The sequence below is a fragment of the Candidatus Pelagibacter sp. PS_31 genome (assembly GCF_059417865.1).
The window spans coordinates 1-115343 of record NZ_CM182069.1 but is presented as its reverse complement, the minus strand read 5'-3'; the positions used below and the strand labels follow the sequence as shown (position 1 = coordinate 115343).

At 29.2% G+C, this 115343-nt stretch carries 114 protein-coding genes, 6 tRNA genes and 1 riboswitch (1 of these 121 running past the window's edge); of the genes, 51 read left to right on the top strand and 69 right to left on the bottom strand.

All coding sequences use genetic code 11. The features are described 5' to 3' along the window. The 4 genes in view from prmC to AC5SLN_RS00585 are tightly spaced (at most 5 nt apart) and all read right to left on the bottom strand, a layout consistent with a single transcriptional unit that may run on beyond the window. Positions 1 to 161 carry the 5' end (the start) of a peptide chain release factor N(5)-glutamine methyltransferase gene (gene prmC, locus AC5SLN_RS00600; RefSeq protein WP_494593562.1) on the bottom strand. 682 nt of this gene lie to the left of the window's left edge, so the window shows 161 of its 843 coding nt (coding positions 1-161); it begins with the start codon at positions 159 to 161; its stop codon lies off the left edge, out of view. Between the two features lies 1 nt (position 162). After that, complete coding sequence (gene prfA / locus AC5SLN_RS00595; RefSeq protein WP_494593560.1) at positions 163 to 1236, bottom strand: peptide chain release factor 1; 1074 nt, start codon at positions 1234 to 1236, stop codon at positions 163 to 165. Between the two features lie 5 nt (positions 1237 to 1241). Next, on the bottom strand, positions 1242 to 2342 hold the full coding sequence (ispG, locus tag AC5SLN_RS00590; RefSeq protein WP_494593558.1) for a flavodoxin-dependent (E)-4-hydroxy-3-methylbut-2-enyl-diphosphate synthase: 1101 nt from the start codon (positions 2340 to 2342) through the stop codon (positions 1242 to 1244). A 3-nt stretch (positions 2343 to 2345) separates the two neighbouring features. Continuing rightward, the gene (locus AC5SLN_RS00585; RefSeq protein WP_494593556.1) at positions 2346 to 3557 is read right to left on the bottom strand and encodes an aspartate kinase; all 1212 of its coding nucleotides are present in this window, start codon (positions 3555 to 3557) and stop codon (positions 2346 to 2348) included. Between the two features lie 65 nt (positions 3558 to 3622). Here AC5SLN_RS00585 and ubiG point away from each other — a divergent pair, with 65 nt between their 5' ends. Beyond that, a complete protein-coding gene (gene ubiG / locus AC5SLN_RS00580) occupies positions 3623 to 4345 on the top strand; it encodes a bifunctional 2-polyprenyl-6-hydroxyphenol methylase/3-demethylubiquinol 3-O-methyltransferase UbiG (protein WP_494593554.1) in 723 nt (240 codons plus the stop codon). On the opposite strand, the gene AC5SLN_RS00575 is transcribed toward ubiG, so the two are convergent. Together AC5SLN_RS00575 and argJ are read right to left on the bottom strand one after the other, a co-directional pair. Next, positions 4342 to 4773 (bottom strand): DUF1178 family protein, encoded by a 432-nt coding sequence (locus AC5SLN_RS00575; protein WP_494593552.1) that lies wholly within the window; start codon positions 4771 to 4773, stop codon positions 4342 to 4344. The genes ubiG and AC5SLN_RS00575 overlap by 4 nt on opposite strands. Positions 4774 to 4814: 41 nt before the next feature. Next, on the bottom strand, positions 4815 to 6116 hold the full coding sequence (gene argJ / locus AC5SLN_RS00570) for a bifunctional glutamate N-acetyltransferase/amino-acid acetyltransferase ArgJ (protein WP_494593550.1): 1302 nt from the start codon (positions 6114 to 6116) through the stop codon (positions 4815 to 4817). 65 nt (positions 6117 to 6181) lie between these two features. On the opposite strand from argJ, the gene secA reads away from it, so the two are divergent. After that, a complete protein-coding gene (gene secA / locus AC5SLN_RS00565; protein ID WP_494593548.1) occupies positions 6182 to 8746 on the top strand; it encodes a preprotein translocase subunit SecA in 2565 nt (854 codons plus the stop codon). Here secA and AC5SLN_RS00560 read toward each other — a convergent pair. Beyond that, positions 8741 to 9847 (bottom strand): acetyl-CoA carboxylase carboxyltransferase subunit alpha, encoded by a 1107-nt coding sequence (locus AC5SLN_RS00560; protein WP_494593546.1) that lies wholly within the window; start codon positions 9845 to 9847, stop codon positions 8741 to 8743. The genes secA and AC5SLN_RS00560 overlap by 6 nt on opposite strands. Positions 9848 to 9938: 91 nt before the next feature. After that, positions 9939 to 10026: riboswitch (glycine riboswitch) on the top strand. Between the two features lie 70 nt (positions 10027 to 10096). Between AC5SLN_RS00560 and AC5SLN_RS00555 the strand changes: the two genes are divergently transcribed. Beyond that, positions 10097 to 12292, top strand: a complete 2196-nt coding sequence (locus AC5SLN_RS00555; RefSeq protein ID WP_494593544.1) for a malate synthase G — start codon at positions 10097 to 10099, stop codon at positions 12290 to 12292. On the opposite strand, the gene recR is transcribed toward AC5SLN_RS00555, so the two are convergent. From recR to kdsB, 5 genes are all read right to left on the bottom strand, one after another. Next, entirely contained in the window at positions 12279 to 12890 is a 612-nt protein-coding gene (gene recR / locus AC5SLN_RS00550) for a recombination mediator RecR (protein ID WP_494593542.1), read from the bottom strand. The two genes, AC5SLN_RS00555 and recR, sit on opposite strands and share 14 nt — an antisense overlap. A 4-nt stretch (positions 12891 to 12894) precedes the next feature. After that, entirely contained in the window at positions 12895 to 13212 is a 318-nt protein-coding gene (locus AC5SLN_RS00545; RefSeq protein ID WP_006997395.1) for a YbaB/EbfC family nucleoid-associated protein, read from the bottom strand. Between the two features lie 3 nt (positions 13213 to 13215). Beyond that, positions 13216 to 14889, bottom strand: coding sequence for a DNA polymerase III subunit gamma/tau (gene dnaX / locus AC5SLN_RS00540; RefSeq protein WP_494593539.1), 1674 nt, complete (start codon positions 14887 to 14889; stop codon positions 13216 to 13218). A 144-nt stretch (positions 14890 to 15033) separates the two neighbouring features. Then, positions 15034 to 15864, bottom strand: coding sequence for a prephenate dehydratase (locus AC5SLN_RS00535; protein ID WP_494593537.1), 831 nt, complete (start codon positions 15862 to 15864; stop codon positions 15034 to 15036). 1 nt (position 15865) lies between these two features. After that, the gene (gene kdsB / locus AC5SLN_RS00530) at positions 15866 to 16606 is read right to left on the bottom strand and encodes a 3-deoxy-manno-octulosonate cytidylyltransferase (RefSeq protein ID WP_494593535.1); all 741 of its coding nucleotides are present in this window, start codon (positions 16604 to 16606) and stop codon (positions 15866 to 15868) included. A gap of 104 nt (positions 16607 to 16710) precedes the next feature. Here kdsB and AC5SLN_RS00525 point away from each other — a divergent pair, with 104 nt between their 5' ends. Further along, positions 16711 to 17250 carry a c-type cytochrome gene (locus tag AC5SLN_RS00525; RefSeq protein WP_026362699.1) on the top strand — a complete coding sequence of 180 codons (540 nt, stop codon included), beginning with the start codon at positions 16711 to 16713 and terminating at the stop codon, positions 17248 to 17250. On the opposite strand, the gene argF is transcribed toward AC5SLN_RS00525, so the two are convergent. The 3 genes from argF to AC5SLN_RS00510 are packed head-to-tail and all read right to left on the bottom strand — an operon-like array spanning position 17242 to position 20156. Next, entirely contained in the window at positions 17242 to 18171 is a 930-nt protein-coding gene (gene argF / locus AC5SLN_RS00520; protein ID WP_271616505.1) for an ornithine carbamoyltransferase, read from the bottom strand. The two genes, AC5SLN_RS00525 and argF, sit on opposite strands and share 9 nt — an antisense overlap. A 2-nt stretch (positions 18172 to 18173) precedes the next feature. Beyond that, positions 18174 to 19340, bottom strand: coding sequence for an aspartate aminotransferase family protein (locus tag AC5SLN_RS00515; protein WP_018413799.1), 1167 nt, complete (start codon positions 19338 to 19340; stop codon positions 18174 to 18176). A gap of 3 nt (positions 19341 to 19343) precedes the next feature. After that, positions 19344 to 20156 carry an ABC transporter permease gene (locus AC5SLN_RS00510; RefSeq protein ID WP_006997402.1) on the bottom strand — a complete coding sequence of 271 codons (813 nt, stop codon included), beginning with the start codon at positions 20154 to 20156 and terminating at the stop codon, positions 19344 to 19346. A gap of 123 nt (positions 20157 to 20279) precedes the next feature. Here AC5SLN_RS00510 and AC5SLN_RS00505 point away from each other — a divergent pair, with 123 nt between their 5' ends. Further along, a complete protein-coding gene (locus tag AC5SLN_RS00505) occupies positions 20280 to 20780 on the top strand; it encodes a GcrA family cell cycle regulator (protein WP_494593533.1) in 501 nt (166 codons plus the stop codon). A gap of 176 nt (positions 20781 to 20956) precedes the next feature. On the opposite strand, the gene AC5SLN_RS00500 is transcribed toward AC5SLN_RS00505, so the two are convergent. Continuing rightward, positions 20957 to 21925, bottom strand: coding sequence for a complex I NDUFA9 subunit family protein (locus tag AC5SLN_RS00500; RefSeq protein ID WP_271766186.1), 969 nt, complete (start codon positions 21923 to 21925; stop codon positions 20957 to 20959). 16 nt (positions 21926 to 21941) lie between these two features. Here AC5SLN_RS00500 and AC5SLN_RS00495 point away from each other — a divergent pair, with 16 nt between their 5' ends. The 14 genes from AC5SLN_RS00495 to AC5SLN_RS00430 are packed head-to-tail and all read left to right on the top strand — an operon-like array spanning position 21942 to position 34366. Next, positions 21942 to 22553, top strand: coding sequence for a ribonuclease D (locus AC5SLN_RS00495; protein WP_494593531.1), 612 nt, complete (start codon positions 21942 to 21944; stop codon positions 22551 to 22553). Continuing rightward, on the top strand, positions 22554 to 23525 hold the full coding sequence (locus AC5SLN_RS00490) for a KpsF/GutQ family sugar-phosphate isomerase (RefSeq protein ID WP_494593529.1): 972 nt from the start codon (positions 22554 to 22556) through the stop codon (positions 23523 to 23525). After that, positions 23526 to 24107, top strand: coding sequence for an LPS export ABC transporter periplasmic protein LptC (lptC, locus tag AC5SLN_RS00485; RefSeq protein WP_494593527.1), 582 nt, complete (start codon positions 23526 to 23528; stop codon positions 24105 to 24107). 1 nt (position 24108) lies between these two features. Then, complete coding sequence (locus AC5SLN_RS00480) at positions 24109 to 24885, top strand: ATP-binding cassette domain-containing protein (protein ID WP_494591981.1); 777 nt, start codon at positions 24109 to 24111, stop codon at positions 24883 to 24885. Next, a complete protein-coding gene (gene aroA, locus AC5SLN_RS00475) occupies positions 24851 to 26215 on the top strand; it encodes a 3-phosphoshikimate 1-carboxyvinyltransferase (protein ID WP_494591979.1) in 1365 nt (454 codons plus the stop codon). The genes AC5SLN_RS00480 and aroA overlap by 35 nt, the downstream gene beginning before the upstream one ends. Beyond that, the gene (locus AC5SLN_RS00470; protein WP_494591977.1) at positions 26212 to 26865 is read left to right on the top strand and encodes a (d)CMP kinase; all 654 of its coding nucleotides are present in this window, start codon (positions 26212 to 26214) and stop codon (positions 26863 to 26865) included. The genes aroA and AC5SLN_RS00470 overlap by 4 nt, the downstream gene beginning before the upstream one ends. Next, positions 26865 to 28595: a S1 RNA-binding domain-containing protein gene (locus AC5SLN_RS00465; protein ID WP_006997411.1), complete on the top strand. Its 1731-nt coding sequence runs from the start codon at positions 26865 to 26867 to the stop codon at positions 28593 to 28595. The genes AC5SLN_RS00470 and AC5SLN_RS00465 overlap by 1 nt, the downstream gene beginning before the upstream one ends. Positions 28596 to 28598: 3 nt before the next feature. Continuing rightward, on the top strand, positions 28599 to 28889 hold the full coding sequence (locus AC5SLN_RS00460; protein ID WP_006997412.1) for an HU family DNA-binding protein: 291 nt from the start codon (positions 28599 to 28601) through the stop codon (positions 28887 to 28889). Beyond that, positions 28879 to 29571 carry an orotidine-5'-phosphate decarboxylase gene (gene pyrF, locus AC5SLN_RS00455; protein WP_494593525.1) on the top strand — a complete coding sequence of 231 codons (693 nt, stop codon included), beginning with the start codon at positions 28879 to 28881 and terminating at the stop codon, positions 29569 to 29571. The genes AC5SLN_RS00460 and pyrF overlap by 11 nt, the downstream gene beginning before the upstream one ends. After that, positions 29568 to 30197 (top strand): phosphoribosylanthranilate isomerase, encoded by a 630-nt coding sequence (locus tag AC5SLN_RS00450; protein ID WP_494593524.1) that lies wholly within the window; start codon positions 29568 to 29570, stop codon positions 30195 to 30197. Before pyrF ends, AC5SLN_RS00450 begins: the two co-directional genes overlap by 4 nt. Continuing rightward, positions 30187 to 31419 (top strand): tryptophan synthase subunit beta, encoded by a 1233-nt coding sequence (gene trpB, locus AC5SLN_RS00445; protein ID WP_278386964.1) that lies wholly within the window; start codon positions 30187 to 30189, stop codon positions 31417 to 31419. Before AC5SLN_RS00450 ends, trpB begins: the two co-directional genes overlap by 11 nt. A gap of 1 nt (position 31420) precedes the next feature. Then, complete coding sequence (gene trpA / locus AC5SLN_RS00440) at positions 31421 to 32218, top strand: tryptophan synthase subunit alpha (RefSeq protein WP_494593522.1); 798 nt, start codon at positions 31421 to 31423, stop codon at positions 32216 to 32218. Continuing rightward, complete coding sequence (locus AC5SLN_RS00435) at positions 32215 to 33144, top strand: acetyl-CoA carboxylase carboxyltransferase subunit beta (RefSeq protein WP_271564467.1); 930 nt, start codon at positions 32215 to 32217, stop codon at positions 33142 to 33144. Before trpA ends, AC5SLN_RS00435 begins: the two co-directional genes overlap by 4 nt. Then, positions 33098 to 34366, top strand: coding sequence for a bifunctional folylpolyglutamate synthase/dihydrofolate synthase (locus AC5SLN_RS00430; RefSeq protein ID WP_494593519.1), 1269 nt, complete (start codon positions 33098 to 33100; stop codon positions 34364 to 34366). The genes AC5SLN_RS00435 and AC5SLN_RS00430 overlap by 47 nt, the downstream gene beginning before the upstream one ends. Here the strand turns inward: AC5SLN_RS00430 and AC5SLN_RS00425 are convergent. The 16 genes from AC5SLN_RS00425 to AC5SLN_RS00350 form a co-directional block, all read right to left on the bottom strand. Further along, positions 34363 to 34680, bottom strand: a complete 318-nt coding sequence (locus tag AC5SLN_RS00425) for a thioredoxin family protein (RefSeq protein ID WP_011281744.1) — start codon at positions 34678 to 34680, stop codon at positions 34363 to 34365. The genes AC5SLN_RS00430 and AC5SLN_RS00425 overlap by 4 nt on opposite strands. Positions 34681 to 34755: 75 nt before the next feature. Then, the gene (locus AC5SLN_RS00420) at positions 34756 to 36183 is read right to left on the bottom strand and encodes an exonuclease domain-containing protein (RefSeq protein ID WP_494593517.1); all 1428 of its coding nucleotides are present in this window, start codon (positions 36181 to 36183) and stop codon (positions 34756 to 34758) included. Between the two features lies 1 nt (position 36184). After that, positions 36185 to 36874, bottom strand: coding sequence for a hypothetical protein (locus tag AC5SLN_RS00415; RefSeq protein ID WP_027306781.1), 690 nt, complete (start codon positions 36872 to 36874; stop codon positions 36185 to 36187). Positions 36875 to 36911: 37 nt separating this feature from the next. Then, positions 36912 to 38009 (bottom strand): DNA recombination protein RmuC, encoded by a 1098-nt coding sequence (locus AC5SLN_RS00410; protein WP_494593515.1) that lies wholly within the window; start codon positions 38007 to 38009, stop codon positions 36912 to 36914. Between the two features lie 181 nt (positions 38010 to 38190). Then, positions 38191 to 38880, bottom strand: a complete 690-nt coding sequence (hisG, locus tag AC5SLN_RS00405; RefSeq protein ID WP_494576967.1) for an ATP phosphoribosyltransferase — start codon at positions 38878 to 38880, stop codon at positions 38191 to 38193. Beyond that, a complete protein-coding gene (locus AC5SLN_RS00400) occupies positions 38880 to 39932 on the bottom strand; it encodes an ATP phosphoribosyltransferase regulatory subunit (RefSeq protein WP_494593513.1) in 1053 nt (350 codons plus the stop codon). The genes hisG and AC5SLN_RS00400 overlap by 1 nt, the downstream gene beginning before the upstream one ends. After that, the gene (gene hisS, locus AC5SLN_RS00395) at positions 39910 to 41307 is read right to left on the bottom strand and encodes a histidine--tRNA ligase (protein ID WP_494593511.1); all 1398 of its coding nucleotides are present in this window, start codon (positions 41305 to 41307) and stop codon (positions 39910 to 39912) included. The genes AC5SLN_RS00400 and hisS overlap by 23 nt, the downstream gene beginning before the upstream one ends. A 5-nt stretch (positions 41308 to 41312) precedes the next feature. Beyond that, positions 41313 to 41387 (bottom strand) — tRNA-His (locus AC5SLN_RS00390). Positions 41388 to 41622: 235 nt separating this feature from the next. Beyond that, the gene (locus AC5SLN_RS00385) at positions 41623 to 41835 is read right to left on the bottom strand and encodes a cold-shock protein (protein WP_006997426.1); all 213 of its coding nucleotides are present in this window, start codon (positions 41833 to 41835) and stop codon (positions 41623 to 41625) included. Positions 41836 to 41923: 88 nt separating this feature from the next. Beyond that, positions 41924 to 41999, bottom strand: a tRNA-Phe gene (locus AC5SLN_RS00380). Between the two features lie 5 nt (positions 42000 to 42004). Beyond that, entirely contained in the window at positions 42005 to 42220 is a 216-nt protein-coding gene (gene infA, locus AC5SLN_RS00375) for a translation initiation factor IF-1 (protein ID WP_006997427.1), read from the bottom strand. Between the two features lie 2 nt (positions 42221 to 42222). Continuing rightward, positions 42223 to 43509: a histidinol dehydrogenase gene (gene hisD / locus AC5SLN_RS00370; RefSeq protein WP_494593509.1), complete on the bottom strand. Its 1287-nt coding sequence runs from the start codon at positions 43507 to 43509 to the stop codon at positions 42223 to 42225. After that, positions 43509 to 43904, bottom strand: a complete 396-nt coding sequence (locus tag AC5SLN_RS00365) for a DUF2948 family protein (RefSeq protein ID WP_006997429.1) — start codon at positions 43902 to 43904, stop codon at positions 43509 to 43511. The genes hisD and AC5SLN_RS00365 overlap by 1 nt, the downstream gene beginning before the upstream one ends. Next, on the bottom strand, positions 43904 to 45157 hold the full coding sequence (murA, locus tag AC5SLN_RS00360) for a UDP-N-acetylglucosamine 1-carboxyvinyltransferase (RefSeq protein WP_494593507.1): 1254 nt from the start codon (positions 45155 to 45157) through the stop codon (positions 43904 to 43906). The genes AC5SLN_RS00365 and murA overlap by 1 nt, the downstream gene beginning before the upstream one ends. Positions 45158 to 45159: 2 nt before the next feature. Continuing rightward, positions 45160 to 45717: a dCTP deaminase gene (dcd, locus tag AC5SLN_RS00355; RefSeq protein ID WP_494593505.1), complete on the bottom strand. Its 558-nt coding sequence runs from the start codon at positions 45715 to 45717 to the stop codon at positions 45160 to 45162. 100 nt (positions 45718 to 45817) lie between these two features. Next, positions 45818 to 46015: a hypothetical protein gene (locus AC5SLN_RS00350; protein WP_006997433.1), complete on the bottom strand. Its 198-nt coding sequence runs from the start codon at positions 46013 to 46015 to the stop codon at positions 45818 to 45820. A gap of 101 nt (positions 46016 to 46116) precedes the next feature. Between AC5SLN_RS00350 and AC5SLN_RS00345 the strand changes: the two genes are divergently transcribed. Continuing rightward, positions 46117 to 46190: transfer RNA gene (locus tag AC5SLN_RS00345), tRNA-Thr, on the top strand. A gap of 2 nt (positions 46191 to 46192) precedes the next feature. Here the strand turns inward: AC5SLN_RS00345 and AC5SLN_RS00340 are convergent. After that, positions 46193 to 46912: a TVP38/TMEM64 family protein gene (locus AC5SLN_RS00340; protein ID WP_494593504.1), complete on the bottom strand. Its 720-nt coding sequence runs from the start codon at positions 46910 to 46912 to the stop codon at positions 46193 to 46195. 92 nt (positions 46913 to 47004) lie between these two features. On the opposite strand from AC5SLN_RS00340, the gene rpmH reads away from it, so the two are divergent. The 10 genes from rpmH (at position 47005) to AC5SLN_RS00290 (ending at position 54631) form a co-directional block, all read left to right on the top strand. After that, positions 47005 to 47169, top strand: a complete 165-nt coding sequence (rpmH, locus tag AC5SLN_RS00335) for a 50S ribosomal protein L34 (protein WP_006997435.1) — start codon at positions 47005 to 47007, stop codon at positions 47167 to 47169. A 10-nt stretch (positions 47170 to 47179) separates the two neighbouring features. Beyond that, positions 47180 to 47524, top strand: coding sequence for a ribonuclease P protein component (rnpA, locus tag AC5SLN_RS00330; RefSeq protein WP_494593503.1), 345 nt, complete (start codon positions 47180 to 47182; stop codon positions 47522 to 47524). Beyond that, on the top strand, positions 47524 to 47775 hold the full coding sequence (gene yidD, locus AC5SLN_RS00325; RefSeq protein ID WP_494593502.1) for a membrane protein insertion efficiency factor YidD: 252 nt from the start codon (positions 47524 to 47526) through the stop codon (positions 47773 to 47775). Before rnpA ends, yidD begins: the two co-directional genes overlap by 1 nt. Beyond that, complete coding sequence (yidC, locus tag AC5SLN_RS00320) at positions 47775 to 49451, top strand: membrane protein insertase YidC (RefSeq protein WP_494593501.1); 1677 nt, start codon at positions 47775 to 47777, stop codon at positions 49449 to 49451. The genes yidD and yidC overlap by 1 nt, the downstream gene beginning before the upstream one ends. Continuing rightward, positions 49452 to 50318: an acetylglutamate kinase gene (gene argB, locus AC5SLN_RS00315; protein WP_011281731.1), complete on the top strand. Its 867-nt coding sequence runs from the start codon at positions 49452 to 49454 to the stop codon at positions 50316 to 50318. It abuts the gene before it with no gap. Beyond that, entirely contained in the window at positions 50315 to 50986 is a 672-nt protein-coding gene (locus AC5SLN_RS00310; protein WP_271480464.1) for a pyrimidine 5'-nucleotidase, read from the top strand. The genes argB and AC5SLN_RS00310 overlap by 4 nt, the downstream gene beginning before the upstream one ends. Before the next feature lie 29 nt (positions 50987 to 51015). Continuing rightward, positions 51016 to 51843, top strand: coding sequence for a 2,3,4,5-tetrahydropyridine-2,6-dicarboxylate N-succinyltransferase (dapD, locus tag AC5SLN_RS00305; protein ID WP_006997441.1), 828 nt, complete (start codon positions 51016 to 51018; stop codon positions 51841 to 51843). Beyond that, complete coding sequence (dapE, locus tag AC5SLN_RS00300; RefSeq protein WP_271564456.1) at positions 51844 to 52998, top strand: succinyl-diaminopimelate desuccinylase; 1155 nt, start codon at positions 51844 to 51846, stop codon at positions 52996 to 52998. A 192-nt stretch (positions 52999 to 53190) separates the two neighbouring features. Next, positions 53191 to 54120: a histone deacetylase family protein gene (locus AC5SLN_RS00295; RefSeq protein WP_494593500.1), complete on the top strand. Its 930-nt coding sequence runs from the start codon at positions 53191 to 53193 to the stop codon at positions 54118 to 54120. Positions 54121 to 54151: 31 nt separating this feature from the next. Beyond that, the gene (locus AC5SLN_RS00290) at positions 54152 to 54631 is read left to right on the top strand and encodes an SET domain-containing protein (RefSeq protein ID WP_006997444.1); all 480 of its coding nucleotides are present in this window, start codon (positions 54152 to 54154) and stop codon (positions 54629 to 54631) included. On the opposite strand, the gene truA is transcribed toward AC5SLN_RS00290, so the two are convergent. From truA to AC5SLN_RS00265, 5 genes are read right to left on the bottom strand one after another with little or no spacing between them, the layout of a single operon-like run. Further along, positions 54621 to 55361, bottom strand: a complete 741-nt coding sequence (gene truA, locus AC5SLN_RS00285; RefSeq protein WP_494593499.1) for a tRNA pseudouridine(38-40) synthase TruA — start codon at positions 55359 to 55361, stop codon at positions 54621 to 54623. The genes AC5SLN_RS00290 and truA overlap by 11 nt on opposite strands. Next, positions 55354 to 56286 carry a methionyl-tRNA formyltransferase gene (gene fmt / locus AC5SLN_RS00280; RefSeq protein WP_494593497.1) on the bottom strand — a complete coding sequence of 311 codons (933 nt, stop codon included), beginning with the start codon at positions 56284 to 56286 and terminating at the stop codon, positions 55354 to 55356. Before fmt ends, truA begins: the two co-directional genes overlap by 8 nt. After that, positions 56287 to 56805 carry a peptide deformylase gene (def, locus tag AC5SLN_RS00275; protein ID WP_020169025.1) on the bottom strand — a complete coding sequence of 173 codons (519 nt, stop codon included), beginning with the start codon at positions 56803 to 56805 and terminating at the stop codon, positions 56287 to 56289. A 26-nt stretch (positions 56806 to 56831) separates the two neighbouring features. After that, positions 56832 to 58592, bottom strand: coding sequence for a hypothetical protein (locus AC5SLN_RS00270; protein ID WP_494593495.1), 1761 nt, complete (start codon positions 58590 to 58592; stop codon positions 56832 to 56834). Beyond that, a complete protein-coding gene (locus tag AC5SLN_RS00265) occupies positions 58567 to 58743 on the bottom strand; it encodes a hypothetical protein (RefSeq protein WP_006997449.1) in 177 nt (58 codons plus the stop codon). Before AC5SLN_RS00265 ends, AC5SLN_RS00270 begins: the two co-directional genes overlap by 26 nt. Before the next feature lie 58 nt (positions 58744 to 58801). Here AC5SLN_RS00265 and AC5SLN_RS00260 point away from each other — a divergent pair, with 58 nt between their 5' ends. Both AC5SLN_RS00260 and aroB read left to right on the top strand, forming a co-directional pair. Beyond that, on the top strand, positions 58802 to 59314 hold the full coding sequence (locus AC5SLN_RS00260; protein WP_494593493.1) for a shikimate kinase: 513 nt from the start codon (positions 58802 to 58804) through the stop codon (positions 59312 to 59314). Continuing rightward, on the top strand, positions 59301 to 60407 hold the full coding sequence (aroB, locus tag AC5SLN_RS00255; protein WP_494593491.1) for a 3-dehydroquinate synthase: 1107 nt from the start codon (positions 59301 to 59303) through the stop codon (positions 60405 to 60407). Before AC5SLN_RS00260 ends, aroB begins: the two co-directional genes overlap by 14 nt. On the opposite strand, the gene AC5SLN_RS00250 is transcribed toward aroB, so the two are convergent. Further along, complete coding sequence (locus AC5SLN_RS00250; RefSeq protein ID WP_271564448.1) at positions 60396 to 60656, bottom strand: BolA/IbaG family iron-sulfur metabolism protein; 261 nt, start codon at positions 60654 to 60656, stop codon at positions 60396 to 60398. The genes aroB and AC5SLN_RS00250 overlap by 12 nt on opposite strands. Positions 60657 to 60681: 25 nt before the next feature. Here AC5SLN_RS00250 and AC5SLN_RS00245 point away from each other — a divergent pair, with 25 nt between their 5' ends. The 3 genes from AC5SLN_RS00245 to AC5SLN_RS00235 are packed head-to-tail and all read left to right on the top strand — an operon-like array spanning position 60682 to position 63982. Then, positions 60682 to 61209: a J domain-containing protein gene (locus AC5SLN_RS00245; protein ID WP_006997453.1), complete on the top strand. Its 528-nt coding sequence runs from the start codon at positions 60682 to 60684 to the stop codon at positions 61207 to 61209. Further along, positions 61199 to 62173, top strand: a complete 975-nt coding sequence (gene cobS / locus AC5SLN_RS00240; protein ID WP_018413771.1) for a cobaltochelatase subunit CobS — start codon at positions 61199 to 61201, stop codon at positions 62171 to 62173. Before AC5SLN_RS00245 ends, cobS begins: the two co-directional genes overlap by 11 nt. After that, on the top strand, positions 62174 to 63982 hold the full coding sequence (locus tag AC5SLN_RS00235; protein ID WP_494593490.1) for a cobaltochelatase CobT-related protein: 1809 nt from the start codon (positions 62174 to 62176) through the stop codon (positions 63980 to 63982). Here AC5SLN_RS00235 and AC5SLN_RS00230 read toward each other — a convergent pair. From AC5SLN_RS00230 to AC5SLN_RS00210, 5 genes are all read right to left on the bottom strand, one after another. Beyond that, a complete protein-coding gene (locus AC5SLN_RS00230; protein ID WP_494593488.1) occupies positions 63979 to 65259 on the bottom strand; it encodes an ActS/PrrB/RegB family redox-sensitive histidine kinase in 1281 nt (426 codons plus the stop codon). The genes AC5SLN_RS00235 and AC5SLN_RS00230 overlap by 4 nt on opposite strands. A 2-nt stretch (positions 65260 to 65261) precedes the next feature. Beyond that, positions 65262 to 67319 carry a DNA gyrase subunit B gene (locus AC5SLN_RS00225; RefSeq protein WP_494591949.1) on the bottom strand — a complete coding sequence of 686 codons (2058 nt, stop codon included), beginning with the start codon at positions 67317 to 67319 and terminating at the stop codon, positions 65262 to 65264. A 119-nt stretch (positions 67320 to 67438) separates the two neighbouring features. Beyond that, a tRNA-Ser gene (locus AC5SLN_RS00220) sits at positions 67439 to 67528 on the bottom strand. Continuing rightward, the gene (locus tag AC5SLN_RS00215) at positions 67528 to 68331 is read right to left on the bottom strand and encodes a DUF4422 domain-containing protein (protein ID WP_494593486.1); all 804 of its coding nucleotides are present in this window, start codon (positions 68329 to 68331) and stop codon (positions 67528 to 67530) included. Before AC5SLN_RS00215 ends, AC5SLN_RS00220 begins: the two co-directional genes overlap by 1 nt. Further along, positions 68328 to 69176, bottom strand: coding sequence for a hypothetical protein (locus AC5SLN_RS00210; protein ID WP_494593485.1), 849 nt, complete (start codon positions 69174 to 69176; stop codon positions 68328 to 68330). Before AC5SLN_RS00210 ends, AC5SLN_RS00215 begins: the two co-directional genes overlap by 4 nt. A 67-nt stretch (positions 69177 to 69243) precedes the next feature. Between AC5SLN_RS00210 and AC5SLN_RS00205 the strand changes: the two genes are divergently transcribed. Beyond that, positions 69244 to 69999 carry an FkbM family methyltransferase gene (locus AC5SLN_RS00205; protein WP_494593483.1) on the top strand — a complete coding sequence of 252 codons (756 nt, stop codon included), beginning with the start codon at positions 69244 to 69246 and terminating at the stop codon, positions 69997 to 69999. Here the strand turns inward: AC5SLN_RS00205 and AC5SLN_RS00200 are convergent. From AC5SLN_RS00200 to AC5SLN_RS00160, 9 genes are read right to left on the bottom strand one after another with little or no spacing between them, the layout of a single operon-like run. Next, positions 69996 to 70811, bottom strand: coding sequence for a glycosyltransferase family 17 protein (locus AC5SLN_RS00200; protein ID WP_494593482.1), 816 nt, complete (start codon positions 70809 to 70811; stop codon positions 69996 to 69998). The two genes, AC5SLN_RS00205 and AC5SLN_RS00200, sit on opposite strands and share 4 nt — an antisense overlap. Then, complete coding sequence (gene lepA, locus AC5SLN_RS00195; RefSeq protein WP_494593480.1) at positions 70812 to 72620, bottom strand: translation elongation factor 4; 1809 nt, start codon at positions 72618 to 72620, stop codon at positions 70812 to 70814. A gap of 2 nt (positions 72621 to 72622) precedes the next feature. Next, the gene (gene pheT / locus AC5SLN_RS00190) at positions 72623 to 75031 is read right to left on the bottom strand and encodes a phenylalanine--tRNA ligase subunit beta (protein WP_494593478.1); all 2409 of its coding nucleotides are present in this window, start codon (positions 75029 to 75031) and stop codon (positions 72623 to 72625) included. Further along, positions 75028 to 76095 carry a phenylalanine--tRNA ligase subunit alpha gene (gene pheS / locus AC5SLN_RS00185; RefSeq protein ID WP_494593476.1) on the bottom strand — a complete coding sequence of 356 codons (1068 nt, stop codon included), beginning with the start codon at positions 76093 to 76095 and terminating at the stop codon, positions 75028 to 75030. The genes pheT and pheS overlap by 4 nt, the downstream gene beginning before the upstream one ends. Positions 76096 to 76138: 43 nt before the next feature. Next, the gene (gene rplT, locus AC5SLN_RS00180; protein WP_006997461.1) at positions 76139 to 76495 is read right to left on the bottom strand and encodes a 50S ribosomal protein L20; all 357 of its coding nucleotides are present in this window, start codon (positions 76493 to 76495) and stop codon (positions 76139 to 76141) included. 1 nt (position 76496) lies between these two features. Next, positions 76497 to 76703 carry a 50S ribosomal protein L35 gene (rpmI, locus tag AC5SLN_RS00175; protein ID WP_006997462.1) on the bottom strand — a complete coding sequence of 69 codons (207 nt, stop codon included), beginning with the start codon at positions 76701 to 76703 and terminating at the stop codon, positions 76497 to 76499. Positions 76704 to 76756: 53 nt separating this feature from the next. Beyond that, positions 76757 to 77302 (bottom strand): translation initiation factor IF-3, encoded by a 546-nt coding sequence (gene infC, locus AC5SLN_RS00170; protein ID WP_006997463.1) that lies wholly within the window; start codon positions 77300 to 77302, stop codon positions 76757 to 76759. Next, positions 77303 to 79219 (bottom strand): threonine--tRNA ligase, encoded by a 1917-nt coding sequence (thrS, locus tag AC5SLN_RS00165; protein WP_494593474.1) that lies wholly within the window; start codon positions 79217 to 79219, stop codon positions 77303 to 77305. Continuing rightward, positions 79220 to 80374: a glycosyltransferase family 4 protein gene (locus AC5SLN_RS00160; protein ID WP_494593472.1), complete on the bottom strand. Its 1155-nt coding sequence runs from the start codon at positions 80372 to 80374 to the stop codon at positions 79220 to 79222. Between the two features lie 42 nt (positions 80375 to 80416). Here AC5SLN_RS00160 and AC5SLN_RS00155 point away from each other — a divergent pair, with 42 nt between their 5' ends. Then, positions 80417 to 81172, top strand: coding sequence for an alpha/beta hydrolase (locus tag AC5SLN_RS00155; RefSeq protein WP_494593471.1), 756 nt, complete (start codon positions 80417 to 80419; stop codon positions 81170 to 81172). Here the strand turns inward: AC5SLN_RS00155 and AC5SLN_RS00150 are convergent. Genes AC5SLN_RS00150 through AC5SLN_RS00140 form a run of 3 tightly spaced genes read right to left on the bottom strand, consistent with a single transcriptional unit; the run spans position 81143 to position 87964 of the window. After that, on the bottom strand, positions 81143 to 82018 hold the full coding sequence (locus tag AC5SLN_RS00150) for a Rossmann-fold NAD(P)-binding domain-containing protein (RefSeq protein ID WP_494593469.1): 876 nt from the start codon (positions 82016 to 82018) through the stop codon (positions 81143 to 81145). The genes AC5SLN_RS00155 and AC5SLN_RS00150 overlap by 30 nt on opposite strands. Before the next feature lies 1 nt (position 82019). Continuing rightward, entirely contained in the window at positions 82020 to 86525 is a 4506-nt protein-coding gene (gene gltB / locus AC5SLN_RS00145) for a glutamate synthase large subunit (RefSeq protein ID WP_494593467.1), read from the bottom strand. After that, positions 86525 to 87964 carry an NAD(P)-dependent oxidoreductase gene (locus AC5SLN_RS00140; protein WP_494593465.1) on the bottom strand — a complete coding sequence of 480 codons (1440 nt, stop codon included), beginning with the start codon at positions 87962 to 87964 and terminating at the stop codon, positions 86525 to 86527. The genes gltB and AC5SLN_RS00140 overlap by 1 nt, the downstream gene beginning before the upstream one ends. Before the next feature lie 183 nt (positions 87965 to 88147). Here AC5SLN_RS00140 and AC5SLN_RS00135 point away from each other — a divergent pair, with 183 nt between their 5' ends. Beyond that, entirely contained in the window at positions 88148 to 88918 is a 771-nt protein-coding gene (locus tag AC5SLN_RS00135) for an undecaprenyl-diphosphate phosphatase (RefSeq protein ID WP_271480432.1), read from the top strand. Here AC5SLN_RS00135 and AC5SLN_RS00130 read toward each other — a convergent pair. The 4 genes from AC5SLN_RS00130 to AC5SLN_RS00115 all read right to left on the bottom strand — a co-directional run bounded on the left by AC5SLN_RS00130 (position 88915) and on the right by AC5SLN_RS00115 (position 95438). Beyond that, on the bottom strand, positions 88915 to 89802 hold the full coding sequence (locus AC5SLN_RS00130) for a DMT family transporter (protein ID WP_271480430.1): 888 nt from the start codon (positions 89800 to 89802) through the stop codon (positions 88915 to 88917). The genes AC5SLN_RS00135 and AC5SLN_RS00130 overlap by 4 nt on opposite strands. A gap of 6 nt (positions 89803 to 89808) precedes the next feature. Further along, on the bottom strand, positions 89809 to 91080 hold the full coding sequence (locus AC5SLN_RS00125; RefSeq protein ID WP_271480529.1) for a 2-oxo acid dehydrogenase subunit E2: 1272 nt from the start codon (positions 91078 to 91080) through the stop codon (positions 89809 to 89811). Position 91081: 1 nt separating this feature from the next. Then, positions 91082 to 94120 (bottom strand): pyruvate dehydrogenase (acetyl-transferring), homodimeric type, encoded by a 3039-nt coding sequence (gene aceE, locus AC5SLN_RS00120; protein WP_494593463.1) that lies wholly within the window; start codon positions 94118 to 94120, stop codon positions 91082 to 91084. A gap of 130 nt (positions 94121 to 94250) precedes the next feature. Beyond that, entirely contained in the window at positions 94251 to 95438 is a 1188-nt protein-coding gene (locus AC5SLN_RS00115; protein WP_494593461.1) for an acetyl-CoA C-acetyltransferase, read from the bottom strand. Positions 95439 to 95513: 75 nt separating this feature from the next. Here AC5SLN_RS00115 and AC5SLN_RS00110 point away from each other — a divergent pair. Further along, a tRNA-Arg gene (locus AC5SLN_RS00110) sits at positions 95514 to 95590 on the top strand. Between the two features lie 121 nt (positions 95591 to 95711). Further along, complete coding sequence (locus AC5SLN_RS00105) at positions 95712 to 96137, top strand: PaaI family thioesterase (RefSeq protein WP_271480424.1); 426 nt, start codon at positions 95712 to 95714, stop codon at positions 96135 to 96137. Positions 96138 to 96149: 12 nt separating this feature from the next. Here AC5SLN_RS00105 and AC5SLN_RS00100 read toward each other — a convergent pair whose 3' ends face one another. Continuing rightward, positions 96150 to 98171, bottom strand: a complete 2022-nt coding sequence (locus tag AC5SLN_RS00100; protein WP_494593458.1) for a TRAP transporter permease — start codon at positions 98169 to 98171, stop codon at positions 96150 to 96152. Between the two features lie 42 nt (positions 98172 to 98213). Further along, positions 98214 to 99221, bottom strand: a complete 1008-nt coding sequence (locus AC5SLN_RS00095) for a TAXI family TRAP transporter solute-binding subunit (protein ID WP_494593456.1) — start codon at positions 99219 to 99221, stop codon at positions 98214 to 98216. A gap of 202 nt (positions 99222 to 99423) precedes the next feature. Between AC5SLN_RS00095 and AC5SLN_RS00090 the strand changes: the two genes are divergently transcribed. From AC5SLN_RS00090 to AC5SLN_RS00075, 4 genes are read left to right on the top strand one after another with little or no spacing between them, the layout of a single operon-like run. After that, entirely contained in the window at positions 99424 to 101904 is a 2481-nt protein-coding gene (locus AC5SLN_RS00090) for a helicase-related protein (RefSeq protein ID WP_494593455.1), read from the top strand. Continuing rightward, entirely contained in the window at positions 101904 to 102329 is a 426-nt protein-coding gene (locus AC5SLN_RS00085) for a tellurite resistance TerB family protein (RefSeq protein WP_006997481.1), read from the top strand. Before AC5SLN_RS00090 ends, AC5SLN_RS00085 begins: the two co-directional genes overlap by 1 nt. After that, positions 102326 to 102652, top strand: coding sequence for a ferredoxin FdxA (fdxA, locus tag AC5SLN_RS00080; protein ID WP_494593453.1), 327 nt, complete (start codon positions 102326 to 102328; stop codon positions 102650 to 102652). Before AC5SLN_RS00085 ends, fdxA begins: the two co-directional genes overlap by 4 nt. Further along, a complete protein-coding gene (locus AC5SLN_RS00075) occupies positions 102594 to 103508 on the top strand; it encodes a CarD family transcriptional regulator (protein ID WP_494593451.1) in 915 nt (304 codons plus the stop codon). The genes fdxA and AC5SLN_RS00075 overlap by 59 nt, the downstream gene beginning before the upstream one ends. A 356-nt stretch (positions 103509 to 103864) precedes the next feature. On the opposite strand, the gene AC5SLN_RS00070 is transcribed toward AC5SLN_RS00075, so the two are convergent. After that, a complete protein-coding gene (locus AC5SLN_RS00070; RefSeq protein ID WP_494593449.1) occupies positions 103865 to 105571 on the bottom strand; it encodes an AMP-dependent synthetase/ligase in 1707 nt (568 codons plus the stop codon). A 7-nt stretch (positions 105572 to 105578) separates the two neighbouring features. Then, a tRNA-Leu gene (locus AC5SLN_RS00065) sits at positions 105579 to 105663 on the bottom strand. A gap of 68 nt (positions 105664 to 105731) precedes the next feature. On the opposite strand from AC5SLN_RS00065, the gene AC5SLN_RS00060 reads away from it, so the two are divergent. The 3 genes from AC5SLN_RS00060 to AC5SLN_RS00050 are packed head-to-tail and all read left to right on the top strand — an operon-like array spanning position 105732 to position 107332. Next, on the top strand, positions 105732 to 106328 hold the full coding sequence (locus AC5SLN_RS00060) for a YqaA family protein (protein WP_006997486.1): 597 nt from the start codon (positions 105732 to 105734) through the stop codon (positions 106326 to 106328). Between the two features lie 7 nt (positions 106329 to 106335). Beyond that, entirely contained in the window at positions 106336 to 106815 is a 480-nt protein-coding gene (locus AC5SLN_RS00055) for a disulfide bond formation protein B (RefSeq protein WP_494576920.1), read from the top strand. Next, the gene (locus tag AC5SLN_RS00050) at positions 106799 to 107332 is read left to right on the top strand and encodes a demethoxyubiquinone hydroxylase family protein (protein WP_494593447.1); all 534 of its coding nucleotides are present in this window, start codon (positions 106799 to 106801) and stop codon (positions 107330 to 107332) included. The genes AC5SLN_RS00055 and AC5SLN_RS00050 overlap by 17 nt, the downstream gene beginning before the upstream one ends. On the opposite strand, the gene AC5SLN_RS00045 is transcribed toward AC5SLN_RS00050, so the two are convergent. Together AC5SLN_RS00045 and AC5SLN_RS00040 are read right to left on the bottom strand one after the other, a co-directional pair. Beyond that, positions 107333 to 107899: an HNH endonuclease gene (locus AC5SLN_RS00045; RefSeq protein ID WP_006997489.1), complete on the bottom strand. Its 567-nt coding sequence runs from the start codon at positions 107897 to 107899 to the stop codon at positions 107333 to 107335. 51 nt (positions 107900 to 107950) lie between these two features. Further along, on the bottom strand, positions 107951 to 108607 hold the full coding sequence (locus tag AC5SLN_RS00040) for an alpha/beta hydrolase (RefSeq protein WP_006997490.1): 657 nt from the start codon (positions 108605 to 108607) through the stop codon (positions 107951 to 107953). 50 nt (positions 108608 to 108657) lie between these two features. Between AC5SLN_RS00040 and AC5SLN_RS00035 the strand changes: the two genes are divergently transcribed. After that, complete coding sequence (locus AC5SLN_RS00035) at positions 108658 to 108861, top strand: twin transmembrane helix small protein (protein ID WP_018413748.1); 204 nt, start codon at positions 108658 to 108660, stop codon at positions 108859 to 108861. Here AC5SLN_RS00035 and AC5SLN_RS00030 read toward each other — a convergent pair. After that, complete coding sequence (locus tag AC5SLN_RS00030; protein WP_006997492.1) at positions 108858 to 109373, bottom strand: TlpA family protein disulfide reductase; 516 nt, start codon at positions 109371 to 109373, stop codon at positions 108858 to 108860. The two genes, AC5SLN_RS00035 and AC5SLN_RS00030, sit on opposite strands and share 4 nt — an antisense overlap. Positions 109374 to 109397: 24 nt before the next feature. Between AC5SLN_RS00030 and argH the strand changes: the two genes are divergently transcribed. The 3 genes from argH to AC5SLN_RS00015 all read left to right on the top strand — a co-directional run bounded on the left by argH (position 109398) and on the right by AC5SLN_RS00015 (position 112832). Beyond that, on the top strand, positions 109398 to 110786 hold the full coding sequence (gene argH, locus AC5SLN_RS00025) for an argininosuccinate lyase (protein WP_494593444.1): 1389 nt from the start codon (positions 109398 to 109400) through the stop codon (positions 110784 to 110786). A 117-nt stretch (positions 110787 to 110903) separates the two neighbouring features. Further along, entirely contained in the window at positions 110904 to 112118 is a 1215-nt protein-coding gene (gene lysA / locus AC5SLN_RS00020; RefSeq protein ID WP_271626690.1) for a diaminopimelate decarboxylase, read from the top strand. Between the two features lie 12 nt (positions 112119 to 112130). After that, on the top strand, positions 112131 to 112832 hold the full coding sequence (locus AC5SLN_RS00015; protein ID WP_494593443.1) for a lysophospholipid acyltransferase family protein: 702 nt from the start codon (positions 112131 to 112133) through the stop codon (positions 112830 to 112832). On the opposite strand, the gene dnaN is transcribed toward AC5SLN_RS00015, so the two are convergent. Beyond that, a complete protein-coding gene (gene dnaN, locus AC5SLN_RS00010; RefSeq protein ID WP_494593441.1) occupies positions 112829 to 113941 on the bottom strand; it encodes a DNA polymerase III subunit beta in 1113 nt (370 codons plus the stop codon). The genes AC5SLN_RS00015 and dnaN overlap by 4 nt on opposite strands. Next, the gene (dnaA, locus tag AC5SLN_RS00005) at positions 113931 to 115343 is read right to left on the bottom strand and encodes a chromosomal replication initiator protein DnaA (protein ID WP_271498742.1); all 1413 of its coding nucleotides are present in this window, start codon (positions 115341 to 115343) and stop codon (positions 113931 to 113933) included. Before dnaA ends, dnaN begins: the two co-directional genes overlap by 11 nt.

Below are 115343 nucleotides of genomic sequence, written 5' to 3'. Positions count from 1 at the left end.
AATTGTTCTGAGTTCAAAACTTCTTTAGGATTTAAAATAATATGCTTTTTATCTCTTTTAATCGAGTTGGATAATAATATCTCGCTATCAAGTTGAGGATTAGCTATCTTATTTTTTTGCAGGATATCTATTCCTTCTTTCAGAATATTTTCTATATTCATTTTAATTAAGATTACTCAATTTTTCTTCTTGTGCTTGCAGCGTTAAATTTTCTACCATTTCATCAAAGGCTTCACCTTCCAAAAAAGCTTCAAGTTTGTGTAGGGTTAGATTAATACGGTGGTCTGTTACTCTTCCTTGTGGAAAATTATATGTTCTAATTCTTTCAGAGCGGTCTCCAGTTCCTATTTTGCTTTTTCTATCCTCTGATCTTTCACCCTCTATTCTTGATCTTTCTAATTCATAAAGTCTTGATCTTAAAATTAACATCCCTTTTGCTTTATTTTTGTGTTGTGATTTTTGATCTTGTTGAGATACAGATAATCCAGTTGGAATATGAGTAATTCTCACGGCACTATCAGTTGTATTAACGGATTGTCCACCTGGGCCACCAGCTCTAAACACATCAATTCTTAAGTCTGAGTCATTTATTTTGATATCAACCTCTTCTGCTTCTGGTAGAACGGCCACTGTTGCTGCAGAAGTGTGGACTCTCCCTTGAGTTTCTGTATCTGGAACTCTTTGAACACGATGAACTCCACTTTCATATTTTAATGTTGAATAAATATTTTTCCCCCTAATTGATGCAATAACTTCTTTCAGTCCCCCTGCCTCACTCTGAGACATGCTTATTAATTCTAATTCCCATTTTTTTTGATGACTAACTTTTTCATACATCTTAAAGAGATCTGCTGCAAATAAACTGGCCTCTAACCCTCCAGTACCTGCTCTAATTTCTATAATTGCATTTTTTTTATCTGCCTCGTCTTTTGGTAATAAAAATAATTTTAATTTTTTTTCTATAGTTTCGTTTTCTAATTTTAAATCTTTTAATTCTACCTCAGCCATTTCTTTAAACTCATTATCACTACTAGAATCACTTAATATTTTCTCTAGATCCTTTTTTTCCCCCTCATAAGAAAAATATTTTCTAACATCATCAATTACCTCGTTTAAATCCGAGTATTCTTTTGATTTTTCAGCAAAAAGTTTTTTATCCACTTCACCTGATGATAATTCTTTCTCCAAAATAGAATGCTTTGATATTAAATCTTCAATAGTTTTTAGAGGTATCATTGTATTTATAATTTTTTATCAAGTTCAGCAGCTTTTTTTTCAACTTCACTTACAACTCTTGATATTATGTCTTCTGATAAAACTTTTTCACTTTGAATGCCAGATAAATAAAGCATATTATTACCCTTACCGCCTCCAGTAATTCCTATATCTGTCATCGCCGCTTCTCCAGGTCCATTAACCACACAGCCAATAATCGATAATGTTAAAGGGGTTTTGATGTGAGCTAGTTTATCTTCTAATGTTTTTACCGTGTCAATTACTTGGAATGCTTGTCTTGCACATGATGGACAAGATATGATTTTTACACCTCTATTTCTTAAGTTAAGTGACTTTAATATTTCATTACCAATTTTAATTTCTTTAATAGGATCGTCAGACAAAGAAATTCTTATGGTATCCCCTATTCCATCCATTAAAAGTGAGCCAAGACCTATCGATGACTTGACACTGCCTGATACAAAGCTTCCGGCTTCTGTGATCCCTAGGTGTAACGGATAATCTGTAACTTTTGATAGTTGACGATACGCTGCAATAGATAAAAAAATATCTGAAGATTTTACACTTATCTTAAAATTAAAAAAATCTTGATCCTCTAAAATCTTAATATTCCTTTGTGCACTTTCAACTAAAGCTTCTGGACATGGTTCCTTATATTTTTCTAAAATATCTTTTTCAAGAGAGCCAGCGTTAACACCTATTCTAATGGAACAATCATTATTTTTAGCAGCACTAAGTACATCGTGTATTTTTAATTTATCCCCTATGTTGCCTGGATTAATTCTTAAACATTTTGCTCCATTTTCGGCAGCTTCTACTGCTCTTTTATAATGAAAATGAATATCAGCAATTATTGGAACAGATACATGTTTTGTAATTTCCCTAAGAGCTAATGAGGACTCTTCATCTGGGCAAGAAACTCTAACCAGATCAGCACCCTCTTCATGAATATCATTAATTTGTTTTATTGTAGCCTGAATATCGGTTGTTAAGGTGTTGGTCATTGATTGAACAGAAATAGGATTGTCACCACCTATCTTTACATCACCAACATTTATAACTTTTGTTTTTTTTCTATGAATGTCTCTAAATGGTCTTAAGCTCATAAATTAATCTAACTTAAATTCTTTGTGAAGCACTGCTACTGCTTTTTTTATCTGTTTATTTGAAATTAAAACTGAAATTTTAATTTCAGAAGTTGAAATAACCATTATATTAATCTTTTTTAAAGCCAAAGCCTGAAACATTCTATAAGTAATTCCTGGGGTTGTAATCATACCCACACCAATAATAGATACTTTTGAAACATTATTGTCATATGTAAGTTTTCTAAATGAAATTTTTTTATTTTGATTAATTATTTTTTCTGTTTTTTTTACATCTTCAGATTTAATTGTAAAAGTTAAGTCTGTTTCTTTTCCATTTAAAGAAATGTTTTGAACTACCATATCAACATTAATTTGATTAAGTGATAATGGTTTAAAAACAGCAGCTGCTACACCTGGCCTATCTTTAACACCCACAATAGTAACTTTAGAATCATTTTTTGTAGAAGTAATTCCGGTTATTATTTGATTACTGAAGGTTTTTTTTGCACCAGTTATTAATGTGCCTTTCTTTTTTTGAAATGAAGATTTAACTGAAAAATTAATATTATTTAGTTTTGCATCTTGCACAGATGTAGGTTGCATAACCTTTGCGCCTAATGATGCCATCTCTAACATTTCATCGTAGGAAATTTTACGAATTTTTTTGGCTTTAGGATGATTTCTTGGATCTGTAGTATAAACACCATCTACATCAGTGTAGATATCACACGCATCAGTATTAAAAAATTTTGCAAGCATTATTGCTGATGCATCAGTTCCACCTCTGCCCAGTGTTGTAATTCTATTTTCTAAGTTAATGCCTTGAAAACCAGTTATGATAGGTATTCCACCTGATTTCATGAAACTAAGTATTTTTCCTTTATCGATTTTGTTAATTCTTGAAGAGCTGTAAGGTCCTTCTGTAATAATTGGTAGCTGCCAAGACATCCATGATCTAGCTTTAAAACCAAGGTGTTTTAATCTACCAGCAATTAATGCACAAGTTGCTTGCTCTCCCGTTGCTAACAAAACATCATATTCTGCTGCATCAAAGTTATTACTTAATTCTTTTGTTTTTTTTATTAATTCATTAGTTGTGCCACTCATTGCAGAAGAAACCACAATGACACCCATTTTCTTCTTTTTATAAGAGGAAATAATTTTTGATACACTCTTTATTCTATCTATACTTCCAACGGAGGTTCCACCGAACTTTAATACAACAGTTTTCATTGATAATTTTGTAATTTATATTTGATAAAATACATCTTAATTGTTATGTCCACAAGTTATCTATTATGAATTCAATAAATAAAAAAGAAATTGAGAAATTTTCTAAAATTGCTGAAGAATGGTGGGATCCTAATGGTAAATTCAAACCATTGCATAATTTTAATCCAATAAGAATTAGATATATAAAAGAAAATATTATCAAAGATTTTAAAATTAGATCATCTGACAAGCCCTTAAAAAATATTAAATTACTTGATATTGGTTGTGGTGGAGGGTTATTATCTGAACCAATGTGCAGACTAGGAGCAAGTGTTGTTGGCATTGATGCATCAAAGAAAAATATTGAAGTTGCAAAATTTCATGCAAAAAAAAATAAACTTAAGATTGACTATAAAGTTGCATCTCCAGAGATGTTAAAAGATAAAAAAAAATTTGATGTAATTTTGAACATGGAAATAGTTGAACATGTTAATGATATAGACTTTTTTATTAAAGAAAGTTCAAAATTATTGAAAAAAAACGGAATAATGTTTATTGCAACTCTTAACAAAACATTAAAATCTTATGTATTTGCAATAGTGGGTGCTGAATATATTTTAAAATGGCTTCCAATTGGAACACATGATTGGGAAAAATTTGTTAAACCTAGTGGGCTAATAGATATATGTAAAAAAAACAATCTATCTCTAAAAAAATTAGATGGAATGAATTTTAATATATTAGATAATAGCTGGAAAGTAACAAATGATACTTCTGTTAATTATATTACAAAATTTATAAAAAATTAGTTCGTAGTATTTTTTATCCAAGGCAGTATTTCTGCTTTTATACCCTCTTCCTTTAACTCGTTAAGATCTTTTTTTGTTGCAGTACCATAAATACCTTTGGCCTTTTTTTTGTCTTTATAATGTAGAGACCTTGCCTCATAAGCAAAATTTTCTCCCACATATTCAAAATTTTTTTTAATAAATTCTTGATATTTATAAATTATTTTTTTTATTTCTTTATATTTTTCACTGGATGAATCAATGTCTGTTAAATTATTTTTTGAAGTGCTCACATTAGGAGACATCAAGTCCTTTCCAACATTTAAGGAATTGCAAAAATGACAATTTAAAAAATTTTTCTTTTTAAGTTTTTCATATTCCTTAGACGATGAAAACCAACTATCAAAAGTAGTTTCACAATCTTTACATATGAGCTTGTATTTGATCATGGTTTATAGTTAATAATTAATAAAGTTAATTCAATATCAAATTAGCTTCTATAATCAGCATTAATCTTAATATATTTTTTTGTTAAATCCATTGTGTAGGCAGTAAAACTTTTTGATCCCATATTTAAATTTACTGAAATATCTATTGATTGACTTTTCATATAGTTGGCAACTTCATTTTCTTTATAATATTTAAAAATTTGTCCTTTTTCTATTATCTTAATACCACCAAAGCTTATTGCTAATTTTTTTAAATCTATTTTCACTCCAGATTTTCCTATAGCCATTATTATTCTACCCCAATTTGGATCTTCTCCTGCGATGGCTGTTTTAACAAGATTTGAATTCGCAATAGAAAAAGCTATTACTCTTGCTTCGTTTTCACTTTTTGATTTAACTATATTGATTGTAATAAATTTAGTAGCTCCCTCACCGTCCTTAACAACTCTTTTTGACAAATTTAATAACACTGAATGTAGGGCTTTATCAAAACTAAATATTTTTTTATCATTAATATTATTTATGATTTGGTTTTTTACTTTTCCTGTAGAAAAAATAGAAACCATATCATTTGTGCTAGTATCGCCATCACAACTGATTGCATTAAAGGTTGTATTAATATTTTTCTTTAATAGTTTTTTTAAAATATTGTTTGAAAGATCTGCATCAGTAAAAACGTAACCTAATGTGGTCGCCATGTTTGGAAAAATCATTCCTGATCCTTTGGCAATTCCATAAATCTTAACTTTTTTATTTCCTATTTGACATTCCTCCATAGTAATTTTTGGCTGTAGGTCTGTTGTCATTATGCCTAATGCAGCTTTCATCCAGGTAAATTTATTTTGCGTATATTTAATTTTTTTGATTAATTCTGGAATATTATTTTTAATTTTTTCAGTTGGATATTTTTCTCCAATTGTCCCTGTACACCCAAAAAGAACTTGATTTGATGATATCTTCTTTGGAAAATCTTCGTCTTCAGTTTGTTTTTTTGTTAATTGTAATGCTGCTTCTTCAGCTATTTCTTTTAAACCTTTGTAACCATCTGATCCTGTAAATGCATTAGCATTTCTAGTATTAATAATTAGAGAGCTTATTTTTTTACTTTTAATATCTAAATTCCACTTAATGTTCTCTGAAACTATTTTTGATTGTGTATAAACAGATGCATAGTTTGCCCCGTCTCTAAAATAAAACATAACCAAATCATCCCTAGGTTTGCTGTATAAATTTGCACAAACTGTGGATATTGAAACTCCATCTAGATGTTCTAAATCTTGAAAGTCACTATTTTTTGACTTTAAATTTAGTGAGTTTATAAAGTTTTTAACGTTTATTGGCATGTGTTTAAAATATTTATTTAATACTTATATTAAAAGTTATAATTAATTATATACCAGAAAATTAAATGCTTAATCCCTTAAATTTTATCACAAAGTTTATTAAATCTAGCAATCAAAAAGAGCTCGATAGAATTAACAAAATAGTTGTAAAAGTTAACTCCTTGGAAGCATCTGTTAAAAACCTTAGTGACGAAGACTTTCCTAAAAAAACTTCAGAATTGAAAGATAGACTTAAAAATGGTGAAAATTTAAACACTCTATTACCTGAAGCTTTTGCACTTGTGAGAGAGGCTTCTAAGAGAACAAGAAATGAGAGGCATCACGATGTTCAAATACTTGGGGGTGTTGTGCTTCACGAAGGCAAAATTGCAGAAATGAGAACTGGTGAAGGTAAAACTTTAACAATAAGTCTTGCAGCCTATTTAAACGCCCTGACAGAAAAAGGGGTACATATAGTTACTGTAAATGACTATCTTGCAAAAAGAGACTCTCAAGAAATGGGGGAAATATATAAATTTTTAGGATTAACTTTTGGTTTTATAAATAATGACCAAGATGATCTTGAAAGAAAAAAAAATTATAATTTTGATATTACATATGCAACTAATAGTGAATTAGGGTTTGATTATCTTAGAGATAATATGAAATTTTCAAAAGAACAAATGGTTCAAAGAGGGCATGTTTATACTATTGTAGATGAAATAGATTCTTGTTTAATTGATGAGGCTAGAACGCCACTTGTAATATCGGGAGCTGCTGAAGATAAAACAGAACAATATCTTGCGATTGACAAACTTATAAAAAGATTATTACCAGAGCATTATGAGATTGATGAAAAAGATAAAAATATATTGCTTACGAATGAGGGAATAAATAAAGTAGAAAAAATATTCTCTGATGCAGGAATTCTAAAAAATAATAACTTTTATGACCCTGAAAACTTAAGTTTAGTTCATCATGTAAATCAATCCTTAAGGGCTCATCATCTATTTGAAAAAGGAAGAGACTATATTGTTAAAGATGAAACATTAAAAATTATTGACGAACTTACTGGTAGAATATTAGAGGGAAGAAGATTTGGAGATGGCCTACACCAAGCACTTGAAGCCAAAGAAAGAATAGATGTTCAAGCTGAAAATCAAACTCTAGCATCAATAACTTATCAAAATTACTTCAAGCTCTATAATAAAATTTCAGGATGTACTGGAACTGCAGCAACTGAATCTCAGGAGTTTTATGAAATATATAATTTAGTTGTGGTTATCATCCCTACAAATAAAGAAATGATTAGAAAAGATTGGAATGATCAAATTTTTAGAACAGAAGAAGAAAAAAATAAAGCCATCATTGAAAAAGTTCTAGAGTGTCACCAGCAAGGTCAACCTATATTAGTTTTCACTTCTAGTATTAATAAATCAGAAATTTATTCAAAATTACTAAATGATGAAAAAATTAAACATGTAGTTTTAAATGCAAAAAATCATGAAAATGAAGCTGAAATCATTGCAAATGCTGGAAAAATGAATTCAGTTATAATCACAACAAGTATCTCGGGTAGAGGTGTTGATATCCAGTTAGGTGGGAAAAAAGGAAGTCAACCTGATGATGAACTTTTAGAAAATAAAAATAAAATAAAATCGCTTGGTGGACTATTTGTTATTGGCACAGAAAGAATGGAGTCTAGAAGAGTTGATAACCAAGCCAGAGGAAGAGCTGGTAGACAGGGCGATGAAGGAAGTTCAATTTTTTATGTTAGTTTAGAAGATGACTTAATGAGAATTTTTGGTTCAGAATCTATGAATAATATCCTTCAAAAATTAGGCTTAAAAGATGGAGAAAGTATTGATCACCCCTGGATTAATAAAGCACTTGAGAGGGCACAACAAAAAGTTGAAGCTAGAAATTTTGATATAAGAAAAAATTTATTAAAATTTGATGACGTGTTAAATGATCAAAGACATGTAATATTCTCTCAAAGAAATGGTGTGATGAATAGTGAAAAAGTTTTTGATTATTCAGATGAATTCTTATCTGAAATTATTAGTCATCTAATCACCTTAAAAACACAGAAACTATCAACAACTAAAAATAATGAATTTAACAATCAGTTAAAAACTTTACTGGGAAAAAGTGTTGATGATAATGAATTTAAAAATGTTACTGAATTAAAAGATGAAGAGTTCAAAAATAAAATTAATTCTAAATTTTTAGAAGCAAGAAATGAAAGAATTAAAATGTTGGATGAAGAAAAAGCAAAAGAAGTTGAAAAAAGAATTTTTCTTCAGTGTATAGATTTAAACTGGAAGTCACATATTCAGTATCTTGAACAACTAAGACAAGTTATTGGCCTAAGATCTTATGGTCAAAGAGATCCATTAGTTGAGTATAAAAAAGAAGCTTTTTTTCTTTTCGAAAACTTATTGAATAAATTGAAAATGGATTTTGTTACAATTTTAATTAATTTAAAAATAGTTCAAGAACCTGGTGAAAGTATTTCAAGACCATTAAAAAAAGAAACATCTAACGATCCAAAGTGTTTACTAATACAAAGAAAAAATGAAAAGATTTCAAGAAATGAGAAATGTGAAGCTACAGGTAAAAAGTTTAAAAACTGTTGTGGGGCCTTATAAAGAAAATATAAAATAGCCCAATAAAACTATTACTCCAAATAAAACTACTAAATTTAACTTCGATTTAAAGAAGTTTTTAATAAATAAATTAACCTTACTTTCTTTCATGCTGAGTTTACTTAGATCATCTAATTGATTTACGAATCCTTTAGATCTTCCAATAGTTAAAAATTTATTTTTTCTATGATTAAAAATTTCTTCTCCACTCATGTTAAAAAATTCATTCAAATTTTTTTCAATTGATTTTCTTACGTTATCTAATATTAGGTCTCTATCTCTGTGGGCACCACCAATTGGCTCTGGGACAATTTCATCAATTACTTTTAGTTCTAAGAGGTCTTTTGAAGACAATTTCATAGCTTTTGCTGCTTCTAAAGTTCTTTTAGGATCTCTCCATAAAATGGTGGCACAGCCTTCTGGAGATATTACTGAGTAAATTGCATTTTCTAACATGATTACCTTATTAGATGAAGCAAGTGCTATAGCCCCTCCTGATCCACCTTCTCCAATAACAATTGCAAGAGTTGGGACGTTTAAGGACATGCAGCACTCAATTGATTTTGCAATTGCCTCTGCTTGACCTCTTTCTTCTGCTCCTACACCAGGGTAAGCACCAGGCGTATCTATAAAAGAAATTATCGGTATGTTAAATTTATTTGCTAATTTCATTAATCTAATTGTTTTTCTGTAACCCTCAGGTCTCATCATTCCAAAATTTCTTTCAATTCTGCTTTCAAGGCTGTCCCCTTTTTCTTGACCAATAACTAACACAGATTTTTCATCAAATTTTGCAAATCCTGCTAATACGGATTTGTCTTCTCCATAATATCTATCACCTGATAATGGGATAAAATCTTCAAATAAATTATCAATAAAAAATTTTGCTTTAGGTCTATCTTCATGTCTTGCAACTAGAGTGGTTTGCCAGGGGTCTAAGTTAGAGTAAATCTCTTGTAGCTTATTATCTATCTCTTTTTGAGACTCAGAAATTTTTTTTGTATCTACTTCTGAAAGACCATCTTGATTATAAGGGTCTTTAAGTTTGTCTATTTCTATCTCTAAATTTTTAATGTCTGCTTCAAAGTTTAAATAATTTTTCATATGATTGTTTAATTATTAATTAAATAAGAAAAAAGGCAATAAAATGTTTGAAATAATTTATATTTGACATAATTCTATTAAGAGATAGTCTTAATCAATATCGGGAGAGACTATTATATAATAGCGCCGAAGGAGCAACCACCCCGGAAACTCTCAGGCAAATGGACCGATATCAAACATAACACTCTGGAAAGAGATTTATCTCGCCGATGGAGCAAAACTCTCAGGCAAAAATACAGATGGGGTAAAATGGGTGCTATGAAAGAACAATATACAAAAATACACAATCTATCAGTTTCTAATAAGTTGCTAAACTTCGTTAATGAAGAATTGCTTAAAGATACAAATATTTCTTCTGAAAAATTCTGGGAAGGCTTCGACCAAGTAGTTCATGAGCTAGCCCCAAAAAATAAAGAGCTATTAAAAATAAGAGAAGATTTACAAAAAAAAATAGACGATTGGCATATTGCAAATAAAGGAAATGAAATCAATCTAGAAGAGTATAAAAAATTTTTAAAAGAAATTGATTATTTAAAAGAAGTAGGCCCTGATTTTAAGATCAAAACAAATAATGTTGATGAAGAAATAACTAGTATTGCTGGACCTCAATTAGTAGTTCCAATCATGAATGAAAGGTATGCACTGAATGCAGCTAATGCTAGATGGATGAGTTTATATGACAGTTTGTATGGTACAGATGTAATCGAGCAATCTGAGGATAGTGCCACTCAAAGATACGATCCTTTAAGAGGAGAAATGGTTATAAAATATGGAAGAGACTTTTTAGAAAAATATTTTCCTCTAGAAAATTTTGAATGGCATAATATTACAGGCTTTAAAATTGATAATGGCTCTTTAGTAGTATTAAAAGATAGTAATAAAACATCTTTAAAAAATAAAGATAAATATATTGGTCATAGAGGAGAGGCCAATGATCCATCAGCAATAATTTTAAAAAATAATAATCTTCATATAGAAATAATTATAGACCCAAATGCTTTTAGCGCTCAACAAGATCCTGCTAAAATTAGTGATATTATTGTTGAAGCTGCAGTTTCAACTATTTGTGATAATGAAGATAGTGTTGCTGCAGTAGATGCTGATGACAAAGTTATTTGTTATCGTAATTGGCTTGGACTTATGAAAGGTGATTTGAAATCAACTTTTGAAAAAAATGGAAAGACTTATGAGCGTAAATTAAATCCCGACAGAAGTTATATTTCTAAAGATGGAAAAGGATTAAAGCTACATGGAAGAAGTTTATTATTGGTAAGGAATGTTGGACACCTTATGACTAACTCAGCAATCACTTTAAAAGATGGTTCTGAAATACCAGAAGGTATTATGGATGCCTTTATAACTTCAGCAGCTTGCCTTCATGATATTAAAAAAAAAGGTAATTCTAGAACTGGTTCCATTTATATTGTTAAACCAAAAATGCATGGTCCTGATGAAACCTCATTTACTGATTTAATTTTTACTAAAGTTGAAGAAGTTTTAGGATTGGAAAAATACACTTGTAAAATTGGAATTATGGATGAAGAGAGAAGAACCTCATCTAATTTAAAAGAGTGCATTAGGACACTTCAAAATAGAGTATTTTTTATTAATACTGGTTTTTTAGATCGTACTGGTGATGAAATGCATACTTCAATGGAAGCTGGTCCTATGATTAAAAAAGGTGATATGAAATCTTCTAAATGGATTGGGGCATATGAAAATAATAATGTAGACATAGGTCTTCAATGTGGTCTTTCTGGTAAGGCTCAAATTGGCAAAGGAATGTGGGCTATGCCGGACAAAATGAGAGAGATGATGGAACAAAAAACTAGCCATCTAAATGCTGGTGCAAATTGTGCTTGGGTTCCCTCACCTACAGCGGCAGCTCTTCATGCTCTTCATTATCATGAAATAAACATTTTTGAGAAACAAAAAGAAATTCAAAAAAGAGAATCTGCAAAACTGGATGATTTGTTAACAATTCCTGTAGCAGATAGACCAAACTGGTCAATGGAAGAAATTAACTCCGAAATTTCCAATTCTGCACAAACTCTTTTAGGGTATGTCGTCAGATGGATAGATCATGGAGTTGGCTGCTCAAAGGTACCCGATATTAATAATGTTGGTTTGATGGAGGATAGAGCCACTTTAAGAATTTCTTCTCAACATATAGCTAATTGGATACATCACGATATTTGTACAAAATCACAAGTTATGGAAGTAATGAAAAAAATGGCAAAAATTGTTGATGATCAAAATAAAAATGATGGTGCCTATACTCGCTCTGGAAGAGGAAGCTACGAAATGATGTCTGAAAATTTTGAGCAATCAATTGCTTTTAAGACAGCTTGTGATTTAATCTTTAAAGGTAAAGAGCAACCTTCGGGTTACACAGAACCGTTATTACATCTAAATCGATTATTAAAGAAATCTAGTCAGAATTAGTTTTAATTCCAGTTCTGTTTTTAAAAGCTGAATATAAAGTTCCATCATCGAGACTTTCTATTTCGCCACCAACAGGAAGTCCTTGAGCAAGTTTTGTAACCTTAGTAGAAGTTTTTTTTAAACTATCCTCTATGTAATAAGCGGTAGTTTGACCTTCAACTGTTGCACTTGTTGCTAGTATAACTTCTTCAATATTTTCTCTTGAAACTCTTTCTACTAATGAATTAATCAAAAGGTCTTCTTTTCTCTGGCCAGCAGAAGAAATGGTGCCACCAAGAATATGAAAGTAGCCTTTATAGATATTTGAATTTTCAATTGACCATTGATCTGCAATGTCTTCAACTACACATATTTTATTATATTTTTCTTTTGAATTTTCACAATTGTTACAGCCTAATGAATTAGATTTTAAAGTACCACAAGATTGACACCTAATTACATTTTTATAAACTTGCGCCAAAGTGTTTGCTATTGGCTTTACAAGTTCATCCCTATTATTAATAAGTTTTAAAACAATTCTTTTTGCAGATTTAGGACCTAAGCCAGGAAGTTTTGAAATTAATTTAATTAACTCTTCTATCTCATTAATATTTTGCATATTCTTAAAGCGGCCATTTAAAACCAGGAATACCTAATCCACTTGTAGACTTAGAAATTTCTTCAGATGTCTTAGATTTTAATTCTGATTTTGCATTATTATGGGCAGCCACTATCAAATCTTCGATTATAATTTTATTTTCCTTTAATATTTCGTCTGAAAGGTCAATTTTGATCATTTCATTTTCACCATTTAAAGTAACCTTTACAGAATTTGAACCAGACGTTCCTTCTACCTGAATGTTCTTTATTTTTTCTTGGCTCTCTTTCATTTTAGCCTCTAATTCTTTTGCTTTATCTAAAATTTTTGTAAAATCAGTCATTCTTTAATCTTCTTTTCTAGGTTTAACATCAATAAGTTCTGCGTCAGGGAAACTTTTTAAAATATCTTTATAAATTGAGGAGTTCTTTACACTTTCTATCAGTTCTTTTTTTTCATTAATTTCTTCTTCTTTTTTAGATGGCTGTCCTTTAGTTTTGCTTAGACTTATAATCCATCTTTCATTGGTCCATTCAAAAAGTTTTGTTGAAAGATCTTTAATAAAATCTTTATCTAAATCTTCATTAAATGAAATTTCAATTCTTTTGTTCTCAAAACTTACAAGGTTAACATTTTTTTCTAATTCATATTTTAATTTAATCTCTTTTTTAGAAGAGCATGCTTTTAATAGATCATCAAATGAATTTATAAGACTGGTATTTGTTTCAATGTTATTATTTTCTTTTTCTTTGATATCTTTTTCCTGAACAATATTTTTCATTTGCCCTATTGTTTCAGATTTATCTTTTATTCCAAAGATATCTTCGTTTGTTTTTTTTGGGTAAAAAGATGTTTGGTTTTCACTTTCAGATAATAGTTTGCTATCGTCTTTATATTTGTCACTTTCCTGTTTAATGCTTTTTAAATGAATTAATCTAATTAAGAACATTTCCATTGATAAATGTTGATTAGAAACAATATCAAGCTCCTCAAGTGTTTTAATAGTAAATTGCCAAAATAATATTAGGGTCTCATTGTTAACTTTTTCTGAAAGATCTTTAATTTTATTAAACTCTTCATCATTCAATAAAAAATTATTACCATCCAAATTTAGTGAATCAATATTTTTAAAATAATATAAGAGCTCTAAAAAATCATTAATAAAAATTTTTGGTTCAACACCCTGGTTATATATTTCTCTGTAAGTGTTGAGAACTTCAGTTTCTTTACCTTCAAATATCAATTCAAATAAATCAATTAATTGAGACTTATCAAAATAACCAAATATTTTTTGTGCTGCTGCAAGATCTAATTCTTTGTCTTTATCCAAGGTAAGTAAAGCCCTATCAAGTAACGATAGCGCATCCCTAACTGAACCCTCAGAAATTTTAACAATTAATTTAAGAGCATCATCTGATGCGTTACCATTTTCTTTTTCTTTAATTTTCTTAATAAAATCAAACAACTCTAAAGATTTAATTCTAGATAAATCAAACCTTTGACAACGTGAGACTACTGTAATTGGAATTTTTTTTATTTCTGTTGTTGCAAAGATAAATTTTAAATATTCTGGTGGCTCCTCTAAGGTTTTTAACAATGCATTAAATGCTTGTTTGCTAAGCATGTGAACTTCATCAATTATAAATATTTTATATTTAGCAGTAGTTGGGCCATATCTAGAAAATTCAATAAGGTCTCTTACATCGTCCACCCCTGTTTTACTTGCTGCATCCATTTCCAATACATCAATATGATTTGAGTTAGAAATGGCATTACAATTTTCACAAAGTTCCTCTTTACACAAATTATCTATTCCATTTGAACAATTTAGAGATTTTGCAACAATCCTTGCTGTTGTCGTTTTTCCTATTCCTCTAATTCCAGTAAAAAGATAGGCATTAGGCACTTTATTAGCCTTAATAGAGTTAGAAATTGTTTCCGCAACAACATCTTGCCCTATAAGATCATTAAATGTCTGAGGTCTGTACTTTAAAGCTAAAACTTTTGTATTTTTATTCATTTTATATAAAGGAGACTAGAACCTGAATAACTGTCTCTACGACTGCTTCCGTTAAGATCTGGTCGGGTTCAAGCAGTATCCACCTCTAGCCTCCAAAACTATTATAACAGTAATGTTTTCTATTCTACAAGAAAAGTTTCTAAGTTATTTTTCTCTAAACTTATCAGCCTCAAAAACACCTAGTACGTGAAAATCTTGGCAATGAAGTCCTAATTCTTCTAAAGACTTTTGTATTTTTGGATTGTCGATGTGTCCCTCTAAATCACATAAGAAAAAATATGACTCAAAGGAATTTTGCTCTGGATAGCTTTGAAGTTTTGTAAGGTTAACTCCATTGATCGCAAAACCACCTAATGATTGATAGAGAGCTGCAGGCTTGCTTTTTAACTTAAATAGAAAAGAAGTTATGTATTTTTTATCACCAAAATCAGGCTGTAAAACTTCATTGCCCATCACCAAAAATCTCGTAGCATTGCCTTTTTCATTTTCAATATTTTTTGAAAGTATTTTTAGATCATAAATTTCAGCACTTAAAGTAGAGGCAATTGCTGCTTCCGTTTTAATTTTAGACTTTGAAATTGTCTCAGCCGAACCAGCAGTGTCAGCACGAATATGTTCAACTAAATTATTTTTTTTAATAAATTTAGAGCACTGTGATAAAGCTTGAGCATGAGAATAAACATCTTTGATATCACTTAAATTGCTATCTGGCTGTCCTAATAAATTATGTTCAATTTTCTGAAAATGTTCTGCATAAATATTAAGTCTATACTTAAAAATAAGATATTCGATTCCAATATTTCCTGTAATTCGATTTGATTCTGGAATTACCATTCTCGAATTTTTATCTTGAGATGTTTTTAAAAAACATTCATCAAATGTCTTACATGGAATTATTTCTGCTTTAGGGTTTATTTCTAGCGCTGCTAAATGTGAATAAGCACCGAATGTTCCTTGAAAATAAATTTTGGTCATTTTAGGATTTATATTCCATAATTTTTTTTATAGCTAGATAATCTTCTTTTGTATCTACACCAATGGGAGAAAAGTTTGCCAAAGCAACGTTGATTTTCAGATTGTTATCCAATGCTCTTAACTGTTCTAATCTATTTTTTTTTTCTTTAAATGTTTGGTCCAGACTAACAAATTTTTTTAATGTACTTGTTTTATATGAATAGATTCCAATATGATGATAAGTATTTTGATCATTTCTTGAAAAACCATCTCTAGTAAAATTTAATGCTATTGGAAAATTATTCTTTTCTAATTTTGTTTCTGTAATAACCTTAACTATATTTTGATCAATTAACATTTTATCATTTTTAATTTCTGCTGCTAGCGTTCCAATTCCAGAATTACTATTAATCATAAAGTTATTTAAATTTATAATATCATTTTTATTGATATTTGGTTCATCCCCTTGCAGGTTTAATATAAAATCAATATCTTTAATATTAAGCTTTTCGTAAGCCTCAAAAATTCTATCTGTGCCGGTTTTGTGAGTGTTACTCGTCAAAACAGCTCTACCACCATTTTTTTCAACATCATCGAGTATTTCTTGATCTTCGGTTGCTACTACTACCTCGCCAATATTTGTTTCTTCTGCCTTTTTAAAAACATGAGAAATTATTGATAAATTATTAATTGTTAAAAGTGGTTTACCTGGCAATCTACTTGCTGACATTCTTGATGGAATTAATATTAATGTTTTAGCCATTATAAATTTACCAATTTGTGCGTCTAACAGACGCAAAATTAAAAAATTAAAAATTAAGTATTTTTTTAATTATCATGTTATATCTGCAAAATAATAAAATTTATATGGATTCGTTTGAGCTTAATAAAATTATTGCTGCTATTTTAATGGTTGCGCTTCTTGTAATTGGTTTAGGAAAAGTTGCTGATGGTGTCTTTCATGTAAATAAACCAGAAAATCCAGGGTATCAAGTTGAAGTTGAAGGACAACCAGCTTCCACAATATCCCAAGTTGCTGAAGTTGAGCAAAAAGTAGACATTGCCGCTATAATGGCCCTAGGCGATGTAACTTCAGGTGAGAAAATTTTTAAAAAATGTGCAGCATGTCACTCTATTGAAAAAGGTGGTCCAAATAAAATTGGTCCTGCTCTTTATAACGTAGTAGGCAGTAAAGTAGGTGCTGTAGAAGACTACAAATATTCTAAAACTTTAGCCTCATATGGTAAAGACTGGACTTTTGAAGAACTTAATGGTTTTTTAACTAAACCTAGCTCATATTTGAAAGGAACAAAAATGTCTTACGCTGGCTTGAGAAAAGAAGCAGATAGAGCCTCGATTATTAAGTACCTAAATCAAAATAGTGATAGCCCTAAACAGCTACCTTAACTTACCAAAACAATATAATAAAATACTTTTTTGAACGTGCACTCTATTTAGAGCCTGCAGCCATACTTCAGAGTTTTTTCCCAAAAAAACATCTGTCGTAACTTCTTCTCCCCTTGGAAGACAGTGTAAAAAAGTTGTATCTTTTTTAGCAAAACTCATCAATTTTGAATTAATTTGAAAGTTTCTAAAATCTTTAATTTTTTTATTTTTATTAACTTTATCGTTCAATGAAATTACTTTATCTGAAAAAATTACATCAGCATTTTTAACTGCTTTTTTAGCATCATTAAAGATATGAATTTTTCTTTTATTTTTTTTTACCCAATCTAATACAAATTTTTTAGGCCCATAATTCTTGGGACAGCCAATATTTAAGTTGAATGAAAATTTAACTGAAGCAGCAATCAAACTATTTAGAACATTATTAGAATCTCCAATCCAGCAAATATTTAATTTGGAAATAGATTTTTTTTTAATCTCTTCAACTGTGAAAATATCTGATAGCACTTGTGTTGGATGAGACGATGGACTTAAACCATTTATTACTGGTATCTTTAAATATCTGCTAAATTCTTCTATTTTTTTATCACTATCAGTTCTCAGCATAAAACCATCCCCATAAGTTGATAAGATTTTAGCAGTATCTGCTAGACTTTCGCCACCTTTTCCTAGGTGTAATTCATTAGCTCTAAGTGTTATAGTTCCTCCACCTAGTTGTTTTATTGCAAGGTAAAAACTTAATCGCGTTCTCAAACTTGCTTTTTCAAACATTTGAATGAGTAACTTGCCTTTTAAAGGTTTATCTTTATCAACTTCTAGAGTGTTATAATTTTTTCTTTTTTGTTTTCTATTCTTTGCATCAATGATGATTTTTTTAAGGTCTGCTGAAGGTATATCTTTAAGGTTGATGAAATGTTTCATATTTATTTATAAGTAGAACACACTTTTTTAATAATATTTATTGCTATATCTATCTCTTCTTTTTTAACATTAAGAGGAGGTAATATTCTAATAACATTTTCAGCCGCTCTAATTGTTAATAATTTATTATCCATTAGTTTCTGTATAAATTTTGTTTGATCATCATGAAGTTGTAATCCGATTAATAAACCAACGCCTCTTACTTCTTTAATTATTTTAGGAAACTTTTTTCTTAATTTATTTAATTCTGAATAAAAGTATTTTGATAATTTTTTAACATTTGAAAGAAATCCTTTTTTTAATATTTGATCTAAAACAGCATTTCCAACAGACATAGCTAGTGGGTTGCCACCAAATGTTGACCCATGAGTTCCAGCTGTCATTCCTGATGCTACCTTTTTATTCATTAAAACTGCACCTAACGGAAATCCACCTCCAATACCTTTTGCTATTGGGACAATATCAGGCTTAATTTTAGAATTTTCAAATGCAAAAAAATTTCCACTCCTTCCAATTCCACACTGAACTTCATCTAAAATTAATAAAATTTTTCTCTTATCACAAATCTTTCTTAATTCTTTTAAACACCAATTGGGTATAACTTTAATTCCTCCTTCTCCCATCACAGTTTCAACCATAATAGCAGCCGTTTTTTTTGTTATTTTTTTTTTAAAATCTTTATGATTTCCAAATTCAAAATGGTCAAATCCATCAACTTTTGGTCCAAAGCCCTCAGTCATCTTCTTTGATCCACTAGCATAAATTGTAGCTAATGTTCTTCCATGAAATGAATTTTTAACACAAAGAATTCTATTTTTTGAAGGTTGTCCTATCGAATAAAAATATCTTCTAGCAACTTTAATTGCAGCCTCTGTGGCTTCTGCTCCACTATTTTGGAAAATAATAAAGTCTGCAAAAGTTTTTTTTGCCAATCTTTTAGCTAATTTTTCACCCTCTGGAATTATAAATGCATTAGAAACATGCCAAAGTTTTTTAGATTGTTTGTTAACTGCTTTTATTAAATATGGGTTTGCATGTCCTAAGGAATTTACTGCTATTCCCTGAACAAAGTCTAAATATTTTTTTCCATTAGTAGAATATAAAAAACTTCCTTTGCCATATTTAAAGGAAATTTTTCTTCTATTATAATTTTTTGCTAAAGCGCTCATTAACTAAGATTTAATTTTATAACCTTTTTTGTAAAGAAGAAAAGCAACATACCACATAACAATACTTAATATGGTTAGATAGATTAGGCCTATTGTTATTGGTCCATCTGATTTTCCTAAGAAGCCATATCTAAACCCATCGATCATATAAAAGAATGGATTTATGTGACTAATATTTTGAAATAATTCTGGCAGTTTATCTATAGAATAAAATACACCTGATAAAAAACTTAATGGAGTTATTATAAAATTTGTTACAGTTGCTGTATGATCAAATTTTTCAGCCCAAAGGCCAGTTATAAAACCAAGACTTCCAAGAATAAATGCACTTAAAAAACCAAATACAAAAATATAAAAAATATTATAAATTGTGATATCAACTATTAATGAAAAGACCGCTATTGAAATTATAGCTATTAAAAAACTTCTTGTTAAGGCAGCCAATATTATTGCCATCGACACTTCAAGGGCTGATAATGGTGCATAGAGCATGTCAACAATATTTCCTTGAATTTTTCCTATCATTAGTGAAGAAACAGAGTGACTAAATGATTGTGTTAAGATGCTCATCGCAATTAAACCAGGAGCTAAAAAATTTATAAAAGAATAGCCAAGCACATCTCCTCTATTATTGCCTAAAGCTAGGGACAAAACTGATAAAAATAGTAAACTTGAAACAAGTGGAGAAAGCAAAGTTTGCTGCCAAACTGCCATGAACCTGTTACACTCTTTAAGCCATAGGCTTTTAAAGCCAATCCAATTTACAAAGCCAAACTTTTTAACTCCGATATGATATTTTTTATCCAATTCAACCATAAGTAATCATATATAAATTTTAAAAAAAGATGTGTATAAAACAGAAAAATCCATTGTCTTTTTTTTAATCTTGTGTGATCTGTATATAGTTATAAAATTTAATTAACATACTAAATATAGAATATGAGCTGGAACGAAGAAAAAGTAGAAAAGTTAAAAGAACTTTGGGGCAAAGGAAGCACTGCAAGCCAAATAGCTGAAATAATCGGTGGTATTAGTAGAAATGCAGTAATTGGTAAAGCTCATAGATTAAATTTATCATCAAAAATTAAAACTAGAAATGCATCTTCAAGCCAAAATTTTGATAATAGTTCAGAAGAAAATTCTTCTAAGCAAAAAAGAGGCCGAAAAAGTAAGTTTCAATCCTTAATTATTGAAAAAGACTTTGAACCAGAAAATCCTAAGAAATTAGAGGAACTAGATGAGAGCTCTTGTAAATGGCCCATAGGTCATCCTGAAGAACAATCATTTTATTTTTGTGGACGATCGTCTTTAAAAGATTTTTCATATTGCAAACTTCATTTACTATATGCCTATCAGCCAAAAGGAAGAAAAGAAGAGGCTGTAGCTGATAAAGATGAAGAGACACCTCAGTATATTGATAAAAAAATTAACACTGCTTAATAATTTTTTAATTTAATTTAATTAATCTTAATTTTTATTTCTCATTCTTTCCATTAAACCCTCTAATCAGAGATTTTATAATTAGATAAATTAGGTAAGAGAAAATTGAGAATATTAAAAAATAAATAATATTAATTATCATAAATAATCATACAATTTTAGTATAGGAAATTCTATTAAGAATTAGCAGGGTTATATTTTTTTGTAGAAAATTGCCCACCTTCTCTCCACATATAGCTATATTTTTCTACTTCATTATCAAATACTCTTGTACTTGGAACCCCAATATCAGCATTAGTTTGATATTTACCTGAAGGAACATTGTCATATTTTAAAAGCGTAAGCTGATCTATTGTTAGAAGTGGTTTTGGAAATAATTGAAAAAATTTAGCAGACATAGTTGCTACAAAAAGAGGTAATGGTACTAATAATCTTTTTTTATCTATTAAATGTAATAATTTTTTTAAAATTTCTTTTAAGGATAAGATGTCAGGCCCAACACACTCTATAATTTTCGAGTAAATATTTTTAGAGACAACATGATAAATGGTATCAGTTAAATCCGAACAATGTATTGGAGCAAATTTAGTTGATCCATTATAATAAAGAGGGAAAAATGGAAGTCTACTGAGTAAAGTCATAAAAGACGTAGTAAAATTATCATCAACTGAATAAACTACAGAAGGCCTTAATATTGTTGCTAAAGGAAAATTTTTTTGAATATTGAGTTCACCATCTAATTTACTTTTTGCATACTCTGAGTCTGGTGCATTATTTATCCCTAATGCTGACAAATGAATAAATTGCTGAACTTTATATTCTTTACAAAGTTTAGATAAAATAGATGGAAAAATAGAGTGAATATTTTTAAAAGTATTGCCCTTGCCACTTTCATATAAAATACCAATTAAATTTATACAAATATCAGTTTGGGAGAAAAGCTTTCTAATTTTTTTTTCATCAAAGATATTAGCTTCAACAATGTCTATGTAACCTGCATTAGCTTGAGTTTTTATTGCATATCCTTTTTGATGAAGGTTTCTAGTAACCACAGTTACTTTATAATTATTTTTAGTAAGCTTTCTTATTAAATGACGACCTATTTGACCACTACCGCCAAAAATTAGACAATTTTTTGCTTTCATATATATATAATTAAAAATGAATATTGATATTAAACTTCACAAGAATGATCTACCAGAAGATTTAGATTTAGGCAATATTATAGCGGTTGATGGAGAGTTTATGGGTCTCAATGTTAAACGTGATCCTTTATGTCTTATTCAAATATCAACTGGTAATTCTGATGCTCATATCATCCAGCTTGATAGGGAAAAATATGATACTCCAAACTTAAATAAAGTTCTTTCTGACGAATCAATCACCAAAATATTTCACTATGGTAGGGCGGACATGGCTCACATTAAGCATTACCTGAAAACAGAAACTAATAATATTTTAGATACAAAAATAGCTTCAAAATTAGCTAGATCCTATTCTGATAGTCACTCCCTAAAAACATTAATTAAAGAATTTATGAACGTAGATGTAAGTAAACAATTTCAAAGTTCAGATTTTGGAGGAGAGCTATCTCCAGCACAATTAAAATATTGTGCTAATGATGTTATTTATTTGCATAAAATTCATGAAGAATTAAATAAAATTCTAGTAAGAGAAAAGCGAATTGATTTATATAAGAGCTGTCTAGCATTTTTAAAAACTAGAGTTGATCTTGATTTGGCTTTATTTAAAGACGATATATGGTCTCATTAAATGAAAAAAAGAAATTATAAAAAAATTGCAAAGAGTGTAATTGATCTTGAAATCAAAGCTCTAAAAAAATTAAAAAATTCAATTAATAATTCATTTAATGACGCTGTTGACGCAATATCAAAATGTCAATCTAAAGTAATACTATGTGGTGTTGGCAAAAGTGGATTAATAGCAGCAAAAATTTCAGCAACACTTTCTTCTGTTGGAACACCTTCGTTTTCACTATCTGCAAACGACTGTTCTCATGGTGATCTTGGTAGCATTTCAAAAAAAGATATTTTAATTTTATTAAGTTATTCAGGATCTACAGAAGAATTAAAGAATATAATAAAATATGCCAACAGAAATAAAATTACTTTAATAGGCATAATGTCTAAAAAAGACTCAATACTATATAAAGCATCAGACATTAAGTTACTTATACCAGAGGTAACTGAGGCAGGACTTGGTATTGTTCCAACTTCAAGCACTATAAATCAATTAAGTATTGGTGATGCATTAGCAATATCAACTCTAAATCAAAAAAAAATTAGCAAAAAAGATTTTAAAAAATTTCATCCATCAGGAAATCTTGGGGCCAAACTAAGAACAGTAGAGGAAATAATGATAACTGGAAATAAAATTCCTTTTGTAAATGGTAATTTAATAATGAAAAAAGCTTTACAAATAATATCTAATAAAAAACTTGGAATATTGGTGGTTAAGAATAACAAAGGGATTACAACAGGAGTTATTACAGATGGTCAAATTAGAAGATTTAATGAGGTAAATGACAATCTACAGAGTTTAACTGTGAAAGAAGTCATGACTTTAAACCCCATCAGTATTGATAAAGATACCCTAGTAGAAAAAGCTTTATCAATCATGAACAGCAAAAAAGTCACCTCTTTATGTGTTCACAGCAAAAAAAACTTAAAAAGAACTGTTGGAATACTACATATTCATAAAATATTAGAGACTAACATCAATTAGATGAGTCAAAAAAGTTTAATTCAGTTAATAATAGTTTTAATAATAATTTTAATCTCATCAGCTGTGTATTTAAATTATTTTACTAAAGACTCTGAAGATTTGGCAACTAAAATGAAAACCTTAAAAACTGAAAACATTAAAGACGAAACCAGTAATTATATAGAAAATATTATTTACATTTCTAAAATTGGTGAAAACAAATATGAAATTATGGCTGATAGAACAGAAATTAAAATAAATGAACCTGATATAATGTTTTTAGAAAATGTAGCTGCTTTTATAACCCTTAAAAACTCTAGCACAATTAAAGTAACTTCAGATTTTGCTAAATATAATTCAAAAAATTATGACACTATTTTTTCAAAAAATGTTACAGCAACTTATCCTGAGCATAAAATAACAGGTGAGTTATTAGATTTTTCTTTTGTAAATAATATTGGTATTTTCTCAACTAATATTGTTTATGTTGGTAGTAAGACAAAAATGATTGCTGATAAAATGGAAGTGAATCTTACAAATAACGATACTAAAATTTTTATGCTTGATCAGTCTAAAAAAGTTATAATTGAGGGAATAAATTAATATGGCTCTTATAAAAAAATTTAGAATTAAATCATTTAAAAATCCCCATCCTATAATATCACTGGATAATATATCTTTATCATTTGGAAATAGAAAAATTTTAGATAACGTGAGCTTCAAAATAAATCATGGACAAATTCTTGGAATGTTGGGACCTAATGGAGTTGGAAAATCAACTATTTTTAATTTAATTACAGGTTTAATTAAGCCAGACTATGGCAAAATTAATTTTAAAGGTACTGTTGTTAATGACTACCCAATATATTTAAGGACTACAAAATTTAAGATTGGCTATGTTCCTCAGTATGGAGGATATTTTGGTGATCTTACATTATTAGAAAATTTAAAAGCAATTGCTGAAATAGTAATATTAAAAAAAGAATTGATTAAAAATAAAATTGATCAATTAATTGCTAAATTTGAGCTTGATGCCATTAGAGACACTAAAGCAAAATATTTGTCTGGTGGTCAAAAAAAAAAACTAGTGATTGCATTAGCTTTATTAAGTGATCCCGAAATTTTATTGCTTGATGAATGTTTTGCAGCATTAGATGTTCTTACAATTAAAATGCTCCAAGAAATTATAGTTAACTTACAAACAGAAAACAATATAACAATCTGTATCTGTGATCATCAAGCAAGAGATTTACTGTCCTGTGTAGATATTGCTTTGATTTTGTCCAATTGTAAAATTGTGGCTCACGGCTCACCCAGCGATTTAGTTAATAATATTGAAGCAAAAAATGCCTATTTTGGCAACGCCTTTAAATTTAATTAAAATGGCAAAAATACTTGTAATTAAAAAAAAAATTAATTCATTCAAAAAAGAAATAGAAGTTAGTGGTGATAAAAGTTTAAGTATAAGGTGGGTCCTTTTAGCCTCCCAAGCAATTGGAAAATCAAAAGGTTACAACCTTTTAATGTCAGAAGATGTATTAGCTGCAATTGATAGCATCAAAAAACTTGGCATAAAAGTGCGGATACAAAAAAATTACTGCGAAATAGTCGGTAATGGAATTAATGGCTTTAAATACAATAAAAACTTAACAATAGATGCTAAAAATTCCGGGACACTTGGTAGATTAATTTTAGGTCTTTTAATTAAATCTCCTAAAAAAATAAAAATAATTGGTGACAAAAGTTTATCTAAAAGAGATTTTTCAAGAGTGACCACACCTCTAAGAAAATTTGGGGTTAAATTTTCTTATAAAATAAAGAATAAACTGCCTTTAACAATTCTTGGCACACAATCAGCAAAAGGTATTAAATATTTAGAGAACAAAGGTTCAGCTCAATGCAAAAGTAGCGTAATGTTTGCAGCACTAAATGCATCAGGAACAACTTCTATTAAAGCAAAAAAGTCAAGGAATCACACAGAGTTACTTTTTAAATATTTAAAAATTCCAATCAAAGTAAGAAAAGCTAAAAAATTTGATTTTATAGATATTAAAAAACCAAAAAAAATTAGTGCCTTCAATTATCAAATTCCAGGAGACATAAGTTCCAGTGCTTTTTTTATGGTACTAACAACGCTTGCTGATAATTCAAAACTTTTAATTAAGAATGTAAATATTAATCCTTCTAGAGTGGGAGTTATTACAATCTTAAAAAAAATGGGAGCCAAAATAATACTTAAAAACCAAAAAAATTATAGAGGAGAGAAAATTTCTGATATTTTAACAAAAAGTTCAAAAAAACTTAAAGCTATTAATTGCCCAATAGAATTAAATAGTAGTGCCATTGATGAATTTTTGGTTATTTTTTTAATTGCAGCAAAAGCAAAAGGTGTTTCTTATTTTAAAGACCTTTCAGAATTAAACCAAAAAGAAAGTCCAAGATTAATTTGGGGTTCTAAAATTTTAAATATGATGGGTATAAAAACAGATTTAACAAATGATTCTATTAAGATTTATGGACAACCTGATTTAGAAATAAAAAAACCAATAACTGTTAAAAACTATCTAAAGGATCATAGAGTTTTTATGATGAGTACAATTGCTGCTTTAACCTTTGGTGGAAAATGGAAAATCTACAATAAAGATTCTATAAACACTTCCTTTCCATCTTTTTTGAAGATAATTAAAAATATAAATCATTCATCATTATGAAGCTTAAAAAAAAAATTAAAATCGCTATAGACTCACCTGCTGCTGCTGGTGCTGGCACTCAAGCAAAATTAATTTCTAAACATTTTAACTTATTTTATTTAGATACTGGAAAAATTTATAGATTAATTGCAAATATTAAACTTACTCAACCAAATAAGTATAGTCATAGTTTAATAAAAAAAAAGATGCTCAAATTAACTATGAAAGATTTGCAAAATAAAAAATTATTATCGGATGAAGTTGGAACAATGGCATCAATTATATCAAAAGATAAAAAAATTAGAAAACTTGTTCATGCATTTCAAATTAAAAGCGCTTATCATCCTCCCAAAAAGTATAATGGATCTTGTTTAGATGGAAGAGACATAACTTATAAGATAATTCCTGATGCTGATTTTAAATTTTTTATAACAGCAAATACTAAGACTAGAGCTTTAAGAAGGTATAAAGAGTTAAAAGGACTAAATAAGAAAATATCTTTTAATGAAGTCCTAAAAAGTATCAAAAACCGTGACAAAAGTGACTATAATAGAAAAGTTTCACCTCTTATCAGAACTCGAGATTCGGTCTTGATTAATACCACGAATTTAACTAAAAGATCATGCTTTTTAAAAATTAAACAAATTATGGATAGGAAACTAAAAGCTTAATGGAAATTTATAAAGACCTTTCAAACCCTGCCTCTAAAGAATTCGAACAATTACTAAATTCACAGTTTACTAAAACAGCAAATCTTGAAGAAGGAAAAATTATTACTGGTGTAGTAAACAAAGTTACTGATAACTTTGTATTTCTTGAAGTACCTGGTTTAAAATCAGAGCCTATCTTGGATATTAATGAATTAAAAAGCATGGGTATGCTTGATAAAGCAAAAGTGGGTGAAAAAATTTCTGTTCTTCTTGAAAGGTTAGAAGATAAAAAAGGTGAAGTACTAGTATCAGCTTCAAAAGCTCAAAAAATTCAAGGTTGGGACAAACTTGTTGAAGCGTATGAAAAAAATGAACCTATCATGGGTAAAATTACTGGACGTGTTAAAGGTGGATGTATAGTTGAACACATCGATACTGGTTCTTTAATGTTTTTACCTGGATCTCAAATTTCAGATAAACCATTAAAAGACATTAGTCATTTAATGAATGAGCCTCAAAAATTTGCTCTAATAAAATTAGATAAAGTTAGAGGGAACGCATGTGTTTCTAGAAGAGAAATAATCTCTTCATTTAAAAAAGAAGATAAAATTAAAATTGTCGAAAAATTCAAAGTTGGAGATATAATTAAAGGTGCTGAAGTAAAAGGCTATAGTTCATTTGGTTGTTTTTTTAGTGTTAATGGTGAGCTTGATGTTTTAGTTCACTTACAAGAAATTTCTTATTCAAGAGTTAATCACCCTGATGAAGTTTTTACAATCGGTGAGAAACATGACCTTAAAGTAATCAGCGTTGATCTTGAAAAACTTCAGGTTGGTTGTTCAGTAAAACAGCTTACACCAGACCCTTTTGAAAACATTTCAAATTACGAACTAAACAAAATCTATAAAGTAAAAGTCGTTAAGCTTATGGACTTTGGAGCTTTTTGTGAGCTTGAAAAAGGACTATCAACTTTATTGCACTCAAGTGAATTAAGTTGGACTAAAAAAAATATTTCTGCAAAAAAAATGTTTAAAGTTGGAGATGAAATTGATTGTGTAATCACTGAAATTGATAAAGAAAAAAGAAGAGTGGCAATATCTCACCGTTTAACAACTGATAACCCTTTTGAAACATTTGAAAAAACCTACCCAATTGGATCTGAGGTTGAAGGTGAAGTTGCAAGTAAAAATGAATATTCTATTTTCTTAAAAGTTGATGGCTTAGATATTGATGCTTTCTTGCATTGTAATGATTTAACTTACCTAAATAATGGTGAAGAAGAATTAGCTAAATATAAAATTGGCGATAAATTAAAAGTTAAAGTGTTAGAAGTAAAAGCAGCAGAGCAAAAAGTTAGAGTTGGTTTACGTCAAACTCAACCAGACCCTTTTGATTGGTTTAATGATAAAAAGGTTAAACAAACTATCACTGTTAAGATTATTTCAACTGACAACAAAGGTCTTGTTGTAAGACCTGAGGGCTGCGAAATGGACTTCATTATTAAAAAATCTGCAATAGCTATTAATGCTGCTGATGCAAGACCTGCTAGATTTACAGGTGGAGAAAGAATTGACTGTGCTATTCAAGAGTTAGATATAGATAAAAGAAAAGCAACATTAAGTATTAAACTTTTAGAAGAAATTGAGCGTAAAGTTGCACTAGATACTTATGGTTCTGAAGCAAGTGGTAAAAACTTACCTTTCTCATCATTATCTGATGATTTAGAGAAAAAGAAAAAAGAAGACGAATAAAAATTGGCTATTGTAAAATCAAAGCTTCTAAAACAACTCGCTAATAACTACCCAAATTTTTTAAAAAAAGACCTAGAAAAGTTTACTGATATTATTCTTACTGAAATAAAGCAGGCCCTTAAACGAGGAGATCGTGTTGAATTAAGAGGTTTTGGAATGTTCTCTACTAATATTCAAAAAGCAAGAATATCAAGAAATCCTAAAACGGGAGAGAAAGTGAATACGCCTGAAAAAAAAACAATTCACTTTAAAATGTCTAAGGAAATGTTTAAAAAATTAAACAATGATGAATAAAAATATCTTTGTTGCTTGTGATACATCAAGCTTAAAAGAAATAAAAAAAATAATTAGCGATACGAAAACTAATAAACTTCAAATAATTCCAAAATTTGGCTTACAGTTCTTTTATTCAAAAAGTGGGAGAGCCTTTCTTCAAAATTTTAAGAGAGATTATTTCTTAGATTTAAAAATAAATGATATTCCACAAACTGCTTTATCTGCAATGGATAGTTTAAAAGATTTGAAGAAATGTAAATATATTACAGTTCATGTAAGCGGTGGCCTTGAAATGCTTAAAGCTATTACAAAAAAAGCTAAATCAATTAACAAAAATTTAAAAGTAATAGGAGTTACAATTTTAACAAGCCTTAACAAAAAATCTCTTGAAGAAATTGGTCATACCAAGACCGTAGAACAGTTAGTATTAAAACAAGCTAGTCTTATAAAAAAATCAGGTGCAGCTGGAATTGTGTGTTCTGCACAAGAAGCAAAAATAGTTAGGAAAAAATACAAAAATTTATTTATTGTTACGCCAGGAATAAGGCTACCTGGAGATGATGCAAATGATCAATCTAGAGTAATGACTCCTAATGATGCTTTTAAAAATAAAGTTTCTGGTATTGTAATGGGAAGATCATTAGTAAAGGGCAATATCAAAAACAACATTAAAAGATTACTTAATCACTTAAATCAATGATCCAACCCTGCAAGATTTGTGGGATCTCTGACTCTAAAACTTTAGAATTTTTAACCTCCCATCCTAACCCACCTAAAATGATAGGGTTTATTTGTAATTGGCCTAAATCAAAAAGATTTGTTGAACACGACAAGCTTAAAAAGCTATTAAAAGTTGATAAAAAAAAATCAGAATATGTTGCTGTATTAGTTAAACCTAATGAAGATATATTAGAAAAAATAAAGGATTTACCATTCGATTATTATCAACTTTATGATTGTACACCTACTGAAGTTAAATCAGTTAAAGAAAAATATAATAAAAAAATTATTGTTGCAATAACTGTAAAAGATCAAAATGATACAGCTAAATATTTAGAATATAATGAACTTGCAGATATAATATTATTCGACAGTAAAGGTTATGAAAAAAGCATGTCTTTTGATCATCAATTAATTAAAAATATTAAAATTAATAAAGAATTGATGCTTGCTGGGAATATTCAAATTAAAGATAACCTTGAAAATTATAAAGAAATAGCAGACATTATAGATATTTCTGGAGGTCTAGAAACATCTGGATTAAAAGATATTTCAAAAATAAATATTTTTTTAAACAAAATTAAATTAATTAACAATGAAACTTAAAAAAAAAATTCCTTTAATCGATCAGCACAACAAAAATGGATTTTGGGGTGGTAAATTTGGTGGTAATTTTATACCTGAAACTTTAAAAAAGCCTATTGAGGATTTAACTGAACTTTTTGAAAAACTTAGATACGATAAGAAATTTCTTAAAGAGAGAGACTATTATTTTAAGAATTATATAGGCTCTCCTACTTCATTTGTTAAACTTCAAAACCTATCAGATCACTTAAGTGGAGCTCAAATATATGCCAAAATGGTGTCAGAGGCGAACGGAGGAGCTCATAAGATTTATAATGCAACAGTTCATTGCCTTATTGCTAAAAAAGCAGGGAAAAAATATGTCGTTGGTGATACGGGTGCAGGTTATGCTGGAAAGATGCTGAGTATGGCTGCTAAAAAATTTGGCCTTAAATGCAAAATATTCATGGGTGCAAAGGATATTAAAAGACAAAAACCTAATGTAGATGCGATGAAAAAGAATGGTGCAGAAGTTGTACCCGTTTATTCAGGAAGCCAAACATTAGTAGATGCTGTTAGTGAATGTATGCGTTATTGGGTTTCAAATTGCGATAACACCCATATGTGTGTTGGATCAACAGTAGGCCCTAATATATTTGTTAAAATTTGTGGCTGGAGTACAGCTCAAATTTCAAGAGAATTAAAAGTTCAAATTCAATCAGAATTTAAAAAGATGCCTAAAAAAATTAAACTCATTAATTGTGTTGGAGGTGGAAGTTCAGCTTATGGGTTTTGGAGTGAGTTTATTGATTATGACAAAAAACAAATTGAATTAATTGGTGTTGAGGCTGGTGGACCAAAAAGCTCAAAACTACATGCAGCACCTCTAACTAATGGAGCTAAACTCGGAATATTGCATGGAGCTGCAGCTTATGTTTGTCAAAATAGTGAAGGACAAATTAACGATACCGCTTCTATTTCTGCTGGATTAGATTATCCTGGGGTATCCCCTATTCACTGCTTCTTAAAAGATACTAAAAGAGCAAGATATACATCTGCAACTGATGAGGCGGCTTTAAATGCATACAAACTAGTTACAAAACTTGAAAAAATAAACCCAAGTCTTGAACCTAGTCATGCTTTTGCTGAAGCTATAAAAATTGCTCCAAAATTAAACAAAGATACTATCATTATTGTTAATTCTTGTGGTGATGCCAAAAAGGATCGTGATATTTTAAAAGAAAGATTGGGAAAAATTAACTAAGATGTCATTAATCAACTTAGCATTTAAAAAAGTAAAAACTGAAAAGAGACCTACATTACTAACTTACACGGTAGCTGGTGATAGTACTATAAAGAAATCTCTTGAGATATTAAAATCAATTGCAAAATATGCTGACATTTGTGAAATAGGATTTCCTCATAACACTCCAATTGCAGATGGTGGACAGATTCAATCAAGCGCTTATAGAGCTTTAAAAAATGGTATCAAAATTAAAGATGTTTTTTCAATAGTTAAAAATTTTAAAAAATCAAAACAATCAAAACCTGTAATATTGATGGGTTATTATAATATGATTTATCAATATGGAGATAATAACTTTATAAATATTTGTAAAAAAGTAGGAGTAGATGGATTAATTGTTGTTGACCTTCCTTATCCAGAAAATAAAGAATTTGCAAAAAAATGTAAGAAAAAAGATATTAGTTTTATTCAATTAGTATCTCCTACTACGTCTCTAGATAGAATGAAAAAAATTATAAGAGACTCACATGATATGGTCTATTATATCAGTATGCTCTCAACAACTGGTGGCAAGCTAAAGGTTTCGCCTAAAAAAATTTTAGAGCGTTATAGTAAAATTAAAAAACTTAACAAGAATAAGAATATTGTAATAGGCTTTGGGATCACTGAAAAAACCATAGCATCTTTAAGAAAGGCTGATGGATTAGTGGTTGGCAGTGCTTTATGTAAAGAAATATCAAATTCTATTAAAAAACGCCAAAATCCTGTCACAAATGTAACTAATATTGTGTTAAAGTTAAGAAAAAAAATAGCATGAATTGGATTAAAAAAACTTTAAGATTTGGTGAAAAGATTAAAACCATCATTAAAGCACGTGCAACCAAAACAGAGATAGCTAATAGTGACTGGACCTCATGTTGTAAAGGGCCAATCTTAAAAAAAGATTTAGAAGAAAATTTATGGGTTTGCCCATCTTGTAACAAACACCACAGAATAAGCCCACGTCAGAGATTTGACATTATATTTGGCAAAAATAATTATGAAGTTTTAAAAACTCCAATTCCTCAAGATGACCCTTTAAATTGGAATGATGCAAAACCTTATAAAGATAGATTAAAAGCTGCTAGAAAAAAAACTGGCATGGATTGTGGAATGATGGTTGTTAATACTAATATTCTAAATTTAAAAATCACAGCAATTGCATCTGATTTTGATTTTGTAGGTGGCTCAATTGGTGCTGCAGAAGGTGAGGCTTTTTTATACGGAATTCAACATGCAATAGAAAATGAGCAACCTTTTATAGTATTTACTTCTGGTGGTGGAATGAGAATGATGGAAAGTCTCATATCTTTAAGCCAAATGACAAGAACGACACTCGCAATTAACGAACTGAAGAAAAATAATTTACCCTATATTGTTGTTCTAACTGATCCAACCGCTGGTGGTATTACAGCATCATATGCAATGTTAGGTGATCTACACCTAGCAGAACCAGGAGCGCTTATAGCTTTTGCAGGAGCCAGAGTAATTCAAGGCACTGTAAGAGAAGAGTTACCAGAGGGCTTTCAAAGAAGTGAGTATGTAGAAAAAACTGGCTTTGTAGATTTAATTGTAGAGAGAAAAGACCTAAGAGAAAAAATTGGTTCATTATTATCAATATTGTTAAAGAAAAATTCTGCTATAAATTCATCAGAAAATGAAACTTCAGAAGATAGTAGAGCGCTTACAAAAGCTGCATCCTAAAGAGATTGATCTAAGTCTAGATCGAACTAAAAATCTTTTAGAAAAATTAGGCAATCCTCAAGATCAAATCAGTTGTATTTCTATTGTTGGCACAAACGGAAAATTTTCAACTATCCAGGCACTTTATGCAATTTTAAAAGAGGCTGATTATAAATGTAATATTTATACCAGTCCCCACATTCAAAAAATTAATGAGAGATTTGTTTTTAACAATAAGCCTCTAACAGATGATGAATTAGCCAATCTTTTTTCTGAAATAGAAGAAGCTAATAATCAAACACAAATCACTTTCTTTGAAATTTTAACGGTTGCTTATTTTCATTATGCAAAGAAATACCCTGAAAACATTAACTTAATTGAGTCAGGTCTATTTCATAGGTTTGATGCAAGCAATATTTTAAAAAAAAACTTAGCTAGTATTGTAACAGCTATTGGTCTGGATCACTTAGACTGGCTTCCAAAAGAAGAGCAAACAGTTGAAAAAATAATATTTGAGAAAACATCCACTTTGTTAAACTCTAAAATCGTAGTTGCAAAACAAAGTTCAAATGAAATAAGCAAAAGTATTGAAAATACAATTAAAGACAATACTTCTAAAAAAATAATCTTTAATAAAAATTATAATTTTACATTAAAAGAAAATGATTTTTTTTATTTTGAGGATGAATTTGGTGCTCTTAAACTTCCAAAACCTAATTTACCTGGAGAATTTCAATTAGAAAATGTCTCTACGGCAATTGCAACTGCTAGACAATTAACAGAATATAAAATAACTGATGAACATATTAAGAGTGGTATTACTAAAATAGAAAGTATTGCACGACTACAAGAGTTAAAATCTGGAAAATTAAAAGATTTAACTAGTAATAATTTATTATTTGTTGATGGATCTCATAATCCACTTGGTGCAAAGGTATTAAATGAATATCTTCAAAGTCTAAATTGTAACAAACATATTATTTTAGGAATGATGGCCAACAAAGACCACAATGAATATATGAGTTACTTTAAAGATATTAAATCATTAACAACAATTGACATTCCAAATCAACCCAATGCTATTAAGGGAAGTGAACTTAAAGGGAAAATTAAAAATTTTGAAAATATTAATTATAAAAATTCTATTGAGGAAGCAATTAGCTCAATTGATCTTCAAAAAAATGATATTATTTTAATTACAGGGTCTTTGTATCTTGCAGGAGAAGTTTTAAACTTAAACTAGATATTCTTATCTAGAAATTCTTTCATTTGACTCTCAGCAACTCCACCAACTTTTCTGTCTACTTCAACACCTTTTTTGTAAACTATAACAGTTGGTACACCTCTTACACCAGCAGCTGAACCTGTGTTAATTCCACCATTTTCTATGTCAGCATAATAAAAGTTTGCTTTATCTTTGTAGCTATCTGAAAACTTATCCATGATGGGTTTAAGGCTCTTGCACGGAGCACACCATTCTGCAGAAAATTGAACTACAGAGATATCTTCATTCTTAATTTTTGTTTCAAATTCTTCATCTTTAAAATCAATAAGCATATTTCATATATAAATTCTTATTAGATTTATTCAATATGTAAAAAAGAATTTTTTTAGTTAATTAACAAAGACTTATTATGCTTGTTCGTATTTTTTTTGAATACCTTCAACGAACTCATTAATTTCGTCTAAAAACTTGAGCTTTTTCTCATCTTTTTCGTTGGTATATCTATCTCTTAAATTATCACACTCAAAATAAAATTCTTTGCATGTCCACCATTTTTCTTTTTCATCACTTAATATTCTTTCGGCTATTCCACGTTTAATGGTCTTAAACATATCAGGAGGAAGTGTCTCAGGTGATTCTTGATATATTATCTTTTTTCCAAAGCTTACCATTCTCTCATCCTCAAATTTATCTAATAATATTAATTTATCTTTCCAAGAAGCTGCATGCCATTTTGGAAATAAAGCTGTGTCTTTTTGAGGAGTAAATTTTTTATAAATTGTCTCTTCTGCCAGTAAATCAACTTGTGAGTCGAATTGTGCTTTTTCTTCAGCTGTTTCTCGTAATGCGGTTAAAACATTTTGAGAAAATCTCTCATTACTGTTTACTAATTTTGCACGCTCTTTAATTAGATCGGGATCAAGATTACTATATGGTTCAACTTGTAGTCCATAACTTGCGTCTAAAATTATAGGAGCTTTATTTGATCGTATAGTTCTTAAAAACTTTAATTTTTTAATAGCACTTTTAAGTTCAGAAATTGACATATCAAATAATGGGATCGGATCAATTTTAAGATCAAAAGCTTGGCCCCATTGATAGATTGGGTGAATACAATGTTTTGGGTGAAGTGGTGCAACTAAAAATCTATAATTTTTACCAAAATGATATTCTGCTAATGTAAACATTTTTTCAGTTTTAAATATCGTCTCAGTATCACTCTTATTTGCTGTTCTTAAAAATGTATCCCAAGTCTGAGGTTGATTTTTTTTAATTAATCCTAAAACTTTAACAGTTAGTTCTGCATCAAATAAAGCTGAGTGAGCTCCACTTGATTCAAAGCCATTCATTCTAGCTAACGATTCTAGTTTCATGACCGCATTACCTTTTGCATTTGTTTCAGTTTTTATAACACTCTCATCAACTGCATGGGCACCTCTTGCAATGTTTAAACCATCATGTCTTTTGTTCGGGGTTGCATTGGTGATATAAGGATATCTAATTCCTCTAAAGAATTCGTTTCTTATCATCTCATCATCAAAGCCAATGTTTGACCAACCCATGAATATTGCTGGGCTCCATTTTTTAAATGTTGCTTCTAACTGAGATAACATTTGGTAATGACTTAAATTTCCTTTAGTTAATAAATCAACACTAGTTTTGTTAACTATCAAAGCCATTGCTTGAGGAACCTCTCCTTCTGGTAATCTACATCTAAAATTAAAACGATCTAATTCTTTAAAATTTGTGTCAACTAAAATACCACCTACTTCAATAATACTTCCCCATGAAGTATTGGCACTACTAGATTCAATGTCCCATATTGCTAAATTCATATTAGTTCATATTCCGTTGATGATAGTATTGTTCTACTTTTTCTAAAAACTTGTTTTGGTATTCTTCTAGTTTTTCACCTTGAATTCTAAAGTCTTGGAATAAATTATCTACAGTGCAAAGTAAAACAATTCCTTGGGTTATTTTTGAATTATGGACAACGTTATGAGCTAATGAATATGCCCCTAATTGAAGATAATAGTCCTCAATCCACTCTTCTTTTTTTGGTTTATTGGATTGTTTAAAATCAATGATAGTTTCTTGCCCTTCATACACACCAACTGCATCACATGTACCTGCGTATTTTCCAGGATAATACAATGTTGCTTCAGTACCATAAATTTCTGACAATTTTCCTTTAATACCTTGTTCGATAATTTCGTCTGCCATTTTTTTAGATTTGCTAGCCTCTTCTTCTAATAGCTCTAAATTTAATTGACCTAATAAATATTTTTCTAAATGAGAATGCATTGATGTGCCTCTGCTTGAAGCATCATTTTTAATTCTATTTGCTTCAGCAGCTCCCACTCTTGCCTTCCAATTTGCAAGGGATGCTTTTTTTTCTTCACTTTGTGTTGCTTGTAATATGGAAGTTACTGAAGGAAGCTTTTCTTGATTTACAGCATACATCCTTGAACCACTCACCATTGATCTCATAGATTTTGGATAAGTAAATTTATTATTCCACTGCATATAGTTTGTTATAAGCGGTATTGAAGAAAAAAAGAAATTAATTTTTTGCTTGTTTTGAATGGTCAACAAATTTTTCTACATTTTCTGTTTGAACAGCTTTATCAACTCGTTCAGGATCTTTAATATTTTCTAGGCTTCTGCTAATCGATCTTGCATCTGTTCCAAACTTATCAACAACAATCATTGCTTCTTCTAATTTTTTTCTAAGAGCAACTATATTTTCAAAATGTTTTCCAAATCTTGAGCTAATTGTTTTTAGATGATCGTAGATTTCTGTTGCACCTTTTTGAACTTTTAAAGATTGAAAGCCCATGTGTAATGATTGCAAATAAGCAGAAAGAGTATTTGGACCACAGATTACAACTTTATGTTTTTTCATTAATTCTTGAGTTAATAATTCTTTAGTAGTTGGATCTTGGTATTCAGTTAATTCTTTATATAAACTTTCAGTTGGCGCATAAACTATTGCAAAGTCTGTAGTTTTTGGTGGAACAATATATTTTTCATTAACACTTTTAGCTTTTGTTTTAAATGCAGTAGCTAATTTTGCTCTTGCATCTGCAACAGCTCTTTTGTCATCCGCATCATAACCATCGGTAATTGCTTTAAATTTTTCTACTGGGAAATGACTATCCACTGGAACTAGAACATCTCCTTGAAGCTTAATTGCAAATTCAACATTTTCACTTGTGTCCTCTTTCATCTTAACGTTAGTCATGAATTGAGAAGCAGGTAACAAGTCTTTAATCAGTGCATCTAATGAAAACTCTGCAAGAGTTCCATATTTTTTAACTCCAGCTAAAATTTTCGTTATACCTTCTTGGCTTTTATTTAATAACTCTACTTGGTTATTAAAATTTCCTACTTTTTCATCAACTTTTGTTAAGGCCTCTGTCATATCTTTTGTTACCCCAGTTGATAGGTTGTTAAATGAAGTCGACATTGAACCAAGTGAAGTATTAATAGTAGTATTTAAGGTATCTTTTAATGAAGTAATTTCTGTCTTTAAATTAGCCATCTCTTCAGCTTCTTTATTTTCACTACCATCTTTTGGCTTAGATCTTAAGTTTAGATAAAGGATTGCTAAAGCAACTCCTAACAACAAGACTAATACGGTTAATAAAATTATGTCCATGATTCTAGGAGATATTTTATAGTAAAAATTTGATTTATATATGTAATTATTTAAAACTGTCTCTATGGAATTAATCTTAATACTAAAAATACTACTTATTATAGGAGCTATTGTTGCAGCTTATGCTGTGCTTAGAAACCTTGATATTATTAAGATTATCTTAATTTACGTAAAGGATACTTTACTTCGAAAGTAACTTAACTAGTTTTTTAACCAAACCATTTTTTAAAGAGGGTTTTGAAGTCATCATGCAGGCTTCTGACTTTAAAATTTCACCATCTTTAAGAATTCGAAGATTATTTGCTCTTAGAGTTTCACCAGACGAAGTAATATCAGTTATAATTTCAGATGATTCTGTAAAAGGATACGCTTCAGTTGCACCTAAACTACTAACTAATTTAAATTGAGTAACTCCTTTTGAAAACAAAAACTCCCTTGTTAAATTCGGATATTTTGTTGCCACTCTTAATCTTTTTTTCTTTTTATCTTTAAATTCAAAAGCAATTTCTTCTAAATCAGCAACTGTTTGGACATCAATCCAAGGATCTGGGATAGCCACAACCAATGTTGCTTTACCAAAGTCATAATTCTTAACAACACTTATTTTTTTTTGAATATTTACTTCACTTTCTTTTAATAAATCAAATCCAGAAAAGCCAAGATCTAAAGAGCCATCTCCAAGTCTTTCAACTATCTCTCTTGCATGAAGATATAATACTTTAACATTTTTCAAGTTTTTAATAGATCCTAATAAATCTCTTTCACCTCTTTCTGAGATTAAATTTAGTTTATTTTTTTTAAATATCTTTAAGATATCAGCTCTCAATCTGCCTTTACTTGGAATTCCGATATTAATAATATTTTTTATCATTAGTAATTTAAATTTAAAGCAGCTCCTACTGCTGGAACTTGTTTTTTTGATCCAAGATCTGAAATTAGCTTGTCATAACGTCCACCATTAATGATGTTAATATTTTTAGATTTAGATTTAATATCAATTTTAAAGACCATACCTGTATAATATTCTAATTGACGCCCAAAAGACGCTGAGAACTCTACATTTAATTTCTGAATTTTATTTAATGAAGTTGGGAAATATTTTTGATCCACAACTAAATTAATTTTATTTTTTTTAAAAAAGATATTAAGTTTTTTAGCAGCTTGTCCTATTGGACAGTTAATTTTTAAAAACTCTCTAATAATTTTTGAAACGTTTTTACCTCTACTAGCTCTTCTTGGATCTTTAATCTTGTTATCAAGTCTCTTTAAAATCTCTTCAATTGATCGTCCAGCAACTACAATTTGCCGATTATCTTTTAGCATTTTTTGATATCTCTTTTTATCAACCTCAACAATTGTTGGGTCTACATCAGAGTTTGTCTCTAACCTTTTTAATAAATCATTGAAGTATACTTCTCTCCAAAAGTGTCTTGAAAGCCTTAACTTCCATCTTTTTGGGATATCTAGTTTTGAAATTAATAAATTGAAAATCTCAACGTTACCAATTTTTAAAGTCCCTGATGAATATTGTAAATTAGATAAAGATTTTAGGGCTGTATTAATAATTTCTTTATCATCTTTTTTTTCATCTTTAGAGCCAATGATCTCAAAGCCAACTTGATCTCTAATAATAGAATCTTTTTTATTATTTGATTTTCTATAAGCCTGACCGCTATAAAATATTTTCTCTTTTCCTTTAAGATTATTTTCTAAGTATCTTAAACATGATGCTATTGTGAGATCTGGTCTTAGACAAAGCTCACTACCATTTTGATCAGTAAATGAAAAAATAAACTTTCTAAAATTTTCCCCAGATCGTTGAACGATATGATTGGCCTCAATTACTGAAGGTAAATCAATATATTTAAATCCTTTAGATTTAACCGATCTAAGAATTTTTTCAGATAAATTTTTTGATTTCATTAATTAAATTTTCTTTTGGGAACGTTAACTGATTGTTTTCACCTTTAACTCCTAAAAGGTTTTTTAAAGTAATCGTATTATCTTTAAATTCATTTTCACCACAAATAACAGCTATCGGGCATTGTTTTTTATTAGCATATGTTAATTGTTTGCCTAGATTTTTTTTACTATCTAAAAATATTTCAGAGTTAATATTATTGTCTCTTAAAACTTTTAAAATTTCATAATAATTTTTTAAATACTTTTCATCCATTACACAAATAATGACTGGTTTTTTCTCATCAACTTCAATTTGATCAAGTTGCATCATAGCAAATAATAATCGGTCAACACCAATACTCATTCCAGTTCCAGGAATATCAACTCCCTTAAATCTTGAAATTAATTTGTTATATTGTCCACCTGAACAAATACTTCCTATATCAACTTCTTTACCTTTGTTATTTGTTGTCTTAAATTTTAAATTTGTTTCAACACAAAATCCGTCATAATAAGCAAGACCTCTAACAATTGTAAAGTTTGTCTTTATTTGATCTAAATAATCTCCATAACTTACTATTTCTAATAATTCTTCTAGTTCTTTAATTCCTTCTTGAGATAAAGGGTTTTTTAAATTTTCTTTTAATTCTTTTAAATCTTTTACTTTCAGGAAGTTAATTATTTGTGAAGCTTGATCATCTGTTAAGTTAGCACCCTTTGTAACAGCTCCACTTACATCTACTCTTTCTTCTTTTAATAAATCTTCAACTCCTCTTAAACCAAAGCCAGGCTTATCTAATTTATCTATTGCTCTCATAACCTTTATCTTCTTATCATCGGATATTTTAAGGTCTTCAATTAAACCTTGAACAATTTTTCTATTACTAATGTTAACAACGAACTGATCTTTTTTTAAACCACAGGCAAGAAGTGTACTTGCAATTAAATTACAAAGTTCGGCATTGGCTTGAGCTGGATTAACGTTACCAACGATATCTGCATCACATTGTAAAAAGCTTCTATAGCGAGCATTGCCTGCTTTTTCGTTTCTCCATACATCACCCATTTGATATCTTTTATAAGGTAAGGGTAATTCCTGATTATTTTGAGCAACAAATCTAGCTAATGGACTTGATAAATCATATCTAAGTGTAATATTTTTCTCCCCATCTTTGAATGAGAATACGTCAGACATAGGATTACTATCATCATCTGCAAGAAATGATCCTATGTTCTCTGAAATTTCAAATGAAGGCGTTTCAAGAGCGCTAAAACCAAATTTTACAAAATTAGCTTCAATAATATTAATTAACTTTTTCTTGAGAATTAATTTTTTGCCCCATCGATCTTCAAATCCTGAGGGTAACCCAGGAATTAGTTTATTTTCTTTATTCATCTTTTTGGTACCCGGGCTGAGAATCGAACTCAAACTTAAAGTTCCACAAACTTTCGTGCTAACCGTTACACCACCCAGGCATTCCTTGTGTTTATATTATTTTTGTGTGGATTTAAAATTATATTATAAATAAATAGCCTAAAGGCTATGGAAACAAAGTCTGTGAGTACTTCTTGAAGTCTCTCTGTATGTAATATTTATAATCATGATCAGTCTTTTAGACAATTAAGAATAATTTTCAACACCTAAATATAAAAGGACGTTAACCTTATTTTTAAGGATAAAACGCCCTTTTAGATTTTTGAAGTTTAAGAACTAGTCTATTTTTTTTAAATTTACAGCTGAAGGGCCTTTCGGGCCATCCTCCATCTCAAATTCTAGTTTATCACCTTCGTTTAAAAAACGCATACCTGCAGTTTTTACTGCTGATGCGTGAACGAATGCATCTTTTTCTTTATCTTCTCTTTCAATAAAGCCAAAACCTTTTTTACCGTTAAACCACTTTACTGTTCCTTTTAGTGTGCTCATTTTTACTTATCCTTTTATTATTTATATAAAAAATTATTTTATTTTTTTTATTTTTTCAATAATTTTTTGGATTTTTAAAGGGAGGTGGTGGTGGCCCCAACTGGACTCGAACCAGTGACACACGGATTTTCAATCCGATGCTCTACCAACTGAGCTACAGGGCCCCTTATTAACCTCTAAAAGTGATACGACCTTTGGTCAAATCGTAAGGTGTCATTTCAACTTGAACCTTATCACCTTGAAGTACTCTAATTCTGTTCTTACGCAATTTGCCTGCAGCATGAGCTGTAACAATATGGCCGTTTTCTAATTTTACTCTAAACATTGCATTTGGTAATAAATCCTCAACAATTCCTGAGAACGACAGCATTTCTTGTTTTGACAAATTTATTTTCTCCTAATTCTTTTTTCTACCGACTTAGCGTGTCCCACTAAACCCTCGTAGTTTGCAAGTGTTATAACTGATGGACCAAGGGTTTCAATCCCTTTTTTTGATAGGTTTATATATGAAATTCTTTTATAAAATTCATTAACACTAACTCCACTTGAATATCTTGCTGAGGAATTGGTTGGCAATACATGGTTAGAGCCAACATTATAATCTGTCATTGCCATTACAGCATATTTTCCTAAACAGATAGATCCTGCATTTTTAATCTTACTCACTACCTTTTTATAGTTCTTAGTATTAAGCTCTAAGTGCTCAGGAGCAATTTTATTTACTGTGTTAATAATTTTTTGGTCAGACGGCATATGAATTAAAATTCCATTATTAAGTAGACTATTTTTTGCAATCACTGCTCTAGGCAATTCTTTTAATTGATTGATAATTTCATAATTAACTTTTTTAATAATTGATTTATCTTTTGAAATTAAAATACATTGAGCAAGATTATCATGTTCTGCTTGACCAATTAGATCGCTCGCTATCCATTCAGGATTTGAAAACTTATCACAAACAATTGTCACTTCAGAAGGACCTGCGATCATTCCTTCAATTCCAACATCTCCAAATACTTCTTTTTTTGCTGCAGCTACATAAGAATTTCCAGGGCCAATAATTTTGTCAACTTTTTTAATTTTCTTTGTACCATATGCAACAGCTGCAATAGCAGATGGTCCTCCAATTGAATAAATCTCTTTAATCTTACATTTTTTAGCAGCATATAATACTGCAGGATTTTGTTTACCTTTTTGACCTGGATTAACCATAACTAGTCTTTTCACTCCAGCAACAATTGCAGGTACTGCATTCATTAAAACACTGGAAGGATATGAAGCTGTTGAACCAGGCACATAAATTGCAACTGACTCAATAGGTACGTATTTATACTCTAATTTATTTTTTAGTTTGTCTGTATAAGAAATGTTTTTAAATTTTTGTAATGAATGGAATTTATAAATTCTATCATAAGCAAGATCGACTGCCTTTTTAACTTTTGGATCTAAAGACTGAATAGCTCTATTTATTTGTTTTATGCTTGGGGTAATAATATTATTTTTATTAAATCTCTTTTCATACTTTAAAATAGCTTTATCTCCATTTTTCTTAACATCTTTAATAATTTTAATAACTGAAACTGAATTAAGTTGGACTTTGTTTTTTCGTTTAGACAGTAATGCGTCTAAAGCTTTATCAAAGTTTTTATTTTTACTATCTAATATCTTAATCATTAATCAGCTTTGTTTTGGTCATCTAAAGTTACTTCAATTATTTCTGTCGATAATGTAATATATGCATTGTTTGTAAACATTAAGTTTATCTCATAATTGTCATTATTTTTTAAATAATCCATCCCAATTAACTCTAATTTTTCCTCAGGGTCGTTTTGTTTAATATTTTTAGATTTAACTCTATCTACAAATTCAAATTTGCAAATACTAGTAATTTTTTTATCTTGTTCCTCCGTTTCTACTTTAGATCTTTTTAATGATAATAGAAAAACTTTGTTTTTCTGAAGATATTTAATTTCATTAACTTTAACTTCAGCTCCAGAGCAACATGCTGAGATTACTTGTAATCCCTCATTATCTGTAGCTATAATTTTTGATAAATATTTTTTATCCATTAATTAATTCTCTTAATTTTAGCCCCTACTTTTTTTAATTTCTTCTCTATATCTTCATAGCCCCTATCAAGGTGATATATTCTATTAATTACTGATTTTCCTTTAGCTGCAAGAGCTGCAAGAATTAAAGATACAGAAGCTCTTAAATCTGTGGCCATTAATTCTGCTGCTTCAAATTTGATATTTCCTTCTATGCTTGCTTGATTTCCATTAATAGAAATTTTAGCTCCCATTCTATTAAGCTCTGCAACGTGCATAAACCTATTTTCAAATATTTCTTCTTTAATATGAGATCTTTTATTAGCCTTACATAATAATACCATCATTTGTGCCTGCAAATCTGTTGGAAACCCTGGATAAGGAGATGTTTTAATATTTATATTTTTAATCTTTTTACTTCCTTGAATAAGGATTTCATTTTTTTTTAAAGTAATTTTTGATCCTACTTTTTTTAAGATATTAATTTCTGTACTTATTATCTTATGATCAATTCCAGTAATTTTCAAATTTCCTTCAGTTAATGCTGCAGCTATTAAATAAGTTCCGGCCTCTATTCTATCCGGCATTACTGAATAATCTAATTCTTTAAGATTGTTCACTCCTTCAATTCTAACCGTTCTCTTTGCAGTCCACTTAATATTACACCCCATATTAATTAAAAAATTAACTAAATCTTTAATCTCAGGTTCAATCGCACAATTTGATAAAGTTGTTTTTCCTTTAGCTAAACATGCGGCTATAATTAAATTTTCTGTAGCACCAACTGAAACTTTAGGAAATTTTATATTTGCTCCTATTAATCCTTTGGGTGCATTAGCATGCACATAACCTTGGATAATTTTATATTTAACTCCAAGTTTTGATAGAGCTTGTAAATGAATATCAACAGGTCTTGTCCCTATTGCGCAGCCGCCAGGTAATGAAACTTTTGCTTTACCAAATTTAGCAAGTAATGGTCCTAAAACTAATATTCCTGCTCTCATAGTTTTAACCAAACTATAAGCTGCAAAAGTTTTTGTTTGCTTGGTATTTTTGATAATCAATTCTTTTTTATTATCTTCAATAATTGAACCTAATGACTTTAGTAAAAGTATCATTGTTTCAATATCTTTTACCCTTGGGAGGTTTGCTAAAGATATTTTTTTATTTGATAATAATGTTGCAGCTAAAATAGGAAGGGATGCATTTTTAGAACCTGAAATTCTAATTTGTCCCTTGAGCTTTGCTGCCCCAAAGACTTCCAATTTTTTCATGATTATACTTTTGGTAAAGTTACTCCAGTTTGACCCATATATTTTCCTTTACGGTCAGCGTATGAAGTTTCAGGAGACTGATCTCCTTTTAGAAATAAAAATTGTGCAACACCTTCATTTGCATAAATTTTTGCAGGTAGCGGTGTGGTATTAGAAAACTCAAGAGTAACTGTTCCAAAAAACTCAGATTCAATTGGAGTTACATTAACTATGATTCCTGTTCTTGCATATGTACTCTTACCAACAACAATACACATAATATCTCTTGGAATTTTAAAGACTTCAATAGTAGTTCCAAGAGCGAAAGAATTAGGAGGAATGATAATATATTCAGAACTTTTTTTGGTTACAAAATTATCTGAACTAAACTCCTTAGGGTCAACGATAGAAGAATTAACATTATGAAATATCTTAAATTCATCTCCTACTCTAGCATCATAGCCAAATGAACTAAGTCCATAAGAAATTTTACCATCCCTGACTTGCTTATCTATAAAAGGAGAAATCATTGACTGCTCAACTGCTAACTTCCTTATAGATTTATCAGAAAGTACTGACATTATTTACTTTTCTTCTTATTTTTTTTTTGAAAAATTTTTCTTTTTTTTAAATTTTTTCTAAGAGCCAGACTTAACTTCTCATTTTTTTCTTTATCATTCATTATTTGTCTGGATTAGTTAAAAAATCTAAAGTGATAGGCTTTGATGCATCTAAAGTTTTCTCTGGTTCTTCTTGAACTTTTGGTCCCTCTTTAGCTTCACGTTTTGCTTTTTTTTCAGCAAGCTTTTTTTCTCTCTTTGCCTGCTTCTCCATAAGCTTATTGCCTTTAGTAGATTTATAATCGTAATGAATGCCCATAAAATTTCCTCCGTAGGTATAAATCATTATATGAAAAAAATTAAGGCAATTTTTTGAAAAAATGATTTATTATAGAAATACTTCGATAAAATAACAAATTAGCCCCTATAGTTAAATGGCATAACATGTCCATGGTAAGGATAAATTTCAAGTTCGATTCTTGGTGGGGGCACCAGATTATTTTTTGTAGAATATTTTTCTAGCAACAATTGCAGCTACTAATAAAACTCCAAAAGCAATCATTGGAATGTAGATATCTGGTGAATATATCAAATCAATGATTCTAGGAGCTTCTAAGTTTTGTTCTATGATTTTTTCAAGTCCACTTCCAATTGAAACAACTAAAAATAGTGGTGGAGCTAATCCTATTAATGTTGCCCAAAAAAAATTACTCACTCTAACATTAAAAATACAAGGTAACACATTTGATAATGCAAAAGGAATGCCTCCAATAAATCTATAAGCTAAAAGATAAATGAATTCTGATTTTTTAAATTTTACTTCTAAATTTTTAAATCTATTTAAAAACTTTTCTTTAATAATTTCTTTAAAAAAATAATTTCCAATAATGTATAAAATTGTTGCACCAATAGTCATTCCAATTATTAGAATAATCGTTCCAAGCCACTTGCCAAAAATAAACCCTGCTAAGAGTGCAACTGGCAAACCAAATCCAGCCATCACAACCCAAATAATTGTGGCTATTAAAAATATTAAAGAAATTAAAAATAAATTAGTTTGTTTTAATCCAAAAAAATAATCTCTATTGTTTTTAATAAATTCATAGCTTGTTAATTCTTCGAGGGTGAATTTTGATAAAAAAAAGTATAAAAATGATGAAACAACTAGAAGATAAAATAAACCTAAAGTTATCTTAACTTTTTTTGATTTTTCCATAATTTATTGGTCGTATTATAAAATCTTCTATTTGCTATTTATACATATAATTACTATAAAGGGCGAAATTTAAAAAAACTTAAATAAATCCTATGAAAAGAACATATCAGCCCAAAGTTGGAAAACGTCTTAAGAAACATGGCTTCAGATCAAAGATGGCAACTAAAGGTGGTAAGAAACTTATTAAGAGAAGACGTGATAAGGGACGTAAAAACCTTACAGTGTCATCCACTCAAAAAAAACCTCAGGGTAAATAGTTCAAAATAAATGAAAAGCAAAATTGTTGCTCTTTCTAAAAACGAAGATTTTAAAAATTTACTTAAGAAAAAAAAAATCTCAAATAAATATATCACTCTCTTTTTTGGTCCTCTTGCAGATAAAGATAATAGAAAATTAAATATTAGCTTTGTAGCTAAAAAAAAACTAATCCGTAGTGCTGTAAAGAGAAATAAAATTAAAAGAAGATTAAGAAATATAATGAACGAAGCTATAAAAAAAGTGTCTATAAACTTTAATTATTCTTACCTTGTGATTGCGAAAATAACTATGCTAAACAATGAATATACGATAATAAAAGATACTTTATTCCAAGACATAGAAAAGATTAAGTAATGAATATTATATCAAACATTTTAATTGGCCTGATCAAATTTTATAAAATGGTTATTAGCCCCTACTTAACTCCTTCGTGTAGATATCTTCCAACTTGCTCAGAGTATACAATTGAATGTTTAAGAACATATGGACTTGTTAAGGCAATCTCAAAAAGTACTAAAAGAATATTTTCATGTCATCCTATTAAGATGTTGGGCGGTGGTGAAGGATTTGATCCAGTAAATAAAGAATTAAAGGCTAAGAAATAATGGATACTAAAAACGTAATTGCAGCAATATCCTTATCAGCAGCAGTAATCGTTTTATACTCTCTTTTTTTTCAGCCTGACCCTGCAACTATTAAACAAAATCTAGCTGAACAAAATAAAATTGAAAATAATACAGATACTCCAAGCTTAGATAAAAATGAAAATTTTTCGAAACTTTCAAGAACAGATGCTTTAAAAGAAAATGATAGAATTCAATTTGAAAATGGAAGTGTTGTTGGGTCAATTTCTTTAAAGGGTGCAGCAATAGATGATTTAACTTTTAAAGAATATAATGTTGAACTTAATAAAAATGAAAAAATTATCTTATTAAATCCAAGAAATGTTGAAGATGGTTATTTAATTGAAAGTGGCTTTGTAAGTACTAACAAAAATATTGATATACCTGATGCTTCTACTGTCTGGGAAATTACTGGAAATAAAAGATTAACCAATAATAATCCTATAAAACTAACATGGAGTAATACTCAAGGGATTACATTTGAGAAACATATAAGTCTAGATGATCAATTTTTATTTACTGTAAAAGAAAAAATAATTAACTCATCAGATAAATCCTATAATTTTTACTCCTATGGGCAAATAATTAGAAATGAGATACCAGAGATATCTGGCTTTTATATTTTGCATGAAGGGTTTTTATCTGTACTTGATGATGAATTAATTGAGGAAGATTACGACGATATCCAGGATAAAAAATTTACTCAAATCGCACAAGAGGGATTTGTTGCTATTTCAGATAAATTTTGGGTTACATCAGTTATACCACCAAAGGGTAAAGAGTTTAAAACAACTTTTGACTATAAAAATAAATTCAGAGCAAATTACATATCTACCAAAGGTATTGAGGTTAAAGCAAACAGTTCCATTGAAGAAAAAATTCAAATTATAGTTGCTGCTAAAAGAGTAAATGTAATTGATGGTTATGCTGAAAATTTAGATATCAACAAATTTGATCTAGCGATTGATTGGGGCTTTATGTACTTCATCACAAAACCTTTGTTCTTTGTATTAGATTACTTCTTTAAATTACTTGGTAATTACGGTTTAGCAATTATTGCTGTCACTATTTGCATTAGATTGGCATTCTTTCCTCTTGCCAATTTTAGTTTTAAGTCTATGGGAAAAATGAAGTTATTAGCACCTGAAATGGCTCGTCTAAAAGAGTTACACAAGGATGACAAAATGAAATTGCAACAAGCAATGATGGCTCTTTATAAAAAAGAAAAAGTTAATCCAATGAGTGGTTGTCTTCCTATTCTGGTTCAGATTCCTGTTTTCTTTGCGCTATATAAAGTATTATTTGTAACCATTGAAATGAGACACATGCCATTTTATGGATGGATACATGACTTAAGTGATAGAGATCCAACATCTTTATTCAATGTTTTTGGTTTAATTCCTTGGGATCCACCTTCTTTCTTATTAATAGGTGCGTGGCCTATCATTATGGGTATCACAATGTGGATACAGCAGAAACTAAACCCAACGCCACCAGATCCTATACAGGCTAAAATATTTATGTTTTTCCCAGTTTTTTTAACTGTAATTCTTGCACCATTTCCTGCAGGTCTTGTTATCTACTGGAGCTTCAACAACATCTTCACAATGATACAACAATATATTGTTCAAAGAAAAATGACTATCAAAACAACATAAATGTCATCGTTAAGAGAAGAAGAATTAATAAATATCCTACCCAAAGATGGCCCAACAGTTGAAGAAGTAAAAAAATATTTAGAAAAATATAATGATGAATTTATTATCATTAAGTGTGGTGGCAGTGTTTTAGTTGATCCAAAATTATTTAAAGTTTTTATTGAAGATGTAGTCGTTTTAAAAAAACTTGGTTTCAATCCTATAATTGTTCATGGAGGTGGAAAAAGAATTAATAGTAAGCTTTTAGAAGTTAATATTAAAAGCAATTTTATTAACGGACTAAGAGTTACTGATAAAGATACGATCAACATAGTTGAGGATGTATTAATCGAATTTAATAAAGAGATTGTTGAAGCTTTAAATGAGTTAGATTGCAAAGCAAAAAGAATTACCTCAAAAGAAAATAATATAATTACTGTCGTACAAGAAAACAAAGACCTTGGATTTGTGGGAAGGCCCACTGGGATTAACAAAGAGTTCTTAACTGAAATAATAAAAGCAAACAAAGTACCAGTCATTGCACCCTTAGGTTTGGATAAAGATAATCAGACCTTTAATATAAATGCAGATACTACTGCAGGATCGATTGCAATTGAACTAAAAGCTAGAAGATTAATGATTATTAGTGATGTTGAGGGCGTATTAGACAGTGAAAAAAAACTAATCCCTGAAATTAATTCTAAAAAAGCTAATGAATTAATTGATCAAGAAGTAATTTCTGGTGGAATGATACCTAAAATTAAGAATTGTCTAGATGTTGCAAGTAATGGAGTTAAGGCAGTTGTAATAATTGATGGAAGAAAAAATCACTCACTCCTTTTTGAACTATTATCTGATAAAGGTTCAGGAACTTTAATTAGAGAATGAAAAATTTAATTGATACTAAATACTGGCTATTCGACTTAGATAATACTTTGTATTCTGGACAAACAAAGGTTTTTTCTGAAGTTGATAAAAAGATGTCTTCTTTTATTTCAAAGAAATTTAATGTCGATTTAATTAAAGCAAGAGAAATTCAAAAAAAATACTTCTATGAATATGGAACGACATTATCTGGATTAATGAGTCACGATAAAATTGATCCACATGAATTTTTGGAATTTGTTCATGATATTGATATTAGCTGGCTTCCTAAAGATGAGATATTAAGAGAAGAATTAATTAAAATAAAAGAAAAGAAATATATTTTTACTAATGGTTCTCACGCTCATGTTGAAAATGTAACTAAACAACTAGGTATAGATGGTTTGTTTGATGGAGCGTTTGATATTGTTGATGCTAATTTTATTCCAAAACCAAAAATTGAACCTTATAAAAAGATAGTAGAAAAATTTGAGCTTGATCCAACAAAATCAATATTAATCGAAGATATTGCTCATAATTTAGAACAAGCGAAAAATTTAGGAATGAAAACTTGTTGGCTTGAGAATGATGAAGTATTTGCAAAAAAAGATGCCGATAAACCATATATTGATTATAAGATTAAGAACTTGCCTTCTTTTCTTCAAGAAATTAATATATTAAAAGCACAATAAAACTAACCTACTAAAGATAAAATAAAACTATGAAAGAATTTGAAAGCATTATTAATACAGCTTGGGAAAATAAAGATTCCATAAATGGTCAATCTGATAAATCTATATTAGATGCTATCAACCAAACAATTGAACTTGTTGATAAAGGTGAGCTAAGAGTTGCTGAAAAAAATGGCAATGAGTGGGTAGTTAATCAGTGGGTTAAAAAAGCAATAATGTTAAGTTTTAGAACTCATGATATGGATTCATTAAGCGGCCCGTATAGTAGTTGGTATGATAAATCTCATTTATTAAAAGGTAAAACAGCAAATTGGACTAAGGAAGATCATATAAAAGCTGGTTTTAGAATGGTTCCAAATTCTCCAGTTAGAAAAGGATCTTTTATTGGAAAGAACGCAGTACTAATGCCTTGCTTTGTAAATATTGGAGCTTATGTAGATGAAGGAACTATGGTGGACACTTGGGCTTCTGTAGGGTCTTGTGCACAAATAGGAAAGAACTGTCACATATCAGGTGGTGCTGGAATTGGAGGTGTATTAGAGCCAATGCAAGCTAACCCTACTATCATCGAAGACAATTGCTTTATTGGAGCTCGTTCAGAAATAGTTGAAGGAGTAATTGTTGGAGAAGGATCTGTATTATCTATGGGTGTATTTATTGGTCAATCTACAAAAATTGTTTATCGAGAAACTGGTGAAGTAATCTATGGAAAAATTCCACCATACTCAGTAATAGTTCCAGGTAGCATTCCTAGTAAAGATGGTAAAGGTCCTGCTTTATATTGTGCAGTAATTATTAAACAAGTTGATGAAAAAACTAGATCTAAAACTTCTATTAACGACTTATTAAGAGACTAAATGCCAACTTATAATGAAATCACATTAGCTAAAGAGCTAATAAGATTTCCAAGCATTACACCAATTGATGCTGGAGTAATGAAATTCTTAGCTAAAAAATTAACTGCTATTGGATTTAAATGTAAGATTTTAGAGTTTAAAGATAAAAATTCTAAACCAGTTAAAAACCTATATGCAAGATTAGGTAATTCTCAACCAAACTTTATGTTTGCTGGTCACTTAGATGTAGTACCTCCAGGAAATATAAAAGATTGGACGATTAAGCCTTTTAGTCCAGCTATTAAAAAAAATCATCTTATTGGTAGAGGTGCTAATGATATGAAAAGTGCAATTGCAAGCTGGGTTGTTGCTGTAAATAGCTTTGTATCAAATAATAAAAAAATTAACGGATCAATTAGTTTGTTAATTACTGGTGATGAAGAGGGTGTTGCAATTAATGGTACTAAAAAAGTAGTTGATTACTTAAAAAAGAAAAAAGAAAAAATAGATTTTTGTTTAGTTGGTGAACCAACAAACCCTAATAAACTTGGTGAAATGATTAAAATTGGTAGAAGAGGAAGTATCAATGCTGAATTAAGTATAATTGGAACTCAAGGTCATGTTGCATATCCTCATCGTGCTAAAAATCCATCGACTTCATTAATAAAAATACTAAATGAAATAAAAGAAATAAAATTTGATAAAGGAACAAAAGACTTTCAGCCTACAAATTTAGAGGTAACAAAAATTAATATCAATAATACAGCTGATAATGTTATTCCAGGACTTGCCAGAGCTACCTTTAACATAAGATTTAACAATAAACATACATCTTCTAGCTTAAAGAATAGATTAAATAAAATATTCAAAAAAATTACTAAAAAAGATAAATCTAATTTTAAAGTAGAATATCGTGTATCAGGCGAAGCTTTTTTAACTAAGCCCAATAAAACAACTTACATGATTCAAGATGTAATAAAAAAAATTACAAAAATTAAACCTCAATTGTCTACAACAGGTGGAACTTCTGATGCAAGGTTTATTAGAAAAATTGCTCCATGTTTGGAATTTGGTCTAGTAGGTAAAACAATGCACAAAGTAGATGAGGCAGTATCTATTTCAGACTTAAAAAAGTTAACAAAGATATACTCTGAAATTCTTAAAAATTACTTTTAATGATTTGCATTAAAGCGGATATCCCTAAAGAACTAAATGATATTGATGATGAATTAAAAGCTATTTATCACTCTAAAGATACAGTTTGTTTTTTTTTTTAAGAATAAAGAACAACTTGATGAGTTTGTAGAAAAAACTAAAGGAATGCTAAAAATAGAACGAGAAACTATTTATCAAGAATATCTATCTTAAATGAAAACTGGTTTAATAACCTCAGATACTTATCAAAATCATAATACAGGAGATGGTCATCCAGAGAAAATTGATAGGGTTACAGTAGTTATCGATAACTTTAAAAAGTTAGATAATAAAGATTTAGTTTGGAGAAAACCTTCAAAATTTGACCGATCACTTTTAGAAATAACTCATAATTCTGATTATATAAATTTTGTAGAAAAATCTTTTCCTGAAAAAGGATTATCTTTTTTAGATGGAGATACAATAGTCTCCCCTGGGAGTAAGGATGCAACATCAGATGCCGTAGGTTCAATCATAACAGCTATTGATGGTGTTCAAAATAAAGATTTTAAAAATGCTTTTTGTGCCGTTAGACCTCCAGGGCATCATGCAGAGAAAAATAAAGCTATGGGTTTTTGCATTTATAACAATGTCGCTGTTGGAGCCAATTATCTTATAAATAAATATAAACTTAAAAAAATAGCAATTATTGATTTTGATGTGCATCATGGAAACGGCACTCAAGATATTTTTTATGATAATGAAAAAGTTCTATATATTTCTACTCATCAATACCCTTATTACCCAGGCTCAGGCACTAATGATGAAAAAGGAAAACATAACAATATATTAAATATTCCTTTGCCAGCAGGAACAACTTCTGAAGCATATTTAAATGCTTATGAATTTGTACTTAATAAAATTAAAGAGTTTAAACCTGAATTTATCTTACTTTCTGCAGGGTTTGATGCTCATAAAGATGATCCATTGGCACAACTTCAATTAGAGTCAAAAGATTTTTATAATATTACCAAAAGAACACTCGAGTTATCAAAACAATATTGTAATGGAAAAGTAGTGTCAATTTTAGAAGGTGGATACGATCTACAAGCACTTCAAGAAAGCACTGAGATGCATGTAAAAGCTTTACTAGAATTTAATTGATAATTTCTCAATACGCATTAAAGAACTCACAATGAAACTTTACAAAATTAAAAAATCTGACATCGATAAAAAAGGTCGTGGCCTGTATGCTGCAAAAGATATCAAAAAAGGTACTAGAATTATTGATTATGTAGGTAAAATTATCACTAAGAAACAAACTGAAGAGTCACAAAAGTTTGATAATGCAAAGCCCATCTATTTATTTAATTTGAATAAAAAATATGACTTGGATGGAGATGTTTCTTGGAACACAGCACGTTTAATAAATCACTCTTGTTCTAATAATTGCGATTATAACGGGACAGGTTTAAAGTTATGGGTGGTTGCTATAAAAGATATTAAAAAAGGTGAAGAGATTACAGCCGATTATGGTTTTGGTTATGATGAAGATTACAAACAGTTTCCATGCAAATGTAAGTCAAAAAATTGTTGTGGTTATATTGTTAGAGCAGAATCTAGATGGAGAATTAATAAAAAATTTAGTATTGGCCGACAAAAAACTAGTAAATAACTTTTTCTAAGAATAATCCCTCAGCAGGTGCTGGTGGTGCGCAAAGAATTCTTTTTTTTGATTTAATAACAAATTCAAATTTTTTTAAATCCCATTTATTTTCAGCTAAGTATTTTAAACTACCTACCATTGATCGCACTTGTTGTTGTAAAAATGATTTTGATTTAAATTGTATTTCAATTCTTCTATCTTTTGATTTAATCTTAACAGATTTCATAGTTTTGATTGGACTTTTTGCATTACAGCTTGATGCTCTAAAAGTAGAAAAATCTTTAGTACCTAAAAGTTTTTTTGCCCCTTTTTTCATTAACTCAATATCTAATTTTTTGATTATGTGCCAACCTCTTTCTTTTTCAAGAGAAGGCTTACTTAATCTATTAAAAATTATATATTTATAAATTCTTTGTTTGGCAGAATGTCGTGCATGAAATTTTAAACTTCTTTTTTTAATTGCTAAAACAGAAATACCTTTATCATTTATAAAATGATTAATTGATTTTAATAACTTATCTAAATTTTGAATTTCTTTTTTGCAATCAAAATGAGCTGACTGCTCTATTGCATGAACGCCTGCGTCTGTTCTTCCAGATCCTATCAAAACCACTTTTTCTTTTAAAAATTTTGATAACTTGACTTGTATTTCTTTTTGAATTGATTTTCCTTTAGATTGTATTTGCCAACCAACAAAATTAGTTCCTATATATTCTATTAAGACTTGATATCTAAACATTTGTTATTCTTGAGCCTTTTATAATTTGAGAACCAAGAACAAATTCATTAATATTTTGAGGCTTTTTTCCTTGTCTTTGAATTTCAATAATTTTAATAGATTTTTGGTTACCACAGCTAATTTCTAAATCACTGGACATTACTTCACCTATCTCACCGCTTTTATTTCCTAATTCTGCTTTTAAAATTTTGTATCTTTCATCTTTGAAAATAAAAAAGGCCCCAGGGCTTGGGTATAATCCGTTTATTTTTCCAATAATACTTTCTGCATTATCATTCCACTTAATTTCACCCTCTGATTTTTCAATTTTAGAAGCATAGGTTGCGTTTGTCTCATCTTGTTCTTTAAATGTTAATTTATCTTCAAATATATTTTCTACATTTTCTATGATTTTTTCTGAAGCTAAAATTGAAAGTTTAGTTGATATTGTTTCTGCATTATCAATATTTTTAATTTTTATTCTATAACTATTGCCAACTGGACCAGTATCAAGTTTTTCTCCTATTTTCATAATACTAATTCCCGTTTCTTTCTCTAAATTCATAATAGACCTTTGAATGGGTGCAGCACCTCTCCACTTTGGCAGAAGGGAGGCGTGAATGTTTATAAAACCTTTTTTGGCAAGATTTAAATATTCTTTGGGTATTATTTGACCATAGGCCACAACAATTACTAAATCTAAATCTAGTTGTTTTAAATATTCATATTCTTCTTTATTTGCTTTTAATGTATCTGGTGTTCTACAATCTATATTATAATCTTCTGCTACAATTTGTATTGGCGACTTATTTATTTTTTGACCTCTTTGAGATTTTTTTGGTGGCTGTGTATACGCAGCAGATATTATATACTTTTTTTCATATAAAGATTTTAAAATTGGTACAGCAAAAAATGGTGTACCCATGAAGACAATTTTCCTTGTCATTTAAACGATTATTCTATTCGACTTAATCTTAGAGAGTTTTTTAATTATCATAGATTTTTTTAATTTAGATAAATAGTCTATAAATAAAACTCCTTCTAAGTGATCCATTTCATGTTGAATACAAGTTGCCAGTAATCCATCTGCTTTTAATAATTGTTTTTTCCCATTGTAATCTAAATATTCAACTTCACATTCATTTGGTCTTTCTATTTCAGCAAACTGATCAGGAACTGACAAACAACCCTCTTCATATTTTGACGTTATATCATTTTTATTTTTGATTACTGGATTAACAAAATATCTTGGCTCCTTTTTGTCTTCATCTCTACTTATATCCATTACTATAATTCTTTTTGGTACCCCTATTTGAATTGCTGCAAGACCTATTCCCGGTGCTGCATACATAGTATCCAACATATCATCCATAAGTCTTCTTTCTTCATCACCAACATTTTCAACTGGTTTAGAAATCTGCCTTAATAGTTTATTTGGTTCTGTTAAAATTGGTTTAACTGACATTATGGTTGATTATTTTAGTATAAATTTTAAACTTTTAAAGGAAGAACTTTAAAGAGTATTTTATTTCTTAGTGGATCCGCATTTAGCTGATTAAGTGTGCTTATAATAAAGTATAACGTATCTTCATCAATAGCATTTAAGCTGTCCTGCCCTATAACCTCAACAATTCTAAGCAATGCAGCAGCCATATCACCACTGTTAACAAATATTTGAATATCAGAAGGTATTTCTGAATCCTTTATTTGGTATAAATCATCATACTTCTCTAAAATCTTGACACCATCGGACTTAAAGGTCTCAACTAAAATTACATCTTTTTTAGAAAAAAAATATTTTTTATCTTTTTTTATCTTTTTTAAGAAATCATTTATATCTTTTGTAGGATCATTTTTAGATTTTTCTAATTTTAAATAATTTATTAATTTTGATTGATGTAAAATTTTATTATTTATTTTAATATTTGCTTGTTCTGTCTCCTCATTACCTAAATTATTTTGGTAAAACGTTGTAAAATTTGAAGGCACCTTGTTCTCTTCTATATTTTTTAAAAAATTTTTTAATTCTATATTAAATGCATTTTCAATTCCGTCATTCTTGAAAGAATTTTTGAGGGCGTTCATTAACTGTAACTTATTCTCAATTTCAGTAGTAATTAAAATTCCTTGATAAATTAGTGCTCTTGTCTCTACTCTTGAGAGTACTTTTGTTGACTCTTTAATATTTAATAATTGATTAATATTAAATTGAAATCTCTTATAAAGTTCAAATAATTCTTTTTCTGCATAATTTCCTTCATGTGTTGCTTTTTCAATACTCGTAATTTTCTCTATATCTGTAAGCTCAATATCACTGATATCATCTAATAGATTTGAAGTTGATAGATATTTCCATATTTGCCTGGATGTAGTATTTTTTGGTTCAAATTTAAATTCTGGATTCGTTCTGTGAGATAAATGGAAATCTAAAATTGTTTTTTCTGAAACTTCTGTTGCTGGTTCTGTATTATACTCCATCAAATAATCAATTTTTTTATTAAAAAACTTATCTGCAATGCCTAATTCTAATTGAAGATCGATAAGCAATTGAGCTTCATCTCTTTTATTATTATTAATTAAGCAATAAATATTGAATTTAGATAAATATAAATCTTGTATCGGTTCATTAATTTTAGAAAAAATTTCACAAGCTTTTTTAACATCTGATTGAGACAAATAATGATCTACTAAATGTTTGGTAAGTTTTGGATGCTCATTAATAATCTCATTATTTAATAAATATTTTTCAATCAAGTCAAAGTTTGAGCGTTTAATAAGCCACTTTGATTTAATTTCTAAAAACTGTTCTTTTGAAATATTCATTTCTGGATAATGTGCATTTGTTAATAATAAAACATCCAAAATCTCTGCAGCATCTCTTGAAAGTTCCAATTTATCTATTCTTTTAAAGATATTTAAAATTTGATCTCCGTTAGAATTGGACCACATATTAATATCCAAACCATTTTCTGCAGGGTCATAAATTCCTATTAATTTTTTTTCTTTTGAAATTAAAGTTTGCGTTTCTTCTATGCTTAATTCCCCTTCTTTTTGGGATTGCATATCATAAATACTATTCTGTGGAATATTTTTTTCCAATTCATCTTCTGCTAAGATTAAGTTTTCTTTAGGTTTTTTTTCTCCCACTTCCCAGATATCCACTGGTTCTTGTGAGTTGGTTGCAAAACCAAAAAATAAAGAAAATAATATAACTAAAAAATAGTTCTTACTTAACAATTTTAAGTTTTTCATTAGGGATGATTTTTTCAATGTCTTTATTTGGAGATGGAAATTCAATTTTACCAAGTAGTACTATGGCTCCAATAAAAATAATTAACACAAATACTATTTTGATTAATAAACTTTTACCACTCCGATTACTTGTGTTTTTTGAAAATTGCATATATTCTTTAGTAATTTCAAATTAAGACATATTTGTGTTTTTTCAATAAAGAAAGCTTATGAATTCAAATAAAAACCTCGTTTTTTTAGGTATGATGGGGTCAGGCAAATCTTCTATTGGAGCTATGGTTTCCAAAAAATTGAATATTCCATTCATTGATATAGACAATTTAATTGAAGAACATGCTGGTATGACCATCTCAGAAATATTTAAAGTAAATGGAGAGGTATACTTTAGAAATTTAGAAGAAAAAATAACTATTAAGTCTTTAAAACGTAAAAAAGTTGTTGTTTCTTTGGGTGGGGGCAGTTTTATTAATGACAAGATAAGAAAAGATATTTTAAAAAATCATTTTTCTTTTTGGCTCGATTGGGATGATTTAATTTTAATTAAAAGAATTAAAGGTAGTAAAAAAAGACCCTTAGCCTCAAATTCAACGGATCTTGAAATTAAAGCCATTATTAATAAAAGAAAGAAAGTATATTCAAAAGCTAATTTTAAAATAAACTGTAATAAATTAACAAAAAGTGAAATAGTTAAAACAATAATAAAAACATATGAGCTTAATTAAATTAAAAATTAACACCAACAGTCAACAATATTCAATTATTATTGGAAATAATATTTTAAAAAAAATAAATAAATTTTTGAAAGAAAATTCTATTGATTTTAATCAATGTCTTCTAGTAATTGACAAAAATATTCCAAAAAATTTAGTAAAAGATACTTTAAAATCTTTACCAAAAGGATCTGTTTCAATTCATTATTTTAATGCGAGTGAAAAAAATAAAAATCTAAAAAGTGTCAATGAAATCACATCAATTCTTTTAAAAAAAAGTTTTAATAGAAATGATTGTTTAATTTCTATTGGTGGTGGTATTACTGGTGATGTATCAGGCTTTGCAGCAAGCACTTTTAAGCGAGGTTTAAAGTTTGTAAATATACCAACTACACTACTTTCACAGGTCGACTCATCAATCGGAGGCAAAACAGGTGTAAATACCAAATATGGTAAAAACTTAATTGGCTCATTTTATCAACCTAGTCTAGTTATATCAGATACTAACTTTTTATACTCTTTACCAAAAAGAGAAGTTGTATGTGGCTATGGTGAAATTTTAAAACACTCACTTATTAATGGAAAAAAATTTTTTTACTTTTTAAATAAAAATGGAGAAAAAATTCTCCAATTAAAAAGTCCCTTTATACAAACAGCTATTCATCAAAGCTGCTTGATTAAAAAAAAAGTAGTTGAAGCTGACGAGAAAGAATTAGGTATAAGAAAAATACTAAATTTTGGACATACCTTTGCTCATGCCTTTGAAGCAACACTGCGCTATTCAGCAAAATTAAATCATGGTGAAGCAGTTGTCCTCGGTGTTAAAACTGCTGCTAGATTTAGTTTATTAAATAAAATTTTAAATAAAAAAGAATTCGAATTAATTGATGGTCACTTAAATGACCTAAATCTTCCAAGAGATATTAATAAATTCTTTTCAATAAAAAATTTAAATACAATTTTATCTTTTATGAAAAAAGATAAAAAAAATAATACAAAAAAAATTAGTCTGGTTTTGCTTAAAAAAATAGGTTCTCCAGTTTACAAATTACAGTTTAATGAAAAAACTATTAATCTCTTTTTAAAAAAAGAATTAACTAAGTAGTATTTGAATAGAATGTATATGCTCTTTCAACTCAACATCTAAAACACTATAGACTTTCTTGGTTGATTCAATTTTATTTAATTTTTTAAGTTCTTCAGATTTAATAATTAATTTTAGATGGAACATTCCTTCTTGATTTCCTTTATGATTTTTATGTAAAAAACTTTTATCTTCGATTTTAAGATCCTGTATAACAATTTTTGCTTCAAGTTTATTTTTAACAATTTTAATTAATTCGTTTATATTCATAAATAATAATTTATTACTATATAGCATGAAAAATATTTGTGATTGGAATAATTGCTTTGATACTGGTGAATATAAGGCACCAATTGAGAAAGATAATAGCAAACGCTACAGATTGCTTTGCTTAGCTCATGTTAAAGAATTCAATAAAAATTGGAATTATTTTAAAGGAATGGATGATGAGCAAGTATTTGATTTTTTAAAGTCTGACATGACCTGGCATAAACCTACTCAGAGCTTTAGCTCTTCAGATAATTTTTTTAAAGTTCTATGGAATAATACTTTAAAAGATGAGTTTGATAAAACCAAACTTAGAGGTGAATATAACCATATGAATCAATTCAAATTTGATGCTAATGATATTAAAGCTTTTAGTATTCTAGGTGTTTCAGTTGGCCAAAAATGGGAACAAATACAAGATCAGTTCAAAACTCTTGTCAAAAAATTTCACCCTGATATTAATTTGGGAAATAAAGAATACGAAGAAAAACTTAAATTAATTACTTTGGCTTATACTCAGCTAAAAAATACTTATAAGGAAAAAATTGACACCTAATTTAAACATACAGCCAGACATTAAAATGTCTTTAAAGCAAAGCTTTGGAATTGACTCAGATATGGAAGTTGACGCTTTCTCTAAAAGAAGTGAATACGTTCCCGAAATAGATAAAAATTATAAGTTTGATAGAGATACTACCCTTGCTATCATATCAGGTTTTGCTTTTAATAAACGTGTCTTGGTTCAAGGCTATCATGGTACAGGAAAGTCTACTCATATTGAACAAATCGCAGCTAGATTAAACTGGCCTTGTATTAGAGTGAATTTAGACAGTCATGTAAGTAGAATTGATCTTATTGGAAAAGATGCAATTGTTGTAAAAGATGGAAAACAAATCACTGAATTTAAAGAGGGTATTTTACCTTGGTCCATTCAAAACCCTGTTGCACTTGTTTTTGATGAGTATGATGCAGGAAGACCAGACGTGATGTTTGTTATTCAAAGGGTGTTGGAAGCTGAAGGTAATTTCACTCTTTTAGATAAAAATAAAGTTATAAAACAAAATAAATTTTTTAGATTATTTGCGACTTCAAATACAGTTGGTCTAGGGGATACAACAGGATTGTACCATGGTACTCAACAAATTAACCAAGGGCAGATGGATAGATGGAATATTGTAACATCTTTAAACTATCTTAGTCTTGATAGAGAAATGGAAATCGTTCTTGCTAAAAATAAAAATTTAAACAATCCAAAAGGTAAAGAAAAAGTCTCTAACATGATTAAAGTTGCATCTTTAACTAGAAAGGGCTTTATAGCTGGAGATATATCAACTGTAATGAGTCCAAGGACGGTACTTCATTGGGCTGAAAATGCAGAAATTTTCAAAGACACAGGTTATGCTTTTAGGGTCACTTTTTTGAATAAGTGTGACGATATAGAAAAAAATACAATAGCTGAATATTATCAGAGATGTTTTGGAGAAGAATTACCAGAGTCGATGGTTAATATTCAGATCTAAATGAGCTCAAAAGAAAACAATTTTAAAGAGCAATTTAAACAAGCATTAATTTCTACAGCTAAAGTAATTTCTGAAGATTATAAATTAGATGTTAAAAAATTAGATAAAGATTTAAGTAATAAAAAAACTGATTTTTTTGATGTAACCAATTTATCAAATAAAAACGATTTTGTTAAACTAAGAGCAGAAACTGACTCTGGTGCCTTAAAGAAAAAATTTTCAAATAAAGAAATATTTAATAAAAACCTACCTAATAATCCTTCTTGTAAATCTTTATATAATATTGCCGAAAAAATCAGGTATGAGCTTCTTGGCGGCAAAATGCTTAAAGGAGTTAGAAAAAATTTAAGTGAAAATTATAACCAAAAAATACTTTCTAATCGTAAAGAACAATTAAAAAATAAAGAAGATGTTCCTGTGAATGAAGCTTTTGAATTATATATGTTAAACAAATTCTTTAAATTAGAACTCAATGATGTGTCTACAAAAATGTTAGATTTTTGGAAGAAAGAATTTGACGAATCTATTGATAAACATTTTGATTTTTTAAGTAAAAATTTGGAAGATCAAAATAATTATAGTTTAAAATTTTCAGAAATTTTAGAGAATATGGATGTCTTTGCTTCAAATAATGAAGAAAATAATGAAGAAAACGATGAACAAGAAAATGAGCAAGATAATAAATCAGAGAACGATAATGACGGCCAGTCTGATGAAAAAGAGGAAGAAAATAATCAAGATGATAGCCAGACTAGTTTAGATGCTGGCTTTGATCTAAGCGACCAGCAGATGGAAGAGCAATTAGAAGATTCAGATTCTTTAAAAGAGAGTGCAGAAAGTGTTTTACAAAAAACAAATATTGATAATATTGATCAAGATTACAAAGTATTCACCACAGAATTTGATGAAATTGCAAAAGCTGAAATATTAGAAGATATAAAAGAAACACAAAAATTAAGAAAAAATTTAGACCAACAACTTGTCGGGTTTCAAGATTTAATTACTAAGCTTGCTAATAAACTACAAAGGCAGCTCCTTGCAAAACAAAATAGAGCTTGGGAGTTTGACTTAGAAGAAGGTTTATTAGATAGCTCAAAATTAACTAGAATAATTATGGATCCTTATAATTCTTTATCTTTTATGAAAGAAAAAGATCTTGATTTTAAGGACACAATCGTAACCTTGTTAATAGACAATTCTGGTTCCATGAGAGGTCGGCCAATAACAATTGCTGCACTTTGTGCAGATATATTATCTAGAACCTTAGAAAGATGCTCTGTAAAAGTAGAGGTTTTAGGCTTTACAACAAAAAATTGGAAAGGTGGTAAAAGCAGAGAAGCTTGGACTAAAAATGATAAGCCAAAAAATCCTGGAAGATTAAATGATTTAAGACATATAATTTATAAAGGTGCAGACACACAGTGGAGGCAGGCAAAAAATAATATAGGCTTAATGCTTAAAGAAGGATTATTAAAAGAAAATATTGATGGGGAAGCTATTTCGTGGGCCTATAATAGAATTAAAAAAAGAAAAGAAGAAAGGAAAATACTGATGGTTATTTCAGATGGTGCCCCAGTTGACGACTCTACTTTATCAGTTAATTCAGGAGATTTTTTAGAAAAACATTTAAAAAAAATGGTTAAATTTATAGAAACTAAGAGTGACGTTGAAATTTTGGCTATCGGTATTGGGCATGATGTTTCTAGATATTACAATAAAGCTATTAAAATAACAGATGTGCATGAACTTGGAGATGTTATGGTTTCACAATTGAGTGGCTTATTTGAAAATAAAAAAAAACTACATTAAAGTTTTAAAAGATCTTCATTTTTCCATTTAATACTTACTTCAGCCCCACTTCTTGTTTGGGAATTTCTGCATAAAATATTTGCATAATTTTTTTCAAGTAAAGTTTTGCCTATAAAAATTCCAAGACCTAATCCAGATTTAGATTTTATTGAAGACTTAAAAGATTTAATATAAGGCTCTCCAATTTTACTCAAAACATCTTTTGGGTACCCCTCACCATCATCTTCAATCATAACTTCTGTGAAATCACTATCACTTTTTATATTAATAAAAATCTTATTTTCAGAAAACTTATTTGCATTACCAATAAAATTTCTTAGTCCATAAACAATTTCTATTGATTTAGTTATATTTAGTGGATTTGAATTTTGATCATAATTTACAATAAAATCTTTTTTACTTGTTTCTTGGAATGATTTGACTATTTCACTCACGTATTCTGCCATTGTTAAATCACGATCAATAAAATTATCTTCGATTATTGGGTTTAATGTTAATTTTTTTAAAATTTCACTACATCTCTCTAATTGACTGGATAATAACTCAATATCTTTTTTAACATCTTCATTATCTTTAAATCGCTTCAATAAATCAGTAGAGATAATCTTCATTGTTGAAAACGGTGTACCTAATGAATGTGCAGCGGCAGCAGCCTGCCCTCCTAATGATAATAGCTCATGTTCTTTTGACATGATTTCTTCCATTTTATTTAGTGCCTCTTTTCTTATTCTAGATTCTGATCCAAAGGTTAAAGCAAAATAATTTAAAAAAATTAAAGCAATAATTAATGCGATTGGAATTGAATAGTAATAATAGCTGTCTACGTGAAAATGTTCTTTAATTGGATAGGGCAAAGGTTGATTAAAAAAAGTAAGAAAAATAATCACTAAAACTGTGAAGCTAACTAACAATAAATTGCTCCTAAAACCTAAATTAGATGATGAAAATATAGCCGGAATAATCAAAAAAATTGAAAAAGGGTTTATAATTCCACCTGTTAAATAAATCAAACAACTCAGTTGTAAAATATCAATAGATAAAAAAAGAAATGCTATTTTATCTGATAGTTGTGTGTTTTTATTAATATAGATTAAATAAAGATTACTTAGCGCTCCAATCAAAATTATCAAATTTTCTAAAATTAGATTAAATCTAAAATCAAAAACAAAATAAATAATATTAACTGTTATAAGTTGGCCAATAATAGCAATCCATCTTAGATTGATATAGGTTGATTTTTTTAATGAAAAATATTTAGAAGTTTCGAAAAACTTCATTATTAGATATCTAGATTTTGAACATTAATTGCATTTGAAACAATAAAATCTTTTCTTAATGCAACATCATTACCCATTAATGTGTGTATTAAATCTTGATCTTTTTTTATATCTTTTGAGTATTGTACTTGTAATAAATTTCTTGTTTCAGGGTCCAATGTGGTATTCCATAGCTCTTCTGGGTTCATTTCTCCTAATCCCTTAAACCTTTGAATGCTCATTCTAGATTTTTCATCTTCATAAGCTTTAGTGAATTCTTTTGTTCCTTTTTTAATTTTTTGTAATTCTTTATTATTCTTTAAAATATAATCTTCTAACTCTTTTTCATCTTTTATATAAATGCCTTTTGTGCCCTTATTGATCTTGAATAAAGGTGGCTGTGCAAGATAAACGTGTCCATTTTCAATTAGTTTATTAAATGGTTTATTGTTAAAGAATGTAAGTAACAACGCTCGTATATGAGAACCATCAACATCAGCATCAGTCATGATGATAATTTTTCCATATCTTAAGTCTTTCAAATCAATATCTTCAACTTTTGGATCAAGGCCAAGTGCATTAATTAAAGTCACAACCTCATTAGATGACATCATTTTTGATAAAGATTTTGTTCTATGTTCGCTACCATCTCTATTGCTATTTTTTTTAAAAAAAATCTCTTCCACATAGGTATTAAGAATTTTACCTCTAAGTGGTAAAACAGCTTGATTTGACCTATTCCTTCCTTGTTTAGCAGAACCACCCGCAGAATCTCCCTCAACAATAAACAATTCTGTTCCTTCTTGTTTGCCTATTTGACAATCTGCTAATTTTCCAGGTAACCCACTTAATTCTAAAGCACCTTTACGTCTAACATTTTCTCTAGCTTTTCTAGCAACGTCTCTTGCTAGAGCTGCCTGCATTACTTTAGCTAAAATAATCTTAGATAAAGTTGGGTTTTGATCAAACCATATTGAAAGTTTTTCACTAACAATACTTTCTACAATCATTCTAACTTCTGATGAAACAAGCTTATCTTTTGTTTGAGAAGAAAATTTAGGATCAGGTATCTTTGCTGAAATTACACAAGTAAGACCCTCTTTTATATCGTCTCCTGAAATAGTTAATTTATTTTTTTTTAATAAATTATGCTCTGTAGCATATTTATTAATGACTCTAGTAAGGGCACTCCTAAATCCTAATAAATGGGTACCACCATCCTTTTGATAAATGTTATTTGTATATGGATAGATGTCTTCTCCGTAACTTGCATTCCACTTTAAAGAACATTCAATTTCAATATTGTCTTTTTTTCCTTCAATATAAATAGGCTTCTTAAATAAATCATTACCGGTTTTATTTACAAGTTTTTCTCTTTTTTCGTCTAAAAAATCAACAAATTCTAAAACTCCTCCATCAAACTTAAATTCAATTATTTTTTCTTTTTTTTGATTTAAATCGTTAACAGTTATTTTTATTCCCTTATTCAAGAATGCAAGTTCACGCATTCTTTTAATAATTATACTTGGAGTAAATTTAATTGAAGAAAATATTTCTTTTGATGGTAAAAAAGTTATTTGTGTTCCAGTTTCTTTTGATTTTCCTATAACTTTAAGAGGTGCTTTTGAGGCTCCATCTTTAAATTCTATAAAATATCTATTTCCATCTCTATCGATTTCTAATTTTAATTTTTCTGATAATGCATTTACAACTGAAACTCCCACACCATGTAAACCACCCGATACTTTGTAGGAATCATGATCAAATTTTCCTCCAGCATGAAGCTGAGTCATAATAACTTCTGCAGCAGACATTTTTTCACCCTTATGCATATCAACAGGTATTCCTCTACCATCATCTCTAACTGTAATTGTTCCGTCAGAGTTTATTTTAACATCTATATTTTTACAGTGTCCTGCTAAAGCTTCATCTATTGAGTTGTCAACAACCTCATACACCATATGATGCAAACCTGTTCCATCATCGGTATCACCAATATACATTCCAGGCCTTTTTCTAACAGCTTCAAGACCTTTTAAAACTTTGATGGAGTCTGCTTGATATGTTGAGTTGTTTTTCATTTTTTTGTATTGGAAATTTAAATAATTATAGCATTTTTATAAAAAAAAGAGGGAAATTTATTATATTAATACACACAATATTGTTTAATAAACCTTGATTTTAAATGTCTTTTCTACTCTGGCGGAGAGACAGGGATTCGAACCCTGGGTACCTTTTACAGTACACACACTTTCCAAGCGTGCGCTTTAAACCACTCAGCCATCTCTCCTAATTTTCAATAAATGTCCAAGGCTGCTCTTTATACACAGTATATTTTTTAAACCAAAAAGATAAGTATCTCTCAGCAAGATACGCATACAGTCTTTTGGTATCGTAGCCTGAAAGATTTTTAAATCCAATTTTTTTTTCACATCTTTCTAACCAAGGAAATAGTTTACCAAACCATTTATTGATAATTCCTACTTTAGCTATAAACATAATATGAGGGTTGAATTTAGTATTTGCGTTTACATATGTACTAAAATCATTTTTATCGTCAGCATCTAATAAATCTATAGCTAGGTCTAAATTTCCAAAACCATGGTGCATATCAAAATGTAGTTTTAGATTATGATAAGTATTATCAAATAAAATTAATGGATTTTTAATAACCGACCTCCATCCACGCTTTAAAATTTTTATTTTTTTAGCACCCTTGACATCTATAGGCTCACAAATAATTGATTCAAATTTATCCCAATCTTTTTCCGGCTTATATAGTAAATGCTCGTTGATATTGTTAATATCTATTTTTTTTTCTACGGACGATGATTTGATCCAAAATCTTCTTTTTTGGCAAAACCCTATCCAATTATTATTGCTGAATTGAATTAAATTCTTCCAGTACCAATAATGAAAAGTAAGCTCTGAATAATGTTCTTCTTTATAAAAAATATTATCTTTAGTGTTGCACTTTAAATAACTGTCTGGAAAATTACTTTTCCCTACACCAGCTATTTGATAGTTTGTTTTTTCTATATGGGGTATTTTCTTATTTGTTACACAGAAAATTTCTAAATTATTTGATTTCATTTTTTTTTAATAAAAGCAATCTCATTGAACTTACCTTTAAAAATATTAATTTCCTTAAAATGGTCTAAGAAATATTTTTTATCATCATCATTAATATACTTAGAAAAAAATTCTTTATTTTCTTTAATTAAATAAAGAATTTCTCTCAGTGTAGGTTTTTCTTTATCTACATTCATGTCGTTTCTAATTTCTGGAAAATCAAGTTCTTCAACTATAAAGACCCCTTCTGGTTTTAATTTTCGAAATAAAATGAATAAGCTTATAATTTGATCTTTAAGATAGTGGCCCGCATCTTCAATAATAAAATTGAAATCTTCATCTTTATTGACAATTTTATTTCGTATTTGTAACTCTGAACTTGTATCAATAAAAAAGTTTTTAATTCTTTTTGACTTATAGGTAAATAAATCAGGAAAAATATCACCCGAACTTATATGGGCGTTTTTAAAATAAAAAAATAAAGCAGCTGCTGCATTGCCCCTAAAAGATCCTAGCTCAAGTATATTTAAACTCTTTGTTTTTTCTTTTTGGAAAAATTTCTCATAGAAGGAATGGTAAGCGTGTCCATCAATTAATTTTTTTTCCTTCTTTGCTGGTTTTTGATATTGATTAATATAAAAATCTCCTTTATCGCTATTAAAAAATTGAAAGAGAAAATTTAGATCTTTTAGATATAAATGCTCATGTTTTAAAGCAAAAAGATCTAAATCCTTAATTTTTGGATAATAAAATCTATTTAATAAATAAATGAATGGAAGTAGCAAATTAATATAAGTCCTTTTAAAGAAATTAGCTTTCATTAATCTATGAGAATAATAAATTTTAATAAATGTTTTAAATTTCATACTTGTAAATTAATTATTTCTATTAGTTATCATCTTATTATATTTTTGATAGAGTAAAGCCATCAAAATGAATAATAAATTATTAAAAAAAATTTCTGGTTTTTTTGGATATAAATTAATTGATAAAGATTATGTTAAAAATAATAGAATTATTGAAAATACTACTTATTTAACAATTAACAAGGTATTAAATTTTTTGTTTAATAACAAAAAAATTAATTGCCTAATTCAGATTGGTGCGAATGATGGCTTAAGATTTGATATCTTAAATCCATATATTAAAAAGTATAAAACTAAATCTATACTAGTTGAACCAATCAAAAAAAGTTTCAATGATCTTTTAAAAAATTATAAAAATTATAATAACATTATATTTGAAAACGTTGCAATTTCAGTAAATAATCAAATTTCTCATTTATATAAAATTGACCATTCAAAAGAAGAAAAATATAAAAGTGAACACTTTAAAGGTATCATGTCATTTGACAAAGATCATCTTACAAAACATGGTGTTAAAAAAAATGATATAGTTGTGGAGGAAGTCCTATCTATTTCAATTAGTGATTTAATTAAAAAACACAAGCTAAACATAGTTGACTTATTATTCGTAGATGCTGAGGGTTATGATGCCGATATAATTGAGGATTTTTTAAAAACATCCTTAATGAGACCTATTATAATTTTTGAATACTTGCATGTATCTAATAAAAAATTTAAGGATTTAGTAAATTGTTTAAATAAAAAAAAATACTTTTTTTTCTCTTTGAGTGAGAATATGGTTTGTTTTCCAGAAGAAAAACAAGAGTTTATTAAATTTAATTAATACGAGATCCAATCTTTGTATTTTTCTATATTTTCTAATATTAAGTTTGGAAATGATTTATCTATTTTCTTTACTCTATAGTCTTCGTTTCTTCCTATAATGTCTTTTCCTAAATTAATTTTTTTTTGAATTGCATCTATCTGCAAATATTTTTGATCTATCTTTTCTTTAAAATGGTATGGATCATTTGTTTCACATAAGTTTTTATACTTATAAAGAAGCTGCTCTGCATTTTTTAAATTACAAAAATGCCAACCACCATTTTCAATAATATTATTCAATCTCATTTTATCAATTCTCCAAAACGGCCTTTTTTTAAATTTTAAGCTTCTTAACCATTGTGGTGATTTTAAGAATTTTTTTACACATATCCTGCTACCATACCAATGAGGATTTTTGGTACTTTGTAAATTTATTTTATAATAATAGTGATTTTGTTTAAAAACAGCATACCTCATCTCTTTTTTAAATTTTTTAATTGTTTCTGGATTTGGTATCTCATCTAAATCTGAAATAATGACCAAATCATCCTCAGATGTGGACGTAAGGCCTCTTGAAATAGCATTTCTCTGAAAATTTTCTCTGAGATAGGGATCATCTCCATCTGGCATGTCTTTAACTGGAATATATATTATTTTTTTTTTAAAATTTGAAAATTTATCAATATCAAATCTTAATTTTTTAGAATTATTCTGCCAAGTTTTATTTCCCTCAACTATTACAAAGTAGTCCACATAATCATTTAATATATTCAATCTCAGATCTAATAATAAATCTTCATCCCAATATGAAAAGCAATCGTAAATCTTCATTTAGCTATCTTTATTAATTTTTAAAACTCCTATAAAAGCTTCTTGTGGTATCTCGACTTTTCCAAACTGTTTACCTCTAGCTTTTCCTTTTTTCTGCTTATCTAGTAGTTTTCTTTTTCTATCTCTGGCACCACCACCATGAATTTTTGTTAAAACATCTTTTTTAAAACCCTTAATAGTTTCTCTTGCTATAATCTTTCCTCCAATCGCTGCCTGAACTGGAATCATAAAGTTATGACGTGGAATTAAATCTTTTAATTTTTCACATACCTCTCTTCCAACTGTTTGAGCAAAATCTTTATGAACCATCATTGATAGAGCATCTACTGGCTCAGCATTAACAAGTATTCCTAATTTTACTAGATCTCCTTCTCTATGACCTATAATTTCATAGTCAAAACTTGCATAACCGCTAGTCATTGATTTAAGTCTATCATTAAAATCAAAAACAACTTCATTTAGAGGAATTTCATAATTTAAAACTGCTCTACTACCTGAATAACTTAAGTTTGTTTGTACTCCTCTTTTATCTTGGCAAACCTTTATGATTGCTCCTAAATATTGATCTGGTGTAATAATTGTTGCTTTAATCCAAGGCTCTTCGATAAATTTGATTAGAGTAGGTTCTGGTAAACTTGAAGGGTTTTGTAACTCTATTATGTCCCCCTTGTTCATATGAACTTTATAAACAACCCCTGGTGTTGTGGTTAATAAATTTATATCAAATTCTCTTTCTAATCTTTCAGTTATAATTTCTAAATGCAAGAGACCTAAAAAACCACATCTAAAGCCAAGACCTAACGCAGATGAAGATTCTGCCTCATATGAAAAACTAGCATCATTTAATTGAAGTTTGCCTAAACCATCTTTTAATTTTTGGTATTCAGAGCTGTCAACAGGAAACAAACCACAAAATACAACTGGCTTACTTGGTTTAAATCCAGGAAGTGCTTCTTGAAGTGGTTTGGTTGCATCACAAATAGTATCTCCGACTTTTGTTTCTGATAAAATTTTTATTCCTGTTGTTATAAAGCCAATTTCTCCTGCATTTAATTCATTAACATCGGTTGCTTTTGGAGTAAACACACCTACTTTTTCAATTATATATTCTTGGTCAGTAGACATCATTTTAATCTTCATATTTTTTGAAATTTTTCCATTAATAACTCTAACTAAAATAACCACCCCTAAATAAGTGTCATACCAACTGTCAACTAATAAGCATTTTAAATCGGCATCTTTTTCTCCTTCTGGAGCTGGTAGTGACACAATAATTTGTTCTAGAATATCTTCTATACCCTCACCTGTTTTTCCAGAGCAAGGTATGGCATTTTCAGTATCAATACCTATGACCTCTTCTATTTGCTTCTTAGTTTTTTCTAAGTCTGATGCTGGTAAATCAACTTTATTTAGTACAGGTACTATCTCATGCTTTGTGTCTAAAGCTTGATAAACATTAGCCAATGTTTGAGCCTCTACTCCTTGGGTACTATCAACAATTAAAATAGATCCCTCGCATGCATACAGAGATCTACTAACTTCATAGCTAAAATCTACGTGCCCTGGAGTATCAATTATGTTTAGAATGTACTCTTTACCATCTTTTGCTTTATAATTAAGTTTAACTGTTTGAGCTTTAATAGTTATGCCTCTTTCTCTCTCAATATCCATTGAGTCTAGAACTTGTGCCTTCATTTCTCTTTCAGTTAGACCACCACAACTATGAATTATCCTATCTGCAATTGTTGATTTACCATGATCAATATGCGCAATGATTGCAAAGTTTCTGATATGATCAATTTTTGTCATGATTATGATCTAATCTTGGCACCAGTTTTGGATTCAACAGCAGAAATAATAAGTTGATTAATTTTGTTTAAATCATCCTCAGCCAAAGTTTTTTCTAAAGATTGAATAATTACATTTAATGCAATTGATTTTTTACCTTCAGGAATATTGGCTCCTTCATAAACATCGAATACTTTGACAGATTTTATTAATTCTTTGTCTACATTAGAGATAGTTTCGATTAATTCTTGAACTTTAAAATTTTTATCTAAAACAAAAGCAAAATCTCTTTCTGATTTTTGAAAATCTGAATATTTATACTGAGTTTTTTGATCTTTTAATGATTTTTTTGGCTGTTTTAAATTGTCTAAAAATATTTCAAAACCCACTAAAGACTCAACTTTAATATCTAATTTTTTTAATACACCTGGATGAATATCACCAAAAAAAGCAACTACTTTTTCTTTTCCTTTATTAAGAAAGATTCTTCCTGATTTTCCAGGGTGATAATAGCTTGGTGTTTCATCATCAATATAGAACTTATCTTTATTATAACCTGCTTCTACTAAACTTTTGATAACATCACTTTTAACATCAAACACATCTATTAATCTTTCTTTTTCAAGCCAGCTCTGCCTAGCCAATTTTCCTGATCTTAATCCAGTGGCCACTGTCTGTTGCTCACCTGGCTTAGATCCTAAAAAAGTTGGACCTATTTCAAAAAATGACAAATCTTTAAACCCTCTTCCTAAATTCTTATTCAAATGACTTATCAAATTAGAAAAAATTGAACTTCGCAAAACGTTCAAATCAGAACTTATAGGATTAATTATTTTGATTTCTTTGTTATTTTCAATGAATAGTTGATTGATTTTACTGTCAGTAAAAGACCATGTGATAGCCTCAAAATACCCCTTAGAAGCAATAGATCTTTGTAAAAAATGAAATAATTTTTGTTTTAAATTTAATGTTTGTTTTTTTCTAACTTTTTCAGGTTCAATAATTTTAATTTGATCATAGCCCTTAATTCTTACAAGTTCTTCTACTACATCAACTTCTTGTGAAATATCTGGTCTCCAAGATGGTATAACGACATCTAGCATTTCCTTGTTTTCTTTAATTTCAAATCCTAGGTTATCTAAGATTTTTATCATTTCTTTTATATCAATATTAAATCCAGTAATTTTTTCAAACAAAGAAGGGTCAAATTTTAATGATTTTTTTTTAACATCTTCAATTTTTTGAATATCAAATTCACTAACTTCACCACCACATATTTCTTGTATTAAATTAGCTGCTCTTTCAAGTCCTTGATCAATTGATAATGGATCAATACCTCTTTCAAATCTAAATTTTGCATCCGTATCTATATTCAAAATTTTAGATGATTTTCTGATTGATCGTGGACTAAAGTAAGCAGACTCAATTAACACATTCTTTGTATCTAGTTCAGTTCCAGTTCTTGTGCCTCCTATTATGCCTCCAAGACCTAATACACCTGAAGCATCTGATATGACACACATCTCATCCTCTAATTTATACTCCTTATTATCTAATGCTTCGAATGTTTCACCTTTTTTAGAATTTCTTACAACTATTCCTTTATCTATTTTATCAACATCATATGCATGAAGTGGTCTATTTAAATCAAACATTACATAATTTGTAATATCAACTATTGCCGAAATAGGTTTTTGGCCTAGAGCAATTATTTTGTCTTTTAGCCACTCTGGACTTTCAGTATTTTTTAATCCTTTAATTAAACAACTACCAAAGGATATACATGCTTGATTTTTTTCATTTTCAATTTTTACACTAATTGTTTGTTTATTTTTTTTATCAAGTTTTTTTTCTTTTTGATTTATTAATCTTCCCGCACCTGCAGCAGCTAAATCTCTTGCTATCCCTCTAACCCCCAAGCAATCTGCCCTATTTGGTGTAATAGAAATATCAATTACATTTAAATTTTTTTTTGGAAAATAATTTTCTCCTACTTTTTTGTTATATTTTTCTGGTAATAGCTCTGTTATGCCATCACTTTCGTTTGATAGATTAAGTTCAGACTCTGAACAAAGCATTCCATATGAGGTTACACCTCTTATTTTGCTTACCACCAATTTCATTTGACTTTTTGGCACTACAGCACCAGGAGGGGCATAAATTGTTAATAAACCCTCTTTAGCATTTGGAGCTCCACAAACAACTTTTACTGGTTTGCCCGAACCTATATCAACATCACATACTCTAAGCCTATCTGCATCAGGATGCTTTTCAACCTTCAAAATTTTTGCAATTACAAATTGATCAAGCTCTCCTGATTGACTATCAACACCCTCTACTTCTAAACCAATATCTGTAAGTTTATCGATGATTTGATTTTCACTAAGTTTTGTATCTAAATGATCTTTAAGCCATGCTGTTGTAATCTTCATCGGCTTAAGCCCCTATAGTTTGTTGGGACATCTATTGGATCAAATCCAAAATGATTTAGCCATCTATAGTCACAATCAAAAAAGGCTCTTAAATCATTAATACCATATTTCAACATTGCGAGCCTATCTATTCCTATTCCAAATGCATAACCTTGGAATTCATCAGGGTTTACTTTAACATTTTTTAAAACATTGGGATGAACCATTCCACAACCTAAAACTTCTAGCCATTTATCGCCTTCCCCAATTACTATTTTTCCATCTTTTATTTCATAACCAATATCAACTTCTGCAGATGGCTCTGTAAATGGGAAATGACTAGGTCTAAATCTCATTTTAATTTTATCAACCTCAAAAAACTCTTTAATAAAATAATTTAAGCATCCTTTTAAATGCCCCATATTTATATTTTTATCAATATGTAGCCCTTCAACTTGATGAAACATTGGAGTATGAGTTTGATCGCTGTCAGATCTATATGTTCGCCCTGGTGCTATTATTTTAAATGGTGGTTTATCATTAAGCATTGTTCTAATTTGAACTGGTGAAGTATGCGTTCTTAAAAGTAGCTCTTTTGCATCATCTAGATAAAAAGTATCATGCATATCTCTTGCAGGATGGTTATCAGGTGTATTTAACGCAGTAAAATTGTTATATTCATTTTCAACATCTGGTCCTTCTTCTACACTAAAACCAATTTCTGAAAAAATTGAAGAAATTTCATCTATAACTTGAGATACAGGATGAATTTTTCCCTGAACAAAAGGTCTCTCTGGTAAAGTTATATCTATTTTTTCTTTTTCTAATTTTTTGTTAATCTCTTTTTTTTCAATATCATCAATTTTTATAATAATTAAATTTTCAAGTTCACTTTTGACTAAGTTTAAATCTGATGCAAATTTTTTTCTTTCTTCTTCTACTAATTTTCCAAGCTGTTTAAATTGCGAGCTGATTAACCCAGTTTTACCAAATAGTTCTGTTTTAATTTGATTAACTTGATTTAAATCCAAATTTTCTTTTAACTTTAAAAGAAATTCATCTTTTATTTTTTTAATTTCAGACATATTGAGAGATTATTTCTTCACCGAAGAAAAACAATAGTGAAGATTAATTTAGTGCCGATTGAGCTTTTTGAACGATCGTTTTAAAGGCTTCTGGGCTATCGTATGCTATTTCAGCTAATATTTTTCTATCTAACTTAATTCCACATTTAGTTAAACCATTAATAAATTTTGAATAAGTTATTCCTTCAGATCTAACACCTGCATTAATTCTTTGTATCCATAAAGATTTAAATTCTCTTTTTTTAGTTCTACGATCTCTGTATGCATATTGCATAGCTTTTTCCATTGCTTGCTTTGCAACTCTTATAGTACTTTTTCTTCTGCCCCATTGACCTTTGACAGCTTTTAAAACTTTTTTATGTTTTGCGTGACTTGTTACGCCTCTTTTTACTCTAGCCATTTTATCCTCTTAAACTGTAAGGCATGTATGATTTAACTATTTTGCCATCTTGTTTTGACATAGCAGTCGTGCCTCTTAATTTTCTAATTTGTGAATTTGTTCTTTTTATCATACCATGTCTCTTTCCAGCTTGAGCCATCATAACTTTCCCCGTAGCTGAGATTTTAAATCTTTTTTTTGCTGAACTTTTAGTTTTTAATTTTGGCATAATTCTGCGGACTTATACAAATATTGGAATGGATTTACAACCTCTATTAAGCCTTATAAAGGCTGAATAACCATGATCATTTGCTTACCATCAAACTTTGGGTGCAATTCAACTTTGCCAATATCTTGCATATCAGCTTTTATTTTATCCATTAATTCTCTACCTAGGTGTGAGTGTTGTAGCTCTCTACCCTTAAATCGTATTGTAAATTTTACTTTGTCACCTTTTCCAATAAATTTTTTAGCATTTTTAACTTTAAAATCATAATCATGAGTTTCTGTAACTGGTCTCATTTTAATTTCTTTTAATAAAACTATTTTTTGTTTCTTTTTAGCAACATTTGCTTTTTTTTGAGCATCATATTTAAATTTACCCATATCAATAATCTTACATACAGGTGGTTTTGCGTTTGGAGCTATTTCAATTAAATCCAATCCTTGCTCTTTAGCCATTGATATGGCCTCATTTGTATTTATGATTCCTATATTTTCACCATCGCTTCCAATTACTTGAACCTCAGGTGAAGAAATTCTATTGTTAGATCTTGGACCTTTATCTTTAGTTCTTCTTTGAAAATAATTTTGTTTAAAATCTGCCACTTAGTTTGATGATGCTTTGTTTAAAGCTGAGAAAGTTTCTAAGAATAAGTTTAATTCCATATTTTCTTGTTTGTTCGTATCCAATCTTCTAATCGTTACTGAGTTACTGTCAACTTCTTTTTTTCCACAAATCAATAAAAGCGGTATTTTTGATAGTGAATGTTCTCTAATTTTATAATTTAAGTTATGGTTTTTTAAATCTACCTCAGAGCTTATGCCTGCATTATTAATTTTTTCATTTACTTCTTTTGCATAAGAATCAAATTCCTCTGAAATTGGAATTACAACAACTTGTAAAGGAGCTATCCAAAATGGAAATTTGCCTGCATAATTTTCTATAAGAATTCCAATAAATCTTTCTAATGATCCAAATAACGCCCTATGAAGCATTACAGGAATTTTTTTAGTTCCATCTTTATCAACAAAAGAAGCATCTAATCTTCCTGGTAAATTAAGGTCTACTTGTAAAGTTCCACATTGCCAATCCCTACCAATAGCATCTCGTAAAACAAATTCAATTTTTGGACCATAGAATGCTCCCTCTCCTTTATTAATTGTGTATTGAAGCTTTGAAGCTTTAACTGCATCTAATAAAGCTTTTTCAGCTTTGTCCCAAACATTATCATCACCAACTCTTAAGTCTGGTCTATCTGAGTATTTTAATATTACATCTTCAAATCCAAGATCTTTATAAATATCTAAAATTAAATTAGTAACAATCAAACATTCTGATGTAATTTGATCTTCTGTGCAAAAAATATGAGCATCATCTTGAGTAAAAGCTCTAACTCTTAAAAGTCCATGTAAAGCACCTGAAGGCTCATATCTATGTACTTTTCCAAATTCTGAAATTCTTAAAGGAAGATCTCGGTAACTTTTTAATCCTTGATTAAAAACTTGTACGTGACCTGGACAATTCATTGGTTTTATTGCAAATATTTTTTCATCTGGTGTTTGAGAAGTATACATATGCTCTCCATATTTTTCCCAGTGGCCAGATTTTTCCCAAAGAGATCTATCTAAAATTTCAGGAGTATTCACTTCTTTGTAGCCAGCTTTTTCTTGTCTAACTCTCATATATGCAACTAATTTTTGAAATAACTTCCAACCTTTTTCATGCCAAAATACTGATCCTGGACTTTCTTCCCTAAAGTGAAATAAATCCATTTCTTTTCCAAGTTTTCTGTGGTCTCTTTTTTCTGCTTCTTCTATTCTTTTTAAATATTCATCTAAATCTTTTTGTGATGCCCAACTTGTTCCATAAATTCTTTGCAACATTTCATTATTTGAGTCACCTCTCCAATATGCCCCTGATACCTTTGTTAATTTAAAGTACTTACCAATTTTTCCCGTTGAAGACAGATGAGGACCTCTGCATAAATCATGCCAGTCTCCATGAAAATATATAGAAACATCTTCACCCTGTGGAATACTTTCAATAATTTCAGCCTTGTATATTTCTCCTTTATCTTTGAAATGAGATATGGCTTTATCTCTTTTCCAAACTTCTCTTGTAGTTGGAACATCTCTATCAACAATTTCTTTCATTTTATTTTCAATTTTATTTAAATCATCTTCTGTAAAGGGTTCTTTTCTTGAAAAATCATAATAAAATCCATTTTCTATAATTGGACCAATGGTTACTTGCGTTCCTGGAAAGAGTTCTTGAACTGCCATTGCAGTTATATGGGCCGTATCATGACGGATAGTTTCTAATCCTTCTTTATCTTTTGAAGTAAAAATTTTGACTGAGCAATCTTTATCTAAAACAAAACTTAAATCCTTAAGCTCTTCATTAACACTAATAATAGTTGCCTGCTTTGATAAAGATTTACTAATCTTTTCAGCAACCTCAAGTCCTGTTACTTTATTTGGAAATTCAATAGTGTTTCCATCTGGCAATGTTATTAATGGCATTTAATTCAATAATTTTTTGTATTCTGAATATGTAGAAAAACACATTTTTTCAACATTAAATTTTTTAATTATATTTTTTCTACCTTCTATACCAATAGATTTCAATCTAGATTCGTCTAATTGTAAGACTTCTATTATTTTTTTACTCAATGCTTCTGCATTACCAGACTGAAATAAAAAACCTGTCACGTTATCAATAATAGTTTCATTAGATCCCCCAATATCACTTGCAATTATTGGTTTTTCCATTGATTGGGCTTCAACTGCTACCCTTCCAAAAGCTTCAGGTTCTACTGAGGCTGAAACAACAATGTCTGATATTTTGTAGGCTAACGGCATATTTTTACAATGTTCTATAAATTTTAACTGACTAGTTAGCCTATATTGCTCAGCCAATCTTTTAATTTTTTTAGTATAAATGTCTCTTCCTTGATCGCTACCCAAAATAATAGCATTAAAAGACTCATACCCCAGTTCTTTATTAACAAGATTTAATGCCTCAATAAATATCTCCTGACCTTTCCAAGCAGTTAACCGACCTGGCATTAGGATCGTTTTTTTATTTCTATCAACTTCCCAATCTGAAATAAGTCTGTTTTCTTCACTGTCTAAAATTGTTGATAATTCAAAATAATCGACATTAATTCCCCTAAAAATTACTAAGAATTTTTTTTTTAAATCTAAATATTTTGGATAATTTTGATTAATATGTGAAAAAATAAAATTTGATCCTGCTATTATTAAATCTGATCTAACCATTACTGAATTATAGAATTTTTTAATTGAGTTTTTAAAATTATAAGTACCATGAAAGGTTGTAACAAACTTTCTTCTTGTAATTTTTGTTGCAAACAAACAAGACCAAGCTGGAGCACGACTTCTTGCATGAACAATAGATATATTATTTAGTAAAATAATAAAAATCAAAGCTATTGAATTAAAGAGCATTAAAAATAGATTTTTACTGTGAACAGGAAGTTTTATTACTTTTACTTTTTTTTTATCAATAAATTTTAATAACTCTCCTCCACTAGTTACTATATAAGAACTACAATTATTTTCTGGTAAATAGTGTGCAAGATCGTAACAGCCTGTTTCTGCACCTCCATATCCAAGTTTAGGAATTACTTGCAGTACTTTTAATTCTGAAGACATTTGATAGAACTATATATTAAGAATTAATTCTAATAAACTTATATGAATAAATTTAAATACATTAAGACCCTTAATAACAAGCAAATAAGATACTTAAGTAAGGAATATAGAGATAATCTTTATATTGTTTTTTTGCATGGTTTTATGTCAAACATTGAAGGTGAAAAACCTCAAGCAATACTAAAATTTGCAAAAAAAAATAAGCTTGGTTTTCTTGCGCTTGAATATTCTGGTCATGGAAAATCCTCAGGAAAATTTACCAAAGGAAATATCACACAATGGTCAAAAGAAGTTGAAATAGTAATAAAAAAAATAGTTAAAAAAAATAAATTTATCTTAGTTGGTTCAAGTATGGGAGCGTGGCTCTCCTTAAATCAATTTAAATATTTTAAAGATCAAATTAAAGGTTTTTTAGGAATTGGTTCAGCTCCAGAGTTTTTACAAAACCTAATGTGGAAAAAATTTACAAAAAAAATGAAGAATGAAACTATAAAGAAAGGAATTTACAACTTAAAACACGGTAATTATGAGTATCCAATCACTTATCAGTTAATAAAAGATGGTAGAAAAAATAAAATCTTGAATAAAAAGATCAAATCCAAAATCAATGTAACTATGATTCATGGAAGTAAAGATGAAGTTGTTCCAACAAGTTATTCTAGAAAAGTTCTTAAGTTATTTACTAAAGCTAATAAAAAATTAGTAATAATAAAAAATGGTGATCACAGCTTATCAAATAAACGAGGTTTAAAAAGAATACTCTTAGAGCTAGATAAAATTACTTCTAATGTGGTTTAATCCTTCGATATAGCTTGGAAATTTTAAATTATAATCAAAATAACTTTTCATCTTTTTGTTGCTAACTTTTTTAGACTCATTATAAAAATTTTTCAACATCTCACTTTTAATTTGGTCAACTTCAATTTTTTCGATATTTTCAATATTTAATATTTTTGCTCCAAATAAAGTTACCTCTTCAGATGTAGAGGGTTTATCATCAGATAGATTGTATATTTCTCCTGACTTAAATTTTGATAAAGATTTAAATAATATATTTGAAATATCATCTACATGTATTCTAGAAAAAAAATGATTTTTTTTGCTGATCAATTTCACGCCTCCTGATTTTAGACGTATTAAAATATTTTTTTCATTAGAATAAATTCCAGATAGCCTAAATATCTGAATTGGTATTTTCTTATTTTTCTCTAGAGAAAACCATGCATTTTCAGCTTTCAATCTTGCAATACCATTATTTGAAATTGGGTTTGTTTTGCTATTTTCATTAACCCACTCTGCCTTATGATCACCATAAATACTAGTGGCTGATAAGTAGGTTATCCATTTTACTTTGGAGCTTTCTATAAATTTAGAAAAATTTTTTATAACTAAATCTTCTTGATTTTCTGGTGGTATAGAAACTAGGATGTGATCTGCTTCTTTTAATTTTACAACTAAATTTTGATCAAATTTTTCACTATTAAATAGATAGCTATTATAATTAATACCATTGAATGTTTTTTTTGAAGACTTACTTCTAGAGGTTGCTGACAAATTAATATTATATTGCTCAATATTAAGCTTCTTTATAAAATTTTTTGCGACTTGGCCAAAACCAAAACAAAAAATATTTATATCCTTCATTTTAACTAACTTCTTTTATAATAGATTTTAAACTTATTGGGTTTTTTAGCTTATCAATCATTTCTTTTGGACAAACTTGAATAAAATTAGAAATTTCTCTATCAAAATTTTCTATGATCTTTTTAGAAAAATCTGAATTTGTCTCCTGGTGATGCTCTTGAACTAAATTTTTTAAATAAGTTATCCAATAATCTGTTTCTGGCGTCTGCCATACTACAGTCTCTGGGTTTACTTTTTTATCAAATTTCTTATTTATATCGTAAATAAACGCCATTCCGCCAGTCATTCCAGCTCCAAAATTGTCTCCTACATCGCCTAGAATTACAACTGTGCCACCAGTCATATATTCACAAGCATTAGAATCGCATCCTTCAATAACTGAAATTGATCCTGAATTTCTTACAGCATACCTTTCTCCAGCTTGACCTGCTGCAAAAAGTTTTCCAGATGTTGCTCCATATAAAACTGTATTTCCTATTATGGTATTCTCATGTGAAACTAAATTACTTTCGTCTGGAAGTTTGACTACCACTGTTGCTCCTGATAAACCTTTGCCAACATAATCATTAGCATCACCTTTTAAAATAAGTTTTAATCCTTTTATTGCAAATGCACCAAATGACTGTCCAGCTGACCCATTAAACTTTAAAGATAAAAAGCCATCTTCTAGTTTTTCAGATCCATATTTTTCATAAAGATGATTAGAAATTCTTGTTCCAACTGTCCTATGAGTATTTTTAATAATATATTCTTTTTCAATAATTTTTACTTTTCCAATTTGTTCTTTAATTTCAGGTAAAATTTCTTGATCCAAAGTATCTGGAACAGAATTTATTTCTGGAACTGTGCAGTACCTTGTGTTCTCACCAGCATCTGTTTGAACAAATAAAGGGTTTAGATCTAAATCATCTAAGTTTGGTGAAGCTTTACTTACCTGTCTTAATAAATCAGTCCTACCAATTATTTCATTTAATGATTTAAATCCTATTTTTGCTAAAATTTCTCTTACTTCCTCAGCTATAAATTTAAATAAGTTGACTACCTTTTCTGGCGTACCAGAAAATTTTTCTCTTAGTTTTTCATCTTGAGTACAAACTCCAACTGGACATGTGTTTGAGTGACACTGTCTAACCATTATACATCCCATAGCTACTAAAGCTGTAGTAGCTACTCCATATTCTTCTGCTCCCATCATGGCTGCAATAACAACATCTCTTCCTGTTTTAATTCCACCATCTGTTCTTAGAGTAACTTTATGCCTTAAATTATTTAAAGTTAAAACTTGATTAGCTTCAGTTAATCCCATCTCCCAAGGTATCCCCACATATTTAACACTTGTTTGCGGTGTAGCTCCTGTTCCTCCATTATGTCCAGAAATTAAAATTATATCTGCTTTAGCTTTAGCTACTCCAGCTGCGATTGTTCCTATACCAGATGATGCTACTAATTTTACACCAACTCTTGCTTTTGGATTGGCTTGTTTAAGATCATAAATTAATTGAGCTAAATCCTCGATAGAATAAATATCATGGTGAGGTGGTGGTGATATTAAGGTTACACCCGGTGTTGAATGTCTTAATTTGGCAATTTCTTCTGTAACTTTAAACCCTGGTAATTGACCTCCCTCACCAGGTTTTGCTCCTTGTGCAATTTTAATCTCTATTTCGTTACAGTTATTTAGATATTTAAGTGTTACTCCAAATCTTGCTGAGGCTATTTGCTTAACTCTAGAATTAGCACTATCTCCGTTTCCCATCTTAATAAATCTTTTTTCATCTTCTCCACCTTCGCCACTACAAGAGGCTCCTTTAATTCTATTCATTCCTATAGCTAATGTTTCGTGTGCTTCTTTCGATAGTGCACCATGAGACATACTTCCACTTCCAAATCTTGTTAAAATATTTTCGATTGGTTCTACTTCTGAAATATCTAAGGATGGGTTTAAATTTTTATCTCTAAATCCAATCAAGTCTCTAAGGTGTATAGGAGGAAGATTATAAATACCTTCTGCATATTTTTTATAAGCTTCAAAAGAATTTGATGAAACTGCACTTTGTAAAAGATGAATGAGCTTACCTTGATATTGATGAGTTTCACCATTCTTTCTATATCTATAAATTCCTCCGATTGGTAAAACTGTATCCGTTCCTTCAAATGCTTCTTTGTGAATAGTTCTTAATTTTTTTTCTATTCCATTTAACCCTATGCCTGAAATTTTTGATAAGATTCCTGGAAAGTATTCTGATGCTACTGTTCTACTCAAACCAACTGTTTCAAAATTACATCCACCTCTATAAGAGCTTATGACCGAAATTCCCATTTTTGACATTATTTTCAGAAGTCCATAATTTACTGATTGTATATATCTGTCTATGCATTCATCGTACTCAAACTTTCCAAATAATTTTTTTTCAAACCTTTGATATAAACTATCCAATGCTAAATAAGGATTAACAGTAGTTGCCCCAACACCTATAAGTGTTGCAAATGAATGCGTGTCTAATGCTTCTCCAGTTTGAGCATTGATTGATGCATAGCCTCTTAATTTTTTTTTAATAAGATAAGTATTTATTGCACCAACACATAATAGCATTGGGATGGGTAATCTTTTTTCAGAAATATTTTTATCACTTAAAACTAATTGCGTAAGGCCTTGTCGAACTGCAATTTCAGACTCTTTTCTAATTCTCTCAATAGAAGTTTCAAGATTTTCACTTTTATCAAAAGTACAATCAATTGTTATTGATTTTTCCCCAAAAAAATTAATAAATTTTTCTAATTGAGAATTTGATAATATGGGGCTGTCTAAAACGTATATGTTTTCTTCTGTTAAATTAGTGAAATCTAAAATATTTCCAAGATTACCAAAACGAGTTTTTAAACTCATAACCTTGTTTTCTCTTAAAGAATCAATTGGTGGATTTGTAACTTGACTAAAATTTTGTCTAAAAAAATGGTAAAGCGGTCTATAACGGTCAGACAATACTGCAAGTGGAGTGTCATCACCCATAGAGCCAATGGCTTCTTTTGCATCTTCTGCCATCGGGTGAAGAATAAGCTCCAGATCTTCTAAACTATAACCAAATGTATGTTGTCTTTTTTTTAGATCATCACCTGAAAAAGTAGATTTTTCATTCTTTATTGGGAATTTCTTTTCTAAATCAATTATTTGATTGTTAAAATGTTTAAACTCTTTTGCTAGATAGTCTTTTATTTCAACATTAGAAAATACTTTACCTTTGGCTATTCTAACTCCAAGAATTTCTCCAGGTCCTAATCTGCCTTTTTTAAGAATTTGCTTCTCATCGATTTCAACCATTCCCGTTTCTGATCCTGCACACAATATTTTATCTTTTGAAATGGTATATCTCATTGGGCGTAACCCATTTCTATCAGCTGCTACTATAGCCCATTCATTATCGGTAGCTGCAATAGCAGCTGGTCCATCCCATGGCTCCATTGTGCTATTTAAAAAATTAAATAATTGTTGGTGATCTTTTGATAATGTTTGACTTTTTTTAGACCATGCATCTGGAATTAACATTAATTTTGCAAGGGGTGCTGATTGGCCAGAAATATTTAAAAGTTCAAAAACACTATCTAGTGCAGCAGAGTCTGAAGATCCTGGTTGTATAACTGGTTTTAAATTTTCCATATTATCAAATAATGGACTATTCATTTCTTGCTCATGAACTTTCATCCAGTTTGTATTTCCTTTGAATGTATTTATTTCTCCATTATGAGCTAATGCTCTAAAAGGTTGTGCCAGATCCCAACTAGGTGCTGTGTTTGTTGAAAATCTTTGATGAAATATTGCAAATCGAGATATAAACCTCTCATCCTTTAAATCTAAATAAAAATCTGCAATAGACTCCGCTAAAAACATGCCCTTATAAATAACTGACTTAGAGCTTATTGAGCAAATATAAAAACCTTCTATCGCATCTTTAATAGCTTCTTTTTCAATTTTTCTTCTAGATTCATAAATTTTTCTTTCTAACTCTTTTTCTGTTAAATCTTTATTATTATGTTTAAATAATACTTGAGTAATTTCTGGTCTTGTAAGATTTGCTTTTTCTCCTAAAACTTTTGGATTTACTGGAACCTGTCTCCATCCATAAATACTAAAATTACTTTTTGTTAATTCACTTTCAACTAAAGTTCTTGCATTTTCTTGTGCTTGATAATTGTTTCTGGGTAAAAAAATCATACCCACACAAATTTCTGAACCATCATGGTCGTGACCTGTGATTTCTATCTTTTCAGCAAAGAAGTCTGAAGGAATTTCTAAATGGATTCCAGCTCCATCACCTGTTTTTCCGTCAGCATCAACTGCTCCTCTATGCCAAACCGCTTTTAGGGCATTAATTCCATATTCTACTACTTTCCTGGATTTTTTACCTTCTGTAGAAGCAATTAACCCTACTCCACAAGCGTCATGCTCCATTTCTTTAGAATAAACATGACCATCCTCAAGAATTTTAAGATTTTTTTTATAATTTTTCATTAAGCAACCTTCTCTTTACTGAGTTCTTTGGTCTCTAAAAAATTTTTTATTGATACTGCTACATCTCTTCCATCTTTTATGGCCCAGACAACTAAAGATGCACCCCTAATAATATCTCCAGCTGCAAACACACCTGGTAAATTTGTCTCCATAGTATCAAAATTAGTTTTTAATGTTCCCCATTTAGTAACTTGTAGATCCTCAGAACCAAATAGTTTTGGTAAATTTTCTGGATCAAAACCAAGAGCCTTAATTACTATGTCTGCCTTAATATTAAAGTGAGAATTATTTTGAATTTCTGGTTTACGTCTTCCACTGTCATCAGGTTCCCCAAGTTTGATTTTATCCACTATCAAACCTTTAACTTTATTTATTCCAATAAATTCTTTGGGACTAGATAGCCATACAAACTCTACTCCCTCTTCCTCTGCATTGGCTACCTCTCTTGCAGATCCAGGCATATTTTCTTTGTCTCTCCTGTAAAGGCATTTAACTGATTTTGCTTTTTGTCTGATTGAAGTTCTAACACAATCCATTGCAGTGTCACCTCCTCCAATTACTACAATATTTTTTCCTTCAGCATTTAAAGTTCCATTATCAAATAATTCTACCTTGTCTCCTAATCCTTTTTTATTTGAAGCTGTTAAAAATTCCATGGCTGGAAATATATTTCCTAAATCTTTTCCTGGAAGATCTATTTCTCGAGCTTTATAAACTCCAGTTGCAATTAAAAGAGCATCATGTTTTTTTCTTAATTGCTCCAATGTAGCATCTTTTCCAACTTCAAAATTTTGAACAAATTTAATTCCACCTTCTTCTAATAATTTGGTTCTTCTCTCTACAACAAATTTTTCTAATTTAAAATTTGGAATGCCATAAATCATTAAACCACCAGCTCTATCATATCGATCGTATACTGTAATTTGATAACCTGACTTACGTAACTGCTCTGCAGCAGCTAGACCAGCTGGGCCTGCTCCTATAATTCCAATACTTTGACTCTTTTCATTTTTAACCTTTATTGGATTTACCCATCCTTGTTCCCAAGCATTATCAGTAATATACTTCTCAACTGAACCTATAGTTACAGTTCCATGTCCTGATTGTTCAATTACACAATTTCCTTCACACAATCTATCTTGTGGACATATTCTTCCACACACCTCTGGCATGTTGTTAGTGCTTTGAGATAATTCGTAAGCCTCTTTTAATCGTCCTTCTGCAGTTAATTTTAGCCAATCTGGAATATTATTACTTAATGGACAATGGACCTGGCAAAAAGGAACTCCACATTGAGAACACCTGCTAGATTGTTCACTTGCTTTATCGTTAATAAATTCCTTATAAATTTCGTTAAAGTCTTCTTTTCTATTTCCAACTTCTCTTTTAGGTGGAGTTTGTTGACCTATTTTAACAAATTTAAGCATATTTTCTGACATATTTAACCTCAATAAATTTAACATATATCAAGGTTTTATGTAATAAAAGACAAACAAGGTCAATATATATGACCTTAAATTTGAAATAAATACAATTAAATCTTAATATTTTAATTTATGCATATCTAATATGTTAAAATGGAATTGTTTAAATTATTGAATATTTAAGCTACGAAGCATTAAATGTTCTCAAATATTATTGAAATTATAATCTTATCAATAGTTCAGGGAATATCAGAATTTTTACCAATCAGTTCATCAGCTCACTTAAATATTGTTGAGATAATATTTGAGTTTAATTCTAACTCACTAATGATTGATGTTAGTCTCCATCTTGGCTCTTTACTTGCAATAGTCTTTTATTTTAGAAGAGAGTTATTAGACCTTAGAAATAATCAGAAGTTATTATCTTTATTAATTATTGGCTCAATACCAATTGTAATAGCTGGCTACATAATCAGCTCCACAGGTCTAGTTAACCTATTAGAAAACAATTTAAAGATAATCGCTTGGACAACATTAATTTTTGGAATTATCTTATATCTCGCAGATAAAAGTAAATTTGATAAAAAAATATCGTCTAACTTAAATTTTAAAACAATACTATATATTGGTTTGTTTCAAATACTTGCTTTAATACCTGGTGTGAGTAGGGCAGGAATTACAATAACAGCTGCAAGACTTTTTAGATTTAATAGATTTGACTCAAGTAAAATTTCTTTTTTACTAGCTATACCTGCTATAGCTGGAGCAAGTGTGCTGCAGTTAAAAAATGCCATTGGTCAAAACTTTGAGCTTAACTATCTTGTGCTAATATCAATCACTCTTTCTTTTTTATTTTCTTATTTTACAGTCAAGTTTTTCCTAGATTATATAAACAAATTTTCTTTGAATGTTTTTGTCATTTACAGAATAATTATTTCAATAATTCTATTTATAATAATATATAATTAATTTTTTTTTAATATTGGTGCTAATTGTGAAAATAAAACTCCAAATAAAATAAATAAGCATCCAAATAAATTATTTATATCTAAAATTTGATCTAATAAAATCCAAGCAGCAATTGTTGCAAAAACACCCTCTAAAGAAAAGATTATTGCTGAGGGAGCAGGGGATATATTTTTTTGTGCATATATTTGTAAAACAAATGCAAGGCCTCCAGATAAAATTCCAGCATATAAGATTTGAAATTTTTCTTTAAGAATATTGGACCAAATAAAATCTTCAAAAATTAATCCTATGATTAATGACAAAGAAGAAACAATTAAAGTTTGAATTGCACCAATTGTTAATGGAAGATTATATTTTTCTATAATTTTACCAGTAAAAATAATGTGTGTACTCCAAAAAAATGCGCCCATTATTATAAGTGCATCACCCGTTCTAACTGTTGCGCTATAAAAATTAGTTAACAAATAACCGCCCATCACACAAAGAAGAACAGAAGGCCAAATACTCCAGTGAATTGGTTTTTTATACATGAAAAAAATTATAAACGGGACCATTGGCACATAAAAAATCGTAAAGAATGCAGCATTAGCAACATCTGTGTAGAGTAAGGCTACTTGTTGAAGCGCTGATCCCAGGAATAAAGATAGGCCAATTAAAATAGCCAAGTTGATAAATTCTTTTTGATTTCTTTGTACTGATTTTGATATTTTTTTTCTTTCAAAAATAAAAGCTAAAGGAGCTACTACTAAAAAACCAACAAAAAACCTGACCGCATTAAAAGTAAAAGGGCCAATGTCGTCCATTCCAGTATCTTGAGCTATAAAAGTTGTTCCCCATATGAATGTACATAATAATGCACAAAATAATGATGATGTTTTTGACATTAAAATCTATACAGCTAATTTATAAGCAAAATTTTTGCCTAAATTTTCTTTTAGATCATTATTAAATCTAGCTGCTTCAGCTCCATCAATTATTCTGTGATCATATGATAAAGAAAGCGGTAGCATTGTTCTTGTTTCAAATTTACCATTAATAAAAATTTGTTTTTTTTGTGCTTTGCCTACTCCTAATATAGCAACTTCTGGATAATTTATTATTGGTGTAAAGAACGAACCTCCAATTCCCCCAAGACTCGTAATAGTCATAGATCCTCCAAAGAATTCTTTCTTATCTATTTTTAAATTTCTACATTGGTCACTTACTATTTTCAATTCATTACTAATATATGAGATGCTTTTATTGTCAGCATTTCTAATTTTTGGTACCATTAAACCATGTGGAGTATCCACTGCAATCCCAACATGAAAATAGTTTTTCATCGTAATTTTTCCATTTTCAATATCATCTATTGAAGAATTGAAACTAGGAAACTTTTTTAAAGATGCAACTAAAGCTTTAACAATAAAAGCTAATGGAGTAATTTTTTTTCTCTCCCCTGTGTACATATCGGTAAGTGAAGTTCTAAAATCTTCCATTTCAGTTATATCTGCTTCATCATGATTTGTGACATGAGGTATTGTTGTCCAAGAATTAACTAAATATGTAGAGGCTAATTTTTTAACCCTAGGCATATCTTTAACCTCAATTTCACCAAAATCAGAATGAGAATATTCACTAACAATTTTTTTTGATTGAACTTCGGTCTTATCTGGAACTTTATTAATCGTAGAGGATATAAAATTTTTTACATCATCTTCCACAATTCTTCCCTGTCTTTCACTACCAACTATTTCGTTAATATTAACTCCAAGCTCTCTAGCAAATTTACGTACTTTTGGGCTTGCAGATGAAATTTCTGAATTATCTTTTTTTATTGTATTTTGTGCTGGATTGACCTTTGCAATTTTTTCTACTTGATTTTGATTTACAACTTGTTCTGCTTCTTTAATAGTTTTTTGTTCTATCTTTTTTTCTTCTTCTCCAGACTGTTCTACGGTTAATATTAAATCACCTTCTGAAACTCTATCTCCCACTTTAATTTTAACAGACTTAACCTTTCCATCAAAAGAAGCTGGTATTTCTACACTAGATTTGTCACTCTCAATTGTAATAAGTGGATCATTTTTAGAAACTGACTGGCCACTTGAAACTAACACCTCAATTACCTCAACGTCTTTAAATTCACCAATATTTGGTACTTTAATCTCTTTATCTGACATCTTATAGTTTTGTTGGCATTGGTTTGCTGCCATCAATATTATACTTCTTTATGGCTTCTTTAGCATATTTAGAGGCTATGAGTTGCTCTTTTGCTAACACACTCAGTCCATAGGCAACAATATGCTCTTTATCAACTTCAAAAAATTTTCTAAGGTTTTTTCTAGTGTCACTTCTTCCATAACCATCTGTCCCTAAAGAATAAAAACTTTTATTAGTATAAGGTCTAATTTGGTCAGAATTCATTCGCATATAATCTGAGGCTGCCATAATCGGTCCTTCAGTTTTTCCTAAACACTGTTCTACAAATGAAACTTTTTGTTCTTTATCAGGGTTTAAGAGATTATATCTTTCAACTTCCATACCATCTTTTCTCAACTCATTAAAGCTAGTAACACTCCAAATTTCACTATCTATCTGATATTCATTTTGAAGAATTTCTGCTGCAGACATCATTTCTCTTAATATTGTACCTGAGCCTAAAAGTTGAATTTTTGTTTTTCCATATCTATTAAATTCTTTAATCTTGTACATTCCTTTAAGAATTCCTTCTTCACAATTTTTATCTTTTGGCATTCCTGGATGTGAATAGTTTTCATTCATGGTTGTGATATAATAAAAAACATTTTCATTTTTTTCATGCATTCTTCTCAAGCCTTCTCTAAAAATAACAGCTAACTCATAATGAAAAGTTGGGTCATATGTTACACAATTTGGTATCGTTGAAGCTATCAAGTGACTGTGTCCATCTTGGTGTTGTAATCCTTCACCAGCCAAAGTAGTTCTTCCAGCTGTTGCTCCAATTAAAAAACCTCTGGCCTGACTATCTCCAGCAGCCCATGCAAGATCTCCTATTCTTTGAAAACCAAACATTGAGTAAAAAATATAAATTGGAATCATTTCAATATCATGATTCGTGTAAGCTGTTGCAGCTGCAATCCATGATGACATTGCTCCAGCTTCATTAATTCCTTCCTCTAATACTTGTCCACTTTTATCTTCTCTATAAGAGCTTAACTGCGCAGAATCTTCAGGTTCATATTTTTGACCTTCATGCGCATATATTCCTATCTTTTGGAAAAATCCTTCCATGCCAAAAGTTCTTGCTTCATCAGGAATAATTGGGACTAACCTCGGTGAAACATTCTTGTCTCTTAGCAAATTTGTAAACATTCTAACTAATGCCATGGTTGTAGACATTTCTTTTTCACCTGTTGATACTTTCATGAAATCAAAAATATCTTTTGCTGGTGCTTTTATTGGCTTTGCGTAAGTTGTTCTCTCTGGCAAAGAACCCCCAAGGTTCATTCTTCTTTCTTTGATGTATTTAATTTCTTGAGATTTTTCATCTGGCTTAAAATACTCTACATTTTTTACTTGATCGTCAGTTAAAGGCACATCAAAACGATCTCTATAATATAATAAATCGTCTACGTCTAATTTCTTAGTTTGATGGGTTGTGTTAACACTTTCACCTGTTTTTCCCATGCCATAACCTTTAATGGTTTTAGCGATTATAACCGTTGGGCTGCCTTGATTTTTTGATGCCTGATCATATGCTGCATAAACTTTATGAGGATCATGACCACCTCTATTCAATCTCCAAATATCTTTATCTGACAAACTAGAAACTAGCTCTTGTGTCTCTGGATATTTTCCAAAAAATTTTTCTCTAACGTAAGCTCCATCTCTAGCCTTCATTGCTTGATACTCACCATCGACAGTTTCGTTCATAGCTTTAACTAAGTGACCTGTTTTATCATTAGCAATCAGTGAGTCCCAGTAAGACCCCCAAATTACTTTAATTACATTCCAACCGGCTCCTCTAAAGCTTCCTTCTAGCTCTTGAATAATTTTTCCATTACCTCTAACAGGTCCATCTAATCTTTGAAGATTACAGTTTATAACAAATATTAAATTATCCAGTTTTTCCCTAGAAGCTAACCCTATAGCACCTAAAGATTCTGGCTCATCCATTTCTCCATCACCAAGAAATGCCCAAACTTTTCTACCTTCATCTTTAATTAATCCTCTATTAATTAAATATTTCATATATCTCGCCTGATAAATTGCAAGCATAGGTCCTAATCCCATTGACACAGTTGGAAACTGCCAAAACTTTGGCATCAACCAAGGGTGTGGATATGAAGAAAGTCCACCTGGTTTTACTTCTTGTCTAAAACTATCTAATTGTTTTTCATTTAATCTGCCTTCTAAAAATGCTCTAGCATAGATGCCTGGTGCACTATGACCTTGAAAATAAACTAAATCACCACCAAATTTATTATTTTTAGCTCTCCAAAAATGATTCATTCCTACATCATAAAGTGTTGCTGCAGATGCGAATGTTCCTATATGACCACCTAATTCAGGAAATTTTTTATTTGCTCTCACAACCATGGCTGCTGCATTCCATCTAATTAAAGATCTAATTCTTCTTTCAATGTTCTGATCTCCATTGGACTTGACTTCTGCCTCTGGTGGGATTGTATTTATGTAAGGAGTGTGTTGTGTATAAGGAATATTTGCACCTTCTTGATATGCTTTGTTAATTAATTCTTTTATCAAAAAATGAGCTCTTTGATTTCCATCTTTTTCAACAACTGCAGATAAAGACTCTAACCAATCTTGTGTTTCTAATGGATCAATATCATTTTCATTTGTAACTTGAATTATTGTTTGTTTTTTTTCTAGGGCTGGACTTTGTTGAATAGTTTCTTCTTTTTTTTCATTCTTTAAAACAGATTCTGCTTGTTTAATAATACTTTCTGTATCTTTAGGAATTGGCTTTTCTGAAGGGCTTTCTTTTGAAGACTCAATACTTAATAATACGTCTCCTTTAGAAACTTTATCACCCACTTTAATATTCACAGATTCTATCTTGCCGGAAACTGTTGATGGAATTTCAACACTAGATTTGTCACTCTCAATGGTAACAACAGGATCATTTAAGTTTATTTGATCTCCAACTTTTACTAAAAGTTCAATGACCTCAACTTTTTCAAATTCACCAATGTCCGGAACAAGTAATTTTTCACTCATTATTTTAAATCGATTTATACACTTAAAAAAAACTATATCTCATGTTATTTTAGCACAATAATAAGCCTTTTTGTGCAAACCTGTATTTTATTGAACAAAAAACTTTAAAAATTAACAAATAAGTAAGAAGTTAATTTCTCTCAATGCACATGGCTATTCCCATCCCACCACCAATACAGAGGGTGGCACAACCTTTGCTTTTATTTCGTCTAATCATCTCATGAATAAGGGTTACTAAAATTCTGGTTCCTGAAGCTCCAATTGGATGTCCTAATGCAATTGCCCCACCATTAACATTTACAATCTCTTTAGGAATTTTAAGATCTCTAATTACAGCAATACTTTGAGCTGCAAATGCTTCATTTATTTCAAATAAATCGACATCTTCTCTCCTCCATTCAGCTTTTTCTAAAGCTATATTAACAGCCTGAATTGGACCTAACCCCATCAACGAGGGTTCAACACCACAAGCTGCCCAAGAGACTACTTTAGCTAAAGGCTCTATATCTCTATGTTCTGCTTCATCTCTAGACATTAATATAGTTGCTGCAGCACCATCATTGATTCCTGATGAATTACCTGCGGTGACTGTTCCATTTTCTTTGAAAACAGTTTTTAGTTTTTTTAGATCTTCTAAATTTAAATTGCTTCTTGGATGTTCATCTTTTTCAAAAAGAAAATTTTTATTATCTGTATCAATCTTTAATTTGATCAGCTCATTTTTGAATCTATTTTCATTTATAGCTTTTTGAGTTTTTTCTTGAGAATTTAATGCAAATAAATCTTGTTCATCTCTAGAAATTTTATATTTTTCTGCAACATTTTCAGCAGTTATTCCCATGTGATAATTGTTAAATGAGTCTATTAATCCATCATTGATCATCGTATCTACTAACTTATTTTCATCTAGTTTTTTATCTTCTCGATAAAATATAGCATGTGGTGCTCTAGACATATTTTCTTGTCCACCAGCAACTATAATTTTATTTTCACCTAGTTTAATAGATTGATATCCTGAAATTACAGATCTTAATCCAGATCCACATACTTGATTGATTATATGTGCAGGTTTTGAAACTGGAATTCCAGCATGAATAGAAGCTTGTCTTGCTGGGTTTTGCCCTAATCCAGAAGTCAAAACATGTCCCATAATCACCTCATCAATATCGTCTGATTTTAATTTTGATTTATAGACAGCTTCTTTAATAGCTAATGCACCTAATTTATCAGCACTCAAACCTTTTAAAGATCCTTTATATCTGCCTATAGGTGTTCTTAATGCAGCTGTAATAACTACATCATTTGATTTTTTACTCATTGATAGTACAGCATAATATTTTATAACTTAAATAACATTAAAAACTTTGATATGTTGAGCAAATTATTTAATTAAGGACCGCTGGCCAAATTGGATAAGGCGCTCGGCTACGAACCGGGAGATTCCAGATTCGAGTTCTGGGCGGTCCACCAAAAAGGATAAATAACAATGTTAGATTGGCTACTAAAATCATCACTACAAAAATCAGTTATATATTTTTTTATAATTATTTTAATAATTTTATTAATTTTAACTTTCGTACTATAAAGAATTATGAGTAATCAATTTGAGCAAATAAGTATTAAGCCTGGTTTTATGAAGCATAATGGTGGTGTTTTATTTAGAACTATTTCTGAAACAGAATATGAATTTAAAACTACAATTAATGAAAATCATTTAAATGCTGCTGGGATAACTCACGGTGGTTATTTATCAGCCTTAATTGATGCAGGAGCGGGGACTGCTGCACATAGAGCATCTGGAAATGCGCCTTGTGTAACTATTTCATTGGATCTAAAATTTATTGGTGCATCTAAAGTTGGTGATGAAGTTACTGGTTTTACAAGAATTCTTAAAAAAACAAACACACTAGTATTTTTATTTTGTGAGCTCAAATGTAATGATAAAATTATAACTTCAGCATCGGGGATATGGAAAATTTTAAAAATAAAACCATCTGATCTTGGTCCTGGTGGTTAATTTTAATTAAGTTCAGTTCTTAATTTTTTTATTCATTATTTGTAAAATAAATATAGGGCTAATAACAATAAAACCAAAGATCATAGTTTTCATTCCTGGTGCAACAAAAAATAACGAAACAATTCCAATAATCCATCTTTCTAGTACAGAAAGTGGTTTAAACCAGTAACCTGAAAATGCTATACCAATAAGAGCAATCCCAATCATTGCACCCAATAAAGTTATTAATAGAGTTATTAAATTAAAATCATCAGTTATTAAAAGTAAAGAAGGAGAAAAAACAAATACAAATGGCACTAATGCTTTCGCTATACCCAATCTAAATGCTGTATTACCTGTTTGGAATGGATTAGATTTTGCTATTCCTGATGCAGCATAGGCTGCTAATGCTACAGGTGGAGTAATATCAGCCAAGACTCCATAATAGAATACAAAAAAATGTGCCACTAATGGTTCAATATTTAATTGAGCTAGAGCAGGAGCTGCAACAGCTACGAGTATTATATAGGTTGCTGTAGTTGGAATTCCCGCTCCCATTATGATGCATGAAATTGCAATTAATATTAATGAAAAAAATAAAGTAAGTTCTTCCAATGAAAAATAAGAGATAGGCCAAATATTTCCAAAAAAACCTCCTATATCTCCTGCTGTTTGTAAAACAACAAATCCTAATCTAAAGCCCACACCTGTTAAGGTAACCACACCTACAATTATACCAACACAGATAGCAGCTGCACCAACAGCAAGAGTATTTTTTGCTCCTGAGGCAAAACAATTAAACAAATCTTTTAAAGTAAGTTTATTTTTAGGTTTTAATATGCCCACTACTACGCACGATATAATTGCATATATTGCTGCAAAGTCTGGTGTCTTTCCAGATAAAATAAAATATACCAGAATAAAAAGAGGTATTAACGAAAGCCAATTTTCTTTTAATACATGAAAAAATTTAGGCATCTCTTTATCTTCTAATCCTCTTAACCCTAATTTTTTTGCTTCAAGATGAACCATGATAAAAATTCCAAAATAATGAAGAAGTGCAGGAATTAATGCTGCCGCCAAAATATCTTTAAGAGGTATCTCTAGATACTCAACCATAATGAAAGCTGCAGCACCCAATATCGGAGGAGTAATTTGGCCACCTGTTGAAGAGGCTGCCTCTACTGCTCCTGCAAAATGTGCAGGATAACCAATTTTTTTCATAGCAGGTATTGTCAATGATCCTGTAGTGACTGTGTTTGCTATAGATGAACCTGAAATAGTTCCCATAAAAGCTGAAGAAAATATTGCAACTTTTGCTGGCCCACCTGAAAACCTTCCCGCTACAACCATTGCTAAATCAATAAATAATTTTCCAAGACCCACTCTTGTTGCCAAAACACCAAATAAAATGAACAGAAAAACATATTGAGCCATAACACCAACGGCAATGCCATAAACGCCCTGATTTGTTATATAAATATGATTAACAAAACCCAACCAACTTGTTCCTCCGTGCTTCAAAGCACCAGGAGCTAAAGGTCCAAAAAGAGCAAATAGAATAAAAATTATTGCAATAATTGGAAGTGTAGAACCAACAGAACGTCTTGCAGCTTCTAAAGTTAAAATTATTAATACAGAACCAACAAAAATATCTACCAACCCTGGGTTTCCCACTATGCTTGCGAGTTCTTTTGATGGAAGAAATGGTAAGTATAAAGCTGAACCAACTGCCAAAAATGCAAATATATAATCTAAAATAGAAATATTTTGAAAATAAAAATATCCTTTATTAGTTTTGTTTAAATCTTCTTTTTTATTCGAGCCAAATAATAAAAAAACTAAAGCTAACACAAATGAAATATGAATTCCTCTATGTAGAACTTCTCTTACTAGACCAAAACCAGAGGCCCAAAAATGATAAACTGACATTAAGACCAATAATAATGAAACTAATACTTCGAGTTTTACACCTAACTTTCTAAACGAAAGCTGAGGATCATAATTTTTTTCAATTTCTTCTAATTCTTTTTCTATTGGGATTTGATTATTCATAAAAAAAACCCTGGGTTTTAGACCCAGGGTTTAATGTATTATTTATTTAATTAGACCTGCTTCTTTGTAGAAACGTTCTGCTCCAGGATGCAATGGTACACCGACACCTGCCAAGGCAGTTTCTGGTGTAATTGTTTTTCCTTTTGAGTGTCCAACATCCATCAACTTACGGGACTCAGCGTTCCACAAAGCTTTTGTAATATTGTAGATTAAGTCATCATCTTCTTTTGCAGATGTAAACCATTGAGCACCTACAGCCACAGTGCTAGTTGATTTAACACCTTCATAAGTGCCTTCTGGTATTGAGCTTTGAGAAAAGAAACCATGTTTATCAGTTAATTTTTTTGCTCCAGCACCATCAATTGGAATCAGCTTAATTGAAACAGAAGATGCTAGCTCTACTAATGCGCCAGTAGGATATCCAGCAACTACAAAAATTGCATCAACTTTTCCATTTCTTAAAGCATCTGTTGCAGCATTACCTTTTAATGCTTCAGCTTGTACATCTTTTTCACTAAGACCATTTGCTTCTAATATTAAAAGTGCATCCACATATGTTCCTGAACCCGGCTCATCTAATGATACTTTTTTTCCTTTTAAATCTTTTACAGATTTAATTTTACTTTTCTTTAAAGTAACTAAATGAATGTGCTCTTCAAATAAAGCAGCTATTGTTCTTAAATCTTTGGCAGGCTCCTTACCTTCCATAGTTCCAGTTCCTGTGTAAGCCCAATAAGCAACATCAGACTGAGCAAATCCAGAATTTCTTAAACCAGATATGATTGCGTTTACATTATCTACTGATCCTCTTGAAGAAACAGCTGAGGCAATTAAACCATCAACACCACAACTTCCACCTTTACCACATTCTCTTGACCCTGGAGGTTTAGAAATTGCATTAGCAATCATTCCTCCAACTGGATAATAAGTATATGCAGTTCCACCAGTACCTATTGTGAAGAATGAAAGTTCTGTAGAATATGTTTTTCCTGCAAAACTGACTATCACAAATAATGTTACTGCAAATTTTTTAAGTAAATTTTTTAACATTTTGTATCTCCTCTATTGTTTTTTAATAAAATTAATTGTTACACTATGTTAAGATGAACCTAAATATTTAATAACTAAATTTGTTATCCAATTCGAAAATGAGAACTTTTACACTTGCGATTCGGTCATGTTTTAACCTATTTTTGTTCTTTATGGACAACAATATATGGTGGAGTAAAAATTTAAGGTACCATCAATAGAGATGTCTAAAAATAAAATTACAGCTGTTCTTGGTCCAACAAATACCGGCAAAACCTATCTTGCAATAGAAACAATGCTTTCTTTTGATTCGGGAATGATTGGATTTCCATTACGTTTACTTGCACGAGAGGTATATGACAAAATTATAAAAAAAATAAGCTCTGATAAAGTTGCATTAATCACGGGTGAAGAGAAAATAATTCCTCCTAATGCAAAATATTTTCTTTGTACAGTAGAATCGATGCCAATCAATAAGCATTTAGATTTTGTGGGTATTGATGAAATACAAATGTGTGCAGATCATGAGAGAGGTCATATTTTTACTGATAGATTGTTAAATCTTCGTGGCGAAAAACTAACGATGTTTATGGGCTCTAGCACTATTAAAAATATAGTTAATAAATTGAATGAAGACACTGAGTTTATAAATAGAGAAAGACTTTCAAAACTTACCTATGTAGGGCATAAAAAAATATCAAGAATAAATAGAAAAACTGCAATAATAGCTTTTTCAACTGAAGAAGTTTATGCAATTGCTGAACTTGTACGTAGACAAAAAGGTGGAGCAGCTATTGTTATGGGCTCTCTAAGTCCAAAAACAAGAAATGCTCAGGTTGAATTATATCAATCAGGAGATGTTGATTTCCTAGTTGCAACAGATGCAATTGGTATGGGAATTAATATGGATTTAGAAAATGTATATTTTTCAAACCTTAAAAAATTTGATGGTAAAAAATTAAGACGTCTTAACATGTCTGAGATCGGGCAAATTGCTGGAAGAGCAGGTAGATATTTAAATGATGGTAGTTTTGGAGTGACTGGAGACTGCAAAGATATTTCAGCTGAGGAAGTAGAATTACTTGAAAATCATAAATTTGAAGAAATTAGAATGTTATTTTGGAGAAATTCTAATTTAAATTTTAATAACGCTTTAAGTTTAATTAAATCACTTGAAGAAAAACCCAATAAAGATTGGTTAAGGAAAATACACGAGTGTGGAGATGAAAAAGTATTAAAATATTTTTTAAAAGATATGGAAGGTAACAAAATTGAAAACAACAGAGAAACACTTGAATTACTTTGGGAGTGTTGTCAAATTCCAGACTTTGTGAAAAAAACATATGGAAATCATATTGAAGTTGTTGGCAAGGTATTCAATTTTTTAAATAGTAATTATGGTAAAATTACCAATGATTATATGAGATTACAGTTGATGAAATTAGATAAATTAGAAGGAAATGTAGATTCTTTGTCAAATAGAATTGCAAATGTTAGAACTTGGTCTTATGTTTCCAATAAAATTAATTGGGTTGAAAACCAAGATTATTGGATAGAAAAAACAAAACTATTAGAAGATAGATTATCAGATAGACTACATGAAGAGCTTACAAAAACATTTATTGATAAACGAGCCAGCGTACTTGCAAGAGGCTTAAACCAAGATATGGATTTTAAAACTGAAATAATGGAAAACGACAAAGTAATAATTGATGAGCAGTTTATTGGTGATTTAAAAGGTCTAAAATTTGAAATGGACTTAAAGGTTGGGGCTTTAGAAACTGACATTAAATCATTGAAAAAGGCAGCAAGACAGACTGTGGGGCCCGAGCTTCAAAAAAGAGTTCAGTTAATCATAGAAACAGGACTAATTGAATTAAAAGATGATTTTAAAATCTATTGGAAAAATTTTCCTATTGCAAAATTAGTAACCGGAAAAGATTATTTAAATCCAGATATACTTTTAATAGTAGATGATCTTTTAGAAAATAATGACAAACAAAAATTATCAGAATTTATTGAAAAATGGGTTAATGAAAAAATTAATTTAATACTAAAAAGTTTAATTGATCTAAGAAATTTAAAAGAAAGTAACTCATCCATTAAAGCTTTAGCTTATCAATTGTATGAAAACAATGGTGTAGTTAAAAGAGAAATGGTTACCGAATACTTAAAAAAACTTGGGCAAGATGAAAGAAAAATTTTAAGAGACTTAGGGGTGAAGTTTGGGCGTTATCATATTTTTTTATTCAAACTATTAAAACCTGAAGCAGTTTCTTTAAGAACTTTATTATGGAAAAATTTTAACCAAAAGTATTTTGAGTTGACGCCACCTACGTTTGGTTTAAATTTTTTAGATGACAAAAATAAAAGAAATAAAAAATTTATGCTTTTATGTGGATTTGAAAATTTTGATAATTATTTTGTTAGAATTGACATCTTAGAGAGATTATTTATGCTAATTATTAACGCTAGCCCCGAAAAGGATAAAGAAATTAAACTAGTACCAGAGATGCTTAATTTATTAGGATGTAGTAAAGATAACTTTAAGAAATTGATTGAAAAAATGAATTATAAAACTTTAGAAAAAGACAATGATATGTATTTTAAATATAATCCAAAAAAACAAATTAAAAAAACTTTTAAAAAAATAGATACTTCAAACAGCCCATTTAAAGTATTGAAAAACTTAAATTTGAATTAATGATTAGCTTTTTTAAAAATAAAGAAAAAAATGAACCTCAGGATAACTCTTATTCTAAAATCGCTGCCTTGCTAATTCATGCAGCAAAAATAGATGAGGCTTATGAAAAAAAAGAAGAAGATATTATTAAAGAAACGCTTATTGATTTAGGCGCACCGGTCTCTGAGATAGATAAAATTATGTCTGAAGCAATAATTGTTGAAGATAACTCAAATCAAATATTAGATTTTACAAGAGAAGTAAAAAATGTTCCAGATTCTGATAAAATTAAAATAATTGAGTCATTATGGAAAATCATCTATTCAAACGATAGTGCTGACATTTATGAAACAAACTTAATGAGAAGACTCTCAGGTTTACTATATGTGGATGCCAAGACAATGGGAGACTTGAAGTTAAAAGTAAAAAGTGAATTGGGAAAATGACATACGTTGTAAATGATAAATGTATTAAGTGTAAACTAATGGACTGCGTTGAAGTCTGTCCTGTTGATTGCTTTTATGAAGGCAAAAATATGCTTGTAATTAAACCGGAGGAGTGTATAGATTGTGGCGTTTGCGAGCCAGAATGTCCAGTAGATGCGATAGTAGCAGATACTGAGTCTGGGAGCGAAAAATGGCTTGAACTAAATACAAAGTATTCTGAAATTTGGCCAAATATAACTATTAAAAAAGATCCTCCAGAGGATAATGAAAAATATAAAAATGAAGAAAACAAGTTCGACAAATATTTTAGCGAAAATCTTTAAAAAAACTCCTGGGAAAAAAGTAAAAAAAAAAACTAAAACAAAGGTAGCAAAAAAGCCTACGCTTCCTAAAGCTAAAGTTGTAAAAAAAAAAATTCCAGTAAAAAAAACTAAAACAATAAAAGCAACTCCAACTAAAATTAAAAAAAATTTAAAAACAGTCTCTAAAAAAGCTGTTCCAGAAAAAGTAGAAATTAAAACTGATAATTTAAGAATTTCAAAAAGTAATGAAGTTAAGCCTGAAATTAAAAAGGTAAAAAAACAAGAAACAGAAAAAAGAGAATATAAAGTTAAAGATTACGTTGTTTATCCAAAACATGGCGTTGGCCAAATTACAGAGTTTAAAAAAATTAACATTGGTGGAATTGATGTTGAAACTTATGTTCTTAAATTTGAAAAAGACAAAGCCAATGGTATGGTTCCTGTAAATAAGCAATCTCATCTTAGACCTCTTGCAACAATAAATCAGGTCAATAAATGTATATCTATTTTAAAAAGCAAGCCAAAAATTAAAAGATCTATGTGGAGTAGAAGAGCACAGGAATATGAAGCAAAAATTTCTTCAGGCAAAATATATGAGCTTGCAGAAGTTGTTAGAGATTTAAATAAAGGTGACGACTTAATGGTTGATCAATCATACAGTGAAAGACAGTTGTTTGAAAAAGCTTATGAAAGAATTTTATCTGAATTTCAAATAGTGATGGGTGTATCATTAGAAGATACCCAGAAAAAATTAGATAAAGCTTTAAAGAGAAATTTGGAGGGCCAAGCAAAAGCTGTGGCTGCACCAACTAAGATTAAAGAACCTATCACAGAACCTGACACAGACTCAGAGCCAATTACCGATACTGAGGATTAAAAATTAGGGCAAAAAAAAACGCCTCTCACACATAACGTTATGAGAAGCGTTTTTTGAAAAGTCTAAGATACTATCTTTTTCTTTTCTTCGCTTTTTTAGCTTTTTTAGCTTTTTTCTTAGTTTTCTTTTTAGCTTTTTTAGCTTTTTTTCTTGTAGCCATCTTTAGCTCCCTGTTTAAGTTAAACGAATCAAAGTGATTCGCTGTTAACTTATTTTTATTTTTTTATACAAGTGATGTCAATTCATTAATTAATTGGCAAATTACAAATTTATTTTTTAAAAAAAAGTTTTTTTTAATATTTTTGTTATGTAAAAAACATTAACGTTTATGCGACTTATAATGTGTTTTATAAAAATTAATTAAAAAGTTTTTCTAACTCATTTTGATAAGTTTTTATAATTTTATATCTTTTTAATTTTAAAGTAGGGGTCATCATATTGTTTTCAATTGTAAATTGATTTTTAATTACAAAAAACTTTTTTATTTTTTCTATTTTACTTAAATTTTTATTTATTTTTTCTATTTCTATTTTAATTTCTTCATTCTTTATATTTTTATATTCTGAGCTTAAAACAATTAAACAAACTAGATAAGGTTTATTATCACCATAAACTAAACTTTGCTCTATGTAATTAGATTTATTTAAATCACTCTCTATTTTGATTGGAGAAATATTATCTCCACCTGGAGTTATAATTATATCTTTTTTTCTATCTGTTATTTTTAAAAACTCGCCATCAAACTCTCCAATGTCACCTGTAGATAACCATCCATTCTTTAAAACTTTATTTGTTTCTTCTTCATTATTCCAGTAACCCAACATCACATTTTCTCCTTTAACCAGAATCTCACCATCATTTGCAATTTTAACTAAATTTCCCCTAAATGGTTTGCCCACAGTTTCTACCTTGATTTCATTAATAGAATTACAGCTTACTACAGGAGATGTTTCGGTTAATCCGTACCCTTGTAACGTTGGGAGACCAATTGCATTTAAAAAGCAACCCACTTGTTTGTCTAACGCTCCTCCTCCTGAAATAAATGCCTTTAAATTTCCACCAAATTGTTCTTTGATTTTCTTTCGTACTAAAAGATCACAAACAAAATTTATTAAACTTTCTATTAATGAAAATTGCACTCTATTTAATTTCTTATTTCCAAGTTTGATGGTTTGATTGATTAAGAATTTTTTTATTCCTGTAGCTTTACTAAAATTAGTATTTATTTTTTGATGTAAATTTTGATAAAATCTAGGAACTGCTGTCATTATCTCAGGTGAACAATTTTCCATATTTTTTATAAGTTTTTCTATACTCTCAGCATAGAATACCTGTGCTCCCACGACTATTTGAACAAATTGGACTGTATGTTCATATGAATGAGAAAGGGGTAGCCATGTCAAAAATTTAGGTTTTTTTGAGACAAACTCTTTTAATAAACCAAGGGCTCCCTCACAATTGTTTAAAATTCCACCATGGCTTAATACAACTCCTTTTGGATTTCCCTGGGTACCAGATGTATAAATTATACAAGCAACATCTTTTCTTTGAATTTTTAATTCAGAAAAATTTAAGGAATTAAAGTTTTTATTAGCAAAAATTTGATTAATCCTTACATGAAGTTCTTGGTCAAATTCTTCAATTACATCAAAAAAAATAATTTTTTTTATAAATTTTTTTTTAGGTATAATATTTTTTACTTTTAAATACTGTGTCTTATCAGAAATGATTAAAACAGTTGGTGTACAATCATCAATTATATACTCATAGTCTCTTTCTACATAAGTTGTGTAAGCTGGAACTGTTATGCCCTCTGAAAGCATAATAGATAAATCTGATATCATCCACTCTGGTCTATTTTCTGATATTAACAAGCATCTATCACCTTTTTTTATATATCTTGATATTTCCTCAGAAAGTTTAATGACATTTGAATACACATCCTCCCAAGAATATTTTTTTTCAACTTCTTTTAAGGACTGTAAAAACACACTTGTTTTATCTTGTGTAAGATACTGTTTATAAAATAGTTCTAATAAATTATTAATTTTGTTTATTTCCATAAAATATTGGTGGGCGAAGAGAGAATCGAACTCTCACTTCTTGCGAAACACGATTTTGAGTCGTGCGCGTCTACCAGTTCCGCCACTCGCCCTTTGTTTTCCTTATTATAACTATAAAATTAAATAGTATAAGAACATAATTTATATTAAAAACAAAAAAATGCTTAATGAATTATATCAAAAAACTTTAAAACTTGCTGCCCACAAGAAGTCAAATACTTATCTTGCAATTTTATCTTTTACTGAAAGTTCTTTTTTTCCAATCCCACCTGACGTTATGATTGCTCCAATGGTTATTGCAAAAAAAAATGATTACTTAAAAATTTTTTTAATAGCTACTTTATTTTCTTCACTTGGAGGTATCCTTGGATATTTCATTGGATCTTATTTTTTTGATCTTGGAATGATTGTAGTAGAATTTTATAATTATGAAGAAAAGGTAATTAATCTTAAAAATAGCTTATCTGAGGGAAGTGGTCTTTATGTGTGGCTTGCTACATTATTTCTTGCTGGGTTTACGCCTTTGCCCTTTAAAGTATTCACAATAACAAGTGGTATGATTGGTTTTAATTTGCCTATATTTTTCATTATTTGTCTATTTTCTAGAGGGTTGAGATTTTTTATCGTCTCATACCTATCATATAAATTTGGTGATATTTTTAGCAAGTTTATGAAAACTGATGCTGCAAAATGGTTTACAATTTTAGGTATTATAATTGTATTAATTTTTACCCTAATATATTTTGCAATTAAATAACACAAACATGATTAACCGAAAAACTACACTTCATCTTATATTGTTATTCAGTATTTTTGCTCTTTTAACAGCCTATTTTATTGAACATATTTTGGGTCATCAACCGTGCAATCTTTGTTTAATTGAAAGAATACCTTATGTTGTTTCAATAGTTATAATTTTACTTTTTATTTTTATTCAAAAGTTTGAAAGATTTTTTTTAATAATTCTAAGTATTACATTTATTATAGCATTCACTATTTCGTTTTATCATTTTGGAATAGAGCAAGGCTTTATAAAAGAGTCTTTAGTTTGTGACCTAAATTCTAATAATGCAGATTTGACTAAAGAAGCTCTTCTAAATCAGCTAAAAGAGGTTACAGTTAGCTGTAAAGATGCAACGTTTAAAATTTTAGGATTATCTCTTGCTACAATAAATATTTTTATCTCTTTAATAATCACAACTATAACTATAAAACTTTTCTTAACTTATGAAAAAAACAAATAAAGAAAAAGTAAAAGAATTTATTCGAGTTGATCATGCAGGTGAACGAGGTGCAATAAAGATTTATGAAGGCCAATTACTAGCTCTAAATACATTTGTTAAAGATGAAAACCTTAAAAAGAAAATTGAAGAAATGAAAATTCACGAAAAAGAACACTGTGAATATTTTGAAAATGAAATTAAAAAAAGAAATATAAAACCTACAAAGTTTTTACCTTTATGGGATTTGCTTGGTGTAGGACTTGGTTTTGGCTCAACAATGCTGGGGAAAAAAGCTGCTATGCTATGCACTGCCTCAGTGGAAGAAGTAATTGACGAACATTATCTAAATCAAATTAATGAGTTAGAAAACGATGAGAAAAAATTAAAAAAAAAAATAATTAAATTTAGAGAAGATGAGCTGCATCATAAAGATATAGCCTATAAAGAAGGTGCAACTAAAAAAGGAATGTATTCTATTCTGGATAAATTAATTAAAACTGGATCAAAAATTGCTATTAATATTTCTGAGAAAATTTAATTAAGCTTCTAACTCAACATCCCAATACAAATAATCCATCCAGCTCTTGTGTAGGAAATTTGGTGGGAAATTTTTACCATTTTTATGTAGGTCTTCTGTAGATGGCTGATATGGCTTTTGATTTAAGCTCATATCCAAATTTTTTAATAACCTTCCACCTTTTTTTACATTGCATGAAGAACAAGCAGTTACAACATTATCCCAGTTGGTTTGTCCACCTTTGGATCTTGGAAGTAAATGATCAAAAGTAAGATCTTCACCACTTCCACAGTATTGACATGAAAATTTATCTCTTAAAAAAACATTAAATCTTGTGAAGCTAGGATTAGACTGTGGTTTTATAAAACTTTTTAATGCAATAACACTTGGTAATCTCATATTAAACGATGGGCTCCTAATAACTCTGTCATAATTACTAACTATAACAACTCTATCCAAAAAAACAGATTTTATAGAATCTTGCCAGCTCCATAAAGACAATGGATAATAACTTAAAGGCCTATAATCTGCATTTAACACTAGCGCAGGACATTTTTCTAAAGACAAATTCTGATCGTTAAAAATCATTATAAAAAACTCTAACTGAAAAAAAATAATTTATCAATAAATAGAATTTAATTATATTTGAAAGTTATTTTTAATATAATTTAAAGCCGCGCTTGATGCCTCAATAGGAATATGATGTTCACAATTCTTTATCATTTTGGTTTCAATTTCAATATTATTTCTAATTAGGAAATCTTTTGCCTCTAATAAAAATGTTGGTGACACAACTACGTCTTGATCACCATGTATCAATAGCATTTTAGTAGAAGAAGATTTTCTCATACTAAGATCATCTTGATTAATTATCTTACCAGAAAAACCAACAATACAATTATAATTTTGATTGCTAGTTAAACCTAAATTAATAGACATCATGCATCCTTGACTAAATCCTGATAAGCAAATTTGAGAATTATTAAGATTATATTCACTTTTAACTTCTTCAATATATTTTTGGAGTTTATTTTCTGCTTTTTTAGATTCTTCTAGAATATAACTTGGATCATCTTTAGTTAAATCAAACCATTGAAAACCTGCTGGGTTAATTTTACATTCTTCATGACCATCTGGACATAAAAAAATAGTATTAGGCAAAAATCTTTTCCAATTTAAGGTCAACATACTTATGTCTTTCCCATCACCCCCATAACCGTGCAGTAAAATAATAGCATTTTTAATTGGTATATCTTTTTCTGGCTTAATAATTGTAGTTGATAGACAAAGTGTCATAGATGTTTTTATTATGTTTTTTTTATTAAAAATTATTCTACAATAGTTTCATGATAACAGGAACATTAGTTAAAATTTTAGGTATTGTGCTTTTAATAGTTGTAGCAGTCGTCTTGATCTTAGGAATTGGAACTTTGTTCAAAGGTGGCGAAACTAGCAAAAAATATTCGAATAAACTGATGCAGCTAAGAGTGTTGCTGCAATTCATTGCTATAGTAGCATTGGTTAGTTTTGCTTATTTCTTTAAAGATTAATCGTATTGTTTTAGCCAATTAATAAAATCCAAATTATTAAAATCAATAGATCCCATAATACGCCCAAACTCTTCACCTTTTTTATTAAATAAAATAGTTGTAGGAACTCCCCTTAAAGAAAATTTTTTAGCCAAAGTAATTGGCGCATCAAAATATATCTCTAGATTTTGAATATTTAGTTCTCTAAAAAAAGAATCTGATTTAGAGAAATTTTCCTGGCCAATATTAATAGGAAAAATTTTTAAGTTATCAAAATTACTATTTGACTGTAAGTCATCTAGAGATGGCATCTCCTCTCTGCAAGGAGCACACCAAGTAGCCCAAAAATTCAATATTAACAATTTTCCTTTAAAATCATCTAAATTTACATCATAATTATTTGAGTCTTTAAAAACTACTCCCTCATATATTTTTGTATTTTTTGATAAAACTAAATTTTTTATATTAGGTTTTTCTAGTGCATAACTAATGTTGCTAGTTATTAGGTAGATAAATATTAATAATAATTTCATGCTAAATATGTATAATTAATTATCATGGTAAAAAATAAAAACAATATGGCAATATGGGGATCAAGAATAAAGAAAGATGCCTCAACTTTGTTTCAAAAAGTTGGTAATTCAATAGATATTGATAAAAAGCTTTTTCAAGAAGATATTTTAGGATCAATCGCACATGTTGAGATGTTATTTAGACAAAAAATTATTTCTTTTAAAATTAAGAATAAGATAATTTTTGGACTTAATAAAATTGAGAAAGAAATTTTAAAAAATAAATTTGAATATAATAAAAAATATGAAGATATTCATATGAATATTGAAAAAAGATTATTTCAAATTATAGGAGAAGAGGCTGGATATGTTCACACGGCTAGATCTAGAAATGATCAGGTAATTACTGATTTTAAAATGTGGACGACTTCAGCAACTAAAGAAATTAATAAGAATTTAGACAATATTATTAAAACCATTCTCAAAATTTCAGAAAAAAATATTGAAACCATAATGCCTGGGTTTACTCATTTAAAAAATGCACAAGCTGTATCTTTTGCGCATTATTTAATGTCTTATGTAGAAATGTTTAATAGGGACAAAAAAAGATTTACCCATAATTTAGAAAGTTTATCAGAAAATCCTTTGGGTGTTGCCGCTTTAACAGGTACTTCTTTTAATATTGACAGAAATTTTACTTCAAAAAAACTAGGCTTTAAAAGACCAACAAATAATTCAATTGATACTGTTGCAGATAGAGATTTTGTTCTAGATTTTTTATATAGCGCTTCTGTTTGTTCAATGCATATTTCAAGAATTGCTGAAGAGCTTATTATTTGGAACTCTGATGGATTCAACTTAATTGCACTTTCAGATAAAGTGGTAACTGGTTCTTCGATAATGCCTCAAAAGAAGAATCCTGATTTGTTAGAATACTTAAGAGGGAAAACTGGAATGGTTTATGGAAATTTATTTTCAATGCTGACAATTCTTAAAGGACTTCCCATATCTTATTTTAAAGATCTTCAAGATGACAAAGAAATACTCTTCAAATCTAATGAAATCCTTAATAATAGTATTGCTATTCTTAATGAGGTTTTAAAAAATCTAAAGCCTAATAAACAACAAATGTTAGACCTTGCTAACTCAGGCTATATTACAGCTACTGACTTAGCTGACTATCTTGTTAAAAATCATTCAATGCCATTTAGAAAAGCGTATCAAACTACAGCTTCTATTGTGAATTATGCAGAGAAAAAAAAGAAAAAATTGAATGAATTAAATATTGACGAACTAAAGAAAATTGAACCAAGGCTCACAATTGAAGTTTTAAAGATATTTAATGTGAAAAACTCTGTTAACTCTAAAAAATCTTATGGCGGAACGTCTTTTGATAATATCAAAAAAATGATAATGAAATATAAAAAGACTTAAAATGATAAAAAAACTAATTTTAATTTTTATAATTTGTTCTTTCTTGTTTTCATGTGGAAAAAAAGGAGATCCTCAATATGAGGGGAATGAAATGGTTTTTCCAAAGTCAGTAGATTGATGAAATATATAAATAAAAACTTAACAATTGAAAAAGTTAATGTTCAAAAAATAGCAAAAAAGTTTGGTACACCAACTTATTGTTATTCACACAAACGGCTAACAGAAAATATAAAAAAATTTAAAAAAAATTTTAGCTCTTTTTCTCCATTGATTTGTTTTGCTGTCAAATCCAATACTAATGTAAATCTGATAAGAGAAATTAGAAAATTAGGGCTAGGTGCTGATGTTGTTTCAATGGGTGAGTTAATGATGGCTCTAAAAGCAGGTATAGACCCAAAAAAAATTGTTTTTTCGGGCGTGGGTAAAACTTCAAAAGAAATAAGTTATGCAATTGATAAAAAAATTTTATTAATAAATGCTGAGTCTAAAAGTGAAATTATTGAAATTGAAAAAATTGCAAAATCAAAAAAAAAAATAGTTAATATAGGTATTAGACTTAATCCCAATACAGATGCTAAGACATTAAAACAAATTTCAACTGGAAAAAAAGAAAATAAATTTGGTGTAGATGAAAAAACTTTTTTTGAATTAGTAAATTTTACAAATCATTCTAAAAATATTAACCTTAAATGCTTAAGTGTTCATATTGGTAGTCAAATTTTAGATCACAAACCATATGAAAAAATGCTCAATGTAGTGAATAAAATAATAAAAAAAAGTGGTCATATCTTTGAATTTATTGATCTAGGTGGGGGCATGGGTATTTCTTATGAAAAAAATAGTAAAAAACTTAACTATCAAAAATATAACATTGCTATACAAAAATTTTTAAAGGACCAAAAAACAAAAATAATATTTGAACCTGGTCGATCTATAGTTGGTAATATTGGATTTTTAATTTCTCAAGTTATTTATATAAAGGAAAATACTAAAAAAGATTTCATCATATTAGATGCTGCAATGAATGATCTTATGAGACCTGCATTATATGGTGCAAATCACCAAACTATACCTGTAGTAAAAAATAATAGAATTTCAAACAAAACTTATGAATTTGTAGGACCAATTTGTGAAAGTACAGACAAATTTACAACTATAAAAGGTTTTCAGAAATTAAAAGAAAAAGATCTTGTGATAATGTGTGATGTTGGAGCTTATGGAATGTCACTAAGCTCAAATTACAATGTAAGACCAAAACCAGCAGAATTAATAATTAAAGGATCAAAGATTAATATTATTAAAAAAAGACAAAAACTAAAAGATTTGATTTAGTTTTTGATTAATATGATAAGAAATTTTTTATTTTCATTATTTTTTTTCTTAGGAATAGTTTTAATTTCCATAATTTTCTTGCCAGCAATTTTACTACCAAAAAAAATAGTTTTATTTGGTGGAAAAATTATGGGCTTTTGGACTTCTTTATGTTTAAAAATATTTTTATCAACAAAGATAATCATTAAAGGTAGGGAAAACATAATTAGAGGAAAAAAATTTTTTATAGCTGCTTCACACCAGTCAATGTTTGAAACTTTTTTTTTACAAACTATTTTTAATTCTCCTGTTTTTATTTTAAAAAAAGAATTGCTAATGATTCCTATATTTGGCTGGTATTTAAAAAAAATAGGGTCAATTTCAATTAAAAGAAATAAAATTTCTAAAGAAAACTTAGGTTTTTTCGATGATATTTCTAAACAAGTGAAATTATCTGAAAGACCTTTAATAATTTTTCCACAAGGAACAAGACTTTCTACAGAAGATAGAACTCCTTTTAAAAAAGGATCTGGTAGAATTTATGAAGAATTAAATATTCCATGCCAACCAATCGCAATCAATTCTGGTAATACCTGGCCAAAACATGGTTGGAAAAAAATTAATACCACTCTAACTGTTTCAATTTTAAAACCTATTGAACCTGGACTAAGCAAGGAAATTTTTACAAAAGAATTGGAAAAAACTATTTATACTGAACTTGATACTTTAAGCTAGCCTTTCATAGGCATTACAACAAATATACTGTCAAAATCGCCTGGATCTTTAATTAATGCCGGAGACCCAGTTTCATTGAAAAAAATTTCAATCTTATCTCCATCAAGTTGTGCTGCTACATCAATTAAATATCTAGAATTAAAACTTATTTCTAGATCATGATCAAACTTTACAGTTAAACTTTCTTTTCCATCACCACTATTTGTGTTGTTAACTGATAAGTTTAAAACGTCTTTTGACAAATTAAATTTAACTCCATCTTTTTTATCTAATGAAACTGAAGCAACTCGATCAACAGAGTCTAAAAATAATTTTAAATCTATTTCTAACTTCTTTTGATTATTCTTAGGTATTACCTGAATATAATTTGGAAATTTTCCATCAATTAACTTAGATATTAATATACTATTATTTAATTCAAATTTTATTTTAGATTTAATATTTGAAATTTTAACATCACCATCATAACTTTCTAACAATGAGCATAGTTGAAAAATTGTTTTTTTAGGAAGTATTATTGGTTCAAAATCTACTTGCTGGTCTAATCTTATTTTTGAAATAGACATTCTATGACTGTCTGTAGCTGCTGCTGTTAAAAAATTTTTATCTTCAGTTTGTGTTTGATGAAAAAAAATTCCACTTAAATAGTGTCTTGTTTCATCATTTGAAACTGAAAATTTACATTTATTCAATAATTTCAATAATTGTTTTGATTTTATAGAAAATTCATTTTGATTAAAGTTTTCATCTGTTAGTGGAAACTCAGATGCACTAATACAATTTAAATTAAAAACAGACTTTTCAGACTCAACTTGAAGTTTGCTAACGTCTGTTAAAGATAAATTAATTTTTTTTCCTGACGAAAATTTTCTTATGATGTCATACATAATAGATGACGTGGTAGTTGTGTTTCCTTCTTCTATAACTTCTACATTGTTAATTTGATGAATAAATATTAAATCTAAATCGGTTGCTGTAATTGTTAGGTTAGAATTACTCGCATTTAATAAAACATTTGACAAAATAGGGAGTGTGCTTCTTTTTTCAATTACGCCTTGGCAATAATTAAGTGCTTGTTGCAGATCTTGTTGATTAACGTTAAATTTCATTTTCTTTATTATACAATATCTGATTTTTTAGATTATTAATATTGTTTGTCATTTCTGGATCTTTTTCCTTCAATTTTTCAATGGTTTTAACTGAATGAATGATTGTTGTATGATCTCTATTAGAAAATTCTCTTCCAATTTCAGGTAATGACTTAGATGTCAAAATTTTTGTTAAATATATTGCTGTTTGTCTTGGTCTTACAAGATATCTAGATCTTCTTGAAGAAAGCATCTCACTTTTACTAATTTTGAAGAACTTACATACGGTTGATTGTATTAAATCTATTGTTACTTTGTTTTCTCCAATATTTAATAGATCTTTTAAAACTACTTTAACCTCTGATAAATTTGGAACTTTGTTGTAAATTCTTGAAAAAGAAACAACTCTATTAATTGCTCCTACTAACTCTCTAATACTTGTGGTTATTTCTGTGCTTATAAATTTTTGTATTTCTTCTGAAATATTTACTTGATTTGAGTAAAAAATGTTTAGTTCCTCTGTTTTTTGTTTAACAATTTTACTTCTAAGTTCATAGTCAGGTTTTTGTATATCTACAACAAGACCTCCAGCAAATCTTGATTTAATTCTATCTTGGATTCTTGATAATTTGTTCGGAGCTCTATCGGCAGAGATTATAACTTGTGAGCCTTTATCTAATAGTGCATTAAACGTATGAAAAAACTCTTCTTGCATTGCTTCTTTACCATTCATGAATTGAATATCGTCTATCAATAATATGTCAGTATTTCTAAAATACTCTTTAAACTTCACCATATCATTAGATTTGATTGATTTTACAAACTGATACATAAATCTCTCAGCAGAAATAAACATAACTTTGTTTTTTTCTTTTAATGAAAGACCAATTGAATTTAATAAATGTGTTTTTCCCATTCCAACTCCTCCATAAATATAAAGTGGATTATAATGAGAAATATTTTCTGAAACTTTCATGGATGCTTCATAGGCAAGTTTATTACTTGTTCCTGTTATAAAATTATCAAATCTTTTATTTGGGTCTATTCTGTTATATTGCAAGTATGTATCTTTAATGAATGATACGTTTTCATTATTTTCATTTTTAGTAAAATTATTTTCTATCTCATTTTCAGAATTTTTTTCAATAATCTTAAACTCTATTCTTGTTAAATCTTTCTTATACGTTTTTACTATTTGCAAAATTTGGTCTAAATATCTTGAAGTAATCCAGTCTCGAATAAATCTAGTAGAAACCGAAAGTAAGACATAGCTATTCATCTCTTCAACAAAGTCTATCTTTCTAAGCCAGCTTTCATATATATCGCTACCTAGCTTATTTTTCATATCCTTTTGAATTACAGCCCAATCTAAAGCTTCAGATGAAACATCTTTTGTACTTTGTGTTGTGTTGTTGCTTGTCAT

Excerpts from the sequence above, each read along its gene's own strand:
- prfA (WP_494593560.1), bottom strand. The coding sequence starts at position 1,236 with ATGATACCTCTAAAAACTATTGAAGATTTAATATCAAAGCATTCTATT.
- ispG (WP_494593558.1), bottom strand. The coding sequence starts at position 2,342 with ATGAGCTTAAGACCATTTAGAGACATTCATAGAAAAAAAACAAAAGTT.
- AC5SLN_RS00585 (WP_494593556.1), bottom strand. The coding sequence starts at position 3,557 with ATGAAAACTGTTGTATTAAAGTTCGGTGGAACCTCCGTTGGAAGTATA.
- ubiG (WP_494593554.1), top strand. The coding sequence starts at position 3,623 with ATGAATTCAATAAATAAAAAAGAAATTGAGAAATTTTCTAAAATTGCT.
- AC5SLN_RS00575 (WP_494593552.1), bottom strand. The coding sequence starts at position 4,773 with ATGATCAAATACAAGCTCATATGTAAAGATTGTGAAACTACTTTTGAT.
- argJ (WP_494593550.1), bottom strand. The coding sequence starts at position 6,116 with ATGCCAATAAACGTTAAAAACTTTATAAACTCACTAAATTTAAAGTCA.
- secA (WP_494593548.1), top strand. The coding sequence starts at position 6,182 with ATGCTTAATCCCTTAAATTTTATCACAAAGTTTATTAAATCTAGCAAT.
- AC5SLN_RS00560 (WP_494593546.1), bottom strand. The coding sequence starts at position 9,847 with ATGAAAAATTATTTAAACTTTGAAGCAGACATTAAAAATTTAGAGATA.
- AC5SLN_RS00555 (WP_494593544.1), top strand. The coding sequence starts at position 10,097 with ATGGGTGCTATGAAAGAACAATATACAAAAATACACAATCTATCAGTT.
- recR (WP_494593542.1), bottom strand. The coding sequence starts at position 12,890 with ATGCAAAATATTAATGAGATAGAAGAGTTAATTAAATTAATTTCAAAA.
- AC5SLN_RS00545 (WP_006997395.1), bottom strand. The coding sequence starts at position 13,212 with ATGACTGATTTTACAAAAATTTTAGATAAAGCAAAAGAATTAGAGGCT.
- dnaX (WP_494593539.1), bottom strand. The coding sequence starts at position 14,889 with ATGAATAAAAATACAAAAGTTTTAGCTTTAAAGTACAGACCTCAGACA.
- AC5SLN_RS00535 (WP_494593537.1), bottom strand. The coding sequence starts at position 15,864 with ATGACCAAAATTTATTTTCAAGGAACATTCGGTGCTTATTCACATTTA.
- kdsB (WP_494593535.1), bottom strand. The coding sequence starts at position 16,606 with ATGGCTAAAACATTAATATTAATTCCATCAAGAATGTCAGCAAGTAGA.
- AC5SLN_RS00525 (WP_026362699.1), top strand. The coding sequence starts at position 16,711 with ATGGATTCGTTTGAGCTTAATAAAATTATTGCTGCTATTTTAATGGTT.
- argF (WP_271616505.1), bottom strand. The coding sequence starts at position 18,171 with ATGAAACATTTCATCAACCTTAAAGATATACCTTCAGCAGACCTTAAA.
- AC5SLN_RS00515 (WP_018413799.1), bottom strand. The coding sequence starts at position 19,340 with ATGAGCGCTTTAGCAAAAAATTATAATAGAAGAAAAATTTCCTTTAAA.
- AC5SLN_RS00510 (WP_006997402.1), bottom strand. The coding sequence starts at position 20,156 with ATGGTTGAATTGGATAAAAAATATCATATCGGAGTTAAAAAGTTTGGC.
- AC5SLN_RS00505 (WP_494593533.1), top strand. The coding sequence starts at position 20,280 with ATGAGCTGGAACGAAGAAAAAGTAGAAAAGTTAAAAGAACTTTGGGGC.
- AC5SLN_RS00500 (WP_271766186.1), bottom strand. The coding sequence starts at position 21,925 with ATGAAAGCAAAAAATTGTCTAATTTTTGGCGGTAGTGGTCAAATAGGT.
- AC5SLN_RS00495 (WP_494593531.1), top strand. The coding sequence starts at position 21,942 with ATGAATATTGATATTAAACTTCACAAGAATGATCTACCAGAAGATTTA.
- AC5SLN_RS00490 (WP_494593529.1), top strand. The coding sequence starts at position 22,554 with ATGAAAAAAAGAAATTATAAAAAAATTGCAAAGAGTGTAATTGATCTT.
- lptC (WP_494593527.1), top strand. The coding sequence starts at position 23,526 with ATGAGTCAAAAAAGTTTAATTCAGTTAATAATAGTTTTAATAATAATT.
- AC5SLN_RS00480 (WP_494591981.1), top strand. The coding sequence starts at position 24,109 with ATGGCTCTTATAAAAAAATTTAGAATTAAATCATTTAAAAATCCCCAT.
- aroA (WP_494591979.1), top strand. The coding sequence starts at position 24,851 with ATGCCTATTTTGGCAACGCCTTTAAATTTAATTAAAATGGCAAAAATA.
- AC5SLN_RS00470 (WP_494591977.1), top strand. The coding sequence starts at position 26,212 with ATGAAGCTTAAAAAAAAAATTAAAATCGCTATAGACTCACCTGCTGCT.
- AC5SLN_RS00465 (WP_006997411.1), top strand. The coding sequence starts at position 26,865 with ATGGAAATTTATAAAGACCTTTCAAACCCTGCCTCTAAAGAATTCGAA.
- pyrF (WP_494593525.1), top strand. The coding sequence starts at position 28,879 with ATGATGAATAAAAATATCTTTGTTGCTTGTGATACATCAAGCTTAAAA.
- AC5SLN_RS00450 (WP_494593524.1), top strand. The coding sequence starts at position 29,568 with ATGATCCAACCCTGCAAGATTTGTGGGATCTCTGACTCTAAAACTTTA.
- trpB (WP_278386964.1), top strand. The coding sequence starts at position 30,187 with ATGAAACTTAAAAAAAAAATTCCTTTAATCGATCAGCACAACAAAAAT.
- trpA (WP_494593522.1), top strand. The coding sequence starts at position 31,421 with ATGTCATTAATCAACTTAGCATTTAAAAAAGTAAAAACTGAAAAGAGA.
- AC5SLN_RS00435 (WP_271564467.1), top strand. The coding sequence starts at position 32,215 with ATGAATTGGATTAAAAAAACTTTAAGATTTGGTGAAAAGATTAAAACC.
- AC5SLN_RS00430 (WP_494593519.1), top strand. The coding sequence starts at position 33,098 with ATGAAACTTCAGAAGATAGTAGAGCGCTTACAAAAGCTGCATCCTAAA.
- AC5SLN_RS00425 (WP_011281744.1), bottom strand. The coding sequence starts at position 34,680 with ATGCTTATTGATTTTAAAGATGAAGAATTTGAAACAAAAATTAAGAAT.
- AC5SLN_RS00420 (WP_494593517.1), bottom strand. The coding sequence starts at position 36,183 with ATGAATTTAGCAATATGGGACATTGAATCTAGTAGTGCCAATACTTCA.
- AC5SLN_RS00415 (WP_027306781.1), bottom strand. The coding sequence starts at position 36,874 with ATGCAGTGGAATAATAAATTTACTTATCCAAAATCTATGAGATCAATG.
- AC5SLN_RS00410 (WP_494593515.1), bottom strand. The coding sequence starts at position 38,009 with ATGGACATAATTTTATTAACCGTATTAGTCTTGTTGTTAGGAGTTGCT.
- hisG (WP_494576967.1), bottom strand. The coding sequence starts at position 38,880 with ATGATAAAAAATATTATTAATATCGGAATTCCAAGTAAAGGCAGATTG.
- AC5SLN_RS00400 (WP_494593513.1), bottom strand. The coding sequence starts at position 39,932 with ATGAAATCAAAAAATTTATCTGAAAAAATTCTTAGATCGGTTAAATCT.
- hisS (WP_494593511.1), bottom strand. The coding sequence starts at position 41,307 with ATGAATAAAGAAAATAAACTAATTCCTGGGTTACCCTCAGGATTTGAA.
- AC5SLN_RS00385 (WP_006997426.1), bottom strand. The coding sequence starts at position 41,835 with ATGAGCACACTAAAAGGAACAGTAAAGTGGTTTAACGGTAAAAAAGGT.
- hisD (WP_494593509.1), bottom strand. The coding sequence starts at position 43,509 with ATGATTAAGATATTAGATAGTAAAAATAAAAACTTTGATAAAGCTTTA.
- AC5SLN_RS00365 (WP_006997429.1), bottom strand. The coding sequence starts at position 43,904 with ATGGATAAAAAATATTTATCAAAAATTATAGCTACAGATAATGAGGGA.
- murA (WP_494593507.1), bottom strand. The coding sequence starts at position 45,157 with ATGAAAAAATTGGAAGTCTTTGGGGCAGCAAAGCTCAAGGGACAAATT.
- dcd (WP_494593505.1), bottom strand. The coding sequence starts at position 45,717 with ATGTCAGTACTTTCTGATAAATCTATAAGGAAGTTAGCAGTTGAGCAG.
- AC5SLN_RS00350 (WP_006997433.1), bottom strand. The coding sequence starts at position 46,015 with ATGGGCATTCATTACGATTATAAATCTACTAAAGGCAATAAGCTTATG.
- AC5SLN_RS00340 (WP_494593504.1), bottom strand. The coding sequence starts at position 46,912 with ATGGAAAAATCAAAAAAAGTTAAGATAACTTTAGGTTTATTTTATCTT.
- rpmH (WP_006997435.1), top strand. The coding sequence starts at position 47,005 with ATGAAAAGAACATATCAGCCCAAAGTTGGAAAACGTCTTAAGAAACAT.
- rnpA (WP_494593503.1), top strand. The coding sequence starts at position 47,180 with ATGAAAAGCAAAATTGTTGCTCTTTCTAAAAACGAAGATTTTAAAAAT.
- yidD (WP_494593502.1), top strand. The coding sequence starts at position 47,524 with ATGAATATTATATCAAACATTTTAATTGGCCTGATCAAATTTTATAAA.
- yidC (WP_494593501.1), top strand. The coding sequence starts at position 47,775 with ATGGATACTAAAAACGTAATTGCAGCAATATCCTTATCAGCAGCAGTA.
- argB (WP_011281731.1), top strand. The coding sequence starts at position 49,452 with ATGTCATCGTTAAGAGAAGAAGAATTAATAAATATCCTACCCAAAGAT.
- AC5SLN_RS00310 (WP_271480464.1), top strand. The coding sequence starts at position 50,315 with ATGAAAAATTTAATTGATACTAAATACTGGCTATTCGACTTAGATAAT.
- dapD (WP_006997441.1), top strand. The coding sequence starts at position 51,016 with ATGAAAGAATTTGAAAGCATTATTAATACAGCTTGGGAAAATAAAGAT.
- dapE (WP_271564456.1), top strand. The coding sequence starts at position 51,844 with ATGCCAACTTATAATGAAATCACATTAGCTAAAGAGCTAATAAGATTT.
- AC5SLN_RS00295 (WP_494593500.1), top strand. The coding sequence starts at position 53,191 with ATGAAAACTGGTTTAATAACCTCAGATACTTATCAAAATCATAATACA.
- AC5SLN_RS00290 (WP_006997444.1), top strand. The coding sequence starts at position 54,152 with ATGAAACTTTACAAAATTAAAAAATCTGACATCGATAAAAAAGGTCGT.
- truA (WP_494593499.1), bottom strand. The coding sequence starts at position 55,361 with ATGTTTAGATATCAAGTCTTAATAGAATATATAGGAACTAATTTTGTT.
- fmt (WP_494593497.1), bottom strand. The coding sequence starts at position 56,286 with ATGACAAGGAAAATTGTCTTCATGGGTACACCATTTTTTGCTGTACCA.
- def (WP_020169025.1), bottom strand. The coding sequence starts at position 56,805 with ATGTCAGTTAAACCAATTTTAACAGAACCAAATAAACTATTAAGGCAG.
- AC5SLN_RS00270 (WP_494593495.1), bottom strand. The coding sequence starts at position 58,592 with ATGAAAAACTTAAAATTGTTAAGTAAGAACTATTTTTTAGTTATATTA.
- AC5SLN_RS00265 (WP_006997449.1), bottom strand. The coding sequence starts at position 58,743 with ATGCAATTTTCAAAAAACACAAGTAATCGGAGTGGTAAAAGTTTATTA.
- AC5SLN_RS00260 (WP_494593493.1), top strand. The coding sequence starts at position 58,802 with ATGAATTCAAATAAAAACCTCGTTTTTTTAGGTATGATGGGGTCAGGC.
- aroB (WP_494593491.1), top strand. The coding sequence starts at position 59,301 with ATGAGCTTAATTAAATTAAAAATTAACACCAACAGTCAACAATATTCA.
- AC5SLN_RS00250 (WP_271564448.1), bottom strand. The coding sequence starts at position 60,656 with ATGAATATAAACGAATTAATTAAAATTGTTAAAAATAAACTTGAAGCA.
- AC5SLN_RS00245 (WP_006997453.1), top strand. The coding sequence starts at position 60,682 with ATGAAAAATATTTGTGATTGGAATAATTGCTTTGATACTGGTGAATAT.
- AC5SLN_RS00235 (WP_494593490.1), top strand. The coding sequence starts at position 62,174 with ATGAGCTCAAAAGAAAACAATTTTAAAGAGCAATTTAAACAAGCATTA.
- AC5SLN_RS00230 (WP_494593488.1), bottom strand. The coding sequence starts at position 65,259 with ATGAAGTTTTTCGAAACTTCTAAATATTTTTCATTAAAAAAATCAACC.
- AC5SLN_RS00225 (WP_494591949.1), bottom strand. The coding sequence starts at position 67,319 with ATGAAAAACAACTCAACATATCAAGCAGACTCCATCAAAGTTTTAAAA.
- AC5SLN_RS00215 (WP_494593486.1), bottom strand. The coding sequence starts at position 68,331 with ATGAAATCAAATAATTTAGAAATTTTCTGTGTAACAAATAAGAAAATA.
- AC5SLN_RS00210 (WP_494593485.1), bottom strand. The coding sequence starts at position 69,176 with ATGAAATTTAAAACATTTATTAAAATTTATTATTCTCATAGATTAATG.
- AC5SLN_RS00205 (WP_494593483.1), top strand. The coding sequence starts at position 69,244 with ATGAATAATAAATTATTAAAAAAAATTTCTGGTTTTTTTGGATATAAA.
- AC5SLN_RS00200 (WP_494593482.1), bottom strand. The coding sequence starts at position 70,811 with ATGAAGATTTACGATTGCTTTTCATATTGGGATGAAGATTTATTATTA.
- lepA (WP_494593480.1), bottom strand. The coding sequence starts at position 72,620 with ATGACAAAAATTGATCATATCAGAAACTTTGCAATCATTGCGCATATT.
- pheT (WP_494593478.1), bottom strand. The coding sequence starts at position 75,031 with ATGAAGATTACAACAGCATGGCTTAAAGATCATTTAGATACAAAACTT.
- pheS (WP_494593476.1), bottom strand. The coding sequence starts at position 76,095 with ATGTCTGAAATTAAAAAAATAAAAGATGAATTTCTTTTAAAGTTAAAA.
- rplT (WP_006997461.1), bottom strand. The coding sequence starts at position 76,495 with ATGGCTAGAGTAAAAAGAGGCGTAACAAGTCACGCAAAACATAAAAAA.
- rpmI (WP_006997462.1), bottom strand. The coding sequence starts at position 76,703 with ATGCCAAAATTAAAAACTAAAAGTTCAGCAAAAAAAAGATTTAAAATC.
- thrS (WP_494593474.1), bottom strand. The coding sequence starts at position 79,219 with ATGCCATTAATAACATTGCCAGATGGAAACACTATTGAATTTCCAAAT.
- AC5SLN_RS00160 (WP_494593472.1), bottom strand. The coding sequence starts at position 80,374 with ATGTCTTCAGAATTAAAAGTACTGCAAGTAATTCCTAAACTTGGATAT.
- AC5SLN_RS00155 (WP_494593471.1), top strand. The coding sequence starts at position 80,417 with ATGAATAAATTTAAATACATTAAGACCCTTAATAACAAGCAAATAAGA.
- AC5SLN_RS00150 (WP_494593469.1), bottom strand. The coding sequence starts at position 82,018 with ATGAAGGATATAAATATTTTTTGTTTTGGTTTTGGCCAAGTCGCAAAA.
- gltB (WP_494593467.1), bottom strand. The coding sequence starts at position 86,525 with ATGAAAAATTATAAAAAAAATCTTAAAATTCTTGAGGATGGTCATGTT.
- AC5SLN_RS00140 (WP_494593465.1), bottom strand. The coding sequence starts at position 87,964 with ATGTCAGAAAATATGCTTAAATTTGTTAAAATAGGTCAACAAACTCCA.
- AC5SLN_RS00135 (WP_271480432.1), top strand. The coding sequence starts at position 88,148 with ATGTTCTCAAATATTATTGAAATTATAATCTTATCAATAGTTCAGGGA.
- AC5SLN_RS00130 (WP_271480430.1), bottom strand. The coding sequence starts at position 89,802 with ATGTCAAAAACATCATCATTATTTTGTGCATTATTATGTACATTCATA.
- AC5SLN_RS00125 (WP_271480529.1), bottom strand. The coding sequence starts at position 91,080 with ATGTCAGATAAAGAGATTAAAGTACCAAATATTGGTGAATTTAAAGAC.
- aceE (WP_494593463.1), bottom strand. The coding sequence starts at position 94,120 with ATGAGTGAAAAATTACTTGTTCCGGACATTGGTGAATTTGAAAAAGTT.
- AC5SLN_RS00115 (WP_494593461.1), bottom strand. The coding sequence starts at position 95,438 with ATGAGTAAAAAATCAAATGATGTAGTTATTACAGCTGCATTAAGAACA.
- AC5SLN_RS00105 (WP_271480424.1), top strand. The coding sequence starts at position 95,712 with ATGAGTAATCAATTTGAGCAAATAAGTATTAAGCCTGGTTTTATGAAG.
- AC5SLN_RS00100 (WP_494593458.1), bottom strand. The coding sequence starts at position 98,171 with ATGAATAATCAAATCCCAATAGAAAAAGAATTAGAAGAAATTGAAAAA.
- AC5SLN_RS00095 (WP_494593456.1), bottom strand. The coding sequence starts at position 99,221 with ATGTTAAAAAATTTACTTAAAAAATTTGCAGTAACATTATTTGTGATA.
- AC5SLN_RS00090 (WP_494593455.1), top strand. The coding sequence starts at position 99,424 with ATGTCTAAAAATAAAATTACAGCTGTTCTTGGTCCAACAAATACCGGC.
- AC5SLN_RS00085 (WP_006997481.1), top strand. The coding sequence starts at position 101,904 with ATGATTAGCTTTTTTAAAAATAAAGAAAAAAATGAACCTCAGGATAAC.
- fdxA (WP_494593453.1), top strand. The coding sequence starts at position 102,326 with ATGACATACGTTGTAAATGATAAATGTATTAAGTGTAAACTAATGGAC.
- AC5SLN_RS00075 (WP_494593451.1), top strand. The coding sequence starts at position 102,594 with ATGAAAAATATAAAAATGAAGAAAACAAGTTCGACAAATATTTTAGCG.
- AC5SLN_RS00070 (WP_494593449.1), bottom strand. The coding sequence starts at position 105,571 with ATGGAAATAAACAAAATTAATAATTTATTAGAACTATTTTATAAACAG.
- AC5SLN_RS00060 (WP_006997486.1), top strand. The coding sequence starts at position 105,732 with ATGCTTAATGAATTATATCAAAAAACTTTAAAACTTGCTGCCCACAAG.
- AC5SLN_RS00055 (WP_494576920.1), top strand. The coding sequence starts at position 106,336 with ATGATTAACCGAAAAACTACACTTCATCTTATATTGTTATTCAGTATT.
- AC5SLN_RS00050 (WP_494593447.1), top strand. The coding sequence starts at position 106,799 with ATGAAAAAAACAAATAAAGAAAAAGTAAAAGAATTTATTCGAGTTGAT.
- AC5SLN_RS00045 (WP_006997489.1), bottom strand. The coding sequence starts at position 107,899 with ATGATTTTTAACGATCAGAATTTGTCTTTAGAAAAATGTCCTGCGCTA.
- AC5SLN_RS00040 (WP_006997490.1), bottom strand. The coding sequence starts at position 108,607 with ATGACACTTTGTCTATCAACTACAATTATTAAGCCAGAAAAAGATATA.
- AC5SLN_RS00035 (WP_018413748.1), top strand. The coding sequence starts at position 108,658 with ATGATAACAGGAACATTAGTTAAAATTTTAGGTATTGTGCTTTTAATA.
- AC5SLN_RS00030 (WP_006997492.1), bottom strand. The coding sequence starts at position 109,373 with ATGAAATTATTATTAATATTTATCTACCTAATAACTAGCAACATTAGT.
- argH (WP_494593444.1), top strand. The coding sequence starts at position 109,398 with ATGGTAAAAAATAAAAACAATATGGCAATATGGGGATCAAGAATAAAG.
- lysA (WP_271626690.1), top strand. The coding sequence starts at position 110,904 with ATGAAATATATAAATAAAAACTTAACAATTGAAAAAGTTAATGTTCAA.
- AC5SLN_RS00015 (WP_494593443.1), top strand. The coding sequence starts at position 112,131 with ATGATAAGAAATTTTTTATTTTCATTATTTTTTTTCTTAGGAATAGTT.
- dnaN (WP_494593441.1), bottom strand. The coding sequence starts at position 113,941 with ATGAAATTTAACGTTAATCAACAAGATCTGCAACAAGCACTTAATTAT.
- dnaA (WP_271498742.1), bottom strand. The coding sequence starts at position 115,343 with ATGACAAGCAACAACACAACACAAAGTACAAAAGATGTTTCATCTGAA.